This window comes from Pseudomonas kuykendallii (assembly GCF_900106975.1).
Lineage (GTDB): Bacteria > Pseudomonadota > Gammaproteobacteria > Pseudomonadales > Pseudomonadaceae > Pseudomonas_O > Pseudomonas_O kuykendallii.
Window position 1 is genome coordinate 1 of sequence record NZ_FNNU01000008.1, and the last position, 111,529, is coordinate 111,529.

101 protein-coding genes and 2 tRNA genes (1 of these 103 cut by a window edge) are annotated in these 111,529 nt (G+C 67.0%); 56 read left to right on the top strand and 47 right to left on the bottom strand.

Going from position 1 to position 111,529, the window contains the following annotated elements:
• Positions 1 to 256 precede the first annotated feature (256 nt).
• Positions 257 to 3,148 (bottom strand): ribonucleoside-diphosphate reductase subunit alpha, encoded by a 2,892-nt coding sequence (locus BLV15_RS20150; protein WP_090231515.1) that lies wholly within the window; start codon positions 3,146 to 3,148, stop codon positions 257 to 259.
• Between the two features lie 682 nt (positions 3,149 to 3,830).
• Between BLV15_RS20150 and BLV15_RS20155 the strand changes: the two genes are divergently transcribed.
• From BLV15_RS20155 to BLV15_RS20165, 3 genes are read left to right on the top strand one after another with little or no spacing between them, the layout of a single operon-like run.
• Positions 3,831 to 4,544, top strand: coding sequence for a response regulator (locus BLV15_RS20155; RefSeq protein WP_090231516.1), 714 nt, complete (start codon positions 3,831 to 3,833; stop codon positions 4,542 to 4,544).
• A gap of 40 nt (positions 4,545 to 4,584) precedes the next feature.
• Complete coding sequence (locus BLV15_RS20160) at positions 4,585 to 5,124, top strand: GNAT family N-acetyltransferase (protein WP_090231517.1); 540 nt, start codon at positions 4,585 to 4,587, stop codon at positions 5,122 to 5,124.
• A gap of 23 nt (positions 5,125 to 5,147) precedes the next feature.
• A complete protein-coding gene (locus BLV15_RS20165; protein WP_090231646.1) occupies positions 5,148 to 6,758 on the top strand; it encodes an ATP-binding protein in 1,611 nt (536 codons plus the stop codon).
• 9 nt (positions 6,759 to 6,767) lie between these two features.
• On the opposite strand, the gene BLV15_RS20170 is transcribed toward BLV15_RS20165, so the two are convergent.
• The 3 genes from BLV15_RS20170 to BLV15_RS20180 form a co-directional block, all read right to left on the bottom strand.
• Positions 6,768 to 7,487, bottom strand: a complete 720-nt coding sequence (locus BLV15_RS20170) for a 4'-phosphopantetheinyl transferase family protein (protein WP_090231518.1) — start codon at positions 7,485 to 7,487, stop codon at positions 6,768 to 6,770.
• A 90-nt stretch (positions 7,488 to 7,577) separates the two neighbouring features.
• Positions 7,578 to 8,369: a dienelactone hydrolase family protein gene (locus BLV15_RS20175; RefSeq protein ID WP_090231519.1), complete on the bottom strand. Its 792-nt coding sequence runs from the start codon at positions 8,367 to 8,369 to the stop codon at positions 7,578 to 7,580.
• A 77-nt stretch (positions 8,370 to 8,446) separates the two neighbouring features.
• Entirely contained in the window at positions 8,447 to 9,442 is a 996-nt protein-coding gene (locus BLV15_RS20180; protein WP_090231520.1) for an AraC family transcriptional regulator, read from the bottom strand.
• Positions 9,443 to 9,766: 324 nt separating this feature from the next.
• Here BLV15_RS20180 and BLV15_RS20185 point away from each other — a divergent pair, with 324 nt between their 5' ends.
• Both BLV15_RS20185 and BLV15_RS20190 read left to right on the top strand, forming a co-directional pair.
• The gene (locus BLV15_RS20185; protein WP_090231521.1) at positions 9,767 to 11,080 is read left to right on the top strand and encodes a dicarboxylate/amino acid:cation symporter; all 1,314 of its coding nucleotides are present in this window, start codon (positions 9,767 to 9,769) and stop codon (positions 11,078 to 11,080) included.
• A gap of 160 nt (positions 11,081 to 11,240) precedes the next feature.
• On the top strand, positions 11,241 to 12,422 hold the full coding sequence (locus BLV15_RS20190; protein ID WP_090231522.1) for a CaiB/BaiF CoA transferase family protein: 1,182 nt from the start codon (positions 11,241 to 11,243) through the stop codon (positions 12,420 to 12,422).
• Positions 12,423 to 12,669: 247 nt separating this feature from the next.
• On the opposite strand, the gene BLV15_RS20195 is transcribed toward BLV15_RS20190, so the two are convergent.
• Both BLV15_RS20195 and rdgC read right to left on the bottom strand, forming a co-directional pair.
• Positions 12,670 to 13,611 (bottom strand): bile acid:sodium symporter family protein, encoded by a 942-nt coding sequence (locus BLV15_RS20195; RefSeq protein WP_090231523.1) that lies wholly within the window; start codon positions 13,609 to 13,611, stop codon positions 12,670 to 12,672.
• A gap of 67 nt (positions 13,612 to 13,678) precedes the next feature.
• Positions 13,679 to 14,599: a recombination-associated protein RdgC gene (gene rdgC / locus BLV15_RS20200; RefSeq protein ID WP_090231524.1), complete on the bottom strand. Its 921-nt coding sequence runs from the start codon at positions 14,597 to 14,599 to the stop codon at positions 13,679 to 13,681.
• A gap of 267 nt (positions 14,600 to 14,866) precedes the next feature.
• Between rdgC and BLV15_RS20205 the strand changes: the two genes are divergently transcribed.
• Both BLV15_RS20205 and BLV15_RS20210 read left to right on the top strand, forming a co-directional pair.
• Positions 14,867 to 14,942, top strand: a tRNA-Val gene (locus tag BLV15_RS20205).
• 13 nt (positions 14,943 to 14,955) lie between these two features.
• Positions 14,956 to 15,032, top strand: a tRNA-Asp gene (locus BLV15_RS20210).
• Positions 15,033 to 15,155: 123 nt separating this feature from the next.
• Here BLV15_RS20210 and BLV15_RS20215 read toward each other — a convergent pair.
• Complete coding sequence (locus BLV15_RS20215) at positions 15,156 to 15,347, bottom strand: hypothetical protein (RefSeq protein WP_090231525.1); 192 nt, start codon at positions 15,345 to 15,347, stop codon at positions 15,156 to 15,158.
• A 9-nt stretch (positions 15,348 to 15,356) separates the two neighbouring features.
• Complete coding sequence (ccoN, locus tag BLV15_RS20220) at positions 15,357 to 16,787, bottom strand: cytochrome-c oxidase, cbb3-type subunit I (RefSeq protein WP_090231526.1); 1,431 nt, start codon at positions 16,785 to 16,787, stop codon at positions 15,357 to 15,359.
• 320 nt (positions 16,788 to 17,107) lie between these two features.
• On the opposite strand from ccoN, the gene BLV15_RS20225 reads away from it, so the two are divergent.
• The 14 genes from BLV15_RS20225 to BLV15_RS20290 all read left to right on the top strand — a co-directional run bounded on the left by BLV15_RS20225 (position 17,108) and on the right by BLV15_RS20290 (position 32,743).
• On the top strand, positions 17,108 to 18,769 hold the full coding sequence (locus tag BLV15_RS20225) for a nitrite/sulfite reductase (protein WP_090231527.1): 1,662 nt from the start codon (positions 17,108 to 17,110) through the stop codon (positions 18,767 to 18,769).
• Complete coding sequence (locus tag BLV15_RS20230) at positions 18,766 to 19,278, top strand: DUF934 domain-containing protein (RefSeq protein WP_090231528.1); 513 nt, start codon at positions 18,766 to 18,768, stop codon at positions 19,276 to 19,278. Before BLV15_RS20225 ends, BLV15_RS20230 begins: the two co-directional genes overlap by 4 nt.
• 10 nt (positions 19,279 to 19,288) lie before the next feature.
• Entirely contained in the window at positions 19,289 to 19,651 is a 363-nt protein-coding gene (locus tag BLV15_RS20235) for a CidA/LrgA family protein (RefSeq protein ID WP_090231529.1), read from the top strand.
• On the top strand, positions 19,648 to 20,361 hold the full coding sequence (locus BLV15_RS20240) for an LrgB family protein (protein ID WP_090231530.1): 714 nt from the start codon (positions 19,648 to 19,650) through the stop codon (positions 20,359 to 20,361). The genes BLV15_RS20235 and BLV15_RS20240 overlap by 4 nt, the downstream gene beginning before the upstream one ends.
• Positions 20,362 to 20,622: 261 nt before the next feature.
• A complete protein-coding gene (locus tag BLV15_RS20245) occupies positions 20,623 to 21,762 on the top strand; it encodes a transporter substrate-binding protein (RefSeq protein WP_090231531.1) in 1,140 nt (379 codons plus the stop codon).
• Positions 21,759 to 22,355, top strand: a complete 597-nt coding sequence (locus BLV15_RS20250) for an ANTAR domain-containing response regulator (RefSeq protein WP_090231532.1) — start codon at positions 21,759 to 21,761, stop codon at positions 22,353 to 22,355. The genes BLV15_RS20245 and BLV15_RS20250 overlap by 4 nt, the downstream gene beginning before the upstream one ends.
• The gene (locus BLV15_RS20255; protein ID WP_090231533.1) at positions 22,352 to 23,200 is read left to right on the top strand and encodes an ABC transporter permease; all 849 of its coding nucleotides are present in this window, start codon (positions 22,352 to 22,354) and stop codon (positions 23,198 to 23,200) included. Before BLV15_RS20250 ends, BLV15_RS20255 begins: the two co-directional genes overlap by 4 nt.
• Positions 23,200 to 24,126: an ABC transporter permease gene (locus BLV15_RS20260; RefSeq protein WP_090231534.1), complete on the top strand. Its 927-nt coding sequence runs from the start codon at positions 23,200 to 23,202 to the stop codon at positions 24,124 to 24,126. The genes BLV15_RS20255 and BLV15_RS20260 overlap by 1 nt, the downstream gene beginning before the upstream one ends.
• Positions 24,127 to 24,187: 61 nt before the next feature.
• Complete coding sequence (locus BLV15_RS20265; protein ID WP_090231535.1) at positions 24,188 to 25,795, top strand: ABC transporter substrate-binding protein; 1,608 nt, start codon at positions 24,188 to 24,190, stop codon at positions 25,793 to 25,795.
• A 1-nt stretch (position 25,796) separates the two neighbouring features.
• Positions 25,797 to 26,744 carry an acetamidase/formamidase family protein gene (locus BLV15_RS20270; protein WP_090231536.1) on the top strand — a complete coding sequence of 316 codons (948 nt, stop codon included), beginning with the start codon at positions 25,797 to 25,799 and terminating at the stop codon, positions 26,742 to 26,744.
• A 10-nt stretch (positions 26,745 to 26,754) separates the two neighbouring features.
• Positions 26,755 to 28,488: an ABC transporter ATP-binding protein gene (locus tag BLV15_RS20275; RefSeq protein ID WP_090231537.1), complete on the top strand. Its 1,734-nt coding sequence runs from the start codon at positions 26,755 to 26,757 to the stop codon at positions 28,486 to 28,488.
• Between the two features lie 157 nt (positions 28,489 to 28,645).
• The gene (locus BLV15_RS20280) at positions 28,646 to 29,170 is read left to right on the top strand and encodes a sigma-70 family RNA polymerase sigma factor (protein WP_090231647.1); all 525 of its coding nucleotides are present in this window, start codon (positions 28,646 to 28,648) and stop codon (positions 29,168 to 29,170) included.
• 5 nt (positions 29,171 to 29,175) lie between these two features.
• Positions 29,176 to 30,159: a FecR domain-containing protein gene (locus BLV15_RS20285; RefSeq protein WP_090231538.1), complete on the top strand. Its 984-nt coding sequence runs from the start codon at positions 29,176 to 29,178 to the stop codon at positions 30,157 to 30,159.
• A 121-nt stretch (positions 30,160 to 30,280) separates the two neighbouring features.
• Positions 30,281 to 32,743 carry a TonB-dependent siderophore receptor gene (locus BLV15_RS20290; RefSeq protein ID WP_090231539.1) on the top strand — a complete coding sequence of 821 codons (2,463 nt, stop codon included), beginning with the start codon at positions 30,281 to 30,283 and terminating at the stop codon, positions 32,741 to 32,743.
• A gap of 30 nt (positions 32,744 to 32,773) precedes the next feature.
• Here the strand turns inward: BLV15_RS20290 and BLV15_RS20295 are convergent, their stop codons facing one another.
• A complete protein-coding gene (locus BLV15_RS20295; RefSeq protein ID WP_090231540.1) occupies positions 32,774 to 33,706 on the bottom strand; it encodes a LysR substrate-binding domain-containing protein in 933 nt (310 codons plus the stop codon).
• A 159-nt stretch (positions 33,707 to 33,865) separates the two neighbouring features.
• On the opposite strand from BLV15_RS20295, the gene BLV15_RS20300 reads away from it, so the two are divergent.
• Positions 33,866 to 35,224: a cation:dicarboxylate symporter family transporter gene (locus tag BLV15_RS20300; protein WP_090231541.1), complete on the top strand. Its 1,359-nt coding sequence runs from the start codon at positions 33,866 to 33,868 to the stop codon at positions 35,222 to 35,224.
• 149 nt (positions 35,225 to 35,373) lie between these two features.
• Here BLV15_RS20300 and BLV15_RS20305 read toward each other — a convergent pair whose 3' ends face one another.
• Positions 35,374 to 36,969 carry an argininosuccinate lyase gene (locus BLV15_RS20305; RefSeq protein WP_090231542.1) on the bottom strand — a complete coding sequence of 532 codons (1,596 nt, stop codon included), beginning with the start codon at positions 36,967 to 36,969 and terminating at the stop codon, positions 35,374 to 35,376.
• A 50-nt stretch (positions 36,970 to 37,019) separates the two neighbouring features.
• Positions 37,020 to 38,261, bottom strand: a complete 1,242-nt coding sequence (locus BLV15_RS20310) for an OprD family porin (protein ID WP_090231543.1) — start codon at positions 38,259 to 38,261, stop codon at positions 37,020 to 37,022.
• Positions 38,262 to 38,527: 266 nt separating this feature from the next.
• Between BLV15_RS20310 and BLV15_RS20315 the strand changes: the two genes are divergently transcribed.
• From BLV15_RS20315 to chrA, 5 genes are all read left to right on the top strand, one after another.
• The gene (locus BLV15_RS20315) at positions 38,528 to 39,067 is read left to right on the top strand and encodes a DUF3087 domain-containing protein (RefSeq protein ID WP_090231544.1); all 540 of its coding nucleotides are present in this window, start codon (positions 38,528 to 38,530) and stop codon (positions 39,065 to 39,067) included.
• A 74-nt stretch (positions 39,068 to 39,141) separates the two neighbouring features.
• Positions 39,142 to 39,357 carry a hypothetical protein gene (locus tag BLV15_RS20320; RefSeq protein WP_090231545.1) on the top strand — a complete coding sequence of 72 codons (216 nt, stop codon included), beginning with the start codon at positions 39,142 to 39,144 and terminating at the stop codon, positions 39,355 to 39,357.
• A 274-nt stretch (positions 39,358 to 39,631) separates the two neighbouring features.
• Positions 39,632 to 40,729, top strand: coding sequence for a carboxynorspermidine decarboxylase (locus BLV15_RS20325; RefSeq protein WP_090231546.1), 1,098 nt, complete (start codon positions 39,632 to 39,634; stop codon positions 40,727 to 40,729).
• Positions 40,730 to 40,858: 129 nt separating this feature from the next.
• Positions 40,859 to 42,094 carry a saccharopine dehydrogenase family protein gene (locus BLV15_RS20330; RefSeq protein WP_090231547.1) on the top strand — a complete coding sequence of 412 codons (1,236 nt, stop codon included), beginning with the start codon at positions 40,859 to 40,861 and terminating at the stop codon, positions 42,092 to 42,094.
• Between the two features lie 223 nt (positions 42,095 to 42,317).
• Positions 42,318 to 43,685: a chromate efflux transporter gene (chrA, locus tag BLV15_RS20335; RefSeq protein WP_090231548.1), complete on the top strand. Its 1,368-nt coding sequence runs from the start codon at positions 42,318 to 42,320 to the stop codon at positions 43,683 to 43,685.
• 83 nt (positions 43,686 to 43,768) lie between these two features.
• Here chrA and BLV15_RS20340 read toward each other — a convergent pair whose 3' ends face one another.
• Both BLV15_RS20340 and BLV15_RS20345 read right to left on the bottom strand, forming a co-directional pair.
• Positions 43,769 to 44,527 (bottom strand): SDR family oxidoreductase, encoded by a 759-nt coding sequence (locus BLV15_RS20340; protein ID WP_090231549.1) that lies wholly within the window; start codon positions 44,525 to 44,527, stop codon positions 43,769 to 43,771.
• A 29-nt stretch (positions 44,528 to 44,556) separates the two neighbouring features.
• A complete protein-coding gene (locus tag BLV15_RS20345) occupies positions 44,557 to 46,011 on the bottom strand; it encodes an MFS transporter (RefSeq protein ID WP_090231550.1) in 1,455 nt (484 codons plus the stop codon).
• Positions 46,012 to 46,219: 208 nt separating this feature from the next.
• Between BLV15_RS20345 and BLV15_RS20350 the strand changes: the two genes are divergently transcribed.
• Positions 46,220 to 47,074 (top strand): LysR family transcriptional regulator, encoded by an 855-nt coding sequence (locus BLV15_RS20350; RefSeq protein ID WP_090231551.1) that lies wholly within the window; start codon positions 46,220 to 46,222, stop codon positions 47,072 to 47,074.
• Positions 47,075 to 47,122: 48 nt separating this feature from the next.
• Here the strand turns inward: BLV15_RS20350 and BLV15_RS20355 are convergent, their stop codons facing one another.
• Positions 47,123 to 47,740 (bottom strand): TetR/AcrR family transcriptional regulator, encoded by a 618-nt coding sequence (locus BLV15_RS20355; protein WP_090231552.1) that lies wholly within the window; start codon positions 47,738 to 47,740, stop codon positions 47,123 to 47,125.
• 198 nt (positions 47,741 to 47,938) lie between these two features.
• Here BLV15_RS20355 and BLV15_RS20360 point away from each other — a divergent pair, with 198 nt between their 5' ends.
• Entirely contained in the window at positions 47,939 to 48,379 is a 441-nt protein-coding gene (locus BLV15_RS20360; protein ID WP_090231553.1) for a nuclear transport factor 2 family protein, read from the top strand.
• Positions 48,380 to 48,441: 62 nt separating this feature from the next.
• Here BLV15_RS20360 and BLV15_RS20365 read toward each other — a convergent pair whose 3' ends face one another.
• On the bottom strand, positions 48,442 to 49,272 hold the full coding sequence (locus BLV15_RS20365; RefSeq protein ID WP_090231554.1) for an AraC family transcriptional regulator: 831 nt from the start codon (positions 49,270 to 49,272) through the stop codon (positions 48,442 to 48,444).
• A gap of 129 nt (positions 49,273 to 49,401) precedes the next feature.
• On the opposite strand from BLV15_RS20365, the gene BLV15_RS20370 reads away from it, so the two are divergent.
• Complete coding sequence (locus tag BLV15_RS20370) at positions 49,402 to 49,920, top strand: carboxymuconolactone decarboxylase family protein (RefSeq protein ID WP_090231555.1); 519 nt, start codon at positions 49,402 to 49,404, stop codon at positions 49,918 to 49,920.
• Between the two features lie 26 nt (positions 49,921 to 49,946).
• Entirely contained in the window at positions 49,947 to 50,201 is a 255-nt protein-coding gene (grxC, locus tag BLV15_RS20375; protein ID WP_090231556.1) for a glutaredoxin 3, read from the top strand.
• A gap of 30 nt (positions 50,202 to 50,231) precedes the next feature.
• Here the strand turns inward: grxC and BLV15_RS20380 are convergent, their stop codons facing one another.
• From BLV15_RS20380 to betI, 4 genes are all read right to left on the bottom strand, one after another.
• On the bottom strand, positions 50,232 to 50,630 hold the full coding sequence (locus tag BLV15_RS20380; protein WP_090231557.1) for a hypothetical protein: 399 nt from the start codon (positions 50,628 to 50,630) through the stop codon (positions 50,232 to 50,234).
• Positions 50,631 to 50,792: 162 nt separating this feature from the next.
• Positions 50,793 to 52,478 (bottom strand): choline dehydrogenase, encoded by a 1,686-nt coding sequence (gene betA, locus BLV15_RS20385; protein WP_090231558.1) that lies wholly within the window; start codon positions 52,476 to 52,478, stop codon positions 50,793 to 50,795.
• Between the two features lie 54 nt (positions 52,479 to 52,532).
• A complete protein-coding gene (gene betB / locus BLV15_RS20390) occupies positions 52,533 to 54,005 on the bottom strand; it encodes a betaine-aldehyde dehydrogenase (protein ID WP_090231559.1) in 1,473 nt (490 codons plus the stop codon).
• A gap of 169 nt (positions 54,006 to 54,174) precedes the next feature.
• A complete protein-coding gene (gene betI, locus BLV15_RS20395) occupies positions 54,175 to 54,753 on the bottom strand; it encodes a transcriptional regulator BetI (protein WP_090231560.1) in 579 nt (192 codons plus the stop codon).
• A gap of 335 nt (positions 54,754 to 55,088) precedes the next feature.
• Here betI and BLV15_RS20400 point away from each other — a divergent pair, with 335 nt between their 5' ends.
• Entirely contained in the window at positions 55,089 to 57,113 is a 2,025-nt protein-coding gene (locus BLV15_RS20400) for a choline transporter (protein WP_090231561.1), read from the top strand.
• A 64-nt stretch (positions 57,114 to 57,177) separates the two neighbouring features.
• Here BLV15_RS20400 and BLV15_RS20405 read toward each other — a convergent pair whose 3' ends face one another.
• Positions 57,178 to 57,771 carry a LysE family translocator gene (locus tag BLV15_RS20405; protein ID WP_090231562.1) on the bottom strand — a complete coding sequence of 198 codons (594 nt, stop codon included), beginning with the start codon at positions 57,769 to 57,771 and terminating at the stop codon, positions 57,178 to 57,180.
• Between the two features lie 103 nt (positions 57,772 to 57,874).
• Between BLV15_RS20405 and BLV15_RS20410 the strand changes: the two genes are divergently transcribed.
• Positions 57,875 to 58,729, top strand: a complete 855-nt coding sequence (locus tag BLV15_RS20410) for a LysR family transcriptional regulator (RefSeq protein WP_217632909.1) — start codon at positions 57,875 to 57,877, stop codon at positions 58,727 to 58,729.
• Positions 58,730 to 58,745: 16 nt separating this feature from the next.
• Here BLV15_RS20410 and BLV15_RS20415 read toward each other — a convergent pair whose 3' ends face one another.
• The 10 genes from BLV15_RS20415 to pdxR form a co-directional block, all read right to left on the bottom strand.
• The gene (locus BLV15_RS20415) at positions 58,746 to 61,214 is read right to left on the bottom strand and encodes a sulfatase-like hydrolase/transferase (protein ID WP_090231564.1); all 2,469 of its coding nucleotides are present in this window, start codon (positions 61,212 to 61,214) and stop codon (positions 58,746 to 58,748) included.
• Positions 61,215 to 61,495: 281 nt separating this feature from the next.
• Positions 61,496 to 62,071, bottom strand: coding sequence for a cytochrome b (locus tag BLV15_RS20420; protein ID WP_090231565.1), 576 nt, complete (start codon positions 62,069 to 62,071; stop codon positions 61,496 to 61,498).
• 106 nt (positions 62,072 to 62,177) lie between these two features.
• Positions 62,178 to 63,548 carry a sensor histidine kinase gene (locus tag BLV15_RS20425; protein WP_090231566.1) on the bottom strand — a complete coding sequence of 457 codons (1,371 nt, stop codon included), beginning with the start codon at positions 63,546 to 63,548 and terminating at the stop codon, positions 62,178 to 62,180.
• Position 63,549: 1 nt separating this feature from the next.
• Positions 63,550 to 64,206 carry a response regulator gene (locus BLV15_RS20430; RefSeq protein ID WP_090231567.1) on the bottom strand — a complete coding sequence of 219 codons (657 nt, stop codon included), beginning with the start codon at positions 64,204 to 64,206 and terminating at the stop codon, positions 63,550 to 63,552.
• A 23-nt stretch (positions 64,207 to 64,229) separates the two neighbouring features.
• Positions 64,230 to 64,886: a tetratricopeptide repeat protein gene (locus BLV15_RS20435; protein WP_090231568.1), complete on the bottom strand. Its 657-nt coding sequence runs from the start codon at positions 64,884 to 64,886 to the stop codon at positions 64,230 to 64,232.
• Positions 64,883 to 65,686: an SDR family oxidoreductase gene (locus BLV15_RS20440; protein WP_090231569.1), complete on the bottom strand. Its 804-nt coding sequence runs from the start codon at positions 65,684 to 65,686 to the stop codon at positions 64,883 to 64,885. Before BLV15_RS20440 ends, BLV15_RS20435 begins: the two co-directional genes overlap by 4 nt.
• On the bottom strand, positions 65,673 to 66,365 hold the full coding sequence (locus BLV15_RS20445) for an iron-containing redox enzyme family protein (protein WP_090231570.1): 693 nt from the start codon (positions 66,363 to 66,365) through the stop codon (positions 65,673 to 65,675). Before BLV15_RS20445 ends, BLV15_RS20440 begins: the two co-directional genes overlap by 14 nt.
• Positions 66,366 to 66,374: 9 nt before the next feature.
• Positions 66,375 to 67,841 (bottom strand): AMP-binding protein, encoded by a 1,467-nt coding sequence (locus BLV15_RS20450; RefSeq protein ID WP_090231648.1) that lies wholly within the window; start codon positions 67,839 to 67,841, stop codon positions 66,375 to 66,377.
• On the bottom strand, positions 67,831 to 68,508 hold the full coding sequence (locus BLV15_RS20455) for a thermostable hemolysin (protein ID WP_090231571.1): 678 nt from the start codon (positions 68,506 to 68,508) through the stop codon (positions 67,831 to 67,833). The genes BLV15_RS20450 and BLV15_RS20455 overlap by 11 nt, the downstream gene beginning before the upstream one ends.
• A 310-nt stretch (positions 68,509 to 68,818) precedes the next feature.
• Complete coding sequence (gene pdxR, locus BLV15_RS20460) at positions 68,819 to 70,303, bottom strand: MocR-like pyridoxine biosynthesis transcription factor PdxR (RefSeq protein ID WP_090231572.1); 1,485 nt, start codon at positions 70,301 to 70,303, stop codon at positions 68,819 to 68,821.
• Between the two features lie 90 nt (positions 70,304 to 70,393).
• Between pdxR and BLV15_RS20465 the strand changes: the two genes are divergently transcribed.
• From BLV15_RS20465 to BLV15_RS20475, 3 genes are read left to right on the top strand one after another with little or no spacing between them, the layout of a single operon-like run.
• Positions 70,394 to 71,026: an FMN-binding negative transcriptional regulator gene (locus BLV15_RS20465; protein ID WP_090231573.1), complete on the top strand. Its 633-nt coding sequence runs from the start codon at positions 70,394 to 70,396 to the stop codon at positions 71,024 to 71,026.
• Positions 71,027 to 71,047: 21 nt separating this feature from the next.
• A complete protein-coding gene (locus BLV15_RS20470; protein ID WP_090231574.1) occupies positions 71,048 to 71,494 on the top strand; it encodes a GNAT family N-acetyltransferase in 447 nt (148 codons plus the stop codon).
• Positions 71,495 to 71,508: 14 nt separating this feature from the next.
• Complete coding sequence (locus BLV15_RS20475) at positions 71,509 to 72,189, top strand: GNAT family N-acetyltransferase (RefSeq protein WP_090231575.1); 681 nt, start codon at positions 71,509 to 71,511, stop codon at positions 72,187 to 72,189.
• Positions 72,190 to 72,204: 15 nt separating this feature from the next.
• On the opposite strand, the gene BLV15_RS20480 is transcribed toward BLV15_RS20475, so the two are convergent.
• A complete protein-coding gene (locus tag BLV15_RS20480; protein ID WP_090231576.1) occupies positions 72,205 to 72,981 on the bottom strand; it encodes a DeoR/GlpR family DNA-binding transcription regulator in 777 nt (258 codons plus the stop codon).
• A gap of 258 nt (positions 72,982 to 73,239) precedes the next feature.
• On the opposite strand from BLV15_RS20480, the gene BLV15_RS20485 reads away from it, so the two are divergent.
• The gene (locus BLV15_RS20485; RefSeq protein WP_090231577.1) at positions 73,240 to 74,244 is read left to right on the top strand and encodes a phosphotransferase enzyme family protein; all 1,005 of its coding nucleotides are present in this window, start codon (positions 73,240 to 73,242) and stop codon (positions 74,242 to 74,244) included.
• Positions 74,241 to 75,575, top strand: coding sequence for an aspartate aminotransferase family protein (locus BLV15_RS20490; RefSeq protein WP_090231578.1), 1,335 nt, complete (start codon positions 74,241 to 74,243; stop codon positions 75,573 to 75,575). The genes BLV15_RS20485 and BLV15_RS20490 overlap by 4 nt, the downstream gene beginning before the upstream one ends.
• Positions 75,576 to 76,233: 658 nt before the next feature.
• On the opposite strand, the gene fabG is transcribed toward BLV15_RS20490, so the two are convergent.
• A complete protein-coding gene (fabG, locus tag BLV15_RS20495; RefSeq protein WP_090231579.1) occupies positions 76,234 to 76,998 on the bottom strand; it encodes a 3-oxoacyl-ACP reductase FabG in 765 nt (254 codons plus the stop codon).
• A 230-nt stretch (positions 76,999 to 77,228) separates the two neighbouring features.
• Here fabG and BLV15_RS20500 point away from each other — a divergent pair, with 230 nt between their 5' ends.
• From BLV15_RS20500 to BLV15_RS20535, 8 genes are all read left to right on the top strand, one after another.
• The gene (locus tag BLV15_RS20500) at positions 77,229 to 78,383 is read left to right on the top strand and encodes an ABC transporter substrate-binding protein (RefSeq protein ID WP_090231580.1); all 1,155 of its coding nucleotides are present in this window, start codon (positions 77,229 to 77,231) and stop codon (positions 78,381 to 78,383) included.
• A gap of 139 nt (positions 78,384 to 78,522) precedes the next feature.
• Positions 78,523 to 79,620 (top strand): ABC transporter ATP-binding protein, encoded by a 1,098-nt coding sequence (locus BLV15_RS20505; RefSeq protein WP_090231581.1) that lies wholly within the window; start codon positions 78,523 to 78,525, stop codon positions 79,618 to 79,620.
• Between the two features lies 1 nt (position 79,621).
• Complete coding sequence (locus BLV15_RS20510) at positions 79,622 to 80,491, top strand: ABC transporter permease (RefSeq protein ID WP_217632910.1); 870 nt, start codon at positions 79,622 to 79,624, stop codon at positions 80,489 to 80,491.
• 2 nt (positions 80,492 to 80,493) lie between these two features.
• Positions 80,494 to 81,297: an ABC transporter permease gene (locus tag BLV15_RS20515; RefSeq protein ID WP_090231583.1), complete on the top strand. Its 804-nt coding sequence runs from the start codon at positions 80,494 to 80,496 to the stop codon at positions 81,295 to 81,297.
• A gap of 126 nt (positions 81,298 to 81,423) precedes the next feature.
• A complete protein-coding gene (locus tag BLV15_RS20520) occupies positions 81,424 to 82,554 on the top strand; it encodes an ABC transporter permease (RefSeq protein WP_090231584.1) in 1,131 nt (376 codons plus the stop codon).
• The gene (locus BLV15_RS20525) at positions 82,548 to 83,336 is read left to right on the top strand and encodes an ABC transporter ATP-binding protein (RefSeq protein WP_090231649.1); all 789 of its coding nucleotides are present in this window, start codon (positions 82,548 to 82,550) and stop codon (positions 83,334 to 83,336) included. The genes BLV15_RS20520 and BLV15_RS20525 overlap by 7 nt, the downstream gene beginning before the upstream one ends.
• Positions 83,336 to 84,271: an MlaD family protein gene (locus tag BLV15_RS20530; RefSeq protein WP_090231585.1), complete on the top strand. Its 936-nt coding sequence runs from the start codon at positions 83,336 to 83,338 to the stop codon at positions 84,269 to 84,271. The genes BLV15_RS20525 and BLV15_RS20530 overlap by 1 nt, the downstream gene beginning before the upstream one ends.
• On the top strand, positions 84,268 to 84,876 hold the full coding sequence (locus BLV15_RS20535; RefSeq protein ID WP_090231586.1) for an ABC-type transport auxiliary lipoprotein family protein: 609 nt from the start codon (positions 84,268 to 84,270) through the stop codon (positions 84,874 to 84,876). Before BLV15_RS20530 ends, BLV15_RS20535 begins: the two co-directional genes overlap by 4 nt.
• Positions 84,877 to 84,984: 108 nt before the next feature.
• Here BLV15_RS20535 and BLV15_RS20540 read toward each other — a convergent pair whose 3' ends face one another.
• Together BLV15_RS20540 and BLV15_RS20545 are read right to left on the bottom strand one after the other, a co-directional pair.
• Positions 84,985 to 86,244, bottom strand: a complete 1,260-nt coding sequence (locus tag BLV15_RS20540; RefSeq protein ID WP_090231587.1) for a 3-phosphoshikimate 1-carboxyvinyltransferase — start codon at positions 86,242 to 86,244, stop codon at positions 84,985 to 84,987.
• Positions 86,245 to 86,370: 126 nt separating this feature from the next.
• Positions 86,371 to 87,300 (bottom strand): AEC family transporter, encoded by a 930-nt coding sequence (locus BLV15_RS20545; protein ID WP_090231588.1) that lies wholly within the window; start codon positions 87,298 to 87,300, stop codon positions 86,371 to 86,373.
• Between the two features lie 207 nt (positions 87,301 to 87,507).
• Here BLV15_RS20545 and BLV15_RS20550 point away from each other — a divergent pair, with 207 nt between their 5' ends.
• The gene (locus BLV15_RS20550) at positions 87,508 to 88,323 is read left to right on the top strand and encodes a nuclear transport factor 2 family protein (RefSeq protein ID WP_255964708.1); all 816 of its coding nucleotides are present in this window, start codon (positions 87,508 to 87,510) and stop codon (positions 88,321 to 88,323) included.
• 33 nt (positions 88,324 to 88,356) lie between these two features.
• On the top strand, positions 88,357 to 89,766 hold the full coding sequence (locus tag BLV15_RS20555) for an NAD(P)/FAD-dependent oxidoreductase (protein ID WP_090231590.1): 1,410 nt from the start codon (positions 88,357 to 88,359) through the stop codon (positions 89,764 to 89,766).
• 151 nt (positions 89,767 to 89,917) lie between these two features.
• Here BLV15_RS20555 and BLV15_RS20560 read toward each other — a convergent pair whose 3' ends face one another.
• From BLV15_RS20560 to BLV15_RS20595, 8 genes are all read right to left on the bottom strand, one after another.
• Complete coding sequence (locus tag BLV15_RS20560) at positions 89,918 to 90,991, bottom strand: ABC transporter ATP-binding protein (RefSeq protein WP_090231591.1); 1,074 nt, start codon at positions 90,989 to 90,991, stop codon at positions 89,918 to 89,920.
• Complete coding sequence (locus BLV15_RS20565) at positions 90,988 to 91,776, bottom strand: ABC transporter permease (protein ID WP_090231592.1); 789 nt, start codon at positions 91,774 to 91,776, stop codon at positions 90,988 to 90,990. Before BLV15_RS20565 ends, BLV15_RS20560 begins: the two co-directional genes overlap by 4 nt.
• Complete coding sequence (locus BLV15_RS20570; RefSeq protein ID WP_090231593.1) at positions 91,773 to 92,666, bottom strand: ABC transporter permease; 894 nt, start codon at positions 92,664 to 92,666, stop codon at positions 91,773 to 91,775. Before BLV15_RS20570 ends, BLV15_RS20565 begins: the two co-directional genes overlap by 4 nt.
• Before the next feature lie 64 nt (positions 92,667 to 92,730).
• On the bottom strand, positions 92,731 to 93,849 hold the full coding sequence (locus BLV15_RS20575; RefSeq protein WP_090231594.1) for an ABC transporter substrate-binding protein: 1,119 nt from the start codon (positions 93,847 to 93,849) through the stop codon (positions 92,731 to 92,733).
• A gap of 81 nt (positions 93,850 to 93,930) precedes the next feature.
• Entirely contained in the window at positions 93,931 to 95,727 is a 1,797-nt protein-coding gene (locus BLV15_RS20580; RefSeq protein ID WP_090231595.1) for a hydantoinase B/oxoprolinase family protein, read from the bottom strand.
• 11 nt (positions 95,728 to 95,738) lie between these two features.
• Positions 95,739 to 97,814 carry a hydantoinase/oxoprolinase family protein gene (locus BLV15_RS20585; protein WP_090231596.1) on the bottom strand — a complete coding sequence of 692 codons (2,076 nt, stop codon included), beginning with the start codon at positions 97,812 to 97,814 and terminating at the stop codon, positions 95,739 to 95,741.
• Between the two features lie 138 nt (positions 97,815 to 97,952).
• Positions 97,953 to 98,324, bottom strand: a complete 372-nt coding sequence (locus BLV15_RS20590) for a nuclear transport factor 2 family protein (protein ID WP_175534407.1) — start codon at positions 98,322 to 98,324, stop codon at positions 97,953 to 97,955.
• Positions 98,321 to 99,643, bottom strand: a complete 1,323-nt coding sequence (locus tag BLV15_RS20595) for an aminotransferase class III-fold pyridoxal phosphate-dependent enzyme (protein WP_090231598.1) — start codon at positions 99,641 to 99,643, stop codon at positions 98,321 to 98,323. The genes BLV15_RS20590 and BLV15_RS20595 overlap by 4 nt, the downstream gene beginning before the upstream one ends.
• Positions 99,644 to 99,943: 300 nt before the next feature.
• Here BLV15_RS20595 and BLV15_RS20600 point away from each other — a divergent pair, with 300 nt between their 5' ends.
• From BLV15_RS20600 to BLV15_RS20630, 7 genes are all read left to right on the top strand, one after another.
• Entirely contained in the window at positions 99,944 to 100,600 is a 657-nt protein-coding gene (locus BLV15_RS20600; RefSeq protein WP_175534408.1) for a GntR family transcriptional regulator, read from the top strand.
• A gap of 68 nt (positions 100,601 to 100,668) precedes the next feature.
• Positions 100,669 to 101,349 (top strand): spermidine synthase, encoded by a 681-nt coding sequence (locus BLV15_RS20605; RefSeq protein WP_090231600.1) that lies wholly within the window; start codon positions 100,669 to 100,671, stop codon positions 101,347 to 101,349.
• Between the two features lie 195 nt (positions 101,350 to 101,544).
• Positions 101,545 to 102,279 carry a BamJ family beta-barrel-assembly machinery protein gene (gene bamJ, locus BLV15_RS20610; protein ID WP_090231601.1) on the top strand — a complete coding sequence of 245 codons (735 nt, stop codon included), beginning with the start codon at positions 101,545 to 101,547 and terminating at the stop codon, positions 102,277 to 102,279.
• A gap of 358 nt (positions 102,280 to 102,637) precedes the next feature.
• Positions 102,638 to 103,078, top strand: a complete 441-nt coding sequence (locus BLV15_RS20615; protein ID WP_090231602.1) for a YkvA family protein — start codon at positions 102,638 to 102,640, stop codon at positions 103,076 to 103,078.
• Between the two features lie 98 nt (positions 103,079 to 103,176).
• Positions 103,177 to 103,500 carry a helix-turn-helix domain-containing protein gene (locus BLV15_RS20620; RefSeq protein ID WP_090231603.1) on the top strand — a complete coding sequence of 108 codons (324 nt, stop codon included), beginning with the start codon at positions 103,177 to 103,179 and terminating at the stop codon, positions 103,498 to 103,500.
• Entirely contained in the window at positions 103,497 to 103,862 is a 366-nt protein-coding gene (locus BLV15_RS20625) for a hypothetical protein (protein ID WP_090231604.1), read from the top strand. Before BLV15_RS20620 ends, BLV15_RS20625 begins: the two co-directional genes overlap by 4 nt.
• On the top strand, positions 103,862 to 104,329 hold the full coding sequence (locus BLV15_RS20630) for an SEL1-like repeat protein (RefSeq protein WP_090231605.1): 468 nt from the start codon (positions 103,862 to 103,864) through the stop codon (positions 104,327 to 104,329). The genes BLV15_RS20625 and BLV15_RS20630 overlap by 1 nt, the downstream gene beginning before the upstream one ends.
• Positions 104,330 to 104,441: 112 nt before the next feature.
• On the opposite strand, the gene BLV15_RS20635 is transcribed toward BLV15_RS20630, so the two are convergent.
• Positions 104,442 to 106,196 carry a bifunctional diguanylate cyclase/phosphodiesterase gene (locus tag BLV15_RS20635; protein WP_090231606.1) on the bottom strand — a complete coding sequence of 585 codons (1,755 nt, stop codon included), beginning with the start codon at positions 106,194 to 106,196 and terminating at the stop codon, positions 104,442 to 104,444.
• Positions 106,197 to 106,286: 90 nt separating this feature from the next.
• On the bottom strand, positions 106,287 to 108,371 hold the full coding sequence (locus BLV15_RS20640; RefSeq protein ID WP_175534409.1) for a carboxy terminal-processing peptidase: 2,085 nt from the start codon (positions 108,369 to 108,371) through the stop codon (positions 106,287 to 106,289).
• Positions 108,372 to 108,495: 124 nt separating this feature from the next.
• Here BLV15_RS20640 and BLV15_RS20645 point away from each other — a divergent pair, with 124 nt between their 5' ends.
• Entirely contained in the window at positions 108,496 to 109,458 is a 963-nt protein-coding gene (locus BLV15_RS20645) for an NAD(P)H-quinone oxidoreductase (RefSeq protein WP_090231608.1), read from the top strand.
• A 48-nt stretch (positions 109,459 to 109,506) separates the two neighbouring features.
• Here BLV15_RS20645 and lpcA read toward each other — a convergent pair whose 3' ends face one another.
• The 3 genes from lpcA to BLV15_RS20660 all read right to left on the bottom strand — a co-directional run.
• Positions 109,507 to 110,091: a D-sedoheptulose 7-phosphate isomerase gene (gene lpcA / locus BLV15_RS20650; RefSeq protein WP_090231609.1), complete on the bottom strand. Its 585-nt coding sequence runs from the start codon at positions 110,089 to 110,091 to the stop codon at positions 109,507 to 109,509.
• 8 nt (positions 110,092 to 110,099) lie between these two features.
• Complete coding sequence (locus tag BLV15_RS20655) at positions 110,100 to 111,389, bottom strand: M18 family aminopeptidase (protein ID WP_090231610.1); 1,290 nt, start codon at positions 111,387 to 111,389, stop codon at positions 110,100 to 110,102.
• An 81-nt stretch (positions 111,390 to 111,470) separates the two neighbouring features.
• On the bottom strand, positions 111,471 to 111,529 hold the final stretch of the coding sequence (locus BLV15_RS20660) for an RluA family pseudouridine synthase (protein ID WP_090231611.1). 577 nt of this gene lie beyond the right edge of the window; only the last 59 of its 636 coding nucleotides appear in the window; the start codon falls outside the window, past its right edge — the gene reads right to left on this strand; the stop codon is at positions 111,471 to 111,473.

A 111,529-nucleotide genomic window follows, 5' to 3' on the forward strand; every position in this document is an offset into this window, starting at 1 on the left:
AAAGCGGCTCGGCGCCATGTCCGTTGGCGCGAGCGGGTGGAGCGTGTCGCGGTATTCGGTCGCCGCCGGGTTCCCTCTCCCCGGCCCTCTCCCATAAATGGGAGAGGGGGTCTCCCTGCGGAGCGAGCGGTTTCCAGAGCGAGGCGGCGCTAAGCGCGTGGCGGTTCGGAGCCCCTGAGCGTACGCCTGTACGTGATGGGGGCCGGACCGCCGCGCAACGACGCGGGGTGCGCTCTGGGAGCCGCGGATTACCTACTTACTGGCAGGCTTCGCAGTCCGGATTATCGATGCTGCACGCCTGCGGCACCGGCGCCGGCTTCGGCTCGGCTGCCGGGGCAGCCTGCAGGCCTTCCACCTGGCCACTGGATACGGCGTTCAGCTTGCCGGTGGTCACGGTGGATTTCTCGGTGCTGGTCGCGGCCAGGGCACGGAGGTAGTAGGTGGTTTTCAGGCCACGGTACCAGGCCATGCGGTAGGTCACGTCGAGCTTCTTGCCCGAGGCGCCGGCGATGTAGAGGTTCAGCGACTGCGCCTGGTCGATCCATTTCTGGCGGCGGCTGGCGGCGTCGACGATCCACTTGGTTTCCACTTCGAAGGCGGTGGCGTACAGGTCCTTGAGTTCCTGCGGAACGCGTTCGATCTGCTGCAGCGAGCCGTCGTAGTACTTCAGGTCGTTGATCATGACCGCGTCCCACAGGCCGCGGGCCTTGAGGTCGCGGACCAGGTACGGGTTGATCACGGTGAATTCGCCCGAGAGGTTCGATTTCACGTAGAGGTTCTGGTAGGTCGGCTCGATCGACTGCGATACGCCGGTGATGTTGGCGATGGTGGCGGTCGGTGCGATGGCCATGATGTTCGAGTTGCGGATGCCTTTCTGCACGCGGGCACGTACCGGCGCCCAGTCCAGCGACTCGGTCAGGTCGACGTCGATGTACTTCTGGCCACGCGCTTCGATGAGGATCTGCTGCGAATCCAGCGGCAGGATGCCCTTGCTCCACAGCGAGCCCTGGAAGGTTTCGTAGGCGCCGCGCTCGTCGGCCAGGTCGCAGGAGGCCTGGATGGCGAAGTAGCTGATGGCTTCCATCGACTTGTCGGCGAACTCGACGGCGGCTTCGGAGGCGTAGGGGATGTGCTGCAGGTACAGCGCGTCCTGGAAGCCCATGATGCCGAGGCCGACCGGGCGGTGCTTGAAGTTGGAGTTCTTCGCCTGCGGCACCGAGTAGTAGTTGATGTCGATGACGTTATCGAGCATGCGCACGGCGGTCTTCACGGTCTTCTCGACCTTGGCCAGGTCCAGCTTGCCGTCGACGATGTGGTTCACCAGGTTCACCGAACCCAGGTTGCACACGGCGATCTCGTCCTTGTTGGTGTTCAGGGTGATCTCGGTGCAGAGGTTCGAGCTGTGCACCACGCCCACGTGCTGCTGCGGGCTGCGCAGGTTGCACGGGTCCTTGAAGGTCAGCCACGGGTGGCCGGTCTCGAAGAGCATGGAGAGCATCTTGCGCCACAGGTCCTTGGCGGCGATGGTCTTGTGCAGCTTGATCTTGCCGTAGCCGGCCATGGCTTCGTAGTACTCGTAGCGCTCCTCGAAGGCCTTGCCGGTGAGGTCGTGCAGGTCGGGTACTTCGCTGGGCGAGAACAGGGTCCACTGGCCGTCATCGAAGACGCGCTTCATGAACAGGTCGGGAATCCAGTTCGCGGTGTTCATGTCGTGGGTGCGGCGACGGTCGTCACCGGTGTTCTTGCGCAGCTCGATGAACTCTTCGATGTCCATGTGCCAGGTTTCCAGGTAGGCACAGACAGCGCCTTTGCGCTTGCCGCCCTGGTTCACCGCGACGGCGGTGTCGTTGACCACTTTCAGGAAGGGCACGACGCCCTGGGATTTGCCGTTGGTGCCCTTGATGTAGGAGCCCAGCGCGCGCACCGGAGTCCAGTCGTTGCCCAGGCCGCCGGCGAATTTGGACAGCATGGCGTTGTCGTGGATGGCGCTGTAGATGCCCGACAGGTCGTCCGGCACGGTGGTCAGGTAGCAGCTGGAGAGCTGCGGACGCAGGGTGCCGGCGTTGAACAGGGTCGGCGTCGAGGACATGTAGTCGAACGACGAGAGCAGGTTGTAGAACTCGATGGCGCGCTCTTCGCGGTTCTTCGGTTCTTCGATGGCCAGGCCCATGGCGACGCGCATGAAGAAGATCTGCGGCAGCTCGAAGCGCACGCCATCCTTGTGGATGAAGTAGCGGTCGTAGAGGGTCTGCAGGCCCAGATAGGTGAACTGCTGGTCGCGTTCGTGCTGGATCGCGGCGCCCAGCTTGGCCAGGTCGTAGGTCTTCAGTTTCGGGTCGAGCAGCTCGAACTCGACGCCCTTGTCGACGTAGGCCGGCAGCGCCTTGGCGTACAGGTCGACCATCTCGTGGTGGGTGGCGCTCTCGGCCACGCCGAGGAAGCCCAGGCCTTCGGCACGCAGGGTGTCCATCAGCAGGCGGGCGGTGACGTAGGAGTAGTTCGGCTCGCGCTCGACGAGGGTGCGCGCGGTCATCACCAGGGCGGTGTTGACGTCCTTCTCGGCGACGCCGTCGTAGAGGTTCTTCAGGGTGTCTTTTTCGATCAGCGCGCCATCGACTTCGGCGAGGCCTTCGCAGGCTTCGCGGACGATGGTCTGCAGGCGGCCCAGGTCCAGCGGCGAGAGGCTGCCGTCGGCCTTGGTCACGCGGATGCTCGGGTGGGCCACGGCCGGGGCGTCGGCGACGCCGCGCTTGCGCTCCTGGCTGCGGGCTTCGCGGTAGATCACGTAATCGCGGGCGACTTTCTGCTCGCCGGCGCGCATCAGGGCCAGTTCGACCTGGTCCTGGATCTCTTCGATGTGGATGGTGCCGCCGGACGGCATGCGGCGCTTGAAGGTGGCGCTGACCTGCTCGGTCAGGCGGCGCACGGTGTCGTGGATGCGCGACGAGGCGGCGGCGGTGCCGCCTTCCACAGCGAGAAACGCCTTGGTGATGGCCACGGTGATCTTGTCGTCGGTGTAGGCGACGACGGTGCCGTTACGCTTGATCACGCGCAGTTGGCCGGGGGCGGTGGAACTCAGGTCCTGCGAGCCTTCGACGGCTTGGGGAGCAGTGGCCTGCGGTTTCTCGTGTGGGGTGTCGATCTGCATGAGGGTCTCCACGTTTCTAATTGGTTTGGACACTTGTCGTCGCGTCTGTTCGCTTTTTAACCAAATGCGTTCTCCGCCCGGTACAGCCAGCTAACCGGTGGAAAACACGATCGGAGCAGGAAAAAGGCGTGACTCAAGTGCCTTCCTGGCTCGTAAGTCCTTGGTCGCGGGTACGCTCGCGACCACAACCCCTAGTGGTTGCCCGATTGGGCCGACACTACGACCGCTGACGGCATGAGAATGCCGTTGACTCAGGGTCCGGCCTTCTGATAACGGCCGAAAGGGCTGCTGAAAAGCGTTTCGGCCTGCGGATTCCGAGGCTGTACGACGCTTCGTTCCGGGACCGCTTGAATAGTGCAAGGCTTCGTTGTAAACCCAAGATGTAGTGGGTTTGTTTTGTCGGGATACAAGATAGAGCGTCAGGGGCGTTTGATCAACCGGCAAAACCTGTGGATAACGTGTGCGTGGATTGTGGGTGGAACGTGGGTAACCGGGCGCAGGCAGCGTGGTTGGTGGGCTGCGCCGCCTGTCGAGCCTCAGCGGTGATTTTACGCAGGCAGAAGTTTTTTTCTTCGACAAGGCGACCACTACATCTTGTGTTTTCCAGCGTTGCCTGTATCCGCCCCGCGGCGTTGCTACAATGCCGGCCGATCCGGTCAGCCGGAGCCCTGAGGAGAGCGTGGTGCAGCAGGACATCTTGATCGTCGAAGACGACCAGCGGCTGGCGGAACTGACCCGTGAATACCTGGAGAGCCACGGGCTGAGCGTCGGCATCGAGGCCGACGGGGCCAGGGCGGCGGCGCGCATCCTGCGCGAGCGCCCGGCGCTGGTGGTGCTCGACCTGATGCTGCCGGGCGAGGATGGCCTGAGCATCTGCCGCAAGGTGCGCGGCGAGTTCGACGGGCCGATCCTCATGCTCACCGCGCGCACCGACGACATGGACGAAGTGCAGGGCCTGGAAACCGGCGCCGACGACTACGTGTGCAAGCCGGTGCGCCCGCGCGTGCTGCTGGCGCGCATCCGCGCCCTGCTGCGCCGCCGCGAGGGCAGCGCCGAGCCCGTCGCGGAAAACCAGCGGCGCCTGGAGTTCGGCCCGCTGGTGATCGACAACGCGATGCGCGAGGCCTGGCTGGCCGGGCGCGGCATCGAGCTGACCAGCGCCGAGTTCGACCTGCTCTGGCTGCTGGCCTTCAATGCCGGGCGCATCCTCTCGCGCGAGGAAATCTTCAATGCCTTGCGCGGCATCGAGTACGACGGCCAGGACCGCTCCATCGACGTGCGCATCTCGCGAATCCGGCCGAAGATCGGCGACGATCCGATGCATCCGCGGCTGATCAAGACCGTGCGCAGCAAGGGCTACCTGTTCGTCCGCGAGGCGGCCGAGGACATGCGCTAGGCTGCTCGATACGCCGGACAGGCCCAGAAGAGGTTGTGCCATGTTTCCCACCTTCACTACCGCGCGCTTTCTGCTTCGCGAGATCGACCAGCGCGACATCGACGCGGTGTTCCGCGGGCTGTCCAACCCGGACGTGATCCGCTATTACGGCGTGTCCTACCGTTCGCTGGACGAAACCCAGACGCAGATGGACTGGTACCGCGACCTGCAGGAACAGCAGAGCGGGCTCTGGTGGGGCATCGCCTTTCGCGAGGCGCCGGAGCAACTGATCGGCGCCTGCGGCTTCAACGACTGGTCGCCGAGCCACAGGCGCATCGAGCTGGGCTACTGGCTGATGCCCGAGCACTGGCGCTGCGGGGTGATGAGCGAATGCCTGCCGCCGATCCTGCGGCATGCCTTCGACGACATGCGCATCCATCGCATCGAGGCGGTGGTGGATACCGACAACCTCGCCAGCCGCTGCCTGCTCGAACGTATCGGTTTCCGCCATGAGGGCACGCGCCGCGACGGCGAGCTGAAGGACGAGCGCTTCATCGACACCGAACACTACGGCCTGCTGAGCAGCGATCCGTGGTCGTGAACCGCGCGCGGCGGGGCGCCGCGCTGAACTCGATCTTCCTGCGCATCTACGGCGGCATGCTCGCGGCCATCGTCCTGGTGGCGCTGCTCGGCTTCGCGACGGTGCATTTGGTCAACAAGGTGCGCAGCGACCAGTACCGCGAGAACCTCGCGCGCGGCACCTTCCGCCTGATGGCCGACAACCTGGCGCCGATGAGCGACGTCGAGCGCCGCCGTTCCACCGCGTTGTGGGGGCGCCTGCTGGGCATTCCGCTGGAAATCCAGCCGCTGCTCGACACCTCGCTGGACAGCCGCGAGCGCGCCCGCCTGCTGCACGGCCAGGTGCTGGTGGAGCAGACCGGGCCGCACGCGGCGAAGATCTTCAGCCTGATCAGCGACGCCGAAGGGGTGATGCTCACCAGCGAGGTCGGGCAGATCAGCGAGCAACTGGCGCGCGCCACCGTCTACCTGCTGATGGACGAACTGGTGCATTACCCGCCGGCCGAGCAGCCGAGCCGGCTGGCCGAGTTGAAGCAGGCCAAGCAGTTCGGTTTCGACCTCAGCCTGCGCCCGCTGGACACGGCCGATCTGGACGCCGACCAGCGCCGCCGGATCGACGAGGGCGACACGGTGATGGCGCTGGGCAAGGGTGGCGATTCGATCCGCGTGTTCGCCGGCATGGTCAACACGCCCTGGTTGCTGGAAATCGGCCCGCTGTACCAGATGAACCCCTATCCACCGCAGCTGCTGGTGCTGATCGGGCTGCTCGGTCTGAGCCTGATCGGGCTCGCCGTGTACCTGCTGGTGCGCCAGCTGGAGCAGCGCCTGCGCGGCCTGGAAGCGGCCGCCACGCGCATCGCCGGTGGCAACCTGGAGGCGCGCGTGCCGGCCGGCGGCGCCGATTCGGTGGGGCGCCTGGCCGCGGCGTTTAACGGCATGGCGGAGCATCTGCAGCGGCTGCTGTCGGTGCAGCGCGAGATGGTCCGGGCGGTGTCCCACGAGCTGCGCACGCCGGTGGCGCGGCTGCGCTTCGGCCTGGAGATGATCGGCGACGCGGAAACCGAGCAGGCGCGGCGCAAGTATATGGACGGCATGGACGGCGATATCCAGGACCTCGATCGTCTGGTGGACGAGATGCTCACCTACGCGCGCCTGGAGCAGGGTTCGCCGGCGCTGAATTTCCAGTTGCTGGACATCGATGCGTTGCTCGACCAGGTGATTGGCGAGCTGGCTCCGCTGCGCCCCGCGGTGCGGCTGGAGCGCGGCGCGCCCAGCGCGGTGGGCGTGCGGGTGGAGGGCGAGGCGCGTTATCTGCACCGCGCCTTGCAGAACCTGGTGACCAATGCCCTGCGCCACGCCGAGTCGCGGGTGCGGGTGAGCTTCAGGGCGGGGCCGCGGCGTTGCCGTATAGATGTGGAGGACGACGGCCCCGGCGTTCCCGAGGACGCCTGGGAGCGCATCTTCACGCCCTTCCTGCGCCTCGACGACAGCCGTACCCGAGCGTCGGGCGGGCATGGCCTGGGGCTTTCGATCGTTCGGCGGATCATCTACTGGCACGCCGGCCGCGCCCAGATCGGTCGCAGCGAAAGCCTCGGCGGCGCCTGTTTCAGCCTGGTCTGGCCGTTGCGCCAGGAGCAGGAGGAGCGCACGCCGTAGCGCGCGAGGTCAGGCTTCGACGGCTACCAGGCTGAGCAGGCGCCCGTCGACCAGGGTGAACTGGCCGTCCAGTTCGACGCCAACGTGCCATTCCGGCGAGAGCGTCTTGAGCAAGCGCAGGCGCGCATGGCCCCGCTCGTCCCAGCGCAGCACTTCGGCATCCTGGAAATAGAAGTTCTTGTGCACCAGCGGATAGAGCGCCTTGTACAAGCATTCCTTGAGCGAGAAGGTCAGCGTCACCGCGAGGGAGCAGTCGCCGGGGGCCAGGCGCTGCTGCTCGGCTTCGGTGAGGATTTCGCTGCACAGGCGCTGCGCGCGCACGTCGGTGAGCGGCACTTCGGCGTCCAGGCCAAGGCCTCGCCAGCGCTGGCTTTCACCGACGATGGCGGCGGCCCAGCCCTTGCTGTGGGTGATCGAGCCGCAGGTGCCGGCCGGCCACTGCGGCGCGCCGTCCTCCGCCACCATCGGCGTTTCCGCGCGGCCGCGCATATGCGCCAGCGCTTCGCGCGCGCACAGGCGCCCGGCGAGGAACTCGGCCTTGCGCTTGGCGATGGCACCGAGGATGTTCGAGGGCGGGACGATGCCGCAGCGGGCGAAGTCGGCGAGTTCGAGCCGCTCGGCATCGAACGCAGCCTTCACCAGCGAAAGGCCGGGCAGCACGGTGGGAAACGGCCAGTCGGCGGTCAGTGTCGGGCAGCAGGCGGGAAGCCGGGGGGAGTAGGAAGTCATGCGGCTATTCTGCCGCAGCCTGGTTGCCGGCGGCGACCTGTTTGCGAAAACCGCGCCCGCGGCGGGCGCAGGCCGGTGGTGGCGCGGCGGCTAATCGAACACCCCCTTGAGGAAGGATTTCATGTCGGCCCAGGAATTCTCGTCGGCTTCCTTCTGATAGCCGATGTCCGGCCCGCCGTGCTCGCCATGGCTCAGGCGGTCCGCATCGGGGTTGGTGAAACCGTGCTTGGCGCCGGGCAGGCTGACGAAATCGTAATCGGCGTCGGCGTTGTCCATCTCTTCCTTGAACGCGGCGACCTGCTCGGGCGTGACCATGCTGTCGGCCTCGCCGTGCTCGACCAGGATGCGCGCCTTGATGCTGCCCTTGGTCGCCGGGACGGCCGGCACCAGGGCACCGTGGAAGCTCACCACGCCGAGCAGCGGGACGCTCTGGCGGGCCATGTCCAGCACCACCTTGCCGCCGAAGCAGTAGCCGATCGCGGCGATCTGTTTGGCGTCGGTCTGCGGCTGCGCCTTGATCAGGTCGAGGCCGGCGAGGAAACGCGCCTTGCTCGCCGCGGCATCCGCGGTGGCCGCCTGCATGAAGGCGAGGGCGTCCTTGGGATGCTCGGTGTTCTTGCCGCCGCCATACATGTCGATGGCCAGGGCGGCGTAGCCGAGGCCGGCGAGATCGCGTGCGCGGCGCTTGGCGTAGTCGTTCAGCCCCCACCATTCGTGAACCACCATCACGCCGGGCCGCGGGCCTTCGATGGCATCGTCATAGGCGAAGTAGCCGATGAGCTTGGTGCCGTCGGCGCTTTCGTAGGGAATTTCCTGGGTCTTGATGGCGGCGAACGAGAGGCCGCTGAAGAGCATCAGCAGGCCGAGCAGGCAAGTGCGCATGGCAGGTTCCTTGGTTGTCGAGCGCCAAAGCCTAGGTCGAAATGCCGCGCCTGTGAAGCGAGGCGGCTGGCGACGGCTCAGCTTTCCTGCGCGCGGTAGGCGCCCGGGGTGAGGCCGGTCCACTTCTTGAACGCCCGATGGAACGCCGACGGCTCGGAAAAGCCCAGGCGCTCGGCGATGCGCTGGATCGGCAGATCGCTGCCCAACTGGTAGATCGCCAGGTCGCGGCGCAAGTGGTCCTTGAGTTCCTGGAAGCTGGTGCCTTCCTCGTGCAGGTGGCGGCGCAGCGTCTGCGGGCTCATGTGCAACTGGCGGGCGATGCTGTCGAGGTCCGGCCAGTGTTCGCACTCGCGGCCAAGCAGGCGGCGGATGCGGCTGGTCAGGCTGTCGCCGCCATCCGGCCTGGCCAGCAGATCGGCCGGCGAATGCAGGAGGAAGCGCTTGAGCGTGCGCTCGTCCTGCAGCAGCGGCATGGGCAGGTAGCGGGCGTTGAACAGCAAACTGTTGGCGGCCGCCTCGAAACGATGCGGGCAGGGGAACAGCAGGTCGTACTCGGCGTGGTGCGCGGGCGCCGGATAGCTGAAGGTCACTTCATCGAGGCGGATGCGCTGGCCGATCAGCCAGCTGCCCAGGCGATGCCAGATCACCAGCAGGCTCTCCAGCAGGAAATGCTCGTCGTCCCAGGCGCCGACCTCGTCGACCGACAGGCGAACCTGCTCGCCCTCGCGGCGCAGGCGGATGCCCGGCGAGCCGGGGAACAGGCCATAGAAGAGGGCGCCGCGCTGCAGGGCCTTTTCCAGGTTGCGGCAATGGATGATGGTGTGGCCCATCATGGCGAAGGTGCCGCGCTTGCTCGGCTGGTTGCCGAGGCCGAGGTATTCGTCGTCGAGCACCTCCCAGAGCAACTGCACCAGGCGGGCGAACTGCTCCGGCGCGATGCGCGCGCGCGGCTGTTTGAGCAGCGCCGGCGGGATGCCGGCGCCGAGCAGCAGGGCGTCGGGCGCCAGACCGCGGCGTTCCACCCCACGCAGCGCCGCGCGGACGAAATGATTGGAAATCGTGCGTTCGCGCAAGGCGCTTCCCTCGTTCCGGTGCGCGCCGATGGTAGAGCGCGACCGGATGCCTCACAAGCGTGGCGGCCTGGCGAGGGCGAGTGGCGAAAAGCCGCCATCCGGGCGGGTTGTCGCCAGGCAAAGGGCGGGTTTCCGCCATCTCCAAACGCGCAGGCCGCAGTGATTTTTTCTTAAATCGTTGAATTTGAAAGATAAAAAACTTGATGAGGAATTGGCACAGCGCTTGCGATAAGGCTGATACCCGGCGCGCCCGGGGCCAACAATCATAAAACCTCAGTCAGAGGTGTGCGCTGCTCCAGGCAGTGCGACGCCCGGGAACCTTCCATGACTCGTCAGCCCTTCTATAAAAGTCTTTATGTCCAGGTTCTGGTGGCAATCGCCATCGGCATTCTGCTCGGCCACTTCTATCCGCAGACCGGAGCGGCGATGAAGCCGCTGGGCGACGGATTCGTGAAACTGATCAAGATGGTCATCGCCCCCATCATCTTCTGCACCGTGGTCACCGGCATCGCCGGCATGCAGAGCATGAAAGCGGTCGGCAAGACCGGCGGCATGGCGCTGCTGTATTTCGAGATCGTTTCCACCATCGCCCTGATCATCGGCCTGGTCGTGGTCAACGTCGCCCAGCCCGGTGTCGGCATGCACGTCGATCCGGCGTCGCTGGACACCTCGGGTATCGCTGCCTACGCCGCTGCCGGCGAGAAGCAGAGCACCATCGACTTCCTGATGAACGTGATTCCGGGGACCGTGGTCGGCGCCTTCGCCAACGGCGACATCCTCCAGGTGCTGTTCTTCTCCGTACTCTTCGGCTACGCCCTGCATCGCCTGGGCGAGCGCGGCCGTCCGGTGTTCGACTTCATCGAGCGCATCTCGCACATCTTCTTCAACATCATCAACGTGATCATGAAGGTCGCGCCCATCGGTGCCTTCGGCGCCATGGCCTTCACCATCGGCAAGTACGGCGTCGGTTCGCTGGTGCAGCTGGGTCAGCTGATGGCCTGCTTCTACATCACCTGCCTGCTGTTCGTGCTGCTAGTGCTGGGCGGCATCGCCCGCGCGCACGGCTTCAGCATCATCAAGTTCATCAAGTACATCCGTGAAGAACTGATGATCGTGCTGGGCACGTCCTCCTCGGAATCGGCGCTGCCGCGCATGATCGCCAAGATGGAAAAACTCGGCGCCAACAAGTCCGTGGTCGGCCTGGTGATCCCCACCGGTTACTCGTTCAACCTCGACGGCACCTCCATCTACCTGACCATGGCCGCGGTGTTCATCGCCCAGGCCACCGACACGCCGATGGACATCAGCCACCAGATCACCCTGCTGATCGTGCTGCTGATCGCCTCCAAGGGCGCCGCCGGCGTCACCGGTAGCGGCTTCATCGTGCTCGCCGCCACCCTGTCCGCCGTCGGCCACCTGCCGGTTGCCGGCCTGGCGCTGATCCTCGGTATCGACCGCTTCATGTCCGAAGCCCGCGCGCTGACCAACCTGGTCGGCAACGGCGTGGCGACCATCGTCGTCGCCAAGTGGTGCAAGCAGCTGGACGAGAAAGCCCTGGATGACGAGCTGCACGGTCGCGGCACGCCGGACGAGCTGCTCGGCGAAACGCCCATCGAGAGCAAGCCGCTGCACGTCTGAGTCGCACCACCCTTCGAGCCCTGCTCGATGAAAAGCCCGCCGCCTGGCGGGCTTTTTTTGGCCTGACGGATTGCGTCAATCGGCTCGAGCGCTGGCGTCATTGAGCGCATCGCCCGCCACCCTTACGCTGCAGGCAGACCAACAAGAAAATGGAGCCTGGATGAAAGGGCCGCTGTCGTCGCTGAAGATCCTCGATTTCTCCACCCTGCTGCCGGGGCCGTTCGCCTCGCTGCTGCTGGCCGACATGGGCGCCGAGGTGCTGCGCGTGGAATCGCCCGGGCGGCTGGACCTGGTTCGCGCGTTGCCGCCGCACGATGGCGACACTTCGGCCAGCCACGCCTACCTCAACCGCAACAAGCGCAGCATCGGCCTCGACCTCAAGCGGCCGGAGGCGGTGGAACTGGTCAAGCGCCTGGTGCTGGACTACGACATCGTCCTCGAGCAGTTCCGCCCTGGGGTGATGGATCGTCTGGGCGTCGGCTACGCCGCGCTGAAGGCGGTGAATCCGGCGCTGATCTACGTCTCGATCACCGGCTACGGGCAGACCGGGCCGTACCGCGAGCGCGCCGGGCACGACATCAACTACCTGGCGCTGTCCGGCCTCGCCAGCTACACCGGACGCGCCGACAGCGGCCCGCTGCCGCTGGGCATGCAGGTCGCCGACCTCGCCGGCGGTTCGCTGCATGGCGCACTGGGGCTGCTCGCCGCGGTGATCCAGCGCCAGCACAGCGGGGAAGGGCAGCAGGTCGACATCAGCATGACCGACTGCGCATTCGCCCTGAATGGCATGGCCGGCGCCGGCTATCTCGCCTGCGGCGTCGAGCCGGGGCTGGAAAGCCAGGCATTGAACGGCGGCAGTTTCTATGACCACTACCGCACCCGCGATGGCCGCTGGTTTTCCGTCGGCAGCCTCGAGCCGGCATTCATGCAGGCCTTCTGCGCAGCGCTTGGCCGGCCGGAGCTGGCGCAGCGCGGCCTGTCGCCGGACCCCGCCGTGCAGCGGACGCTGAAACGCGAGATCGCCATCGAGATCGAGCGCCGCGACTTCGCCGAGTGCAGCGCGCTGTTCGCCGCCATCGATGCCTGCGTCGAGCCGGTGCTGCCGCTCTCCGAGGCCGTCGAGCATCCGCAGCTCAAGGCGCGCGAGCTGGTGGTCGAGGTGCCGCGCGAAGGCGCGCCGGCGCAGCGGCAGATCGGCTGCCCGATCAGGTTTTCCGCTGGTCTGCCCGAGCCACGCCATATCGGTGCGGCGCTCGGAGCGCATACCGACGAGGTGTTGCGCGAGCTGGGCTACGCGGCGCAGGAAATCGAGGCGCTGCGCGCCAGCGGAGCGCTGGGCTGAAGGATTCTTTGCGGATGGGTGCGGATGCGTAGGGCGGGCTTCAGCCCACGCGATGCGCCGATGCCTGAGGGCGGCGGTGGGCTGAAGCCCACCCTACTACGGCTCTGTAGCGGTTCCAGACATTCTTGCGGATGAACGCGAAAACGTAGGGTGGGTTAGCGGCACCGCGGAGCCGAGGGCTTACCTCGAATCATCGCCCGCGTAACCCACCAGACGGAGTCGAGTGCCCCGGCCTTGCGCCTGGCGATCAGCGCTTTTCGGCGTCTTCCGGCATGCGCCGGAACCAGGTCGAGAGCAGTGCGCCGGAGATGTTGTGCCAGACGCTGAACAGCGCGCTGGGCACCGCCGCCAGGGGCGAGAAATGCGCGCTGGCCAGGGCCGCGCCGAGGCCGGAGTTCTGCATGCCGACTTCCAGCGCCAGCGACTTGCGCTGCGCCAGCGGCAGGCCGAACAGGCGCGCGGTGAAGTAGCCGAGGAGGAAGCCGAAGCCGTTGTGGAGGATCACCACGGCCATGATCAGCAGGCCGGATTCGGCGATCTTCGCCTGGCTGGCGGCGACCACGGCGGCGACGATGATCACGATGCTGACCACCGAAACCAGCGGCAGCACCTCCTCGACGTGGCGCACGCGCGGACCGAGCAGGCGCTGGGCGATCACCCCAAGGGCGATCGGCAACAGAACCACCTGCAGGATCGACCAGAACAGCGCGGCGAAGGACACCGGCAGCCAGGCCGAGGCCAGCAGCCAGATCAGCGCCGGCGTCAGCAGCGGGGCGAGCAGGGTGGTGACGGCGGCGATCGCCACCGACAGCGCCAGGTCGCCGCGCGACAGCCAGGTCATCACGTTGGACGCGGTGCCGCTCGGGCAGCAGCCGACCAGGATCACCCCGACGGCGATTTCCGCCGGCAGCCGCAGCAGCGCGCAGAGCAGCCAGGCCATGCCCGGCATGATCACGAAATGCGCCACTACGCCGAGCAGCACGCGCCACGGGTGGCGCGCGACCTCGGCGAAGTCCGCGGCCTTGAGCGTCAGGCCCATGCCGAACATCACCAGCCCGAGCAGCGGCACGATGGCCACCGCGAGCGGCTTGAAGGCGTCAGGGAAGAAGAACGCCAGCAGGGCGAACGCCAGCACCCAGAGGGCGAAGCTGTTGCCGACGAAGCGGCTGAGGGCGGCAAGGGCACGCATCTGGAAGCCTCGGAACCTTCTTGTTATGGGCAGTCACCGGGCGCGAGGCACCCGGTGAACGGGCAGGTCAGACCGCCTGGGGCAGTTCTTCGCCGCCGAGGGCTTCGAACAGCTGCGGCAGGAAATCCACCAGGGTCAGCATCATCAGGGTGAAGCTGGCGTCGAGCTGGCCGAGGGCTTCGTCGCCACCGTCCTGTTCGGCCTGATCCTGCAGCAAGGCTTCGAAACGCAGGCGCTTGATCACCATCTTGTCGTCGAGGACGAACGACAGCTTGTCCTGCCAGGCCAGGGACAGCTGGGTCACCAGCTTGCCGGAGGACAGGTGCAGCTGGATCTCGTCGCTGGTCAGGTCCTGGCGCTTGCAGCGCACCACGCCGCCGTCTTCCTCGGTGTCGCGCAGCTCGCACTCGTCGAGCACGTAGAAGTCGGTGGCGGCTTCCTGGGTCTTGACCCATTCGGTCATGGTGGCGGTCGGTGCGACCTTCACGCTCAGCGGGCGCAGCGGCAGCGAACCGAGCACTTCGCGCAGGGTGGAGAGCAGGTCTTCGGCGCGTTTCGGGCTGGCGGCGTCCACCAGGATCAGGCCCTGCTTGGGCGCGATGGCGGCGAAGGTGGCGGATTTGCGGATGAAGGCGCGCGGCAGGAAGGCCTGGACGATCTCGTCCTTGATCTGGTCGCGTTCCTTTTTGTAGACCTTGCGCATCTGCTCGGCTTCGATCTCGTCGACCTTGTCCTTCAGCGCGTCCTTGACCACCGAACCCGGCAGGATGCGTTCTTCCTTGCGCGCGGCGACCAGCAGGAAGTCCTGGCTGACGTGGACCAGCGGCGCATCATCGCCCTTGCCGAACGGCGGGATGAAACCGTAGGTGGCGATTTCCTGGCTGGCGCAGGGGCGTGCGAGTTTTTCCGCGAGGGCGGTTTCCAGGGTTTCGGCGTCGAGGGAAATATCCTGGGTGAGGCGATAGACGAGCAGGTTGCGGAACCACATGGCAGGGAGTCTCTCCAGACGCAAAACGCCCATTATTCCGTTCCGCGCGGTTCAGGCCAAGCACAAAGGTAATTGTCCGCCTGCCGGTTCCGGGGAAATCCCCGGTGGCAGCCGGCTCCCCGAACGCCGGGTGAAGAGCTCCAGGGAGGAAACTCGCCCGTCGCCGGCCGTTTTGCTAAGCCATTGGAAAAGAAGCAAAAAAAAATTACTGAAAGGACTTGCCAAGGTAGGGATGCCTCTCTAGAATGCGCCCCACTTCGAGAGCAAGGGTGATTAGCTCAGCTGGGAGAGCATCTGCCTTACAAGCAGAGGGTCGGCGGTTCGATCCCGTCATCACCCACCACTCGAGGTAATGCGCAGCGGTAGTTCAGTCGGTTAGAATACCGGCCTGTCACGCCGGGGGTCGCGGGTTCGAGTCCCGTCCGCTGCGCCATATTCGCTTCAAGGCCCACTGAACACCTTGAAGCTACGAGAAAGCGGCCATTGGCCGCTTTTCTCGTTTCTGCCTTGCGCAAACTCCTTTCTTATCGCGCCGGCCTCGTCGGCCGGCGCTTCGTTACCTGCGTTCTTTCCGGCGTTCGCGTTCGTGGCTGGCCTGCCAGCGCATGCGCTGTTGCAGGTATGGATCATCGGCGAACGGCAGCTGCGTCGCCTCGTCGATGTCTTCGGCGCTGCGGCCGCGCAGGCTGAGCTGCACGGCCAGGTAGAACAGCGTCAGTACCGCCAGGCTCCACAGCCATTCCGTCATGGTTGCTCCTCAGGCCGAATGGGCGAAGGCGTCGACCCGCTCGGGCGATGCGCCGCGCACGGTACGCCAGACGTTGTAGGCCATCAGCAGCATGCCGCTAAGGAAGAACAGCCCGCCGGCCATGCGCACGATAAAGCCCGGATGGCTGGCCTGCAGCGCCTCGACGAAGGAGTAGGTGAGGGTGCCGTCCTCGTTCACCGCGCGCCACATCAGGCCCTGGGTGATGCCGTTGACCCACATCGAGGCGATGTAGAGCACCGTGCCGATGGTGGCCAGCCAGAAGTGCAGGTTGATCAGCGCCGTGCTGTGCATGCCGTCGCGGCCGTAGACCCGCGGGATCAGGTGATACAGCGAGCCGAAGGTGATCATCGCCACCCAGCCGAGTGCGCCGGCATGCACGTGGCCGATGGTCCAGTCGGTGTAGTGGGAGAGGGCGTTGACGGTCTTGATCGCCATCATCGGGCCTTCGAAGGTGGACATCCCGTAGAACGCCAGCGACACCACGAGGAAGCGCAGGATCGGGTCGGTGCGCAACTTATGCCAGGAGCCGGAGAGCGTCATCATCCCGTTGATCATGCCGCCCCAGCTCGGCGCCAGGAGGATGATCGACATCGCCATCCCCAGGCTCTGCGCCCAGTCCGGCAACGCGGTGTAGTGAAGGTGGTGCGGGCCGGCCCAGATGTACAGGCTGATCAGCGCCCAGAAATGCACGATGGACAGCCGGTACGAGTACACCGGGCGGCCGGTCTGCTTGGGGACGAAGTAATACATCATCCCGAGGAAACCGGTGGTGAGGAAGAAACCCACCGCGTTGTGCCCGTACCACCACTGCACCATCGCGTCGGTGGCGCCGGCGTAGAGCGAGTAGGACTTGAACGCGCTCACCGGAATCGCCGCGTGGTTGACGATGTGCAGCATCGCGATGACCAGGATGAAGGCGCCGAAGAACCAGTTGCCGACGTACAGGTGCGGCGTGGTGCGGCGCACCAGGGTGGTGAAGAAGACCACCGCGTAGGCGACCCAGACGATGGCCATCCACACCGCGCCGGTGAACTCGATTTCGGCGTATTCCTTGGTGGTGGTCAGGCCCTGCGGCAGCGTGACCAGCAGGATCACGATCACCGCCTGCCAGCCCCAGAAGGTGAAGCTCGCCAGGCCGTCGGAAAACAGCCGCACCTGGCAGGTGCGCTGTACTGCGTAGTAGCTCGCGGCGAACTGCGCGCTGCCGGCGAAGCCGAAGATCACCAGGCTGGTGTGCAGCGGACGCAGGCGGCCGAAGCTCAGCCACGGCGTATCGAAATTCAGCTCTGGCCAGACCAGCTGCGAGGCGATGAAAACGCCCAGCGCCATGCCGAGCACGCCCCAGACGACTGTCGCCACGGCGAACTGGCGGACGACCTTGTAGTTGTAGGCCTGTGGGGCGGATGTGGCGGCATGCATGGCGGGACCTTTCTGCGAGCTGGCCTCTCGGGGCCGATGGGGCGCCAATGTAGAAAGATCGCGGCCGGCTAAACAGACTCAGATAAATCATCGAAATACGGATCAGATAGTTGGGCGAAAGTGGCTGTTGGGATGGATCGACCAAATTGATTCGGCTCGGCAGAGCGGCACTATCAATTTTCATCTGATCCGCTTTTTTCAAGTTTATCTGCCGCTGTTTTATCGTTCACCGGCGCAGGCATAGTCACGCTCCCACCGCCCGGGGTCGTGCAGCCGTTCTGCCGGCGTCGCGTGCGGTGCGCGCAGCGAGGATGCTCAGGATGTACCTGTACGACGACTATGACCGGGCGCTGGTCCACGAACGCGTGGCGCAGTTTCGCGACCAGGTGGCGCGCCGCCTCGAGGGCGAGCTGAGCGAGGAGGAGTTTCTCCCGCTGCGCCTGCAGAACGGCCTGTACCTGCAGAAGCACGCCTACATGCTGCGGGTGGCGATTCCCTACGGCACGCTGTCGGCCACGCAGCTGCGCACGCTGGCGCTGATTGCCCGGCGTTACGACCGTGGCTACGGGCACTTCACCACGCGGCAAAACATCCAGTTCAACTGGATCGAGCTGGCGCAGACGCCGGACATCCTGCAGCACCTCGCCGAAGTCGACATGCACGCCATCCAGACCTCCGGTAACTGCGTGCGCAACATCACCACCGAGGCTTTCGCCGGCGTCGCCGCCGACGAGATCATCGACCCGCGCCCGCTGGCGGAAATCCTTCGCCAGTGGTCGACGGTCAACCCCGAATTCCTCTTCCTGCCGCGCAAGTTCAAGATCGCGCTGTGCTCGTCGCTGGAGGATCGCGCGGCGATCCGCATGCACGACATCGGCTTCTACGTCTATCGCGGCGCCGACGGCGAAATGCTCCTGCGGGTGATGGTCGGTGGCGGTCTCGGACGCACCCCGATCCTCAGCCAGCCGATCCGCGAGGCGCTGCCCTGGCGTCACCTGCTGTCCTACGTCGAAGCGGTGCTGCGGGTCTACAACCGCCACGGCCGGCGCGACAACAAGTACAAGGCGCGGATCAAGATCCTGGTCAAGGCGCTGGGCATCGAGGCGTTCGCCGAGGAAGTCGAGCGCGAGTGGCAGCAGATCAAGGACGGCCCGGCCGAGCTGACCGACGCCGAGTACCAGCGCGTCGCACGCTCGTTCCGCGCGCCGGAGTACGAGTCGCTGGGCAGCGTCGACCTCGCCTTCGGCACGCAACTGGCCAGCGACCCGGCCTTCGCCCGCTGGGTCGAGCACAACGTCCGCCCGCACAAGGTGCCGGGTTACGCGTCCGTGGTGCTGTCGACCAAGCCCGGCGCGGCGGCGCCGCCGGGGGATGTCTACGCCGCGCAGATGGACGCCGTGGCGGACTGGTCGGAGCGCTTCGGCTTCGCTGAAATCCGCATCGCCCACGAGCAGAACCTGGTGTTGCCCGACGTGCGCAAGCGCGACCTGCACGCGCTCTGGCAGCTGGCGCGCGAAGCGGGCCTGGCGACGCCCAACGTCGGCTTGCTCAGCGACGTGATCGCTTGTCCGGGTGGCGACTACTGCTCGCTGGCCAACGCCAAGTCGATCCCCGTGGCGCAGGCGATCCAGAAGCGTTTCGAGGACCTCGACTACCTGCACGACATCGGCGAGATCAGCCTGAACATCTCCGGCTGCATGAACGCCTGCGGCCACCATCACATCGGCATCCTCGGCGTCGACAAGAACGGCAGCGAGTGGTACCAAGTCACCCTCGGCGGCGCCCAGGGTCGTGACGCCGCGCTGGGCAAGGTGATCGGCCCGTCGTTCGACGCGGCGGACATTCCCGAGGTGATCGAGAAGGTCGTCGGCACCTACCTCGCCTACCGCGAGAGCGAAGAGCGTTTCGTCGATACTCTGGAGCGCATCGGTCTGGAGCCGTTCAAGGAATGCGTCTACCGGCAACGGGCGGTGCCGGCATGAACAACCTGATCCGGCTGATCGACGGCCAACCCCGCGTGAGCGACGACGATCCCTGGCACCTGCTGCGCGAAAGCCCGGCGACGCGGCCTGCCGGCCGGCTGATCCTGCCGCTGGCCGACTGGCGCGCGGCGCAGGACGAGGCGGTGCTGCGGGGCGAGCGCTTCAGCCTGCAGGGCCTGTGGCTGGCGCCGGACGACGAGGTCGAGGTGCTGCAGCCCTGGCTGGCGGTGCTACCGCTGATCGCCATAGACTTCCCCAGCTTCCGCGACGGACGCGGCTACAGTCAGGCGTACCTGTTGCGCACGCGCCTGGGCTGGAGCGGCGAACTGCGCGCGATCGGCGATGTGCTGCGCGACCAGCTCGCGCACATGCGCCAGTGCGGTTTCGACGCCTTCGCCGTGCGCGAGGACAAGTCGGCGCAGGATGCACTCAAGGGACTGGCCGGGATGAGCGTGCTCTACGGCCGTTCCGCCATCGAACCCCGGCCGTTGTTCCGCCGCCGCGATTGAGGATTGCCCCATGCTGCTAAGAGGCCTGACCTGGCTGGTGCTGCTGCAACTGCTCGGCAGTGCGCTGAATGCGCTGCTGTTGCCGGCGCTGCCGGGGCCGATCATCGGCATGTTGCTGCTGTTCGCCCTGCTGTTGCTGCGCGGCGAGGTGGGCGAGCCGCTGAACCAGGCGGCCAGCGGCCTGCTGCTGTACCTGCCGTTGCTGCTGGTGCCGGCCGCGGCGGGAATCGTCGACAGCGGCAGCGTGCTGCTCGGCAACCTGCTGGCGATCTCGGCGGCGCTGGTGATCTCGCTGCTGATCACGGTGCCGTTCTGCGGCTGGCTGATGCAGCGCCTGACGCGGCGCCTGGAGCAGCGCGAGGAATCGCGATGAGCGCCGTCGACTGGTACGCCGCCAGCCGCGCGGTGATCGGCCATCCGCTGTTCTCCCTGGCGCTGACCCTGATCGCCTTCCAGCTGGCCCACGCGTTGTACCGGCGCAGCGGCTGGCTGGTGCTGCAGCCGGTGATGGTCTCGGTGATCCTGGTGGTCGGCGCGTTGCTGGTCTGCGGTATCGACTACGCCGACTACCGCGCCGGCGCCGCGCCGCTGGCGATCCTGGTCGGTCCGGCGACGGTGGCCCTGGCGGTGCCGCTGTACCGCAACCTGCGGCGCATCCGCCTGTTGTTCTGGCCGATCCTGATCACCGTGCTGGTCGGCGGCAGCCTGACGGTGGCGCTGACGCTGGCGATCGCCTGGCTGCTGGGCGCCGACCTGTCGGTGATGATGAGCCTGGCGCCGCGTTCGGCGACCATGCCGATCGCCATGCTGGTGGCCGAGCAACTGGGCGGCAACGCCTCGCTGGCGGCGGTGCTGGTGATGCTCACCGGCGTCGTCGGCACCGCGCTGGGGCCGACGCTGCTGCGCTGGGCGGGCGTCGACCACCCGGCGGCGCGCGGCCTGAGCTACGGCATCAACGCCCACGCCATCGGCACCGCCCGGGCGCTGGAGGAGGGCGAGGAGTGCGGCGCCTTCTCCGCGTTGGCGATGAGCCTGGTGGGCATCCTCATCGCGCTGCTGTTGCCGCTGCTGCGTTTCTATTGATCGGCGCCTCCTGACGGCGCATCGCCCGGGTCGCTGCGCCATACTGGTGCAGACTGGCGGCGCTGGCGCACCGTTGCCGACGGCCAACGCCAGAAATCACGCCGGGTGTGACAACCTGGCACGTATCTTTCTATAGTGATCGCAAAGCAGGGCCTCCGGCCTGTCAGCCTTTGACCCACAAGCGCCTCGATGCGCACAGGTAACGAAGCCTGAACGACTGTCCTCCGACGGTCGTTCAGGTTTTTTTTTGCGGAGCGAAACATGCGCGGCACAGTGACCTTCGGCGCCCTGTTGTCCACCAGCGGCACCTACCGGCACATGGGGCGGAACGCCCTGGCGGGAATCGAACACGCGGTCGACGAGATCAATCGGAGCCAGGCGTTCGATTTCGACCTGCGCCTGCGTCACCTAAACCCCGAGGGACGCCTGGAGCGCTACGCCGAGGCGCTCGGCGAGCTGCATCGCGAAGGCATCCGCCATGTGTTCGGGCCGATCACCTCGGCCAGCCGCAAGGAGCTGATTCCCGACCTCGAACAGCGCGGCACTCTGCTCTGGTACCCGTGCCCCTACGAAGGTTTCGAGAGCAGCGAGAACGTCCTCTACCTCGGCGGTTGCCCGAACCAGACGCTGATCCCGCTGCTGCGCCACGCGTTGCAGGCGTTCGGCAGGCAGGCCTACCTGATCGGCTCGAACTACGTGTGGGGCTGGGAGAGCAACCGCATCGCCCGTGAAGTGCTCGGCGTGGCGCAGGGCGAGGTGCTCGGCGAGAAGTACTTCCACCTGGGCGCCATCCACTTCGCCGAAGTGGTCGAGGCGCTGTTGCAGGCGCCGCCGGCCTTCATCCTCAACAACCTGGTCGGCGACTCGTCGCACGCCTTCCTCCGCCAGCTGGATATCGCCTGCCTGGCCCGCGGCCTGAGCCTGCCGGTGCTGAGCTGCAACCTCACCGAGGGCGAGCTGGTCGGCGTCGGCGAGATGCGCGCGCTGCGCCTGCTCTCCTGCGGGCCGTTCTTCGAGGAGGTCGACCCGGCCTTCAGCCAGCGCCAGCGCCGTTTGCACGGGCTGCACCCGTATTCGCACTACTACGCCTGCGCCTACGCCGCCGTGCACCTGTTCGCGGTGGCCTGCCAGCGTAGCGGCGACGACACCCCGGAGGCGGTCTGCCAGGCGCTCTACGCGGCGCCGGTGGCGACCATCCTCGGCGAGCTGCGGATCTCCGCGCAGAACAACCATGCCTGCCTGCCCAGCTACATCGCCGAACTCAAGGGCAAACGTTTCTCCGTCCTGGAGGCCGAAACCCTGATGCAGGAGGCTGATCCGTACCTCACCGCGACCGATCTCGAACCGTTTCGCGCAGCGCCCGGCACGGCGCAGCGCCCGCACCTGAGGATCATCCGATGAGCCTGAGCAAACGTCCGTCGTTCGGCAGCGCGAGCCTGCTTCTGGTGGATTGCGACGAACGCAGCCTGGCCGCGCTGCAGAAGAGCCTGCAGCGCCTGGGCATCGCCTCGCAGGCGCTGCAGGCCGACGCGCCGCAGGCGCTGGAGCAGGTTCTCGCGCTGGTGGTCGAGCTGGATCATTTCGCCAGCCCGCGCATCGTCGAGCAGGCCAATGCCGCCGGCGTGCCGATCATCGCCCTGACCCAGCACGAGACGCTGTCGCAGATCCAGCGCGCGCTGGAGCTGGGCGCCACTGCAATGCTCAACAAGCCGATCACCCAGGGCTCGGTGTACACCACGCTGATGATGGCCATCGGGCTGCGCCAGCGCCTCGCCGCCGAACAGCAGCGCAGCCGTTCGCTGGCCGAGAAGGTCGCCAGCCGGCGCCTGGTGGCGCAGGCCCTGGCGCGGCTGATGGTCGAGCGGGAGCTGGACGAGAACCGCGCCTACGAACACATCCGCAAGCTGTCCATGGAGCTCAACCGCAGCCTCGAGGACATCTGCGCCGAGCTGGTCGGCGCCGCCGTCGCCAACCGCCACGAGGGGCGTTCATGAGTACGCTGAAAACCCTGCTGCGGCGGCCGTCGGTGGCGATCTCGCTACTGTTCATCGTCGCCGTGGTGCTGCTGGCGATCTTCGCGCCCTGGGCCGCGCCCTTCGATCCGTCCGAACAGTTCATCGAGGGCCTTTCGCTGGAAGGCGCGCCGCTGCCGCCGGACGCCACCTACCGCATGGGCACCGACCTGCTCGGTCGTGACCTGCTTTCGCGGCTGCTCTACGGCGCGCGCACCTCGCTGTTCATCGGTTTGCTGGCGAACGGCATCGCCGTGCTGATCGGCACCCTGGTCGGGCTGACCGCCGGGTTCGTCCGCGGCTGGCTGGGCAGCGTGCTGATGCGCTTCACCGACCTGATGATGGCCTTCCCGGCGCTGCTGCTGGCGATCGCCCTGGCGGCGATCTTCCAGCCCAGCGTGTGGATCGTCGCGCTGGTGATCGCCATGGTGAACTGGGTGCAGATCGCCCGGGTGATCTATTCCGAGACCGTGGCGCTGGCCGCGCGGGACTTCGTCGAGGTCGAGCGCACCCTGGGCGCCAGCCGCCTGCGCATCCTCTTCTCGCACCTGCTGCCGCATCTGCTGCCGACCATCCTGGTCTGGGCCACGCTGGGGATTTCCACCACCGTGCTGCTGGAAGCCACGCTGTCGTTCCTCGGCGTCGGCGTGCAACCGCCCACGCCGAGCTGGGGCAACATCATCTTCGAGAGCCAGACCTACTTCACCTCGGCGCCCTGGCTGGTGCTGTTTCCCGGCGCCGCCATCGTCGCGCTGTCGCTGGCGTTCAACCTGGTCGGCGATGCGCTGCGCGATGCCCTCGACCCGACCCTGAAGGGGAGAAGCTGATGTTCGCCTTCATCGCCCGCCGCGTCGTCTATTCGATCCTGATCCTGCTCGGCGTCACGCTGATCACCTACCTGCTGCTGTTCATGCTGCCGGCCGACCCGGCGCGGCAGATCGCCGGGCGCAGCGCGACGCCGGAGATCGTCGCCAACATCCGCCACCAGCTCGGCCTCGACCTGCCGTTCTACCAGCAGTACTTCCAGTACCTCAAAGGCCTGCTGCACGGTGACCTCGGGCGCTCGTTCATCCAGCGCTCGCAGGTTTCCGAACTGATTGGGGCGAGATTGGTGCCGTCGCTACAGCTGATGGGCCTGGGCATCGCCTTCGAGCTGCTGATCGGCATCGGCCTGGGCATCGTCGCCGCGCTCAAGCGCGACAGCTTCATCGACCGCCTGCTGATGGCCTTCTCCTTCGTCGGCGTGTCCTCGCCGCAGTTCATCGCCGCGATGCTGTTCCTCTACTTCTTCGCCGTGCGCCTGGATTGGTTCCCCATGGGCGGCTATGGCGAGTTCCGCCACATCCTGCTGCCGGCGCTGACCCTGGGCATCCTCGGCAGCGGCTGGTACTCGCGGATGGTGCGCTCCTCGATGATCGAGGTGCTCCACCAGGACTTCATCCGCACCGCGCGGGCCAAGGGTCTGAGCCGGATGCGCGTGGTGTTCCGCCATGTGCTGCCGAACGCCATCGTGCCGGTGATCCCGATGGTCGGCATCGACATCGGCATCTTCATGGGCGGGCTGGTGGTGGTCGAGTCGGTGTTCGGCTGGCCGGGCATCGGCCAGCTCGCCTGGCAGGCGATCCAGCAGGTGGACATCCCGGTGATCGTCGGCGTGACCACGGTGTCCGCGGTGGCCATCGTCCTCGGCAACCTGCTGGCCGACCTGGTGATCCCGCTGGTCGACCCACGAATCGATGTGAAGAAGCACTGAGTTGATTCCGTCTGCCTCGTCTGGCGGGCGTCCTTTTGAACGAGAAGAGAGGCTGCAGCACATGAAACGCAAGGCACTTTCCCTGGCCATCGCCGCCACCCTGTTCGCCGGCAACCTGCTCGCCGCCGAGCCCCAGCATGGCGGCGAAGCGGTCGTCACCTACCAGAACGACGTCGCCACCCTCGACCCGGCCATCGGCTACGACTGGCAGAACTGGTCGATGATCAAGAGCCTCTTCGACCGCCTGATGGACTACAAGCCGGGCACCACCGAACTGGTCCCGGCGCTGGCCGAGAGCTACACGGTTTCCGACGACGGCACCGAGTACACCTTCGTCATGAAGAAGGGCGTGAAATTCCACAACGGCCGCGAGATGAAGGCCGCCGACGTGAAGTACTCGCTGGAGCGCACCGTCAATCCGAAGACCCAGAGCCCGGGCGCCGGCTTCTTCTCCTCCATCGTCGGCTACGAGGACGTCACCGGCGGCAAGAGCGAGACGCTGGCCGGCGTGACCACGCCCGACGACTACACGGTGAAGATCAAGCTGAGCCAGCCCAACGCCACCTTCCTGCACATCATGGCGATCAACTTCGCCTCGGTGGTGCCGAAGGAAGCCGTCGAGAAGTGGGGCGCCGACTTCGGCAAGCACCCGGTCGGCTCCGGCGCCTTCGAGCTACAGGAGTGGAAGCTCGGCCAGCAACTGGTCTTCAAGAAGAACCCCAACTACTACCGCAGCGGCGTGCCCTATCTCGACGGCATCCGCTTCGAGATCGGCCAGGACCCGACCGTCGCGCTGCTGCGCCTGCAGAAGGGCGAAGTGGACATCGCCGGCGACGGCGTACCGCCCGCGCAGTTCCTGCAGTTCAAGAACGACCCGAAACAGAAGGGCCTGGTGGTCACCGGCGACCAGCTGCAGACCGGCTACCTGACGCTGAAGACCACGCTGCCGCCGTTCGACAACCTCAAGGTTCGCCAGGCGGTGAACATGGCGATCAGCAAGGACCGCGTGGTGCGCCTGATCAACGGTCGCGCGAAGCCGGCCAACCAGCCCCTGCCGCCGGCGATGCCTGGCTACGACACCGGCTTCAAGGGTTATCCCTACGACGTCGAGGGCGCGAAGAAGCTGCTCGCCGAGGCCGGTTTCGAGAAGGGCTTCGACACCGAGCTGTACGTGATGAACACCGACCCGCAGCCGCGCATCGCCCAGTCGATCCAGCAGGACCTGGCGAAGATCGGCATCCGCGCGCAGATCAAGTCGCTGGCCCAGGCCAACGTGATCGCCGCCGGCAGCGAGAAGGACCAGGCACCGATGGTCTGGTCCGGCGGCATGGCCTGGATCGCCGACTTCCCGGACCCCTCGAACTTCTACGGGCCGATCCTCGGCTGCGAAGGCGCGGTCTCCGGCGGCTGGAACTGGGCGCTGTACTGCAACAAGGCGCTCGATGCCGAAGCCAAGCGCGCCGACTCGATGGCCAAGCCCGAGCAGCAGGCCGAGCGCATCGCCCTGTGGAGCAAGGTGTTCACCGACGTGATGGCCGACGCGCCCTGGGTGCCGATCTTCAACGAGCAACGCTTCACCGTGCGTTCGGCGCGGATGGGCGGCGACGACGCGCTGTACGTCGACCCGGTGCACGTGCCGGTCAACTACGACTACATCGGGGTGAAGTGAGATGTGCAACAACTGCCTGATCAAGACCATCCACAGCGTGCACAGCCACTTCGGCTGGGACAACGCCTTCGAGCCCGTCGCGCGCGTCGCGCCGGGCAGCGAGCTGCAGTTCGAGTGCCGCGACTCCTCGGCCGGCTACTTCACCCCGCAATCGAAGGTCGACAACGTGGCGAGCATGCCGTTCGACCGGATCAACCCGGTGACCGGGCCGATCTTCGTCGAGGGCGCGCAACCGGGTGACGTGCTCAAGGTGACCATCGACAGCTTCAAGCCCTGCGGCTTCGGCTGGACGGCGAACATCCCCGGTTTCGGGCTGCTCGCCGACCAGTTCACCGAGCCGGCCCTGGCCTTGTGGAACTACGACGCCGAGGGCCTTGCGCCCGCGGCGTTCGGCCAGTTCGCCAAGGTGCCGCTGAAGCCGTTCGCCGGCACCATCGGTGTCGCCCCGGCGGCGCCGGGCCTGCATTCGGTGGTGCCGCCGCGGCGCGTCGGCGGCAACCTGGACATTCGCGACCTGGCCGCCGGCACCACGCTGTACCTGCCGGTGGAAGTGGAGGGCGCGCTGTTCTCCATGGGCGACACCCACGCCGCGCAAGGCGATGGCGAGGTCTGTGGCACGGCCATCGAGTCGGCCATGGACGTGGTGGTCAAGCTCGACCTGATCAAGTCCACGCCGCTGGCGATGCCGCGCTTCAGCACGCCGGGGCCGGTCACCCGGCACCTGGACAGCGCCGGCTACGAAGCCTTCACCGGCATCGGCCCGGACCTCATGGAGGCGGCGCGCCAGGCCGTCGCCGGCACCGTCGACTGGCTCTGCCGCGAACACGGCATGCCGGCCGAACAGGCCTACATGCTCTGCTCGGTGTGCGGCGATCTGCGCATCAGCGAAGTGGTCGACCTGCCGAACTGGGTGGTGTCCTTCTACTTCCCGAAAGTGGTGTTCAACTGAAGGGGCCGTCATGACCGCCGAAACCTCGCGACCGCTGCTGTCGGTCGAGCGACTGTCCATCGACTTCGGGCCCCGGCGCGTGGTCAGCGAGCTGAGCTTCGCCCTGCACGCCGGCAAGACGCTGTGCATCGCCGGCGAATCCGGCAGCGGCAAGTCGCTGACCTCGCTGGCGATCATGGGCCTGCTGCCGAAGGCCGCCAGCGTGCCGGGCGGCGCGATCCTCTTCGAGGGTCGCGACCTGCTCGGCTGCTCCGACCGGCAGATGCAGGAACTGCGCGGCAAGGACATCGGCATGATCTTCCAGGAGCCGATGACCTCGCTGAACCCGCTGATGACGGTCGGCCGGCAGTTGCAGGAGACGGTGCGCCGGCACGAGGCGCTGAGCGGCCAGGAAACCCGCGCGCGGGCCCGGCAGATGCTCGACGCGGTGCGCGTGCCGCAGGTCGACAAGCGCCTCGCGCAGTACCCGCACGAGCTGTCCGGCGGCATGCGCCAGCGGGTGATGATCGCCATGGCGATGCTCTGCAAGCCGCGCGTGCTGATCGCCGACGAGCCGACCACCGCGCTCGACGTGACCATCCAGGCGCAGATCCTCGAGCTGATGCGCGAGTTGCAGGCGCAGTTCGGCACCACGCTGCTGATGATCACCCACGACATGGGCGTGGTCGCCGAGATGGCCGATGAAGTGGTGGTGATGAACCAGGGATTGATGGAGGAGCGCGCTGAGGTACGCAGCCTGTTCGCCGCACCGCAGGCCGCCTACACGCGCAAGCTGCTGGCGGCGGTGCCGGTGCTCGGCAGCGCCGGCCCGCCGGAGTCGCGCGAAGAACGTCCGGTGGTGCTCGAAGTGGACAACCTGCAGGTGCGCTTCCCGCTGCGAGGCGGCTGGTTCGAGCCGGCGCGCAACGTGCACGCGGTGGAGAACGTCAGCTTTCGCCTGCGTCAGGGCGAAACCCTGGGCATCGTCGGCGAGAGCGGCTGTGGCAAGTCCACCACCGGCAAGGCGTTGCTCAGCATGCTGCCCTTCGACGGCAGCGTGAAGCTGCTCGGCTGCGAGCTGAACGGCATCGGCGGCGAGGCGCTGCGCGAGGTGCGCCAGGACATCCAGATGATCTTCCAGGACCCCTACGCCTCGCTGAACCCGCGCAAGACGATCCTCGACCTGGTCGGCGAGCCGCTGTTGATCCACGGCAAGGGCGACCGTCAGCAACGCCAGGCGCGGGTCGCCGAACTGCTGGAACAGGTCGGCCTGCCGGCGGAGGCGATGCAGCGCTACCCGCACATGTTCTCCGGCGGCCAGCGCCAGCGCATCTGCATCGCCCGCGCCCTGGCGTTGAACCCGAAGGTGATCGTCGCCGACGAATCGGTCTCGGCCCTCGACGTGTCGGTGCAGGCCCAGGTGCTGGAACTGCTCGAACGCCTGCAGCGCGAGCACGACCTCAGCTACCTGTTCATCTCCCACGACATGGCGGTGGTGGAGCGCATCTGCCACCGGGTGGCGGTGATGTTCTGCGGGCAGATCGTCGAGATCGGCCGCCGCGATCAGGTGCTCGGCAACCCGCAGCACCCTTACACCCAGCGCCTGCTGTCGGCGGTGCCGATCCCGGACGTCGACCAGCGTCGCGACTTCAAGGCGCTGCTGCGGGAAATCCAGGTGCCCGATCCGATCAAGCCCAAGGGCTACGTCGCGCCGCCGCAGCAGTACCGGCAGCAGGACGTGGATCACCTGGTGGCGGTGGGCTGAAACCCTTCCAAGTCAGGATGAACGAGGCGGCGGTGAGCTGAAAGGCACCGCCGCCTTTTTCGTCATGGATTGCCGCGATTACATCGTATCGGGTACATTTGAAACTAATTCTCATCCGCACCTTAGGCGCATTGCGCCGGACATTACCGTGCTCTCGATGCCCCCGATGCCTGGCTCCTCGCCGCAGTCGCTCTATCTCAGCCATTCGCGCTGGCTTCACGGTTTTCTCCAGCGCCGTCTAGGCAATGCCTTCGATGCGGCCGACCTGGTGCAGGACACCTTCGTCCGCGTGATGCTGCGGCCGGGCACCTTCGAGAGCAGCAGCGGCGAGCGTTCCTACCTCGCCACCATCGCCCGCGGCCTGTGCATCGATCACTGGCGCCGCCGCCAGCTCGAAACGGCCTGGCTGGAAAGCCAGGCGGGCCGGCCTGAGCACCTGCAAGGCTCGCCCGAGCAACGCGCGCTGATCGTCGAAACCCTGCACGAGGTGGACGCCATGCTGCTGCGCCTGCCGGCCAGGGTGCGCCAGGCGTTCCTGCTGGCGCAGCTCGACGGCATGCCATACCGCCTGATCGCCGTGGAGCTGGGCGTGTCCGAGCGCATGGTGAAGAAGTACCTGGCTCAGGCCTTCCTGCACTGCGCGTTGCTGGAAGCCGAGCTGGACGGGCTGTTGATCGAATGACGGCCATGCACAGCCCCGACGGCAAACTCAGCCACGCCAGCCTGCAGCAGGCGGCGCAGTGGTACGTCGCGCTGCACGACGAGAACGGCGGCGCGCAGCTGCGCGAGCAGTGGCAGCGCTGGTTCGACCAGCACGCCGAGCATCGCGACGCCTGGCGTTACGTCGAGCGGGTCGGCCAGCGTTTCGCGCCGTTGCAGGGGGAGGGCGCGCGGGAGTCCAGCGGGGTGTTGCGGCGCGTCGGCGATCCTGCCCGCCTGAGCCGTCGCCAGGGGCTGAAGACGCTGATGATCCTCGCCGGCGGCTCGCTGCTCGGCTGGAGCGCCTGGCGCGGCACGCCGCTGCCGAGGCTGGTCACCGCCTGGGGCGCGGACTTCGCCACCGGTGTCGGCGAAACCCGCGAAACCCTGCTGGCCGACGGATCGCACCTCTGGCTCGGTGCGCTGAGCGCCATCGACGCCGACTTCAGCGCCGAGCGGCGCCTGCTGCGCATGCACTTCGGCGAAGTCCTGGTGGATACCGCGAAGGACCCGCGGCGTCCGTTCCTCGTCGACACCGAGCATGGCCGGCTGCGTGCGCTGGGTACGCGCTTCGCGGTGCGCCAGCTGGGCGAAACGACGCGGCTCAACGTCTACCAGGGCGCGGTGGAAGTGCACACCGCCGCCAGCGGCGCGACGAGCATCGTCGGTGCCGGGCAGCGGGTCGAATTCAGCGCGGCGGCGATCGGCGCCTCGGCCCCCGCGTTGAGTGCCGGCGAATCCTGGATTCGCCACGTGCTGACCGCAGAGGACATGCCGCTGGGGCAACTGGTGCAGGAGCTGTCGCGCTATCGCCACGGCCACTTGGGCTGCAACCCGGCCGTCGCCGGGTTACCGGTGATGGGTGCCTTCCCGCTCAACGATACCGACCAGGCGCTGCGTCTGATCGCGGCGGCGCTGCCGGTTCGGCTGGAGTGGATGACGCCCTGGTGGGGCAGCCTCGAGCCGGCGTGATCGGGTGTTTGCAGCGCAGGGCGCCGGCCCGCCGAAAATAAAACCGGCGCGTCGGTTCCCCTTTTCGAGGTTCGTTCGGTTTACAGGAAAACCTCGACAATCGAACGCTTCAGGGGACCCCATGCACTTGCCTGCTCATCTCGCCCGCCGCTTTGCCCTGCGGCCCATGGCGCTCGCCGTCGCGCTACCGGTTCTGGCCGGCGCACCGCTGCTTCTGGCCACCACCCAGGTTCACGCGCAAACCACCCAGGACGCCGCCGGCGAACGCCAGTACGCCATCGCCGCGGGCTCGCTGAGCGCCGCGCTCAACCAGTTCAGCAGTCAGGCCGGCATCTACCTGGTCGGGCACAACGACCTCACCGCCGGCAAGACCAGCCCCGGGCTGAATGGCCGCTACAGCGTGCCGGAGGCCCTGGCCCGTCTGCTGCAGAACAGTGGCCTCCAGGCGCTGCCGCAGGCCAGCGGCGGCTATGTGCTGCAGCCGATTGCGCCCAGCGGCGTGATTCAGCTGGCGCCGGCGACCGTGACCGGAGCCGGTATCGGTTCGGGTGACATGTCCGGGGACAGCGGCTACCGGGCGATCCTCAGCAACGCCGGCAGCAAGACCGGCACGCCGCTCGCGGAAACCCCGCGCTCGATCTCGGTGGTCACCCGCCAGCGCATGGAGGACCAGAAATCCCAGACCCTGACCGAGGTGCTCGGCTACGTGCCGGGCATCTTCGCGCCGCCGTTCGCCGCCGGTGACGGACTCGCCGGCGACCTGTTCTACATCCGCGGCTTCCTCGCCACCGACTTCGGCTACGGCCTGCTGCGCGACGGCCTGCGCGTGCAGGGCAACCGCTACGACACCACCAGCGAGCCCTACGGCCTGGAGCGCACCGAGGTCTTCCGCGGCCCGACCTCCATCCTCTACGGCGAAAACACGCCGGGCGGCGTGGTCAACCTGGTCAGCAAGAAACCGACCGCAACCCCGCAGGGCGAGGTTCAGCTCAGCTACGGCAGCAACAACCGCCGGCAGCTCGGCGTGGATGTCTCCGGCCCGCTGACCGACGAGGGCAACATCCTCGGCCGCATCGTGATGCTCGGTCGCAACGCCGACACCCAGGTCGACCAGGTGCAGGACGATCGCCTCTACATCGCGCCCTCGCTGACCCTGAACTTCGACGACAGCACCGCGCTGACCCTGCTGTCGAGCTACCAGCGCGACCGTACCAAGCTGGAGCTGGGCTATCCCGCGGCCGGCACGCTGCTGGACAACCCCAACGGCAAGATCGACAAGGACGCGTTCCTCGGCAACCCGAACTGGGACAATTTCGAGCGCGAGGCCTGGTCGCTGGGATACGAGTTCAGCCACCAGTTCAACGACACCTGGGCATTCCGGCAGAACTCTCGCTACATGCAGTCGCGCATCGACCGCCAGGAAACCTGGCCGGGCAACCTGAACAACGGCGGTTTCGGCACCACGCTCGTCAACACGGCCTACGACCGCTACAACAAGTCCATGGTCTACTCGCTGGACAACCAGTTCGAGGGGCATTTCAACGCCGGCGAGTTCGAGCACACCGTGCTGATGGGCGCGAGCTTCGATCGTACTTCGTTCAACCAGAACTGGGAGGCGGGCGCGGGCGGCAGCATCGACATCTTCAACCCGGTCTACAGCGGCAAGCCGGCGATGCAGGCGACGTTACAGGACGCATTGCTGGAACAGCAGATGTACGGCGTCTACGGCCAGCTGCAGAGCAAGTACGACAACTGGATATTCCTCCTCGGCGGCCGCCAGGACTACGTCAACAGCCAGTACCGCAACCGCCGGGGTCCCTTCAACGACCCGGCCGACTTCGACTACTGGGACCACGACTTCACCTGGCAGACCGGCCTGATGTACCAGTTCGACAATGGCCTCACGCCCTATGTCAGCTACTCCACCGCGTTCGTCCCCACCCAGCAGGTGTTCAGCAACGGCTCGCCGCTGGAACCGACCACCAGCCGCCAGTACGAAACGGGCGTGAAGTTCGAGCCCAGAGGCTGGAATACCTCGTTCACCGCCTCCGTCTACGACCTGGTGAAAGAGGACGACGTGATCGCCGACGCCACCACCGGCGGCTACCGCCAGGTCGGCGAAAGCCGCTCCAAGGGCGTGGAGCTGGAGATGAACAGCGACCTCAACGAGAACCTCAACCTGGTGGCGTCCTACTCCTACACCGATGCGCGCATCACCAAGGACAGCCCCGGCTCGCTGCTGGAGGACCACCAGATGACCGGCGTGCCGCGCAACCAGGCGTCGGTCTGGGCCACCTACCGCTTCCTCGATGGCGCGCTCAAGGGCTTCCACATCGGCGGCGGCGTGCGCCATTTCGACAGCACCTTCGCCTACACCGCGGCGTCGCTGTACGGCACGCTGGATACCGGCGACGTGACCCTGGTGGACGCGCTCGTGGGCTACCGCATCGACGAGCACTGGTCCGCCGAGGTCAACGCGAAGAACCTCTTCGACCAGGAATACGTGACCGGCTGCAACAACGCCGGGCGCTGCTACTGGGGCGAGGAGCGCACGCTGCTCGGCACGGTGTCGTTCAACTGGTGAGGGTGGCGTGGCTGGCGAACGATGCGGGGCTTAGCGGGCGAGGTACAGCCTTCCGCTCAGGCGACGTGCCAGGGTTGTGAAGTTGATCACCGGCGGTGTCTGGTTCTGCGCATGGCAGAGCAGGGTGATAGGCGCTGCCAGGCGCGGCTTGGCGCCGACGATCCGGCAATAGACGACACTGGCGCGCTGCAGGTCCTTCATCGAGGCGGGCACCACCGATACGCCTGCGCCAGCCGCCACCAGGCTGACATTGGTCAGCATGCGTTCGACCTCGAAGGCCACCTCCGGCTCGAAGCCGGCATTGCGGCAGGCCTTCAACAGGTTCGCGTACATTCCCGGCGCGCCGGGCCGGCGCACCAGAATGAAGGGTTCGTCCCTGAGTTCGGCAAGGCGCAGTTCGGGCATTCCGTCGGGCGCCTCGCGTCCCGCCAGCAGCGGATGGTCCACCGGCAGCACCAGCAGCAGTTCCTCGTTGAGCAGGCGGTGGAACTGCACCTCGTCGGGGCGGGCGACCGGCGCACGAAGGATGCCGACATCCAGGCTGCGCGCGCCCACTTCATCGGTGAGGCCGCGTGCATTGCCCTCGTGCAACACGATGCTGACGCGTGGGAACGCCTGCCGGTAGGCACGGATGATCCGCGGGATCAGCGGGTGCGCGGCGGCGGAACTGGTGAAGCCGATCGACAGGACGCCCTCCACGCCTTCGGCAACGCGGGCGGCGCGGCGGCTGGCATTGTCCACCTGAGCGAGGATCGCCCTGGCTTCCTCGAGGAATACCTGGCCGGCGGCGGTGAGGTCTACGCCCTTGGCGTGGCGCTTGAACAGATCGAAACCCAGCTCCAGTTCCAGCGCGCGTATTTGCTGGCTAAGCGGAGGCTGCTGCATGTGCAGGCGCGCCGCGGCGCGGGTGAAGTGGCGCTCTTCGGCGACCATCGTGAAGTAGCGCAAGTGCCGTAGTTCCATGCGGGGCTCGCCAATGAGGGGTGGTTTTCGGCCAGCGGACCGCGGCCTGGAAAAATGGCGCAGCGGGCGATGGTCGGCGGCGTAATTGGGTAGGATACGGCAGCCCGGGGCAAGTCTTCGGTCCGATAACAAGAACTCACGCTGCAGCGGACCCCACGCATGATCCTCAAGCTGGCACGCAATCCGACCCTGCAGATCGTCGTCGCGGTGAGCGCGGGTATTCTGCTGGGGCTCTGGCGCCCGGACCTGGCGATGGCCATGAAGCCGCTGGGCAGCGGCTTCCTCCAACTGGTGGGCTGGGTGATACCGCCGCTGATGTTCGTTCTGGTGACGTCCGGCGTGGCACGCCTGCGCTGTCGCCGACAGGCCCGGGGACTCGGCGCACGCACCCTGGTCTATTTCGAGGCACTCAAGGTGCTGGCATTGCTCTGCGGCCTGCTCGGGGCTCTGCTGCTGCGCCCCGGCGACGGCTTCTCCCCGCCCCCTGAATTTCCGGCGCACGCGTTGGCTGCCCAGGTTCACAGCGCGGTGCAGGGCACCGAACGCATGGTCGAGGCGGGAGCCGGCGTCTCGCCGTTGCACCTTTGGCAACTCCTCAGTCGCAGCCCGGTGTTGCAGGTGGCATTGCTGGCGTTGGTCTGCGGCTATCTGCTGAGCCGCCTGGGAGCCGTTGGTGAAGCTGTTCTCGCGGCCCTCGACCGGTTGCTGGCGCTGCTGTTCGCCTTGCTCAGGGTACTGCTGCGCTTCGCCCCACTGGCGGCCTTCAGCGCCATGGCCTTCACCATCGGCCGCTACGGGCCGGGCTCGACGGTTCACCTGCTGAAATTCATCGCGGTGATCTACCTCACCTGCCTGGCATTCGTTGGCATCGTGCTCGCCGCCGCCTCGCGGTTCGCAGGCGTCGGCCTGCTCCGGTTGATCGCGTACATCAAGGAAGAGCTGTTGCTGGTGGCGTCCACCGGGTCCTCGGTGATCGCTCTCCCGGGGCTGCTGCGCAAGCTGGAACGGCTGGGATGCGCACGGCAGTCGGCGCGGGTGGTGTTGACCACCGGCTACACCTTCAATCTGGCGGGGTCGAATATCTACCTGTCCTGTGCTGCGCTATTCCTCGCCCAGACCGGCAATGTCGAACTCGATGGCCTGCAACTGCTTGGCCTTCTGCTGGTGTGTCTGTTCACCTCGATGGGTTCCACCAGCATCGCCGGTTCCTCGTTCCTGACCCTGGCCGCGACACTGAGCGTTCTGCCGATGATTCCTGTGGAAAGCGCCGGCCTGTTGCTGGGCGTCGAGCGGCTGATGAAATGCCGTTCGCTGACCAACGTGCTGGGCAACTGCGTAGGCTGCCTGGCGATCGCACGCTGGCACGGCTCGTTGGACCAGACGATCTTGCAGCGAGCGTTGAATCCGGCTCGCGCGGTACCCGGGCGGGGCCCGCTGCGAAACACTTCGCGCGGCGCGGGCAGTGGGCATGCCGAAGAGCCGTCGAATGGCAGCGCGGCGGGCGAAGAGAGGCGCTGAGGGCCGTGCCGGTACAAGGTGGACGGCGCTGCGGCGAGAATGTCACCCGCTAGGTCAACAGGCGCAGCGGGCACCGCGCGTTTTCCGGGGCGGGGCAGGCCGGTCTGTCGCTGCGCCTGGGGCAGCGGCAAACCGTTCGTTGCCGGGCGTCAGTCGCCGGCCAGCTTGCTGAACGCCTCGTTCAGCGTCGCTTCGGCGTCGCTCAGGCGCTGGCGCCGCTCACGCATCCAGCCCTGATCCGTGCCTAGCGTCTTCTGCGCCTGCGCCAGCATGCGTTTGACTTCCGCCGGCTGCGGGCCGCCGATGCCCTGGCGGCTATCCACCATGGCACGCGGCGATAGCGTGGCGCGGAACGCGGCTTCGCTGAGGGGCAACTCGGTGGTCTTCCACTGGTATTTCTTCGCGGCCTGGGTGTAGAGCTTCTGCGCCTCTGCATAGGGGAAGGCTTTCGGGGTGATGCCATGGTCACGGGCATAGGTGACGATCAGCGAGGCGAAGCTGTGGCCGATGCGGAACGGCACGTCGTGCGTGCGCTCCAGGGTGTCGGCCAGCTCCATCGAGGTGGTCCATTCCGACTCGAGTTCTTCCAGGCTGCGCGCCGGGTCGACTTTCAGGGCATCGAGCACGGTGTTCATCCGGTCGATCATCTCGACGCTCTCGTCGAACAGGCCGGAGGAGTCATAGGCGAACTTGTAGTCGGTCATCCCGGTGGTGACGTTGTGCGCGCGCAGCGTCACCAGTTGCGACAGCCCGACCACGTCCGAGGCGGCCTCGCGGGTGCGCATCAGCAGCCCCGGATTGCGCTTCTGCGGCATCGCGCTGCTGGTGTAGGTGGAAGCCTCGTCGAGCAGCAGCCACGGGCGGATCTGGTGATACTGGGTGTGGATGTCGCCGATCATCGCGCCGATGCGAATCGCCGTGGAGGCGACGAGGGCGGACGCTTCGAGGGGAATGTCGTACGGGGAAACCTGGCTGGCATCCAGCGAGTTCTCGCGCACGCCATCGAAGCCTAGCAACGTGGCCAGGCGCGTGCGGTTGAGCGGGTAGGCGGAGTTGGCGAGCACGGCGGTGCCCATCGGGCTGAGATTGAGCCGTGCGTAGAGTTCGTGGAGGCGCTGCGCGTCGCGCTCGAACGAAGCGTCGTAGGCGAGCAGATAGTGCGCGTAGCTGATCGGCATCGCCTGTACGCCGTTGGTGTAGGCCGGCACCAGCGTGTCGATGTTCTCGGCGGCCAGCTTGAGCAGGCGCTGGCGCAATGCATCGAGCGCATCGCCGTAATCGAGCACCTGACGCCGCAGGCTGGCCAGGCGATAGGTCGCGTACATGTCCTGGCGGCTGCGCCCGGAGTGGATCAGCGAGGCTTCCGGGCCGATCCTGTCGGTCATGATGCGCTCGATCTGCAATACGTCGGTGGGCCGCTTGCCATCCGGCCGCTCACCCTGGTCGATGGTGTAGCGCACGCTGCCGGCGATCTTGCGGCCTTCGTCGGCCGAGACGATGCCTTCCTCGGTGAGCATGACGATGGAGGCTTTGTTGATCCGGTTGATCCAGTCGAACTGACCGTCGTCGCTTTTTTTCTTGCCCGCCGCGGGCTTCTCGACCGTGGCGCCGATCTTCTTCGCCTGCGCGGCGCACTCGGCGGTGGTCTTGCAGTTCATCTCGCCGGTGTTGGCGGCATAGGCGCCCGGGCCACCGGCCAGGGCCAAGAGAATGGCGAGGTGCAGCAGGGATTTTCTGGTGTGCATGAGCGTTTCCTGGGCCGGTGCGGGCCGGCGGTTGTGGGCGGGGCGAGGTGTCAAAGCAGCGGAATCGTGTAGCTGACGATCAGGCGGTTCTGGTCAATGTCCTGATCGCCGCCGCTGCGATAGGTACCGTTGCGCCAACGCACGGCGAGGTTCTTCAGCGCGCCGCTCTGGAAGCTGTACTGGATGTCGGTATCACGCTCCCATTCACGGGTCGCACCGTTGGCCAGCTCGAAGTTGTCGCCGCGCAGATAACGGGTCATGAAGCTCAGGCCGGGAATACCGAGGCCGGCGAAGTCGTAGTCGTAGCGCACCTGCCAGGAGCGTTCGTCCGGGTTGGCGAAATCCGGCGAGAGCATCACGTAGTTGACCAGGAATGGGTCGGTACCCTGCAGGTAGGGAAAGCCGGTCCCGCCGGACATTTTCTGGTAGGCCGCGCCCAGGGCGTGGAAGCCGAAGCTGTAGGTGAACTTGGCGCCGAAGGCGTTGTTGTCGACATTGGTCGCGCCATCGTCGGTGGAGCGCGCGTAGCGGATATCGCTCTTCAGTGCCTGTTTTTTGCCGAAGGGCAGGTCGTGGCTGAGATTGAATATGTGCTGTTTGTAGTTGGCATCCAGATGGGCATAGCTGTAGCCGGTGGTCAGCGCCTTGCTCCACTTGTAGCTGGCGCTGAAGAAATCGAACGTGTCGGTGTCTTGGCGACCGGTCAACCCTGAGCCCGAAGCGGCGAGCTTGTCGCCGCCGCTGCTGTTGCGCAGGTTGTTTTCCGTGAGGCGCCCGAGATTGAGGGTGAGGTCGTCGATGTCCTTCGAGGTCAGCTGGGTGCCCTGGAAGGTTTGCGGCAGCAGGCGCGAATTGTTCGGTTGCACCGTCGGCAGGCGCGGAATCAGCGTACCGAAGCGCAGCGTGCTGTTGGCGACACGGGCCTTGGCGGTGGCGCCAACCCGGCTGTAGTCATCGGGTGCCCCGTCGTCGCCTACCGGCAACAACCCGGAGTTCTGCCGATCCTGCCCCGAGTCCAGCTTGACGCCGAGAAGACCGAGGGCATCGACGCCGAAGCCGACCGTGCCCTGGGTGAAGCCGGATTGGTAACGCAGCAGGAACCCTTGAGCCCACTCTTCACGTTTCGACTGGTTGGCATCTTCCTGGCGGTAATCACCATTGAAGTAGAAGTTGCGCAGTTCCAGCTCGGCTTTGCTGTCTTCCAGAAATTCCGCGCTGGCGATGGAGGGGAGGGTGAATCCAATACCGATACCGACCGAAGCCAGACCCAGGTGCAGAGTTTTAATCGACATGTTCATGTCCTGTGCTTGTTGTTCTTGTTGTGGCGACGGCACCTGCGAAAAGCCGCCGGGTGACATCCAGGACGATGCTAGGACCTTTATTTTGATACTTAAAATATATATAAAGTCTGCATTCGATACGTTTTGAGTTTTGAAGGCTGCTGGTTGGTGGCCATCCGGGGTTGAGCGAAAGCGTGTTGGCTCGGCAGGAAGTCCACAGGGCCCGCCGGATGCGGTGATAATGCGGCGACTGTTATCCGCTCACCCAAGGAGCCCCGGTGGCCGCGCCGTTCGAAATCAAACCGCTCAACCCCGAAACCTATCGCCGGCAAACGCGCCGCGCGACGCTGATCATCGCCGTGCTCTTCCTCGCGCTGGCGATGCTGTTCTCGCAGATCCTGGTGCTGGCGTTCGGTGAAAGCGGCGGCGACAACTTCCGCTGGAACGTCGCCGGCGTGGTCATCGGGCTGGGGGTGAGCGTGGCGCTGGTGCGCCTGCGCTTCTGGTCGCAGGCCTGGCTGGCGCCGAGCCTCTACGGCTGGCAGCTCAAGCGCAGCCTGATGAGCATCACCAATCTCATGCACCGGCTCGAGGCGGGCGTGGCCGCCGGCGACCCCGTGGCGATGAAGCTGCTGCGCTTCTATCACCTGGGGCTGATGCAGATGCACGAACTGGACGGCAATAGCAGCGACCAGGGCCAGGCTCGGGCCGAGATCGAACGGCACCGGCAGCGCATGGAGGAGGTCGGCGTGGATACCGAACAGACGCGCCTCGACCCCGCCTGGCTGGAGTCGGTGAAGCGGGGCTTCGCCGCCTGAGCGCCGCCCGGCTGAAATATCGCGGCAACAAAGCTGCTCTAGGGTATGGCCCCTGAACTTCCAGGTGCCCCTTCATGAACAGTGCTGCCCGCCGTACCCGCAAGACCCTCGACCTCGTCGCCTACCACAACGAGCGCGCCGCGCTGGCGGTGATGAAAATGGCCGAACGGATGGAATGCCAGGTCCTGCGCGGGGAGTTGCTCGAGGTCATCCACAGCCTGAACCAGGACGCCGCGGACCTGCGCCAGGTTCGCCAGGCGCTGGACGTGGACGAGCGCAGGCGCGCCTGATTACCGCCCGTCGCGCCGACACGGCCGCGCCGCAGCGAGGCCATCCGTGGAAAGATCGCGTTACACACGCCTCGTGGCCGCGCAGCGCCCCGCGGCAACGGCTGCGCCAGCGTCCGGGCGCGCGTGCAAGGGCCGGCCGGCGGCGTTTTGTTTCATCCAGGCGGGAGCGGGCAGGGCATCCACACAGCGAAATACGCGTCCCGCCCTTCCGATATCGACTGGGGGCCGGCACAATTCGCGTCCTTTTTTTGGCTGGGCGCGCCGGAGCCTCGAAATGATCAAGACGCCGTACTACCTCATCGACAAGCAGAAGCTGCTGGTCAACATGCAGAAGATCGCCTACGTGCGCGAGCAGTCCGGCGCCAAGGCCCTGCTGGCGCTCAAGTGCTTCGCCACCTGGCCGGTGTTCGACCTGATGCAGCAGTACATGGACGGCACCACGTCGTCCTCGCTGTACGAGCTCAAGCTCGGCCGGCAGAAGTTCGCCGGCGAGACCCACGCCTACAGCGTGGCCTGGGCCGACGACGAGATCGGCGAAATGCTGGAGAACTGCGACAAGATCATCTTCAACTCCATCGGCCAGTTGCAGCGCTTCGCAGACGCCACCGAAGGCAAGGTGCGCGGCCTGCGCGTCAACCCGCAGGTGAGCAGCTCGGACTACCTGCTGGCCGACCCGGCGCGTCCGTTCAGCCGTCTGGGCGAATGGGACCCGGCGAAGATCGAAGCGGTGATCGAGCGAATCTCCGGCTTCATGTTCCACAACAACTGCGAGAACGGCGATTTCGGCCTGTTCGACAAGATGCTCACGCACATCGAGGAGCGCTTCGGCCACCTGCTGCACAAGGTCAAGTGGGTCAGCCTCGGCGGCGGCATCCATTTCACCGGCGAGGGTTACGCGCTGGACGCCTTCTGCGCGCGCCTCAAGGCCTTCTCCGAGAACTACGGCGTGCAGGTCTACCTGGAGCCGGGCGAAGCCGCGATCACGCAGAGCGCCTCGCTGGAAGTGACCGTGCTCGACACCCTCTACAACGGCAAGAACCTGGCGGTGGTGGACAGCTCCATCGAAGCGCACATGCTCGATCTGCTGATCTACCGCCTCAACGCCAAGCTGGCGCCCAGCGCGGGCGAGCACAGCTGGATGGTGTGCGGCAAATCCTGCCTGGCCGGCGATATCTTCGGCGAGTACGCGTTCGACAAGCCGCTGCAGATCGGCGATCGCCTGTCGTTCGTCGACGCGGCCGGTTACACCATGGTCAAGAAGAACTGGTTCAACGGCCTGAAGATGCCCGCCATCGTGGTCAGGCAGCTCGACGGCAGCGTCGAGGTGGTCCGCGAGTTCGGCTTCGACGACTACCTGTCCAGCCTCGGCTGACGGCGTCGGCAAACGGGCGTCGCCGACGTCCCGCGGCGCTCCGGTCGGATGAAAAAAAGCCTGCCTCGCGAGACGACGAGCAGGCCTGCAATAACCGTCTCAAAACCGCAGTACCAGGAGGTGAAACAATTGAAGAAGAACGTTCTTATCATTGGCGCAGGAGGTGTCGCCAAGGTGGTGGCCCACAAGTGCGCGCAGCACAACGACGAACTCGGTCGTATTGCCATCGCGTCGCGGAACATCTCCAAATGCCAGGCCATCATCGACAGCGTCAAAGCCAAGGGCAACCTCAAGCAGCCCGCCGATATCAAGGCTTTCGCGCTTGACGCACTGGATATCGAAGCGACTAGGGCGCTGATCCGCGAGACCGAATCGCAGATCGTGATCAACGTCGGTTCCGCCTTCCTCAACATGTCGGTGCTGCGTGCCTGCATCGATACCGGCGCCGCCTACCTGGACACCGCCATTCACGAGGAACCGGGCAAGGTCTGCGAAACGCCGCCCTGGTACGGCAACTACGAGTGGAAGCACCTCGAGGAATGCCGGCAGAAGAACGTCACCGCCATCCTCGGCGTGGGCTTCGATCCGGGCGTGGTGAATGCCTACGCGGCCCTGGCGCAACAGCGGTATTTCGATCGCATCGATTCGATCGACATCCTCGACGTCAACGCCGGCTCCCATGGCAAGTACTTCGCCACCAATTTCGACCCGGAAATCAATTTCCGCGAATTCACCGGACAGGTGTGGAGCTGGCAGAACGCCCAGTGGACCAGCAACCGCATGTTCGAAGTCAAACGCACGGACGACCTGCCGGTCGTGGGTTCGCAGAACCTCTACCTGACCGGCCATGACGAGGTGCACTCGCTGTCGAAGAACCTCGACGTGCCCAACGTGCGTTTCTGGATGAGTTTCGGCGAGCACTACATCAACGTGTTCACCGTGCTGAACAGTCTCGGGCTGCTCTCCGAGCAACCGGTGCGGACCGCCGAAGGTCTGGAAGTGGTGCCGCTCAAGGTGGTCAAGGCCGTGCTGCCCGACCCCGCCTCGCTGGCGCCGGGCTACACCGGCAAGACCTGCATCGGCGACCTGGTCAAGGGCAGCAAGGACGGCCAGCCGCGCGAAGTCTTCATCTACAACGTGGCCGACCACGAGGAGGCCTTCGCCGAGACCGACAGCCAGGGCATTTCCTATACCGCCGGCGTGCCGCCGGTGGCGGCTGCCCTGCTGGTCGCCCGTGGCGAGTGGGACGTGCAGCGCATGGTCAACGTCGAGGAACTGCCGGCCGAGCCGTTCCTCCGTGCGCTGGACGTGATGGGCCTGCCCACCCGCGTGCGCGACGAGGCCGGCGACCGCCCCTGGGCCTGAGCCGTCAGCCGCCTGAAAAAGACGCCCGGAAGGGCGTTTTTTTGGTCCGCTTTCAGCGTGCCTTGCCGGATGAGCGGCCGGTAAACCTATCATGGGGCGGAGCGGCCGGGCGTTGGCGGATTCCGCCCATGCACAGCGCCCGAAAACGGCGGTGTGCTGGCCGGATCTGGCTGCGTGGCGCTGCGCTCAAGCAGCAGGCGGCTTTCGAGAGAAGAGAAAGGCGATGAGTGAAGTCACCCCCGGCAGAACGAAGGAGCCAGAGCGCGTCGAGCCGGTCAGCCTGCTTCAGGCTGTGCTGTTCTGGCTCAGGATCGGGTTCATCAGCTTCGGCGGGCCCGCCGGGCAGATTTCCATCCTGCACCAGGAGCTGGTCGAGCGGCGGCGCTGGATATCCGAGCGTCGTTTCCTCCACGCCCTGAACTACTGCATGCTCCTTCCAGGTCCCGAGGCGCAGCAGTTGGCGACGTACATCGGCTGGTTGCTCCATCGGACGTGGGGAGGCGTGATCGCCGGGGTACTGTTCGTACTGCCCTCGCTGTTCATCCTGATCGCCCTGTCCTGGGTGTACATCGCCCTGGGCGACGTCCCGCTGGTGGCGGGGATCTTCTATGGCATCAAGCCGGCGGTGACGGCCATCGTCGTACAGGCGGCCCATCGCATCGGTTCCAGGGCGCTGCAGAAAAAGGCGTTGTGGGCGATCGCCGCGGCTTCCTTCGTCGCCATCTTCGCGCTCAACCTGCCGTTCCCGTTGATCGTGCTGGGCGCGGCGATGCTCGGCTTCATAGGCGGCACAATGGCCCCCGACACGTTCCAGGTTCGCGGCGGACATGCCGGAGCCAGGAACACCTTCGGCCCGGCGTTGATCGACGATGACACCCCGACCCCCGAGCACGCGCGTTTCAGGTGGTCGCGCCTCGCGGTGTTGCTGGTGACGGGTGCGGCGCTCTGGGTGCTGCCGATGGGATTGCTGGTCCTCGCCTTCGGCTGGAACGGCACGCTGACCCAGATGGGCTGGTTCTTCACCAAGGCTGCGCTGCTCACCTTCGGCGGCGCCTACGCCGTGTTGCCCTACGTATACCAGGGCGCAATCGGCCACTACGGCTGGCTGACGCCCACGCAGATGATCGACGGCCTGGCGCTTGGCGAAAGTACGCCTGGCCCCCTGATCATGGTGGTGGCGTTCGTCGCTTTCGTGGGGGCTTACGTGCAGCAGATCTTCGGTCCGGATCAGGCCTTTCTCGCCGGTGCCCTGGCCGCGACCCTGGTCACCTGGTTCACCTTCCTGCCGTCGTTCCTGTTCATCCTTGTGGGCGGGCCTCTCGTGGAGTCGACCCACAATGAGCTGAAGTTCACCGCACCACTGACCGCCATCACCGCCGCCGTCGTGGGCGTGATCCTCAACCTTGCCTTGTTCTTCGGCTACCACGTCCTCTGGCCCCGGGGTTTCGGCGGCGAATTCGACTGGCCGTCGGCATTGATCGCGCTGGGCGCCGCGGTTGCCCTGTTCCGCTACAAGCGCAGCGTCATTCAGGTCTTGATCGGATGTGCCCTGGCCGGGCTGGCGGTATGGCTCTCCGTCCCGAGCCATTGAGCTGGTTGTACGAGAAGGACTCGCCTCGCGGGGGCAAGGTCGAGCGCATTCGCGAGGGCGGCCATGCGCTCGGCCCTGGCGTATCAGATCTGCGAGAGGCCGCCGTCGACCATCAGCTCGACCCCGTTGACGTAGCGGGCATCGTTCGAGGCCAGGAACAAGGCCGAGGTGGCGATCTCGTCGGGGCTGGCCATGTAGCCCAGCGGCACGATGGCGGAGACATGTTCGGTGAGTGCCTGGATCTGGGTTTCGTCCATCTTCAGGCCGTTGTCCATCAGCGGGGTGCGGGTGAAACCGGGGCTCAGCACGTTGCTGCGGATCTTCCGGCCCTTGAGTTCGTTGGCCCAGGTTCGGGCAAAGGAACGCACGGCCGCCTTGGAGGCGTTGTACAGGCTCAGGCCTTCCATGCCGTTGCTGGAGCAGATGGACGCCGTCAGCACGATGGCCGCGCCGTCCTTGAGCAGCGGCAGCAGGGTCTGCACGGTGAAGAAAACGCCTTTCACGTTGATATCGAACATCGTGTAGTAACTGGCTTCGCTGGTCTCGCCGACGGGGTTCTTTTCGCAGATTCCGGCATTGGCGAACACCATGTCGAGCTGGCCATCGCGCTGCTGCACCAGGGTCTTGAGCGCATCGAGGTCGGCTTGCCGGCTGACGTCGGACACCACCGCAACCGCCCGTTCGCCGAGCGTGGCCACGGCATTGTCGAGCGAGGCGGCCGAGCGCCCGGTGAGGTAAACGCGTTTGGCGCCTTCGGCGAGCAGCGCCTGGGCGATGGCAAAGCCGATGCCGGTCGAGCCGCCGGTGACCACGGCGACCTGGTTGAAGAATCTGCCAGACATGGGGTGAGCTCCTTACAAGTGTGGGGTAATTACAGGGATTCGGCGCTGCCCGAGCGGGGCGCCGAGGCGTAGAGCGCGAGCAGTGCGGACAGGCCCAGGCACAGGGCGATGCCCAGCAGTGCGGCGATGAAACCGTGGGCCAGCGTGGCCGGGCTATGTGCCGGTGCGGCGACGGCGTAGAACAGCCCGCCGAGCACCGCTACACCGAGGGCAGCGCTGATTTGCAACGCCGAGTTGACCAGCCCGGAAACCATTCCCGAGCCGCCGGCCGGGGCGCGATCGATCACGCTGCGGATCAGCGTCGGCAAGGCCCAGCCCTGACCGAAACCCAGCAGCCCGACGCCCAGGATCAGCGGCACCAGGGCCGGTCGTTCACCTGCCGCGGCGGCATCCACCGCCAGGCTCAGCACAAGGCAGCCCAGCGCCTCCAGCAGCATGCCCAGGGCCGGCACCCAGCGGCCGAACCAGCGGATGGCGGCAGGGGTGGTCAGCGGGCCGATCACATAGCCAACACCGAACGGCACGAACATCAGACCGGTGACCACCGGTGAAGCGCCGAGGGCGTCCTGCAGGTACACCGAAAAGGTCAGGAAGAACCCGGAGACCACGTAGAAGAACAGCACGCCGACCAGCCCCGCCAGCAGGCGCGGCGACCGCGCCAGCTGGGGACTGAGCAGCGGTGTGCCGCCGCGCCGCTGAAGGGCCACTTCATGGCGCCAGAAGCCCACGGCTACCAGCGGCGCGCCCAGCAGCATCAGGCACAGCCACCACGGCCAGCCCAGCTCGCGGCCCTGTACCAGCGGCACCACCAGCAGCCCCAGCGTCAGCGCGCAGAGCAGTACGCCGAGGCGATCCAGCGACGCCGGCGTGGGGCTGCGGGTGTCGGGCAAAAAGGGGATGCCGGCGAGGAAAACCAGGGCCACGATGGGCAGGTTGATCAGGAAGATCACCCGCCACTGCAGCCCGAATACATCGGCCGCGATCAGCACGCCGCCCAAGGCCTGGGCAACCACGGCGGCAATGCCCAGCGCCGCGCCATAGACCGCCAACGCCCGCGAGCGCTCGTGCTCGGGAAACAGCGCATGGATGGACGCCAACCCCTGCGGCGCCATGGCCGCGGCGCTCAGCCCCTGCAACACCCGTCCAGCGATCAGCACCGACGGCGAGGCCGCCAATCCACAGATCAGCGAAGCCAAGCCGAAGCCGGCCATGCCTGCCAGAAACACCCGGCGCCGGCCAAACAGATCGCCCAGGCGCCCTCCGGTGATCAGGAACACCGCGTAAGTGGCCGCGTAGGCCGAGATCACCCACTCGATCTGCGCCGGGGTCGCTCCAAGGTCCTGGCGAATGGACGGCAGCGCCACATTGACGATGAAGAAATCCAGCGGCGGCAGGAATGCGCCGGCCAGCAGCACGGCGAAGGCCAGCCAGCGGCGAGGCGCCGTGGCAACGGCAGCGGCTGGAGCTGAGGTAGAAAGCGTCATGGCAAGGTCTCCAGAAAACGGCACTTGCCCGGCAGGTTCGAAGAGGTCCCTGGCCTGGCCAGCGCGCCGCTACGTACACTGTCGAGCGGCGTGAGAGTGGCCTGGCGACGCGGCCAGGCCGAACGTGGCCGAAGTTTGAAAGCCGGGAGGCGCTGGCGGGACTGCCATCGCTGCACATTGCGCGTTCATTTTTGTAAGGGGTGGCGGGGTGGATTGGGACGACTTGCGGTTTTTCCTGGCGATAGCCCGCGCCGGCTCCCTGGGCGCTGCGGCCAGGCAACTGGGCGTCAGCCACCCCACCGTGGGCAGGCGTTTGCAGGCACTGGAGCAGGCCAGCGGCCAGGCCTTCTTCCGGCGCACCGGCGAAGGCCTCGTCCCTACGGCGATCGGCGAGGGCATCCTGAGCCTTGCCGAGGAAATGGAAAGCAGCGCCCTGGCCATCGCCCGGCGCATCGATGGCAGCGACGAGCAGCCCGAAGGCATCCTGCGCATCTCTTCGGCCGACTGGTTCGCCGGCTACGTGCTGGCCCCGGTGTTGGGCGAGCTGGTGCGCCGCTATCCCGCCGTGGTGCCGGAGGTGATTGCCGGGATGCGCCTGTCGGACCTCACCCGCCGCGAAGCGGACATCGCCTTTCGCATCGTGCCGTTCGATCAGCCGGACATCGTGCAACGCCGGCTGATGAGCATGCCCTACGGCCTGTACGGCAGTGCCGCCGTGCCCTTCGAGCCCGGTGCGGAAGGTGCGGGCTGCAAGCTGATCCTGATGAACACCGCGCAGGCGTACTACCCCGATGTGCTGTGGCTACAGCGCATGCTGCCCGCCGCGCGCACGGTGTTCACCAGCAGCAGCCGTACCGTGCAGGCGCGGATGTGCGCGCAGGGGCTGGGAATCGCGGTGCTGCCGCGCCTGCTGGGCGACCAGCTGCCGGGCCTGACGCGCATCGACCTCGGCGAAGCGCCGCCTCCGCGGGATATCTGGATGGGCTACCACCAGGACATGCGGCGCCTGGACCGTCTGCGCGCGCTCGTGGAACTGGCCAACGACATGCTCGGCAGTCACTGAGCAGCCGCCCGCCAGGGCGCGCAGGTGCATCGCCTGCGCCGCCTGGGCTCAGGTTCCCCGGAACACCCGCTGCAGTCCCCCCAGCGTCAACTCCACCAGGCGCTCGTCGCCGACCGCATCCGGCACCTGGATCACGCCGTGGATCATCAGCGAGGCCAGGCCGTGGATGTAGGACCAGCTGGCCAGCGCGGCGGCGCGCACTTCCGAGGCGTCCCGAGGCAAAGCGAGTTCGTCGGCGATGATCCGTTCCAGTCGGCCGAAGGCTTCGTCCCGTGCTTCGGCGAGTGCAGGCAGGGTTTCGCCGCTGACGAATTCCGCGCCGAACATCAACTGGTAGATCGCCGGGTTGCCGCGGGCGAAGCGGAAATAGGCCAGGCACACCTGCAGCAGTGGCCCACCGTCCTCCCTGTCGTCCGCGAGCACCTGGCTGAGTTCGCGAAAGCCCTGGGCGGCGAGGTGGGCGAGCAGTTCGCCGCGGCTGGCGAAGTGGTGATAGGCGGCGGTGGGGCTGACGCCGACGCGTTCGGATACGGCGCGCAGCGACAGTTTTCCCGGGCCTTCTTCATCCAGCAGCCGGCGGGCCGCGTCGAGCAGTTGCGGGGCGAGGTTGCCGACGTGGTAGGTGTCGCGCTTGCGCGGCGAGGCTTTCTTCGGGGCGGTCTGCATGGGCGGTCGCTGAGCACGGGAGGAGGCGGAATCCTAACATGCGGAAGAATCTTGACAGTGATAAGTTATGCTCCGTAATCTCGCTCCATTCGCGGCCTGTAGCGGTATCCGAGAGATCCATGCAGAGAACGCGTAGCGCGCCCACGGCGCAATCCGCCGCCGCACCGGCGGCTCCAACAACAAGAAGAAGGCACAGACATGAGCGACCTGCAACTCCAGCCGGCTGCGGCAACTTCCCTGCAACGCTGGCACGCGATGGTGGCCGAAGCCGACCTGAGCGCGCTGCCTGAGCTGCTGGCACCGAGCGTGGTGTTCCGCTCGCCGATGGCGCACAGCGCCTATCCGGGTGCGCCGGTCGTGGCGACGATCCTCAACACGGTGATCAAGGTCTTCGAGAACTTCACCTATCACCGCCAGCTGGCGAGCGCCGACGGGCTGAACGTGGTGCTGGAGTTCAGCGCCCAGGTGGGTGGCAAGGAGCTCAAGGGCATCGACATGATCCGCTTCGACGAGAGCGGCAAGATCGTCGATTTCGAGGTGATGGTCCGGCCAATGAGCGCGTTGCAGGCGCTGGGCGCGGAGATGGGCGCACGGCTCGCGCCCTACCTGGCGGCGCACAAGGCGAAGAGCGCCGGCTGATCAGGTGCGGTGAAAGGGCGCGCTCGACCTGGGGGCGGCGGTTCGCGCGGCGCTTCGGGTTTCTAGCCGGCAATGCCGATCCGCTGCGCCCATTCGCTCGGGCTTGCCCCGACCTTGCGACGGAACGCCCGGGCCAGCGCGGACGGGCTTTCGTAACCCACTTCGTCGGCGATCAGGGCGATCGGGCGCCCTTCGCGCAGACGTTTCTGCGCCAGGCTGACGCGCCAGCCGGCGAGGTAGTTCGCCGGCGTGCTGCCCACCACCTTGTGGAAACGTGCCGCGAAGCTGGCGCGCGACATGCTCGCGGCGCTGGCCAGCTCGGCGACCGACCAGGGCCGGGCAGGCTGGTCGTGCATCAGCGTCATCGCCCGCGCCAGGCGCAGGTCGGCGAGCCCGGCCATCATCCCGGTGGAGATCGCGCCATCGTTCATCAGTTGCCGGAACAGCTGGATCAGCATCAGCTCGATGAGTCGGTTGAGGATCGCGTCGCGTCCGCAATCCTCGCCGAACGCCTCGCGGAACAGCCAGTCCAGGCTGCCGCTCAGCGTCGGCAGCTCGTCCAGCGGCAGCACGATATGGCTGGGCAGCGCCTGCGACAGCGGGTTGTCGACGCCACCGTCGAAGTTCAGCGTCGCGCAGACCAGCTCCGCATGGTCGGCCTCGCCCGCCACCAGCTGGTGCGCCTGCGGCCGCGCCAGCAACACCAGGCTGGGCCTGTCGATGACGGTGGGCGGGCCGTTGCCCTCGCGAAAGCTGATTCTCCCCGAACGCAGCAGGTGGACGTAGCCGCGTTGCTCCTTGCCGGTGAAACCGCTGATACCGCAGAAGCCACCCAGGTGGAACGCCGAGGCGTGCAGGCTGAAGTGCTCCATGAGGGCGGAGAGTCGATCCATGTCTGATTTTCTCGTTTAGACGATCAGTCGCATAACTTCGACGATTTGAATCCAAAAGGAAAGGTCTGCTGCCTACCATCGGTTCCAAGGGTTGTCGATCGGCGACCCGCCACCGACTGGAGAATCATCATGACCCGCATCGCCGCACTGCCCCTCGAACAAGCTCCCGCCGCTTCCCGCGCACAACTGGAAGCCCTGCAGAAGAGCCTCGGTTTCCTCCCCAACGCGTTCAAGACCCTGGCCCATTCGCCTGCGGCCCTGGGCGGCTATCTGGCATTGGCCGGCGCCATGGCGAAGAGCTCCCTCAGCGCCGCGGAGCGCGAAACCGTCGCCCTGGCCACATCGCAGGTCAACGGCTGCGAGTACTGCCTGGCCGCGCACACGCTGTTCGCCGGCAAGGCCGGGCTCGACGCCGAGGCCATCGGCGAAGCGCGGCAGGGCCGCCTGAGCGCGCTGGCGCTGTTCGCCCGGCAGGTGACCGAGAGTCGTGGCCAGGTCAGCGATGCGCAACTCGCCGCGGCACGCGCCGGTGGACTGAGCGATGCGAAGCTCGTGGAGCTGATCGCCCAGGTCACCTTGCTCACGCTGACCAACTACCTCAACAACGTCGCCGCCACCGACGTCGACTTTCCGCCCGTGAGCCTGTGAGCACGGCAGACAGAGGAGCAAGCGCAATGAAGCCGGTAACCCTCTACACCACGAGTCACTGCCCCTACTGCGTCAACGCCAAGTCGTTGCTGGCGCGCAAGGGCATCACCCCGAACGAGATCGACGTGGCGTCCTCGCCGCAGGCCCTGGCACAGATGATGGAGCGCACCCGGCGCCGGACGGTGCCGCAGATCTACATCGGCGAGCTGCACGTCGGCGGTTTCGACGACCTGGCCGCGCTGGAGCGCCGCGGCGAGCTGGACGGGCTGCTGCAAGGCTAGTGTGAACGACCGGCGCGGCGCCGGGGCGCTTCAGGCGTCGCGCAGCAGGTCGTTGGCGTCGAGCAGGCGATAGGCGATCTCGGGGCGTTTTTCCAGCGCCCGGCGGATCGCCGAAGGGATCGACTGGCGGGTTTTGCGGCAGAGGCCGGGCAGGGGATCGATCTGGATCTGCAGGCCGCGCATGCTGCGGACTTCGTTGAAGCCGGGGCCGATCTCCAGGCGGATGCCGAGTTGCTCGTACATGCGCCGCTGCATGTGTTCGAGGTCGGGAAGGTCGGCGAGATTCTCCAGGCGTTCGAGCAGGCGCTTTTCCTCGCTGCGGGTTAGACCGAGGATGCGCAGGTCGGCGCCCGGGGTTTCATGCAGCCGTTCGCGCTCGCAGTTGCAGGCGCCGGGCGGGCAGGGTTGGCGGGTCAGCGGAGGCGTCATGGGCTCCGATCATAGCCATCCGCAGTGGCGCTTGCCCACTGCTGAGCGACGGGTGCGCGGGGCCGAACGGTGGCGATTCGTTCGCACGGCGGCGTCAGCGGCACTTACGAAAAAAGGCGATCCGTCAGGATCGCCTTTTTCGTTGCCTCTTCGGCGTTTCGATCAGCCCAGCGCGCGGCGCGGGGGCTGGCGCAACGGCGCACCGTCGGCCTTGTAGTAGCGCGTTTCGCTGCGCGGCAGGGGTGTGACGCCGCGAATCCGGTCGGCGATCTTCTCGGCGATCATGATGGTGGTGGCGTTGAGGTTGCCGGTGATGATCTGCGGCATGATCGAGGCGTCCACCACGCGCAGGCCCTGCACCCCGTGCACCCGGCCTTGGCCGTCCACCACCGCCATCGCGTCGCTGCCCATCTTGCAGGTGCAGGAGGGGTGGTAGGCGGTTTCCGCGTGTTCACGGACGAAGGCGTCCAGCTGTTCGTCGCTCTGCACCTCGACGCCGGGGCTGATCTCGCGGCCGCGGTACGGGTCGAGCGCCGGCTGCGCCATGATCTCGCGGGTGATGCGGATGGCGTCGCGGAACTCCTGCCAGTCCTGCTCGCTGGACATGTAGTTGAAGAGGATGCTCGGGTGCTCGTGCGGGTCCCTGGACTTCACTTGCACGCGGCCGCGGCTGGGCGAGCGCATCGAGCCGACGTGGGCCTGGAAGCCGTGCTCTTCCACCGCGTTGCTGCCGTTGTAATTGATCGCCACCGGCAGGAAGTGGTACTGGATGTTCGGCCACTCGAACTCCTCGCGGCTGCGGATGAAGCCGCCGGCCTCGAACTGGTTGCTGGCGCCGATGCCGCTGCCGGCGAACAGCCACTGCGCGCCGATCGCCGGCTGGTTGTACCACTTGAGGGCCGGATACAGCGAAACCGGCAGGGTGCAGCTGTATTGCAGGTACATCTCCAGATGGTCCTGGAGGTTCTCGCCGACGCCCGGCAATGCGTGCACCAGCTCGATGCCAAGGCGTTGCAGCAGGTCGGCCGGGCCGACGCCGGAGCGCTGGAGGATCTGCGGCGAGGCGATGGCGCCGCCGCACAGCAGCACTTCGCGATTCGCTCGCACGCTGACCGCTTCCTTCAGGTGGCCCCTCTGGTAGCTAACGCCCACGGCGCGCGTGCCCTCGAAGAGGATGCGGTCGGTCATCGCGTGGGTGACGATGGTCAGGTTGGGGCGCGATTTGGCCTGGTCGAGGTAGCCGCGTGCGGTGCTGGCGCGGCGGCCGTTCGGCGTGACGGTGCGGTCCATCGGGCCGAAGCCTTCCTGCTGATAGCCGTTGAGGTCGTCGGTGCGCGGGTAACCGGCTTCCACGCCGGCCTGGATCATCGCCTCGAACAGCGGGTTGTTGCCCGCTTTCGGCGTGGTCACGCTGACCGGGCCGTCGCCGCCGTGGAAGTCGTTGGCGCCGGTGTCGCGGCTCTCCGCCTTGCGGAAATACGGCAGGCAGTCCTGGTAGGTCCAGTCTTCCAGGCCCGGTTCCTTCGCCCAGTTGTCGAAGTCCATCGCGTTGCCGCGGATGTAGCACATGCCGTTGATCAGCGACGACCCGCCCAGCCCCTTGCCACGGCCGCACTCCATGCGGCGGTTGTTCATGTGCGGCTCGGGATCGGTCAGGTAGGCCCAGTTGTAGCGGCGGCCCTGCAAGGGGAAGGCGAGGGCGGCGGGCATCTGCGTGCGGAAGTCCATCCGGTAGTCGGGACCGCCGGCTTCCAGCAGCAGCACGCTGACGTCGCGGTCTTCGCTCAGGCGCGCGGCGAGGACGTTACCGGCCGAGCCGGCGCCGATAATGATGTAGTCGTACTGCATGAAACCTCCTTTCGCATTGTTCGGGTCGGTTGGCCCCGCAGGGCCGGCAGGCGTTCAGAACACCGAGGCGAAATCGCCCAGCTCGACCTGCACCGATTTGATCTGCGTGTAGTGTTCCAGGGTGGCGACGCCGTTCTCGCGGCCGACGCCGGAGTGCTTGTAGCCGCCCACCGGCATTTCCGGCGCGGATTCGCCCCAGGTGTTGATCCAGCAGATGCCGGCCTGCAGGCGGTGGATCACCCGGTGCGCGCGGGCGAGGTCGCGGGTTACCAGGCCGGCGGCGAGGCCGTAGTCGGTGTCGTTGGCGCGGCGGATGACCTCCTCTTCGCTGTCGTAGGTGAGGATGCTCATCACCGGGCCGAAGATTTCCTCGCGGACGATCTGCATGTCGTCCGTGCAGTCGCTGAACACCGTGGGTGCGACGAACGCGCCTTTGCCCAGCTCGCCTTCCGTCACGCGCCCGCCGCCGATCAGCAGGCGCGCGCCTTCGCGCTTGCCGCTCTCGATGTAGCGCAGCACCGACTCCATGTGCGCGAAGCTCACCAGCGGGCCGAAGTTGACGCGCGCATCCAGCGGGTCGCCGAGGCGGATGCGCTTCACCCGTTCCACTACCTTGGCCTCGAACGCCGCCTGCAGCGCGCGCGGTACGAAGACCCGCGTGCCGTTGGTGCAGACCTGCCCGGAGCTGTAAAAGTTGGCCATCAGCGCGATGTCGGCGGCGCGGTCGAGGTCGGCATCCTCGAAGACGATCAGCGGGGACTTGCCGCCCAGCTCCATGGTCACTTCCTTGAGCGTCGAGGCCGAGGCGCTGGCCATCACCTTCTTGCCGGTGGCGACGCCGCCGGTGAAGGAGACCTTGGCGATGCCTGGATGCTCGGCGAGCGCCTGGCCGACCTCGGCGCCGCTGCCGGTGAGCACGTTGAACACGCCATCCGGCAGGCCCGCCTCGGTGTAGATCTCGGCCAGCTTGAGCGCCGTCAGCGAGGTGACTTCGCTGGGCTTGAAGATCATCGCGTTGCCGGCCGCCAGGGCCGGCGCGGATTTCCACAGGGCGATCTGGATCGGGTAGTTCCAGGCGCCGATCCCGGCGACCACGCCCAGCGGCTCGCGGCGGGTGTAGACGAAGGAGCCCTCGCGCAGCGGAACCTGCAGGCCCTCGAGGGCCGGGATCAGCCCTGCGTAGTACTCCAGCACGTCGGCGCCGGTGACGATGTCCACCGCGGTGGTTTCCGACAGCGCCTTGCCGGTGTCGAGGGTTTCCAGTTCGGCCAGCGCGTCGTTGCGCTCGCGCAGCAGGTCGACGGCGCGACGCAGGATGCGCGAGCGCTGCATCGCGGTCATGGCCGCCCAGACCTTCTGCCCGCTCTGCGCGGCCTCGACCGCGCGGTCGACGTCGGCGCGCGTCGCCGCCTGCAGTTCGGCCATCACCTCGCCGTTGGCCGGGTTGATGGCCTCGAAGGTTTCGCTACCGCTGCTGCTCTGATAGCGGCCGTCGATGTGGAGTTGTTGCACGCCAAAGCGGGACATGAAGGCTCCTCTCGTGGGTGGATTGCCGGTCGCAGGGTGCGCTGCGCGCCGCAGCGAATGCGGCGTTGCCCGGCGGTGCGCGTGGCGCACCCTACGGTTTCGGTGTCGCGGTAGGGTGCGCCGTGCGCACCTGGGAATGCGCAGTTGTTGGCGGTGCGCATGGCGCACCCTACGATTGCGAGGCGATGTAGCGATCGACTATCAGCAGAGCCTGCGACAGGTCGAAGGGTTCACCGCTGAGTACGCTGCGCAGCCACAACCCGTCGATCAGGCCGGCCAGGCCCTGCGCCGCCAGGCGCGCCTCGTCGCGCGGCAGGAAGCGGCGGAACTCGTAGCAGAGGTTCGAGTACAGCCGGCGGCTGTTCACCTGCTGCAGCCGGTACAGCTGCGGGTGATGCATGCTGCTGGCCCAGAACGCCAGCCAGGTCTTCATCGCCGCGGCGTTGGTCTGGCTGTCGTCGAAGTTGGCCAGCGCGATCGCCCGCAGGCGGGCCTGGGGCGAGCGCTCGGCGAGGGCGTCGAGACGGGTGCGCACGGCGCTGCCCAGATGCGTCAGCAGGTAGCGCATGGTCGCTTCGAGCAGGCCATTCTTGTCGCTGAAGTAGTGGCTGATGATGCCGTTGGACACGCCGGCGCGGCGCGCGATCTGCGAGATCGACGCCTCGTGCATGCCCACTTCGTTGACGGCAGCGAGCGTCGCTTCGATCAGCTGCTGCCGGCGTATCGGCTGCATTCCCACTTTCGGCATGTGCGTCTCCTGGCGCGGCGTTTCGGGTGGCCGGGCGTGTTCTGCGGACGCGGCGGCCGATGGCATCACCCCTTCAATCTAATCGTTTTTAATTGAACGTTCAATCAATAAAAAGTATATTTCACCTCCGCCGCAGCGCCGATCCGCGCGACGTCCTGCTCGCCGCCGCCTGCTTCGCGCCTGAACGAAGCGGCCGACGAGGCGTCTATCTTCCGGGCTCAACAGCCCGGTAATCGCGGCTCCGGTCCCTCTCCACAGGTGCCGGAGGCCACCGGCGGGCCACGCCGGACACGGATCGCGCTGCGACTCATCCAAGGGACCTTCCAGGGGAAAACATGCCTTCGACCGACCTCCAGAAACCCAGAGATTCGCTGAACAAGGTGGTCTTCTTCACCGCCGCGGGGCTGATCCTCGCCTTCACGCTGATGACCGTGTTCTTCACCGAAGTGTCGGGGCGAACCATCAGCGCGGTGCTGAGCTGGGTATCCTCGACCTTCGGCTGGTACTACCTGCTGGCGGCCACGCTCTACATCGTCTTCGTGCTCTTCGTGGCGAGCTCGCGCTTCGGCGCCATCAAGCTCGGCCCGGAGCAGTCCAAGCCCGAATTCAGCCTGCTCAGCTGGTCGGCGATGCTGTTCGCCGCCGGTATCGGCATCGACCTGATGTTCTTCTCGGTGGCCGAGCCGGTGACCCAGTACATGCTGCCGCCCGAGGGCGAGGGGCAGACGGTGGAGGCGGCGCGCCAGGCGATGGTCTGGACGCTGTTCCACTACGGCCTGACGGGCTGGTCGATGTACGCGCTGATGGGCATCGCGCTGGGCTACTTCAGCTACCGCTACAACCTGCCGCTGACCATCCGCTCCTCGCTGTACCCGATCTTCGGCAAGCGCATCGACGGGCCGATCGGCCACAGCGTCGACATCGCCGCGGTGGTCGGCACCATCTTCGGCATCGCCACCACCCTGGGCATCGGCGTGGTGCAGTTGAACTACGGGCTGAAGGTGCTCTTCGACCTGCCGGAAAACCTCACGGTGCAGGGTGCGCTGATCCTGCTGTCGGTGGTGATGGCGACGATCTCGGTCACCTCCGGGGTGAACAAGGGCATTCGTTTCCTTTCCGAACTCAACGTGCTGCTGGCACTGGGGCTGCTGCTGTTCCTGCTGTTCTTCGGCCACACCGAGTTCCTGCTCAACGCGCTGGTGCTGAACATCGGCGACTACGTCAACCGCTTCCTCGGCATGACGCTGAACAGCTTCGCCTTCGACCGGCCGACCGAGTGGATGAACAGCTGGACGCTGTTCTTCTGGGCCTGGTGGGTGGCCTGGGCGCCCTTCGTCGGGTTGTTCCTGGCGCGCATCTCGCGCGGCCGGACGATTCGCCAGTTCGTCCTCGGCACGCTGGTCATCCCGTTCGTGTTCACCCTGCTGTGGCTGTCGATCTTCGGCAACAGCGCGCTGTACCAGATCCTCCACGGCAACCTCGACTTCGCCAACGAGGTCATCGCCCACCCGGAGCGCGGCGTCTACAGCCTGCTGGCGCAGTATCCGGGCTTCACCCTCAGCGCCTCGGTGGCGACCATCACCGGGCTGCTGTTCTACGTGACCTCGGCGGATTCCGGCTCGCTGGTGCTGGGCAACTTCACCTCGCGGCTCGCCGACATCAACAGCGACGCGCCTAACTGGCTGCGCATCTTCTGGTCGGTGACCATCGGCCTGCTGACTCTGGGCATGCTGATGACCGACGGCATCACCGCGCTGCAGAACACCACGGTGATCATGGGCCTGCCGTTCAGCTTCGTGATGTTCTTCGTGATGGCCGGGCTGTACAAATCGCTGCGCCTGGAGGACTACCGCAAGGCCAGCAACCTGCAGCCGCTCGCCAGCATGTCGGTGGACGCCTCGCTGAACTGGAAGCAGCGCCTGTCACGGGTGATGCATTTCCCCGGCACCTCGCACACGCAGAAGATGCTCGACAGCGTCTGCCGCCCGGCGATGCAGGAAGTGGCGCAGGAGCTGGAACTGCGCGGCGCCAAGGTGCAGTTCTCCGAACATCCGCCGACCGGCGACGAGAAACTCAGCCACCTGGAGCTGCTGGTGCTGCTGGGCGACGAGCAGAACTTCGTCTACCAGATCTGGCCGCAGGAATACGTGGTACCGGGCTTCACCTACCGTGCCCGCGCCGGCAAGTCGCATTACTACCGCCTGGAGACCTTCCTGCGCGAAGGCACGCAGGGCAACGACCTGATGGACTACAGCAAGAACCAGGTGATCAACGACATCCTCGACCACTACGAGCGCCACCTGAACTTCCTGCACATCTACCGGGAGGCGCCAGGCAATGCGCTGACCTTCCCGGAGTGAAGGCGGGCCGTGGCCTGCGAGTCCGTTCAGGGCCCCGCAGGCCTCGGCACTGGAAGCCGGCGGCTCACAACCAGATGGGCACGATCGAGGCGACCAGCAGCGCGCCCAGGGACATGTTGAGGATACGCCACTGCGCCTCGGTCTTCAGGGCGCGCGCCAGGACCACGCCGGCCACGCACCAGATCGCCAGCGAGATCAGCGAAAACACCGCGAACACCAGGCCGAGCAGCAACGCCAGCGTCTCCGGGCCGCGGGTCAGCGCGGCGAACGAGGCGGCGGCGCTGAGGGTCATCGCCCAGGCCTTGAGGTTCTGCCAGAGCAGCCATACGCCGGTGAGGAATCGCGACGGTTTCTCCGTGGCGGCGGCCGTGCCGGGCGCCCCGCGACGGGCGATCTGCAGCGCCAGCCAGAGCAGATAGGCCGTGCCCACCAGCTTCATCGCCAGTTGCAGCGACGGCAGCGCCAGGATCAGCCCGCCCAGGCCCGCCGCGGCGGCAGCGGCCATGCTCGCCAGGCCGAACGAGATGCCCGACAACAGCGGAAACGAGCGCCACCAGCCGAAGTTGGCGCCCGAAGCCGTGGCCAGGGTGGTCGCCCCGCCCGGGCTGATGGTGGAGACCAGGGCGAACAGGAGCAGCGGAAGCAGCGCGTCGAGCATGATCGAATATCCATGAGAGGGCTCGACTTGATAGCGAATCGCCCTCTAGCATGGAAACTAATATTCGTAATCCGCTGGATTAGAGACCCTAATGGCAAAGGCAGTGCGTACGCTCGATCTGGTGCTGTTGCGAACCTTCGTCGTGGTGGCTGACCAGCGCAGCATGACGGCCGCCGCCAACGCGCTGCACCTCACCCAGGGTGCGGTCAGCCAGCAGGTGAGGAAGCTCGAGGACATGCTCGGCGGCCCGCTGCTGGTTCGCCAGCGCGGCGGTATCCAGCTCGCGCCCCTGGGCGAGCGGCTGATCGCCAGGGCCCGGCAGATCCTCGCGCTGAACGATCAGCTCTGGGCGGACCTGCAAGGCGATGCGGTGCAGGGCAGCGTGCGTCTCGGCGCGCCTTACGACCTCGCCGGAGCCTGGATAGCGCCGGCGATCAAGTCGTTCATGGAGGCCTATCCGCAGGTCGAGTTGTCGCTCACCTGTGGCTCCTCCACGGAGCTGAAGAGCGCCATCGCCAGCGGCTCGCTGGACCTGGCCGTCGTCGAGGAGAGCGTCGAGGCAGCCAGCGGCGAATGCCTGTCCCTCGAACGCCTGGTCTGGGCCGGCGCGAAGGGTGGTTCTGCGTACCTGAGAACCCCGCTGCCGGTGTCCATGGTGGCCGAGACCTGTGCCTTCCGCGCGCCGGTGATCGCGGCGTTGCAGGAGCAGGACCGGCCATGGAGGACGCTGTTCGAGAACGGCAACCTCGAGGCGACGGTGGCGATGGTCAGCAGCGACCTGGCGGTGTCGGTGTGGCTGCAATCCACCGTGCCGGCCGCCCTGGACATCCTTCCCGCCGAGGCGCTGTTGCCCGAGCTTCCGCCGGTCGCCATCTCGCTGCAGCGCTCCAAGGGCAGTGCCAGCGCGGCGTCGAACGAACTGGTTCGTCACCTGCGCCTGCACCTCGCGTGCCCCTGACCGGGCCGCGCCGGCTTCAGCCATCGATGCCCGCGACGGGTTTGCGCATGCGCACCGAATAGCGCAGCCGGGCGTGGGCGTCGTAGCCGTCCGCCTTGCTGTACAGGGCGTCCTGGTCCACGGTTTCCACCGCCAGCCCATGCCGTTCGCCCAGGTCGTGCCAGAAGCTGCGGCGCAGGAAGGCGTTGCCCGAAGGGCGGTGCTCGCTGTGGTAGCTGCCCAGGCGTTCCGGGTCGTTGAGCAGGCCGATGTAGATCAGCCCGCCGGGGCGGGCCAGGCGGACCATCTCCAGCGCGGCCCGCTCGCACGCCGCCCGCGACGGCAGGTAGAGGAACACCGCGTTGGAGACCACCTTGTCGTAGTGGTTGGGGGTCGCGTGGGAGAGGTCCTGCACGTCGCCCACCCAGAACTCGCCCTGCAATCGGGACTGGGCGACCCTGATCAGCTCCGCGGACAGGTCCATGCCGTCGATCTCGATCTGCCAGTGCGCCTGCAGGGCGTGGAGAAAGGCGCCAGAGCCGCAGCCCGCCTCGAACACCCGGTCGCCGTCCTGCACGCCGATGAAGCGCGCGCAGCTCTGGCAGAAGGCCTGCCAGTCGCTGCGCGAGAACAGGCCCCAGTTGTTCAGTTCGTGCAGGTCGCTTCGCTCGCTGTCCCTGGCCAGCTCGTCGTACTGGGCGGCGACCGCCGAGACCGGCGGAGGCGGGGCGAGCAACTGGCGCCGCGCGAGAATCTCGGCAGCCAGCGGATGGCCCGCCAGCTCGGCCAGCCACGCCAGCCGCTCCTCGGGTTCCAGCCGCTCCCAGTGGTCGCCGTGCGCCGGATTCCTGAGGTCGAGCAGTTCGAAGTGTCGCGTCAGGTCGTGGTAGATCAGCAGCCAGCGCTGGCGACTCAGGGCGAAGGGTTCGCAGGCCCATTGGCGGAACGCGCTGGTGTTGTGCATCAGCAGGGTCCTGCCGGCGGCGATGGGCGCCAGCAGGCTTTGTCCCGAGCCCAGGCGCTGGCGCGTTTCGAGGTCGACGCCGAACAGTTGCAGCAACGTCGGGTACAGGTCGATATGGCTTACGGTGACCTCGACGTTGGCCCGCAACTGCCGGCATTGCGCGTCGTCGAGGGCGTTGGCCGGCCAGCGCAGCCAGAACGGCACCGAGAGGTTGTCGAGGTCCAGCTGGTCGAGGCGCAGCGGCATGCGTCGCGCTTGCTGGCGGTCGTAGCGCTCCGGCGTCTCGCCGTGGTCGGCGGTGAAGGCGATCAGCGTGTTGTCCAGCTGGCCGCTGGCCGAGAGGCAGTCCAGCAGCTCGCCCAGGCAGGTGTCGAAGAGGCGCAGCGCGTCGAGGTAGTCGGCGAGCGCCGAGGGCGTGCTCGTCGGCTTGTCGCCGCCCTGGGGGCTGAACGGCGCGTGCAGCATGTTGTAGTTGACCACCGAGAAGAACGGCGCGGCGCAGCGCGGCAGTTCGGCCGTCAGGTAGCGGTTCAGTACGCGATCGTCCATCGCCATGTCGTTCACGGCCGGCTCGCCGAGCACCTCGCGGTAAACGGCGCGGTCCAGCGAAGGGCCGATCAGGAAGGCCTCCAGGCCGCACCAGTCGAGGCTTTGCGAGCTGTAGAACGAGGTGTGGTAGCCCCGCGCCTTGGCGGCATCCCAGAGCAACGGCGTGCGGTGGAAACGCTCCCAGGATTGCTCGGGCGACAGGCCGGTGAAGAGGCTGGCATAGGCGATGTCGCTGCTCGATGAATTGGCCAGCGCCTGGGGGAAGTCGACCAGCCGCCCCGAGGCGATCTCCTGGCGGACGAAGGCCTGGTATCGCGGCGTCGCCGCCCGTCCGGCCGGGCTTTCCAGCACGCGCCTGGACAGGCTCTCGCAGACGATCAGCAGCACGTTCTGCCGGGTTGAGCTGAAGGGCCCGGCGGCAGGGAGGCGGGGAAGTTCCTCGCGCTGCGCTGCCGCCAGTCCGGCGACCCGCTCAGGTTCGCGGCGGCTTTTCCACCAGGCCAGGACCAGGTTGGGCACCGGCAGCCTGGGCGACCCACGACGCAGCGACAGGCCGTTCACGCCCAGGTAGCCGGCCCAGAGGACGACGAGGAGACCAGCGGGCGCGGCGAACGCCGGGCCGGTGGCCGCCAGCAGGCAGGCGCCCAGCACGGCCAGCAGGAGCAGCCCGTCGCGCGCGCCGAGTTCCTGGCGCAACAGCAACTTCGCATTGGCCGGTTCGCGCCGGGCGAAGCGCAGTGCATCGGCGTCCACAGGCCAGCCCAGTCGGGCGTAGAAGGCGCGATCCAGCGTGACCGCCACGCCGTAGGCCAGCGCCAGGGGCAGCCAGAGCAGGCTGGGCGTGACCAGGCCCAGCGCTTCGAGGGCGACGAACTCCAGCAGCGCACGCTTTCGCGGCAGGCGACGCGGCCAGAGCGCCAGGGCCAGCATCAGGCAGGGAAAAACGGAGCGCGCCACGAGGGCAATCGCAACGGTGTTATCAGGACTCTGCATGGATCACCGACGGCTCTGGGTGGGCGGCGAAGGACCGGTAGGCCGACGGGATCGGCTGCGGGCACCCGGCAGACGTTCTGCCGCCGGTTTCTCGAAGAGACTAGCCAGCGTCAGAACGTCTGCGGGGAGGGCACCTGGCGAGGACGGAATCGCACTCCGGCGCGGGGCGTTCCCCCGCGCGAAAAGGTCGGTGAGTGTGGCGGTTTTCCCGGCCCTGTCAAAGGCAAATCGGCGCTGGCGGACGAACTGCCGGGAAGGCGCCGATGCGCGGGCGGAGAACGCTAGAGCATGCGTTTGAGCACGCTGTCCCGCAGGTAGAAGTGATGCCAGAGCGCGGCGGCGATGTGCAGGCCGATGACGTAGTAGAACGCTTCGCCGAGGAAGACATGGGCGGCTTCGATGTTCTCCGCCATCGCCTTGTCCAGTGCGAAGGGCGAAGCGAGGGTGAGGCCGCCCAGCGGAATGCCGCCTCGCTCCAGCAGCACGACCATCAGGCCCATCAGCGGCTGTACCAGCAGGAAGCCGTAGAGCGCCAGGTGAGTCACCTTGGAGAGCAGTTGCATAAGCGGCGCAAGCGGTGGCTGCAGCGGCGGCGCCGGGGAGCGCAGGCGCGCGAGCAGCCTGGGCAGGAGGAGCGCCAGAACCAGCAGGCCGATCCAGAAATGCCCCTGGACGAACAGCGTTCTCGGCGTGCTGCCCTTGGGAAACCAGCCGCGGCAATTGATCAGGATGTACGCCAGGATCACCAGCCCGGCCATCAGCCAGTGCAACCAGCGGGAGGTGCGGGCATAGCGGGCGGGAACCGGGGTGTCGGCGGCCCGCGGATGATTGACGGTGGAACGGATGAGATCGGCCATATGCCCCTCGTGAGTGAGTGGCCACCCGAGTGGCCGTTGGTTGCGGGAAGTATCCCGGGCCTGGCTTAACGGAGTCTGAAGCTCGGCCGCGTTTGTCCTGGCCGCTTCAGCTGCTGCGCGGGATCGACAGGGTGGCGAGCAGCCCGCCTTGCGGGTGGTTTTCCAGTGCGATGCTGCCGCCCAGGCGTTTGGCGATCATCTCCACGATCGACAGCCCGAGGCCCGCGCCATTGGGGTTGTCGCGACTGTAGAAACGCTCGAAGAGGCGTTCGATCTTTGCCTCGTCGATACCCGGCCCCCGGTCACGCACGCTCAGTACGAAGCGGTCGCCACCGGCCTCCGTGAGCTGCACGGTGACCTCGCCACCGGCGGGCGAGAAGTTGGCCGCATTGGTCACCAGGTTCTGCAGGGCGATGCCTATGGCTTGCGCGTCGCTGCGGGTTTCGTAGCGGCCGGCGGCCACCTCCAGGGACAGCTCGAGCCCCTTGTCCAGCAGCAGCGGGGTGAGTTCGGCCAGGGTCTCGCGCACCACGCTTTCGACGTTCACCAGTTGCCAGTCCTTACGCGCAGTCTCGGGCTCCACCCTCGCCATCGTCAGCAGCTGGTTGACCACCCGGGTCAGGCGGTCCACGCCGCCCAGCAGGAAGCGCAAGGCCTGCTCGCGGGTTTCATCGTCTTGCGCCTCCAGGGCGTTCTGCACATGGATGCGCAGGATCGCCAGCGGCGTGCGCATTTCATGGGCCGCATCGCCGATGAAGCGCCGTTCGCGTTGCAGGAGGTGGCCGACCTGCGACAGCAGCCGGTTCAGCGCCGCCTGCATCGGTTCCAGTTCCCGGGGCAGCGGGGTCAGCAGCAGCGGCTCCAGCGACTCGGCGTGCCGGCCGCGAATGACCTGTGCCATGTTCTGCAACGGCCGGAGCCCCCAGCCGACGGCCTGCCAGACCAGCACCGCGAGCAGGACCAGGCCGATCAGGTTGGGGATCAGCGTGTGCCGCACGATCCGGTCGACCAGGTCCTGACGGACATCGTCGCGCTCGCCGACCCAGATGCGCAGGCCGCGTTTTTCGTCCGGCAGCAGGAAACCGTGCCAGCCGACCCCCTGGATGCTCACTTCGGCGAACCCCGGGGCGCCCGGCGCCTCATCGAACACCGGCGCACTGGCCGAGCGCACCAGGCTCTTGCCCTGCAGGTCCCAGACCTGGAAGGCCATCTTGCCTTCATAGGGATGGCCGACCTTGTGCCGTCCCGCCTGGCTCAGCGCGGTGTTGAAGGCCTCGTAGAGCTGCTGGCGCTGCTCGTCGGGCAACGGCATCTGCACGATGCCCTGCAGCAGTCGGGCGCTCTGCGCCAGCTGGGCGTCGTAGATCTCGGTGATTTCGTGGCTGCTGTCGTGGAAGTTGTAGAGGGTGATGGTCAGGGTGCCGAGGATCAGCAGCGCCAGGACCAGCCACAGGGTGCGATGGCGCAACGAAGTCATCTCAGCCCTCCACCCGATAGCCGATGCCGCGCACGGTGCGGATCAGCTCGGGAAACAGCTTTTTGCGCAGATGGTGAATGTGCACCTCGAGGGTGTTGCTTTCGGCTTCCTCGTCCCAGCCGTACAGCAGCTGGGTGAGCCGCTCGCGGGTAAACACCTTGCCCGGTTGCGACAACAGCTCGTGCAGCAGCGTGTATTCCCTGGGCGTGAGAACCACCGGCGCGTCGCGGTAGCGCACCTGCTGGGTGGTGGGGTCGAGGCTGATCCCCGCGTGCTCGATCACCACCTGGGCACGTCCGCTACTGCGGCGCAGCAGCGCGCGCAGGCGGGCCTTGAGTTCATTGAGGTCGAAGGGCTTTACCAGGTAGTCGTCCGCGCCGGCATCCAGGCCGGCGATGCGGTCCTCGGTGTCGTCCCGCGCCGTGAGGATGAGCACCGGCAGGGTGCTGGCCTGCTGGCGGATCTGCTGCAACACCTGGATGCCGCCGAGGCGGGGCAAGCCCAAGTCCAGGACCAGCAGGTCGAAGGATTCGCTGAGCAGCGCATGCACCGCGCTGACGCCGTCCTGCAGCCAGTCCACGGTGTAGCCCTCGGCGCGCAAACCGGCGCGTACGCCTTCACCGAGGGCGGTGTCATCTTCCACGAGCAACAAACGCATGGGCATCCTTACGGGCTGGGCGATCAATCGAGCTTGGGCTCGATTTCCTTGAGTAAAGCATCGATATCGCGGCGCCTGCCTTCGTCGGCCAGTTCGCGGCCTGGCCTGGGCGCCGCCTGTCTGGCCTGGAGCAGCGCGGCCTTGGCCTCGGCGTATTGTCCTTCGCGGTACAGATGATCGCCCCAGAAGTACAGGCTATCGATCCCGTTCGGATTGATGCGCAGGGCGTCATGCAGCAACGCGTCCGCCTTGTCGACATCGCCGAAACCGATGGGCCAGCGCGGTACGCGGTCATACAAGGCGGCGAGGCTGGTGTAGGCCGAACCTTGCAACGCCTTCGGCTCCAGTTCCAGCGCTTTCTCCAGCATCGCCTTCGACTGCTTGGCTTTGCCCAGCGCGCCCAGACCCCCTTCGGCGCCGGCCCAACTGCTCACCACGATGCCGTTCCATATCCAGGCCTCGGCGGCGGCGGGCCGTTCCTGGGTGAATGCCTGGGCCTGCGCGGCGAGCTTCTCGAACTCGGCCGCCTTCTGTTTTTCCGGCGTGTTGTACTGCACTTCCGCCCAGCGCTGCTGGATGCTCAGCAGGCGCTGGCTGTCGGCCTGATCGAGGGCCCAGGCCGAGGTCTGGCCAAGCAGGCACAGCAGGGCGGCGAGGGCGGTGAGCGAGCCCGTTTTCATCGTGGGGGATTCTCCTGCAATTGAATGAAACTGCGAATGACCGGCAGCTGTTTGCGCAAGGCGCGGTCGACGACGCCGGGCAAAAGCCCATTCAGGCGGACGAAGAGTTTCTCCGGCCAGCCGAGGTACAACTCGTTGAGGTTCCTGCGAATGGCGCCCACGACTTCGCGGGCCACGCCCTGCGGCTCGTCGACGCTGGTCTTGAGGGCTTCGTTGAGGGCCATGGCGGCGCTGCTGTTCATGCGGGTGCGGGTGGCGCGGGGCGCCACGTACAACACGTTCACGTCGGTGTCGGCCAGCTCCCGACGCAGCGCTTCGGAAAAACCGCGCAAGGCGAACTTGCTCGCGCAGTACACGGCATAGCCGGGGTAGCCGATGGAGCCGTAGGTGGACCCCAGGTTGACCACCAGCGCATGCGACTGGCTGCGCAGAATCGGCAGCAGCGCGCGCGTCAGCTGCAGGCTGGCGACCAGGTTGACCGCCAGCATGTCGGCGATCTCCGCATCGTCGAGTTGTTCGAGCAGGGCGAAACGGTTCACCCCGGCGCCGTTCAGCAGGACGTTCACGCCTCCCAGGTGACGCGCCGCCTCGACGATGGCCTGCCGGCCGGCGCTGGTGCGCAGGTCGGCACTGACCTGATGCAGTTGCAGCGGATAGCGTGCCACCAACGCCGCCAGGGCGTCGGGCTGACGGCTCACCGCCAGCACCTGCGCGCCGCCCTCGCAGAGCTGCTCCACCAGCGCCAGGCCGATGCCGCCCGTGGCACCGGTGAGAACCACCCGGCAGTCAGACAGCTGCATGCCGCACCTCGGTGGCCGTCGGCCGCGACTGGCTACGTGGAAGGCCGCGGAACATCTCGCTGTAGAGGTGGTAGACGACCTTGCTGGCGTGGATCACCGCCTTCTTGTCCTCGGGGTCCTCCAGTCGGTTCATCAGGTCGCGGTAGGTGTCCATGTGGCCGATATCCAGCGCGCCGTGGGAGGACAGGTAGCTGAAGGCGCTCTCCGGCAACTCCAGCCGTTGCTGCAGGGTGCTGGCGGCCTGGGTGGCCAGGGCGATGCTGGTGCCCTCCAGCACGTTGACCATGCCGAACAGACCGACCGGGTTGCCCCGCGCGATCAGGTCATAGAGATAGCCGACCATCAGCTCGATCGCCATCGAGGGTTGTCCGTCGCGCACCGCCTCGGCGTCGCCGCCACAGGCTTTGATGTCATCGAGGATCCACTTCTCGTGGCCATATTCCTCCTCGATGTATTCGCACACCGCGCCGCGCAGCCACTCCAGGCGGGCGGGCAAACGCGCGCCGCAGGTCATCAACAGCGGCACCGTATGGCGCACGTGGTAATAGGCCTGGGTAAGGAATGCCCGGTAGCTTTCCAGGCTGACGTCGCCGGCCAGGGCTTCGCGAATCACCGGCAGGCTGAACAGGGTCTGGCGTTCCTGGGCGGTGGCGGCTTGCAGTTCGTCAAAGAAATCCATGGTGTGACCTCACGGGGTGATGGGTTCTAAAAGAGCGTCGCGGTAGCGCGACAGGATCGCTTCCCGGCGCAGCCGGCCGTTGCTGGTGAGCAGGCCGTTGTCCGGGGTGAAGGGTTCGGGGAGGCGTTGCCAGGCATGCACCTGGGCATAGTCCGGCAGGTGCGCGTTGGCCTGGGCGACGGTCGCGGCCAGCGTCTCGTCGCTGCAGTCGGGGTCCAGCGGCCAGAGCAGGGCCATGTTCTGGCGCATGCCCTCGCCGTGCACGAAGGCCTGGGCGATGGTGCCGCGCTGGGTCAACTCGGCCTCGACCCAGTCCGGGTTGACGTTGCGGCCGAAGCTGGTGATGAACTGGTGCTTCTTGCGTCCCTGCAGGTACAGGTAACCCTCCGCATCGAACCTGCCGATATCCCCGGTCGGCAGCCAGTCGCCGCTGAAGGGCCGCTCGCCGAGATAGCCCAGCAGGGCGGAACCGCTGACCAGCACTTCGCCGTCATCCGCCAGCCGCACCGTGACGTGCCGCAACGGCCGCCCGACGCTGCCGGGGCGATCGTGCCCGGGGCGGTTGAGGCAGACCACCGAGGCGCATTCGGACAGCCCGTAGCCCTGATACACCGGCAGATCGACCTGAGCGGCGCGTTGCAGCAGATCGGCCGATACCCGCGCGCCGCCCACCGCGACGAAGCGGAATTGCTCGGCGGACAGCTGCTTGCGCTCGATCGCCGTGACCAGGCCGAGCAGCAATTGCGGCACCAGAATCACGCTCTGTGCGCCGCTGGTTACCAGCGCGCAAAGCAGACGCCGCCATTCCACGCTCGTGGCGCCGTGGATGCCCAGCTGCTTCTGGGAGAATACGGTGATGCTCGCCCCGGCCAACAGCGCCGCGTAGATACCCAGGTTCTCCAGCAGCACCGCCATCGGCAGCACCGCCAGGTAGCGTTCCGGCGCGGCCGGGCGGCTTGCGTGTTCCAGCTCCCGTGCTACCCGCAGCAGGGCCTCCGCGCTCAGGCATACGCCCTTGGGCGTGCCGGTGGTGCCCGAGGTGTAGGTGATCTTCGCGGTGCCCGCGGGAATGCCCGGATCCGCGCTCTGCGTCCGTCGCCAGAAAGCACCGTCGCGGTAAAAGCCCGCGCGCTGCATGTCGGCGGCCATCGCCTCGTCGGCAATCGCGATGTCCACCTGGCTCTGGTCGAAGCAGTGGACGCGCTGGGCCTGGGTGAAGAACGGCGGAAGGGTCACGCAGGGCAAACCGCTGAACAACGCCGCCAGGTCCCAGAGTACGGCTTCGGGGCTGTTGTCCATCACCAGCGCGAACACCTGGCCTCGCTGTGCCTCGAGCAGGGCGCGGCGCAGCTCGACTCCTTCCCAAAGCTGCTGGTAATCGAAGCGGCTGCTGTCCCCGATCAGGGCATACGTCGAGGGGCGGAGGTTCCGGTGGTTCTGCAACTCGGCGTGCAGCGCCGTCAGTTCACGCCGCATGGCAGTGCCGCGCATCAAAAAAAGGAAAACCCAGGCGTGCCAGCACTCCGCTGCTTTCCAGCTGCTCCAGGCCGAAGCGGATGTCGCCGGCATAGACGTGCGGATGCTGGCTGTAATAGTTCCCCCATGTGTCCTGGTCCGCGCCCAGCCTTTCCGGGTCGGCGTCGCACAGCAGAAGGGGCTCCAGGCCCAGGCGCTGAAAGCTGTTGATCAGCGTCGCGGCGCCGGTGAAAACCACCCATTCCAGCCCATGACGGGCCAGCAGCCAGGTCATCGCGACGATGATCAGCCGGGCACTGCCGGCGTTGCGCGCCGCGAGGTTGCCGACTTCGACGATGCAGCGGCGCTCCACCGGTTCGCCGGCGATGAGCGAAACGACCTGTTCCATCGGATTCTGCAGGTACTGCTCGATGAACATCGGGCCCGTTCTGCCCAGGCGGGCACCGACGGCGGCGCAAAGTTGGCCCTGGCGGTCGTGCAGGGCCATCAGCTCGGGCATGAAATGATGGATTTCGGCGTTATGCACCGCCGCGAAGCGCTCGCGAATGAACGTCTCGACCGCCTCGCGGCCGGGGTCCTGTTCGCGCGTCAGCGACAACGCCAGCGGACGCTGCAAATCCGCGCCAAAGCTCAACGGAAACACGGTGTTCCACTCGGTATCGATCATCGACATTCCCTCCAGCGTTGATTAGCTGGGGGCACTATCGACAACGAACCTTAATGAACTCTGAAGATCGGCCGTGAGGGCGCCTCTGGTCGAGATCGCTGCAGCTGGCAGGGCTACTGAGCCCGCCTTCACGGCCGCCGGCGTCGCTGTCACGAAACTGCCTTGCATCCGGCTTAGGATGCAGTCGGTCGTCTGGATTCGCGACCGTTTGGATTGGCTCCTTTCCATGTGAACGCTTTCTCACTTGGCAGCTCGTGCATCGAGCTGCTTTTTTTTGCCTGCGATTCGTCCGCGCGGCCTTTCGCTTCGCTCATTCCTCTGGTGACGCGGGCGGAGTTTTCCACGCATGGCGCAGGGCATCCAGCGCGCGGCGGATCTCCGCTTCCGGCACGGCGGCGAAGCCGAGAACCAGACCGGCGCGCGCCTCCTGCGGGGCGTCGCTATCGGGTAGCCAGTAGCGGCTCAGGGCGTTGATTTCCACGCCGACGCCTGCGGCGGCGGCGATCAGCTGGCGTTCGCGGGCCAGGCTGTCGACGCGCACGCAGAGGTGCAGGCCGGCGTCCACCGCCGGCAGCGGCGCGCAGCCCGGTATGGCGTCCGGCCAGGCGGCCAGCAGGGCGTCGCGGCGGCCGCGGGCGGCGCTGCGCATGCGGCGGATATGGCGCTGGAAATGCCCGGCGGCGATGAACTCCGCCATCACCGCCTGGGTGCCGATTTCCGAGTGGCGCATGTCCAGCGCGCGGCGCCGGGCGAAGGGCTGGGCGAGGTTCGCCGGCAGCACCAGGTAGCCCAGGCGTAGCGCCGGAAAAGTGATCTTGCAGAAGGTGCCGACGTAGAGCACACGGCCCTGGCGGTCCAGCGCGGCGAGCGGCGCCAGCGGCGTACCGTTGTAGCGGTACTCGCCGTCGTAGTCGTCCTCGACGATCCAGCCGTCGTGACGCTCGGCCCAGTTCAGCAGTTCCAGGCGCCGCGCCAGCGAGAGGGTGACGCCGGTGGGATACTGGTGCGACGGCGTGACGTAGGCCAGGCGGCAGTCGCCGGCGCGCTCCAGGGCGGCGCAGTCCAGCCCCTCGGCGTCCACCGGGATGCCGTGCAGGCGCGCGCCGGCCACGGCGAAGGCATGCCCGGCGGCGCGATAGCCGGGGTTCTCGATCGCCACGCGGTCGCCAGGGCGCAACAGCAGCTGCGCGCAGAGGCTGATCGCCTGCTGCGCGCCGCAGGTGACGACGATCTGCGCCGGGTCGCAGTGCAGGCCGCGGCTGGTGCGCAGGTAGGCGGCGATCAGTTCGCGCAGTTGCGCATCGCCAGCCGGGTCGCCGTAGCCCAGCCGCGCCGGCGACGGCTTGCGCCAGAAGCGCGCGGACAATCGCGCCCAGGTCTCGAAGGGGAACAGGTCGAACGCCGGCACGCCGACGCGGAACGCCCGCGGCGCGCCTTGCGGGGGCGGCGACAGGTGATGCTCCGTCAATAGCCGAAGCGCCGCGCTGGGCGGCGATCCGGCGTTGACCGGCGCCGCCGTGCGCACCGCGCCCACCGGGGCGGCGACGTAGGTGCCATCGCCGACGCGGCCCTCGACGTAGTCCTCGGCGTACAGCTGGTCGAAGGCGCGAGTCACGGTGTTGCGCGAGATGCCGAGCAGGGCGGCCAGGTCACGGCTCGCCGGCAGCCGCGTGCCGCCGGGCAGGCGCCCGTCCAGCATGCGTTCGCGCAAGGCCTGGTAGAGCTGGCGGGCGAGACCCTTGCCGGGTTCCAGGCGGATGCCGGAAAGGTCGAAGGGAAGCGGGACGGTTGGCATGGATTGGCCCTGTCGAAGTCGGCATAAATGGATCTTGGAGAAGGCCAATAGTCTGCATAGGATGCCCCTGTCAAGCCAGGAGAATCACCCATGTACCTGCCCGCCGCCTTCCGCCAGGACGATCTCGCCGAGCTGCACCGGCAGATCGTCGACAGTCGCCTGGCGACCCTGGTCAGCCACGCCGCGGACGGGTTGCAGGCCAGCCACCTGCCGTTGCTGCTGGTGCCGGAAGAGGGCCCGTTCGGCACGCTCTACGGGCACTTCGCCAGGGCCAATCCGCACGGGCGGGTGCTCGCCGAAGGCGGTTCGGCGCTGGCGGTGTTCAGCGGGCCGGATGCCTACGTGAGCCCGTCCTGGTATCCGGCGAAGGCCGAGCACGGCAAGGTGGTGCCGACCTGGAACTACATCGCCGTCCACGCGCAGGGTCGCGCCGAGGTCTTCGACGAGCCGGCGCGCCTGCTCGACTTGCTCGCCCGCCTCAGCGACCGTCACGAGGCCGGGCGCGCGCAGCCCTGGGCGCTGGGCGATGCGCCGCGCGAGTATATCGATGCCATGCTGCGCGCCATCGTCGGTTTCGCCTTGCCCATCGAGCGCCTGGAGGGCAAGTGGAAGCTCGGCCAGAATCGCAGCGCCGCGGACCGCCAGGGCGTGCGCGACGGCCTTGGCGCCAGCACCGATGCGCGCGACCGCGAACTGGCACAGCGCATGAATCACCCATCCTGAACCCACGCAGAAGGAACCCGCATGTCCACCCTCGAAATCCGCGCCGTCACGGCGGCCGACCATGACGCCTGGCTGCCGCTCTGGCAGGGCTATCTGACGTTCTATAAGAGCGAGCTGGCCGAAGGCACCACGCCGGTCACCTGGCAGCGCTTCCTCGATCCCGCCGAGCCGATGCACGCGGCGCTGGCCTGGCAGGACGGCCGCGCCGTCGCGGTGGTGCACTGGATCTTCCACCGATCCTGCTGGACGGTGGGCGACTACTGCTACCTGCAGGACCTGTTCGTCGCCGGCGACCTGCGTGGCAGCGGCATCGGCCGGCGGATGATCGAGCACGTCTACGCCGAGGCCCGCGCCGCCGGTGCCTCGCGGGTGCACTGGCTGACCCACGAGACCAACACCGACGCCATGCAGCTCTACGACCGCATCGGCGACCGCTCCGGCTTCGTCCAGTACCGCAAGCTGTTCTGATCAGGAAGTGCCCCATGACCACCGAACGATACCTCGACTGGCAACCCGTCGCCGCGCCGTCGCACACCCCCATCGACGGTCGCTTCGTGCGACTGGAGCCGCTCGATGGCGCACGCCACGGCGACGATTTGTGGCGGGCGCTGCAGGGGCCGGAGGCCGACCCGTTGCTGTGGGAATATCTGCCGTACGGGCCATTCGCCGAGCGCGCGCCCTTCGATGCCTGGCTGGCGGGCAACCAGGCCAGCGCCGATCCGCTGTTCTTCGCCGTCATCGATCGCGCCAGCGGGCGCGCGGTCGGCCTGCTCGCCTACCTGCGCCTGGCGCCGAAGGACGGTTGCATCGAGATCGGCCACATCGCCTTCGGCCGCGTCATGCAGCGCACGCCGGGTTCGACCGAGGCGGTCTACCTGCTGGCGCAGCGGGTGATGGGCGAGCTGGGCTACCGCCGCCTGGAATGGAAGTGCAACGCGCTCAACGCCCGCTCGATGCGCGCGGCGCAGCGCCTGGGCTTCGTCCACGAAGGTACTTTCCGCCAGCACATGGTGGTCAAGGGGCGCAACCGCGACAGCGCCTGGTTCTCCTTGCTCGACAGCGAATGGTCGCGCTGCCAGGCGGCGTTCGCGCGCTGGCTGGGCGAGGACAACTTCGATGCGGAAGGGCGCCAGAAGCAGAGCCTGGAAGCGCTGCGCGGCTGAGTGGCGGCCGGCGGTTCAGGCCACCGGTTCGTTGCTCAGCCTGAGCGTCACCTTGTTCTGGTTCAGGCACTGCAGGAGCTTGCCGGTGGGCTGCTGGTCGGTGATCAGGCAGTCGACCTGGTGCCAGGAGGCGTAGCGACCGGGGAAGGTGCTGTTGAACTTGGAATGGTCGGCGACGATCAGCGTCTTGCTCGAACGCTGCATCATCGTGCTGTACACCGCGCTGCAGTCGATCAGCGCATCGCTGGCGCCGTCGTCCGACAGGCCGCTGGCGCCGAGAATCGCGTAGTCCGCTGAGAACCCGTTGAGGAAGGCGATGGTGTGCGCGCCGACCATCGCGCCCTCGGTGGCGTGGTACTCGCCGGGCAGCACGATGACGCGGATGGTCGGGTTGATCGACAGCACCGTGGCCACGCCGAAGGAATGCGTGAGCACGGTGATGTCCTTCATCTCGGTGGCGATGCGCCGGGCCACGTGCACGGTGGTGGAGCCGGAGCCGAGCATGAGGATCTGCGCGTCCTCGATCAGCTGCACGGTGGCCCGCGCGATGCGTTCGCGCTCGTTGATGTAGAGGCGGTGGCGTTCGGTCAGCGAAGGCTCGGTGGCGATGGCGCGCACGGCGCCGCCGTAGGTGCGGTTCAGGTGACCGCCCTGGGTCAGCTCGTCGAGGTCGCGGCGGATGGTTTCGGTGGACACGTTGTGCAGGCGGGCCAGGTCGACGATACGCAGGCTCGGCGCATTGTTGAGTTCCGCCATGATCTTGGCCTGGCGTGCGGTTTTCGCTCTGGACATGTGCCCTCGAATCGCTGCGTTGAAGGTGGGCGCCAACTGTGGGATTCACCACAAAAAGGCCGACGGATTGCCCATGGTAGATCATTCGCCGCCGTGCGGGAACGCCCGGTGCCGTCACCCGTCTGCGCGGCGTTGGAGGCTTTCCCGTTGCACGAAATGTGGTCGTCTCGGCCTAAAAATGTTGCAAGCGCAATATTTATCCTTGTTGCTGTGGTTCAAATGTTGTACTTCTAGCGCACCAAGGTTGTGGGGATTGTCATGTTGTACGAGAGTGAATTTCTTCAGCGGCTCGAAGCCGGGCTGCGCGGGGCGCTGCCGAACTGGGGTCTGCCGGAAGATGCGGCGGTCAGATTGCTGGCGATCTCGGAGAACGCCACCTATCTGGTCGAGGACACCGCCACAAAACGTCGACAGGTGATTCGCGTGCAGCGCCCCGACTATCACAGCGTCGCCGAGATCGAGTCCGAGCTGAGCTGGATTCTCGCGTTGCGCGAGTCCGGTCTGGTCAGCGCGCCGGCGCCGATTCCCACCGTCGACGGGCGCCTGCTGTGCTCCTTCGCCGATGGCGACAGGGTGCGCCACGTCGCCGCCTTCGAGTGGATGCCGGGCAGCGAACCGGACGCCGCCGGCGACCTCGCCGAGTGGTATCGCGTGCTCGGCCAGATCAACGCGCGCCTGCACCAGCACAGCCGCAGCTGGGTCAAGCCAGAGGGCTTCGTGCGCAAGGTGTGGGACTTCGACACCATCATCGGCCCGCTCGCGCACTGGGGCGACTGGCGCCAGGCGCTGGGCCTCGACGCGCACGGGCGCGACGTGCTGGAACGTACCCAGGCGCTGCTGCGCGCGCAGACCGCGGCCTACGGCACCGATGCGCAGCGTTTCGGCCTGGTGCACTGCGACATGCGCCCGGCCAACCTGCTGGTGCATGGCGACCGCCTGAGCGTGATCGACTTCGACGACTGCGGGTTGAGCTGGTACGCCTATGACTTCGCCGCCTGCGTCAGCTTCCTCGAGGAAGACCCACGGATACCGGACTTCCTCGCCGCCTGGCTGGACGGCTATCGCAGCGTCGCCGAGTTGCCCCGGGAGGACGAGGACGCCATCCCCATGCTGCTGATGCTGCGTCGCATGCAGCTCACCGCCTGGATCGCCAGCCACGCCGAAACGCCCACCGCGCAGTCGATGGGCGAGGACTACACCCGCGGCACCGTTGCCCTGGCCGAGCGCTACCTGAGCGCCTATGCAGAGAAGGACCCGAGATGACCGAGTCGAAGCAAATCCTCCAGTTGAACCGCTTCGACATGGCCAGCGCCGAGCGCCTCGACGCGCGCCTGGCGAAGCTGGTCGAGCGGCGTCGCGCCTCGTTCGGCGCCTCCTCGGTGCTGTTCTACCAGAAGCCGCTGGAGATCGTTCGCGCCGAGGGCGTGACCATGTTCGACGCGGCCGGCAAGGCCTACCTGGACGTCTACAACAACGTGCCCACCGTCGGCCACTGCCACCCGCAAGTGGTCGAGGCGATCAGCCGCCAGGCCGCGCTGCTCGCCACCAACAGCCGCTACCTGTACGAGAACCTGCATACCTACGCGGAAACCCTGCTGGCGACCTTCCCGGCGTCGCTGTCGAACCTGGTGCTGACCTGTACCGGCAGCGAAAGCAACGACATCGCCCTGCGCATGGCGCAGACCCACACCGGCGGCAACGGCTTCGTGGTGACCGAGACGGCCTACCACGGCAACACCACGGCGGTGATGGAAATCTCGCCGTCCTCGTACCGCAAGGGCAGCCCGTTGCCGCCGCACATCCGCACCATCCCGGCGCCGGACAGCTACCACCTGGAACCGGGGCAGGAGGTCGGCGCGGTGTTCGCCGCGCACCTGCGCGCGGCCATCGCCGACCTGCAGAACAACGGCATCACCTTCGCCGGGCTGGTGGTGGACACGGTGTTCTCCAGCGACGGCGTGTTCGCCGATCCCGCCGGCTTTCTCGCCGAGGCGCTGGCCGTGGTGCACGAGGCGGGCGGGCTGTTCATCGCCGACGAGGTGCAACCGGGCTTCGGCCGCACCGGCAAGGGCCACTGGTGCTTCGCCCGACACGGCATCGAGCCGGACATCGTCACCCTGGGTAAACCCATGGGCAACGGCTATCCCATGGCCGGTGTGGTCACGCGCCCGGAACTGCTCGAGGCGTTCTGCGCCGAAACCGGCTACTTCAACACCTTCGGCGCCAACCCGGTGGCCGCCGCGGCCGGTCTCGCGGTGTTGCAGGTGATCGAGCAGGAAGGGCTGATCGCCAACGCCAACCGGATCGGCACGCTGCTGCGCGACGGCCTGCGCGACCTCGGTCGTCGCGACGAGCGAATCGGCGACGTGCGTGGCGCCGGCCTGTTCATCGGCCTGGAATTCAGCCGTGGCGAGCGCGAGCCGGATGCCAACCTGGCGGCCTACGTGATCAACGCGATGAAGGAGGAGGGCATCCTGATCGGTGCGGCCGGCGCCTACGGCAACGTCCTGAAGATCCGTCCGGCGCTGTGCTTCGGCGAGGACAATGCGGGCTTCTTCGTCGAGACGCTGGCCCGGGTGTTGCGCGGAGTGTGAGCTGCGCCCCCTGAGCGGCGGACTTGAGGCGTAAGGCTGCTCACTTGGGCGGTGGTCGAGTTCGATGTGGGGAGGGGCTGGCTGTTTCGCGGTCTTTCCCGCCCTCTCCCCCAGCCCCTCTCCCATGAATGGGAGAGGGGAGTTAATCCATGCAGGCTCGATGAACAGCGACAGGCTTGACTCCCGCTTGGGCGGCGGGCAGGCGCGGGCGAGCATTGAGCGTAGGGTGGGTTAGCGGCACACCGAAGCCGAGGTTCACCCCGAATCACCCCCCGCGTAACCCACCAGGCGGAGTCGCGTGGACCTCCGCTCCGCGTGGGTTGCGGCGCTACGCATTTCCTTGATCGCATCCCCGGTGGGCGCCTTGACCCACCCTGCGGTTCACGCCGAACGCGTAGAGTGGGTTAGCGGCACAACGAAGCCGAGGTTCACCCCGAATCACCCCCCGCGTAACCCACCAGGCGGAGTCGCGTGGACCTCCGCTCCGCGTGGGTTGCGGCGCTACGCATTTCCTTGATCGCATCCCCGGTGGGCGCCTTAACCCACCCTGCGGTTCACGCCGAACTCGTAGAGTGGGTTAGCGGCACAACGAAGCCGAGGTTCACCCCGAATCACCCACCGCGTAACCCACCAGGCGGAGCCGAGTAGTTCCCAATCCTCAAGCCAGCGCGGCGCTGGATTCGGGGAGGACCTGGCCGCCGTCGATGACCAGCGTCTGGCCGGTGATGAAGCCGGCTTCGCGGGTGGCGAAGAACAGCACCGCGTTGGCGATGTCGTCCACCGAGCCGAGGCGGCGCAGCGGGATCGAGGCGGCCATTTCCGCCTGGTAGTCGGCGCCCATGCCGTCCAGGCCTTCGGTGAGGATGTTGCCGGGCATCACCGCGTTGATGGTGATCCCGGCGCTGGCCAGTTCGATGGCGGCGGTGCGCATGAAGCCCAGTTGCCCGGCCTTGCTCGCGGCGTAGTGCGACCAGCCCGGATAGCCGGTGATCGGGCCGGTGATGGAGGAGGTGAGGACGATGCGGCCGAAGCCGTTCTTCTTCATCACCGGCAGGACCGCCTTGGTGCTGAGGAAGCTGCTGCGCAGGTTGGTGGCGATCACGTGGTCGAAGTCCGCCGTGGTCATGTCCTCGATGCGCGCCGAGGGAAAGATCCCGGCGTTGGCGGCGAGCACGTCCACCGAGCCGTAGCGTTCCACGGCGGCGTTCACCATCGCCTGGCAGGCCGATTCCTCGCTCACGTCGGCGGCGAACGCCGAGGCGTTGGCGCCGATGCCCTCGGCCACCGCCTGCGCGTCGGCGAGCGAGCGCGACACCACCAGCACGTTCAGCCCGGCCTGGCCGAAGCGTTTGGCGATGCCCAGGCCGATCCCGCGGCTGGCGCCCGTCACGATGACGGTTTTGTTTTGTAGTGATTCAAACATTTGGTGGTCCTCTCCGAATAGTGACAGATCCCTGGCAAAATACAGACCACCAACCAAGTATATAAAAATCAATATGTTATGAATTAAATGCTGAAATCGAACGGATTTCGTGCTGCTTTTTAGTGCGTGAAGGTCCACATCTGGTGCGAAAAAAAATGTTGAACCTGCCTCATTCGTGAGTTCTACTCGACGCATCGCTGAACCACGCCCCCGTCCGGGTAGGAGAGAAGATGAACGATCTGTCGAGAAGGAAATTGCTGAAGATGATGGGGGCTGGCGCCGGTGCGATGGCGCTGGGCGGTGGCACGCTGCTGGGCGGCTCGTCGGCCTTCGCCGCGGCGCGCAGCAAGGAGCTGAACATCCTCTGCTGGGAAGGCTACAACTCGGCGCAGGTGCTCGACCCGTTCCGTTCGATGACCGGGGCGACGGTGAAGGCCGAGAGCCTCACCAACGACCCCACCATGATCAACCGCCTGCGCGGTGGCGAGACCAACGTCTGGGACCTGATCAACGTGAACAACCCGTGGGCGCGCAAGGTCATGGCCCCCGCGGGACTGATCAAGTCGCTGCCGCGTGCCGAGTTCGAGCCCTATTTCGACGCCATGCTGCCGGAGTTCAAGGCCCCCTATAAGTGGGCGATGAGCGAGGACGGCAAGGACCTGCTGGGCATGGCGCAGCGCTTCGGGCCGTTCAACTACGTGGTCAATACCAAGAAGATCAGCCGTGCCAGCGCCGAGGACACCGGCTGGGACCTGTTCAACGACAAGGCCCTGGCCGGCAAGTACGGCATCCAGGAGTCGGACGACTGGAACGTCTTCGATATCTTCCTGATCGCCGGCATCAACCCCTTCGTCAAGCACACGCCGGCGGAGATGGAGGCGTTCCAGCAGACCGCGGTGAAGGTCTTCAAGGGCGCGAAAATGGTCGGCGACGTCGCCAGCCTGAACCAGGCGATGATCTCCGGCGAGATCGACCTGTACCTCACCGGCGGCACCTACACCGCCTCGCCGGCGCGCGCCGACGGCTATCCGGAAATCCGCGGCATCACGCCGCTGCGCGGGCCGATCGACGGCAAGGGCGGGGTTTCCTGGATCGAGATCACCTCGGTGGTGAACAACCCCAACGTCTCGCCGCTGGCCACCGAGTTCCTCAAGTACGTGCAGAAGCCCGACGTCGCCCACCAGGTGGCGTTCGCCGAGGGCACCTTCAACCCGGTCAGCCAGATGGGTAACCCGGAGTGCTTCAAGCTGTTCACCCAGGAAGAGCTGGACATCATCCAGTGGGACAGCCTGGCCGAGGAAATGAGCCGCTGCGTCGAGTACGACATCGTTCCCGAGTACGCCGAGGCACTGGACATGATCACCGCCGCCAAGCGCATGCGCTGATCGCGACACCCACAGGCCGGGCGCTATCGGATGACGCGCGCCCGCGCCGCCGAATGGCCCCATCGCCCGCTCACGCGCCTGCTGCTTGCCGGCGCGTGGGCGGGACCCTGCACGTCCCGTAATCGAACAAGGCACGACTATGAGCAGCGCATTGAATGATGTCGCCAAGGCACCGCTACCGATTCTGCAACTGGTGGATGTCTACAAGCGTTTCAACGAGTTCACCGCGGTCAGCGGCATTTCACTGAACATCCTCGACGGCGAGTTCCTCACCGTGGTCGGCCCGTCCGGCTCCGGCAAGACCACGCTGCTGCGCATGCTGGCCGGCATGGAGGCGCCGAGCGACGGCAACATCACCCTGCGCGGCGAGCTGATCAACAACGTCCCGGCGAAACAGCGGCCGACCTGCCTGGTGTTCCAGTCGCTGGCGCTGTTCCCGCACAAGACCGTCGGCGAGAACATCGAATTCCCGCTCAAGGTGAAGAGCGTGCCGCCAGCGCAACGCAAGGAGCGCGCGCTGGAGCTGCTGCGCATGCTGCGCCTGCCGGAGAGCTACTACGGCAAGAACGTGATGAAGTGTTCCGGCGGCGAGAAGCAGCGCGTCGCGCTGGCCCGCGCCTTCGCCTACGACCCCGACGTGCTGCTGTTCGACGAGCCGCTGTCGGCGCTCGACTACAAGCTGAAGAAGGTGCTGGAGAAGGAGCTCAAGGACCTGCACCGCGAGAGCGGCAAGACCTTCGTGTACATCACCCACTCGCTGGAGGAGGCGATGGTGATGTCCGACCGCATCGCGGTGATGAGTGCCGGCAAGATCGTCCAGATCGGTACGCCGGAGAGCATCTACGCGCGGCCGGAAACCGAATTCGTCGCCGAGTTCTTCGGCGAGGTGAACAAGTTTCCGCTGGTGCGCGACCCTGAGCGCGGATGGTTCAGCGCCGACACCGACAGCGCCGTGACCCTGACCCTGCCCGATTCGCTGCAGGGCGCCCAGGCGGCCACGCTGATCGTGCGCCCGGAGTACATGCGCTTCGCCAGCGCGCCGGACGAGTTCGACAACGTCATCCGCGGCAGCGTGTTCAACGAGTATTCGCTGGGTTCGCGCATCCAGTACCAGGTGCGTTGCGGCGAGAAGAGCGTGCTCATCGAGATCCCGCGCACCCTGGCGCGCGATGCGGCCCTCGACCAGCAGGTGATGATCGGCTGGAACGCCGCCGATGCCTTCGTGGCGGAGGCCTGAGATGCACGATTCCGACGCGCCACCCGTGGTTTCCACCGGCCTACGCTACGCCAGCCCGGTGCTGCTTTTCCTGCTGCTGGGCTTTCTCGCGCCGCTGGTCACCGTGGTCGCCTACGCCTTCGCCTCGCCGAAGAGCTTCGAGGTGTTCACCTCGTTCACCCTGGCCAACTTCTCCGCGGTGCTGGATTCCTCCAACACCGTGTGGACCTCGTTTGTCTGGTCGCTGGGGCTGGCCGCGGCCTGCACGATCATCCTGGCGCTGATCGCCTATCCGATCGCCTACGGCCTCAACCACGCGTTCGGGCGTTTCTCCTCGCTGGTCAGCGTGCTCTTCGTGTTCCCGCTGTTCATCTCGGAAAACGTCCGTCTCTACGGCTGGGTGCAGTTCTTCATCAAGAACGGCGTGGTCGACGGCCTGCTCAACGCCCTCGGCCTGGGGCCGGGGCCCGAGGTGCTCTACACGCCGGGGATCACGCTGTTCGGCATGGTCTACGTGTACCTGCCGTTCATGCTGTTCCCGATGACCCTGGGCCTGTCGATGGTGCCGCGCGACCTGATCGACGCGGCCGCCGACCTCGGCGCCGGGCGCTTCATGGTCTGGCGCGAGGTCGAGCTGCCGCTGGCGATGCCGGGCATCCTCATCGGCATGCTGCTGACCTTCGTCCTCGCCGTCGGCGCGGTGGCCGAGGCGAAGATTCTCGGCGGGCAATCGGTGATCACCGTGGTGCACGACATCGAGATCGCCTTCACCTACGCCCAGGACTGGCCACTCGGTGCCGCGCTGGCCGTGCTGCTGGTGCTGATCATCGGCGGGCTGACCCTGGCGGTGCTTTCCAGGCTGGACCTCGACCGCGTGCTGGGGAGACGCTGAACATGAGAACCCAAGCGAAGATCCGTTCCGAATTCTTCATCCGCAGCTGGGCCGCCTTTGTGCTCATCGCGATCTACCTGCCGATCGTCTGCAGCGCGCTGGCCGGGCTGTCGAAGAGCCGCTACTTCCTGTTCCCGGTGCGCCAGTTCTCACTGGACTGGTGGCAGCGCACGCTGGCCTCGCTGGAGGTGCAGACGCTGGTGCAGAACTCGATCACCGTCGCCCTGCTGGTGACGCTGATCTCGGTGCTGCTGGCGTTCTTCGGCGCGCTGGCGTTCGCCCGCTACGAGTGGAAGGGCCGCAAGCTGTACCAGAAGCTGCTGCTGTTGCCGATCTTCTTCCCGCAGGCCGTGCTCGGCCTGGCGCTTCTGCTGTGGATGAACGCCCTGGGCATCACGCCGAGCTGGCGCACCGCGGTGGTCGCGCACCTGGTGTGGATCGTGCCGGTGGTGACGCTGGTGATCGCGATCCAGGTCTACAGCTACGACGCGACCCTGGAAGAGGCCGCCATCGACCTAGGCGCCGGCCGCCTGTTCATCTTCAAGGAGATCACCCTGCCGCTGCTGTGGCCGGGCATCTGGTCCGGCGCGCTGTTCGCCTTCCTGCTGTCCTGGGGCAACTTCCCGCTGTCGCTGTACACCGCCGGCGCCGACTCCACGGTGCCCAAGTGGCTGTACTCGAAGATGGTCGCCGGCTACACGCCGATGGTTCCGGCGCTGGGCACCATGAGCACGCTCAGCGCGGCGAGCCTGCTGTTGCTCGGCGGCGCGGTGATCGCGGTGATCCGCCGGCGCCGGCAGAAGTAGCCCGTGCTGGCGCGCGCCGGGTACATCGACGGAAACGATCGCGGCTGCAAAAAGCTAGAGCGAAGGCTCTGTTCTCGGCATCATGGCAGGCTCAGGGAGTTTCCCGCCGCCTGACCCGGACAGTCGATGAGCCTTACCCCAACGCCTGGTAGCCTGACGCGCCTCGATGCCGGCGATGCCTCGACCCTGCGCATCGCCGGCGACTGGGTGCTGGCCGACAACATGCGGCTGGAGCGCGAAGTCGTCTCGGCCCAAGGCGCCGAACCCCCACGGCATTTCGATCTCAGCGACCTCGGCCAGCTCGACACCGCCGGCGCCGCGCTGCTGGTGCGGCTGCTGGGCGTCGAACGCGCGGCCACCCAGGAATGCCTACCGGCCAAGCAGCAGGCCTTGCTGACGCTGGTGGCGCGTTCGCAGGCGGATCAGGTGCCGCTGTCGCCGCCCGCGCCGCGCGCCGCCTACCTGGAACTGCTCGAGCGCATCGGCGCCTCGATGGTCGAGCACTGGTGCAACCTGGTGGAGATGCTCGGCTTCATCGGGCTGATCCTGCAATCGCTGCTCGGCTACCTGCTGCGCCCGCGGCGCTGGCGGCTGACCTCGATGGTCGCGCACCTGGAGCAGACCGGGCTGAACGCGGTGCCCATCGTCGCGCTGCTGACCTTCATGGTCGGCGCGGTGGTGTCGTTCCTCGGCGCCACCGTGCTGCAGAGCTTCGGCGCGACCCTGTTCACCGTGAACCTGGTGGCCTATTCGTTCCTCCGCGAATTCGGCGTGCTGCTCGCCGCGATCCTCATCGCCGGGCGCACCGCCAGCGCCTTTACCGCGCAGATCGGCTCGATGCGCGCCAACGAGGAGATCGACGCGATCCGCACCCTCGGCCTCGATCCGGTCGAGCTGCTGGTGCTGCCGCGCCTGCTGGCGCTGCTGGTCGCGCTGCCGATTCTCACCTTCGTCGGCATGCTCAGCGGCATCCTCGGCGGGCTGGCGGTGTGCGCCATCGCGCTGGACATCTCGCCCGGCATGTTCCTCAACATCGTGCACAGCGACATCGGCGTCAGCCACCTGGTGGTCGGCCTGGCGAAGGCGCCGCTGTTCGCCTTCCTGATCGCCGTGATCGGCTGCCTGGAAGGCTTCAAGGTCAGCGGCAGTGCGCAGTCGGTGGGCGAGCACACCACCATCAGCGTGGTGAAATCCATTTTCGTGGTGATCCTGCTGGATGCGCTGGTGGCCCTGTTCTGCATGGAGATGGACTGGTGAGCGAGGCGATCGTCGAAGTCCGCGACCTGAGCAACTGTTTCGGCCCGCAGGTGGTGCACGAGCACCTTGACCTGGATATCCGCCGTGGCGAAATCCTCGCCGTGGTCGGCGGTTCGGGCAGCGGCAAGTCGGTCCTGCTGCGCACCCTGATCGGCCTCAACCGGCCCAGCGCCGGCAGCGTGCGGGTGTTCGGCGAGGACCTGCTGACCCTGCCCGAGCAGCGTCGCTCGCGTGTCGAACGGCGCTTCGGCGTGCTCTTCCAGCAGGGCGCGCTGTTTTCCTCGCTGACGGTGATCGAGAACATCGCCTTGCCGCTGATCGAGCACGCCGGCCTCTCGCGCGCCTCGGCCGAGCGCCTGGCCGCCGTCAAGCTGGCGCTGGCCGGGTTGCCGGCGAACGCCGGCGACAAGTACCCGGCCTCGCTGTCCGGCGGCATGATCAAGCGCGCCGCGCTGGCCCGCGCGCTGGCGCTGGACCCGGACATCCTGTTCCTCGACGAGCCCACCGCCGGGCTAGACCCGATCGGCGCGGCGGCGTTCGACCAGCTCATCCTCACCCTGCGCGAGGCGCTAGGGTTGTCGGTGTTCCTGGTTACCCACGACCTCGACACCCTCTACGCGATCAGCGACCGCATCGCCGTGCTGTCGCAGAAACGCGTGCTGGTGGCCGATCGCCTCGAGGTGGTGGCGGCGTATGACGACGCCTGGATTCGCGACTACTTCCACGGCCCGCGCGCGCGTGCCGCCGAACACACCCATGCATCCCTGCGGGAGACGGATTGATGGAAACCCGAGCCCATCACGTATTGATCGGACTGTTCACGGTGATCGCCATCGCCGCTGCCATGCTCTTCGCCTTCTGGCTGGGGCGCTCCGGGGAGGGCGAGTTCAACCGCTACCGGGTGGTCTTCAAGGAGGCGGTCAGCGGCCTTTCGCAGGGCAGCACCGTGCAGTACAGCGGCATCCGCGTCGGCGAGGTGGAAGAGCTTCACCTGGACCCGAACGACCCGCGTCGTGTGGTGGCGCAGATCCGCATCGTCGCGACCACGCCGATCAAGCTGGACACCCGCGCCAAGCTGTCGATGAATGGCATCACCGGCACCTCGCAGATCCAGCTCAGCGGCGGCACGCCGGAAAGCCAGCCGCTGGTGGCGCAGAACGGCGAGCCGCCGATCATCGTCGCCGATCCGTCACCGATCGCCCGCCTGCTGGCCAACGGCGAGGACCTGATGACCGGCGTCACCCAGGCGCTGACGGGGATCAACCGGATGCTCTCCGAGGACAACGCCGAACGCATCAGCCGCACGCTGGACAACCTGCAGCAGGCCACCGCGATGATCGCCGAACAGCGCGACGACGTGCGCGAAATGGTCCACCAGCTGGCGCTGGCCAGCCAGCAGGCCAGCGCGACGCTGGAACAGACCACGCTGCTGATGCGCAACGCCAACGTTCTGGTCAACGACAAGGGCCGCGTGGTGCTGGACCAGGCCGAGCAGACGCTGGCCTCGCTGGAGGGCAGCAGCACGCGGCTGGACGGCATCCTCGCCGCCAACAGCGACTCGCTGGCCAACGGCCTGCAGGGCCTTGGCGAGCTCGGCCCGGCGATCCGCGAGTTGCGCGAAACCCTGGCCTCGCTGCGCCAGGTCAGCCACGGCCTCAACGAAAACCCGGTGGGTTACCTGCTCGGGCGAGAACATGCACAGGAGTTCGAGCCATGATCCGCATTTTTCCGGGGCGCCTCTTCGCCCTGCTGGCCGGCGCGCTGCTGGGTGGTTGCTCGGCGCTGTCGCAACCGGAGACGGTGGATACCTACCTGCTGCCCGGTGGCCATTTCGCCAGCGCGGCGGCTCCGGCCGGCGCCGACGGCTCGCTGCGCGTCACCCGGCCGAAAGCCGCCGGCGGGCTGGAAGGCACGCGCATCGCCGTGCTGCCGCAGCCGGACCGGCTGAGCTTCTACAAGGGCGCGCGCTGGAGCGACGCCGTTCCGGTGCTGCTGCGCGACCGCCTGATCGAGGCGCTGCGCGCCGGCGGCGGCATCGCCCGGCTGAGCAGCGACGACGACAACCTGCGCGCCGACCGCGAACTGGGCGGCAACCTGCGCGCGTTCCAGAGCGAATATCAGGCTGGCCAGCCGCAGGTGCTGATCCGCTTCGACGCGCAACTGATCGATACCCGCAGCCGCGCGATCCTCGCCAGCCGGCGTTTCGAGGTGAGCCAGGCGGTGCAGGGCCGCGCGGTGCCCGAAGTCGTAGAGGCCTTCGGCCGTGCCAGCGACGACCTCGCCCTGCAAGTGAGCGGCTGGGTGTTGCGGGCCGGCGAATGACGGGCGCGACCAGCACCCGGTCAGCCGGGCGACGCGCGATATCTGTCCGGCTCGACCGCTGATCGAACGAAAAACGGCCCCTCAGGGCCGTTTTTTGTCCACGTTCGGCTAGCTGCGCTCGAAGGTGACGCCCAGCGATCCCAGGGCCTTCCAGTAGCCGGGATAGGTCTTGCCGACGCATTCCGGGTCGAGAATGCGCACGCCGTGGATCTTCAGTCCGGCGAGGGCGAAGCACATGGCGATGCGGTGGTCGGCGTGGGTCTCGATCAGCGCGTCGCAGGTGCTGCCGGCCAGCGCCGGGTCGGCGGCCACCAGCAGGTCGTCGCCTTCCACCGTGGCGAGGCCGTGGCGAATCGCGTTGAGGCCGTCGTGCAGCGCGGCCACGCGGTCGCATTCCTTGACCCGCAGGTTGGCCAGGCCGACGAAGCGCACCGGGGTCTCGTTGAAGGCGGCGAGCACCGCCAGGGTCGGGATGGCGTCCTGCATCTGCGAGCCGTCGATCAGCGCCGGCATCCGCGGGAACTGGCGGATGAAGTCGTTGGCGCGGGCGTCCGGCTGGGTGAAGTCGGCATCCGCGACGCCGAGGTCGATGTCGCCCTCGCTGAGCACCTGCGCGGCCCACAGGTAGGTGGCGGCGGAGGCGTCGGGTTCGATGAAGTAGTCGCGCGCGACATAGCCGCCGGGCATCACGCGCCAGGTCATCTCGTCCTGCTGCTCGACCTGCGCGCCGAAGGCCCGCATCGCCGCCAGGGTCAGGTCTACGTAGCCGCGCGCGCCGATGTCCTTGCCGCGCAGGGCGATTTCCACCGGGCCTTCGGCGCAGGCGGCGGCCATCAGCAGGGCCGAGACGTACTGGCTGGAGAGGCCGGCATCGACCTCGATGCGCCCGGCGGGAAAGCCTCCCTTGGCGTGCACCGTCAGCGGCGGGCAGCCGGTGGCGCAGTCGACGCCGACGCCGACGCTGCGCAGCGCGTCGAGCAGCGGGCCGATCGGGCGTTTGCGCATGTAGTCGTCGCCGTCCAGGGTGACGGCGCCGTCGACACTGGTGACCGCGGCGGCGAGGAAGCGCACGGCGGTGCCGGCGTTACCGAGGAACAGCGGCCCGGTCGGCGTGCGCAACTGGCCGTCGCTGCTGACGACGAAGGTGGTGTCGTCCGGTTCGAGCACCTCGACGCCCATCTGCCGCAGCGCCTCGGACATGTGCCGGGTGTCGTCGCTCTTCAGCGCGCCGCTGAGCCGGCTGGTGCCCCTGGCGAGCGCCGCCAGCAGCAGCGCGCGGTTGGTGATCGACTTCGAGCCGGGCGGCGCGACCTGGCCACGCAGCGGCGAGGTGGGTGGAATCACGGTGAGGATGGGCCGGGCGGCCATGGGCGAACTCTCCTGAGAACCTGTGCAAAGTCTGCTGCGCGTCCTGGGGCGAGCAGGCGCGGCGGGCTGCAATGATGCCAGCGACGCCGCGCGGTGTCTGCGCCGCAGGTGCCTTTGTCACGCGGATTACAGCCCGAGCAGGTAGAGCAGCAGCGAGGTGGTCAGCAGCGAGCCGAGGGTCGAGACCAGGATCACCCGCGATACCAGCGCGGCCTCGCGGTTGTAGAACTCGGCGAGCATGTAAGGCCCGGTGCCGGTGGGCAGGGCGGCGAGCAGCAGCGCCGAGTTGGCCCACAGCGGCGGCAGGTGCAGCAGCGGGAAGGCGATCACCCAGGTGATCAGCGGCTGCACGATGAGCTTGATCAGCACGATCGGCATCGCGCCCTCGCTGGAGCCTTTCTGCGCCTGGGCGAGGAACAGCCCGAGCGATACCAGCGCGCAGGGCGTTGTGGCGTTCGCCAGCAGGCTGAGCAACTGGTGCAGCGGGCCGGGCAGGGGCTGCCCGCCCATCGCCCAGAACGCGCCGAGGATCGGCGAGACGATCAGCGGATTCTTCGCCAGCGCCTTGAGCACCTTGAGCACGGCGTGGTGCAGGCTCTTCTCGGCCTGCAGGCCGATCTCGATGCACACCACCGCCAGGGAAAACAGCACGCAGACCACCAGGATCGAGGCGATCATCGCCGGCTCCAGGCCATCCTGGCCGAACACCAGCGCGCACAGCGGAATGCCGATGAACCCGGTGTTGGCGTAGGAGGCGCTCAGGCTGTCGATGCTGGCGTCTACCAGGCGCCGCTCGCCGCGCAGGCGGTAGGCCAGGGTCAGCAGGTACACCGCCAGGCAGCCGACCGTGACGGCGACGACGAAGCCCGGCTGCCATACCTTCTCCCAGCTCGAGCCGGCGGTGACCTGGAACAGCAGCGAGGGCAGGCCCAGCCAGACCACGAACTTGTTGATCTCGACGGCGGCCGTCGGTCCCAGGCGGCCGGTGCGGCGGCAGACGTAGCCCACCAGGATCAAGGCGAAGATCGGGATGACGACGTTGATGACGGAGTACATGGGCGCCCGCGAGTACGAAGGGAAACGCAGCTTAGAGTTGCCGGTCGATGCGGTCCAATGCTATCGCGGCGCCGGGCTTGCGCCGTCGAATCCAGGTCGCCACCGAGGGCCGTCGCTGTTCCATGTAGCCGAGGAATTCGCTGGCGGGCGTTGCAAAGCCGTGGGCAATCCTTACTCTGCGGCTGGCAGAGGATTCGGAGAAGCAGCGTGGACGAGGAAACCCGGCGAACCCGCGAGGTGGTCGAGCGCTATCACCAGTGCTGGATGGCACTCGACGTGGAAGGCGTGATGGCGCTCTATCACCCCGATATCGAGTACTACGACTTCTTCAACAACCTGCGCATCCCCTTCGACGAACTGCGCGACTACGTGCGCACCGCCATGCCGCACAGCCCGCAGCAACACATCGAACACACCGACCGCATCCGCGTCGACGGCGACACCGCGTTCATCCAGTACTGTTCGCGGCTGACCCTGCGGCGCAGCGGCCGGCTGGCCTCGTTCCGCGCCAGCGAGGCGATCACCGTGCGCGACGGGCTGATCTGGCGGGTCCATGAATACGCCACCGCGGTGCGCGAGGAAAACGTCGGCGCCGGGGCCGAGGCGCCGACGGCGAAGATCCAGCGGCTCGGCCTGTCGTCGGTGCAGGTGCGCCTGATGCTGCTCGACCTGGAACAGTACTTCGCCAGCGAAAAGCCCTACCTGGCCAGCGATCTCGATCTGAGCAGGGTCGCCGCCGACACCGGCTACAGCCGCAACCAGGTGTCCTACCTGCTCAACCAGGTGCTCGGGGTCAGCTTCTACCAGTACGTCAACCGCGCACGTGTCGACCACCTGCTGGAACGCCTCGGCGAGGAGGATGCCGGACGCATCGACGAGCTGGCCTTCGCCGTCGGCTTCAACTCGCTGTCGGTCTTCTACCGCTGCTTCCGCGAACGCACCGGCCTGCCGCCGCGCGGCTACCTCAGGCAGCTGAATTCCGCACGGACCCGCGCGAACGACCCGCACGCCGACGCGCCCTAGACTGCCGGCACACTTCGCCCTGGAGCCCTCGCAATGCAGAACTGGGAAAACATCAGCCTGTGGATGGATCAGCTCGACACGCCGCTGCGGGCGCGCCCGAGCCTGGAACAGGACCTGGACGTCGACGTCGCGATCGTCGGCGCCGGCTACAGCGGGCTGTGGGCCGCCTACTACCTGAAGCGCCAGGCGCCGCAGCTACGCATCGTCATCCTCGAAGCGCAGACCGCCGGCTACGGGGCCTCCGGGCGCAACGGCGGCTGGCTGATGGGGCGCATGCTCGGCGAGGACCGCTACCTGGCGCCGCTGCCGCAGGAGGAGCGGATGCGCGCCTACGTGGTGCTCAAGTCGATTCCCGACGAGGTCGCCGCGGTCATCCAGGCGGAAGGCATCGACTGCGGTTATCTCAAGGGCGGCGTGCTGACCTGCGCGGCGCGCTACCCGGAGCAGCGCAGCCGCCTGCGCCACGAACTCGACGCGCTGTACCGCGAAGGGCACGACGAGAGCGACTACGTCTGGCTGGACCGCCACGCGCTGGACGCCCAGTTGCGCATCGCCGATGCCTACGGCGCCATCTATTCGCCGCATTGCGCCACCATCCAGCCGGCGCGCCTGGTGCGTGGCCTGGCGCAAGCGGTGGAGCGCCTCGGCGTGACGATCTACGAACGCAGCCCGGTGAGCGACTGGCAGCCGCGGGAACTGCGCACCGCGCGTGCTCGCGTGCGCGCCGACTGGATCGTCCCGGCGGTCGAGGGCTACGCCGGTGGCTTCGGCCTGCTGCAGCCCTATCAGGTCGCGGTGCAGAGCCTGATCGTCGCCACCGAACCGCTGCCCGCATCGACCTGGGACGAGATCGGCCTGCGCGACGGCCAGGCGTTCGCCGAGAACAGCCGGCAGATCACCTACGGCCACCGCACCCGCGACGACCGCCTGGTGTTCGGCGCGCGCGGCGGTTACCGCTTCGGCGGGCGCGTGCGCGAAGACTTCCAGCTCACCGAGGCGGAGATCGGCTTGCGCCGCTACCTGTTCGAGTCGCTCTTCCCCCGCCTGCGCGGAGTGAAGTTGACCCACGCCTGGGGCGGCAACATGGGCATGGCGCGACGCTTCCGCCCGCACATGCTGCGCGACAAGAAGAACGGCCTGGCGCTGGCCGGCGGTTTCGGCGGCGAGGGCGTCGGCGCGAGCAACCTCGGCGGGCGCACCGTCGCCGACCTGATCCTGCACAACGACAGCGCGTTGACCCGGCTGCCCTGGGTGACCCGCGACCAGCCGCTGGGCAAGAGCCTGCGCCGCTGGGAACCGGAGCCGTGCCGCTGGCTCGGCTATAAGCTGATCATGCGTTCTTTCGCCCACGAAGACCGTGTGCTCGCCAACCCGGCGACACCGCCCTGGCGCCGGCGCCTGGCGAGAAGCGTCGCCGCCTACCTCGACACCTTCATGCATTGACCGCGTTGTGCCTGGCGAGGCTCCGGGCGGTGGGTTACGCCGCGACGGGCTTTCGTGGCGGTACGGGCGATCCGCGCGGCGCGGCTAATCCACCCTACGGTTCCGATCCGGGTAGGGTGGGCTTCAGCCCACCAACCAAACCCCGCTCACGTCAGCCGATCACCACCGGCCCGTCGTGCTCCAGCGTGCAGTCCACCTGCTCGCCGGGGACGAAGCGCGGCAGGCCGAGGGCGACGGATTCCAGCGGAGTGCCGGCGACGTCCAGCCGGTAACGCGTGACCTCGCCGCTGTTCAGCACCTCGGCGATGCGTGCGCCGCGCCATACCGGCGCCGTCAGCTCACCGGGACGGGCAATCTGCAGTTGTTCCGGGCGGATCAGCACGCGTACCTGGCTGGACGCGGCGGGCACGCGGCAGCGCGCGCGGAACTGCCCACCGAAGGCTTCGCACTCGATCCCGGCGGCATCGCTGGCCAGGCAGCGGGCGTCGAGCAGGCTGCCGGCGCCGAGGAAGGTGGCGACGAATTCGGTGCGCGGCCAGCGGTACAGCTCGCCCGGCGCATCGATCTGCTGCAACCGTCCGGCCTGCATGATCGCCACCCGGTCGGCCATGGCGAAGGCTTCCTCCTGGTCGTGGGTGACCAGCAGCGCGGTCATCTTCAGCTCGCGCAGCAGGCCGGCGAGTTCGCGCTGCAGGCGTTGGCGGATCTGCCGGTCGAGCGCGCCGAGGGGTTCGTCGAGCAGCAGCACGGCGGGTTGCACGGCCAGCGCGCGGGCGGTGGCGACGCGCTGCTTCTGCCCGCCGGAGAGCTGCTTCACCGCGCGTTCGGCGAATTCGGCGAGGCCCACCAGTTCGAGCATCCGCAGCGCCGCGGCGCGGGTCTCGGCCTTGCCCAGGCCCTTCATGCGCAGGCCGAAGCCGATGTTTTCCAGCACGTTCAGGTGCGGGAACAGCGCGTAGTCCTGGAACACCGTGGCGGCGTCGATGCGGTCCGGCGGCAGCCCGGCGATGGAGCGCCCGGCGATGCGGATATCGCCGCCGTCGAGGCCGAGGCGGCCGCTGACCATGCCCAGCAGGGTGGTCTTGCCGGAACCGGACGGGCCGAGGATGGCGACGATCTCGCCGTGGCCGACGTCCAGACTGACGCGGTCCACCGCCAGGGTGGCGCCGTAGGTCTTGCTCACCGCATCGATGACCAGGTCGCGGGGGGAGTCGGGCGGGGTCATGCGCGTCCTCGGATGAGTTTGAGAGCGAAGGGCAGGATCATCCCGGCGACCAGCAGCACGCAGGCGACGGCCAGCGCGGAGTAGGCCAGCACGCTGGGCGGCAGGCCGTTGCGCGCCATCGAGTAGATCAGCATCGGCAGGGTGTTGAAGCCGCGCCCGGTGAAGAAGGCGATCGCCCATTCGTTGAACGACAGCAGGAAGGCCAGCAGCAGCCCGGAGCGGATGCTCGGCCAGAGGATCGGCAGGGTCACATGGCGCAGCATCTGCCGCTGGCTGGCGCCGAGGTCGCGGGCGGCGTCGTCGAGACGCTCGTCGTAGCGCAGCAGCTGCGCCATCACCATCAGCGCGACGAAGGGCGAGGTGTAGAGCGTGTGGCCGATGATCACCGTGGGATAGCCGAGCGGCAGGCCGAGTTCGACGAAGGCCACCTGCAGGCCGGCGGCGAGCACCAGCACCGGGACCACCAGCGGCAGGAAACCGAAGGCCACCCAGAGGCGCTTGAAGCGGGCCTGGGCGCGCACCACGAAGAACGCGAACAGCGTGCCGAGCAGCGTCGCCAGCAGCGCCACCAGCGTGGCGATGCCCAGCGAGGCGAGCAGCGAGGCGCCGATGCGCGGGTCGGCGACCAGCGCGGCGTACCACTTGCCGGTGAAGCCGGTGATCGGGAAGGCGTAGAACGGCAGCGGATTGAAGCTGAAGGCGATCACCGTGAGGATCGGCACCAGCGCGTAGATCAGCATCGCCAGGGTGCACAGCAGCAGGAACGGGTGGCGCGGGCGCTTCATCGTCCGCCTCCCGAGCCGAGGCTCAGGCCAACGCGTCCGCAGGCGCGGGCGAAGAGTGCCAGCAGCGCCGCCAGCAGGCCGACGGCAAGCCCGCCGGCGACGATCAGCAGCACCGTGAGCGCGCTGCCCAGCGGCCAGTTCAACGCGTGGAAGAACTGGTCGCGGATTTCCGTGGTGGTCAGCCGGCCGGAGGTGCCGCCGAGCATTTCCGGTTCCAGCACGGTGCTCAGGGTCGGTACGAACACCAGCACCGCGCCGACGCACAGGCCGGGCGCCGCCAGTGGCATGACGATGCGCCAGAAGGTGGCGTTGGCCGAGGCGCCGAGGTCGCGCGCCGCCACCAGGTAGCGGTCGTCGATGGTCCTCATCGCCAGGAACAGGGTGAACAGCATGAACGGGAAGCTGTTGTAGGTCATCGCCGCGATCACTGCCGGGCGCCCGTAGAGCAGCGCCATGATCGGCGCGTCGAGCAGGCCGCTGCTGGTCAGCGCCGTGTTGATCAGGCCCTTCACGCCGAGGATGCCGCGCCAGGACACGGTGCGGATCAACGGCCCGACCAGGAAGGTCACGGTCACCAGCATCAGCACCAGCGCCTGCAACCGCGTCGAACGCACGCCCTTGGCGAGGTAGTAGGCCACCGGCAAAGCGATCAGCGTGGCCAGCAGCACCACGCCGAGTGCCACGCCGAGGGTGCGCGCCAGCACCTGCGGGCGGCCGGACGCCAGGTCGAGAATCCCCCGGTAGTTGTCCAGGGTCGGGAACGCCGCCGCCGAGCCGTTGCCCGGGGACAGCGAAAGCAGCAGCAGGCCGGCGATGGGCAGCACGAAGAATGTCAGCAGCAGGAGCAGCCAGGGGCCGCCGGTGATCAGCGGGTAACGGGAAAAGCGCACGCGGCCTCCGAAGGTACGTCCACCCACGCCCCGCCGTCCCTGGGAATGGCGGGGCGTATCGGTATCAGGCGTTGAGTACCTTGTCCCACACCGCCTGATAGCCGGCGGGGTTGGTCGGCGAGGTCCACCAGACGGCGTTCTTCAGGAAGGCGTCCGGCTTGGCCAGGTCGAGGGAATCGACCAGTTTGCCATCCATCGTGGCGATCGCCGCGGTGGAGGTGGTGCGGTAGCCGATGTCCTTGCCGATCATCGCGCCGTACTGCTCGCCGAGCAGGTAGTCGATGAAGGCCAGGCAGGCGGCCTCGCTCTCGGCGTTGGCGTCCCTGGTCAGGAAGGCCGCATCGTACCAGGCCAGCTCGCCCTGTTTCGGGTGCGTCCAGCGCACGTCGACGTCGTACTTGCGGATTTCCAGCAGCGGCTGCCAGCCCCAGCACACCGCGACTTCTCCGGTGGCCATGAGGTTCTTCAGGTCGCCGATGTCGTTCCAGTAGGAGCGCACCAGCGGCTTCTGCTTGATCAGCACCTCGGCGACGGCGTCGAGCTGGTCCTTGTCCATGGCGAACGGGGTCTTGATGCCGAGGTAGAGGGCGGCCACCACCACGCTCTCGAACAGGCCGTTGGGCATGGCGATGCGCCCGGCGAACTCCTTGTCGAAGAGGATCGCCAGGTCGTCGACGTCCTGGCCGACGATGCCGTGGTTGTAGACCATCGAGTCGGTGCCCCAGGCGTAGGGCACGCCGTAGGTCTTGCCGTCGTAGATCATCCCGGCGGCCTTGTCGAAGCCGGGAATCAGCTTCGACCAGTTCTTCAGTTTGCTGGTGTCGATGGGCTTGAGCACGCCGGCGTCATAGGTGATCTGCGCATGGTAGGAACCGTCGGTGAGCAGTTCGACGCCGGCGCCGCCGGATTGCAGCTTGGTGATGATTTCCGAAGGGTCGGCGAACAGGCTGGTCTGCACCTCGATGCCGCTGGCCTTGAGGAAGGGCGCGAGGAACTCGGGCCGTGCGTAGTCGGCGTTGGTGCCCCAAGTGAAGTGTTTTGCGGCCGCCTGTGCGCGGCCGGAGAGCAACGGGCCGCCAAGCAGGCCGGCGGCGCCGGCGATGCCCAGCAGTTTGAGCATGTCGCGCCGCGAACGGGCGCCGTTGAAGAGGTCGTGGGTCAAGCGATCTGATGCATCCGTCATCTTCTTTCCTCTGCGTTGCTCGATTTACCCGCCTGTCCGCGCGGGATGCCTGCTGATGACACCACGGACACGGCCTCGCGCTCAACCGTTGCCGCGTTGCGCGCGCAGGGCTTGCCGCCGGACGGTGGTGGCCGTCGCGTCGACGGCGAGGTCGAGGCCCTCCAGCGAGCCGCTGAACACCACGCCGTAGAGCTCGAAGGCGCGCGACGGGGTTTCCCAGCGTTCCAGCACGTCGTGCAGCACGCGGCGCGGTTCGCGCTCCAGCGGGTCGCCATAGCCGCCGCCGGAGCAGTCGATGCCGCGGATCAGTTCGCCCTTGTGCAGCGTCAGCGCGACCACGTTGGGCAGCTTGCTCTGGCTGCCGTCGGCGCGGATGTGCCAGGCCGCGGCGGCGATGGCATCGCCGCCGCCGCGCACGCCTCGCGGCGGGCTGAGCTGGCCGTCGCAGGGGAACATCACCGTCAGCGGCGCCTCGGTGGGGCCGTAGGCCATGTCGCCGCCCGGCGCGCCGCGGAACTTGCCGGCGCCGCCGGAGCCGGGGATCAGGCGGATGTGGCTGAATTCGATGGGGTGCTTGAGCTCGTCGATCTCCACCGAGTCGCGGTACATCAGCCCGCAGTCCACCGGCAGGCCCCAGGTAAGCCAGCCGTCCGCGTGGGCGCTGGCGGGGCCGCCGTTGATGGCGATGATCAACTGGTTGACGTAGGCCTCGTTGCCCTGGCGCGGATCGTCGCCGGAGACCACCGCCAGCCCCACGCCCATGCCCAGGCCGCCCTCGGCGACGCCGTAGCCGTCGCCGAGCTGGGCGAAGGCCGCGCCAGCGCAGTTCACCAGCCGGTCGGCGACGTTGGTGGTGGCCACCGAACAGCTGTGGGGGAACGCCGGGCGGCCGATCACCTTGCCTTCGCCAAGCAGCATGCGCACGCGGCGGAAGGCCCCGGAGTTCTTCGGGATGTCCGCCGGCAGCGAGTTGAACAGGCCGGTGAGCGAGGCGGAAATGGTGCAGGCCTCGCTGACGTTGAAGCCGCAGGGCAGGTTGTCGATGTTGTCGCGCATGTCCAGGGTGACCATCGCCGCCTCGGGGTCGACCTCGATTTCCAGCCTGATCGGAATCCCCTCGGGGACGATGCCTTCCACCGGATCGTGGCCGCCGGTGTTCACCAGACGCGCCTTGGGCAGCCGGCGGATGGCCTGGGCCATGCGCTGCTCGGAGTAGTCCAGCCAGTCGCGGACGAAGGTCTTGATGCGGTCCTTGCCGTACTTCTCGCACAGCTCCTTGAGCCGCCGCTCGCCGATGCGCGCGGCGCCGAGGCTGGCGAGGAAGTCGCCGTACCACTGGCCGGGCACGCGGATGCGGCTCTGGCACATGCGTACGATGTCCTGGTTCATCTGGTAGTCGCGCTGCACGCGCACCGCCGGGAAGATCAGTGCGCCTTCCTCGTATACGTCCTTCGCCGAGGCGTGGTAGGTGGTCGGTTGCGAGTTGCCGATGTCCGCCTGGTGCGCCTTGGCGACCACGGTGAAGAGGTGTTCGCCCTCGACGAACACCGGCACCAGGATGGTGTGGTCGGCCGGGTGGGTGTTGCCGGTGTACGGGTCGTTGTGCAGGAAGGCGTCGCCCTCGGCGAGGTCCGGGTGGAACTCGCACATGGTGCGCGTCTGCAGGTGCGCGCCGAAGCTGTGGATCGGCAGCCCGTCGGCGCAGGCCAGCAGCTGGTTGTCGGCGGTGCACAGGCCGCAGCTGAAGTCGCGCGCGCTGTTGATCACCGCCGAGCGCGCGGCGCGCAGCAGGGTGTTGGTCATCTCGCGGACGATGCCGTCGATGCGATTGGCGATCACCGCGGTGAGTACCGGGTTGATGGCTTGCTTCTGGTCCATTCCGGGCGTCCTCACTGGTAGCTCAGGATGTAGTTGCCGGCGTCGCTGACGCGCGCCGACATGCCCGGATAGACCACCAGCGTGGTGGTCGGCTCCTCGATGATCGCCGGGCCCTGCACGTGGTGGCCGGGAAGCAGGTCGGCACCGGCATGGATCGGCGTTTCGATACTGACGCCAGCGTCGAAGTGGCAGGTCCGGTAGGCGGCCACCGGCGCGTCCTCGCCTTGCGCCGCGCGGGCGAGGCTCTGCACCAGCGGCGAGGAGAGGGCGACGGTCAGGCGCGCCTTCCAGTTGATGCATTCCACGGCGCTGGCGCGGTCGTCGATGGCGAACACCCGCTGGTGCACCTGGTGGAAGGCTTCGACCAGCCGTTCGACGTCCGCCGCATCCTCGATGCGGCTGAACGGCAGCGGCGTATCCAGCTCCCAGATCTGGCCGAAGTAACGCGCCTCGACGAAGAACTCGAGGCGCGCCTTGTCCTGCGCCTGTGCGCCTAGGCCCTCGAGAAAGCCCAGCAGGCGCCCTTCGAGTTCGCCCAGGGTGCGGTTCACCGCGGCGTGGTCGAAGCGGTTCGAGGTGGTCACCAGGCTCGCGGTTTCCTCCTTGAGGATGTCGGCGAACTGCATGCCGGCGGCGGACAGCGCCGAGGCGGCCTTGGGCAGCACCACGCGTTCGCATTCCAGCTCGCGGGCGATCGGCAGGATGTTGATGCCGGCCGCGCCACCGCCGGCGACCAGGGTGCTTTCGTTCGGATTGACACCCTCGGCGATGGTGATTTCGCGGATCGCCTTGATCATCAGCTCGCTGGCCAGGCTGATGATGTCGTAGGCGGTCTGCTCGATGCTGGCGCCGAAACGCTCGGCCAGCGGTGCGAGGGCGCGGCGCGCGGCCGCCACGTCGAGGCGCATGCGCCCGCCGAGGAAGGCCCCGGCATTGAAGTAGCCGAGCACGCAGGCGGCGTCCGACACCGTCGGTAACTCGCCGCCTCGGCCGTAGCAGGCCGGGCCGGGATCGGAGCCGGCGCTCTGCGGGCCGACGCGCATCAGGCCGCCCTCGTCGCACCAGGCGATGGAGCCGCCGCCGGCGCCGACCGAGCGGATGTCCACCGAGGAAATGCCCAGCAGGTGGCCGCTCCACAGGCCGCCGAGCCAAGTGTCGCGGCTGTAGGTGAGGTTGCCGTCGCGGACCAGGCCGACGTCGAAGGTGGTGCCGCCGGTGTCGCAGACGATGGCGTTGCTGCCGAGGTCTTCCAGGCGCGTGTAGGCGGCCGCGGCGACTGGCGCCATGGCCGGGCCGGATTTCACCGTGTGGATCGGCGCCTCGATCAGCTCGGCGACGTTCATGCAGCCGCCCAGCGTGGTCGAGACGAGGATGTCGTTGGCGTAACCGGCCGCGCGCAGGTCGCGCTCCAGCCCGCTCAGGTGCTGCTGCATCAGCGGCTTGAGCGAGGCGTCGATGCTGGTGGCCGAAGCCCGGCGGTACTCGCGGATCACCGGCAGGATGCGGTGCGAAAGGGTGTAGGGCACGCCGGGCAGCAGTTCGTCGAGGAGCGCGGCGAGGCGCTGTTCATGCGCCGGATTGGCGATCGACCAGAGCAGGCACACGGCGATCGCCTCGAAGTCGTGCCGCGCCAATTGGCCGATCACCTCGCGCGCCTGCGCCTCGTCGAAGTCGCGTGACACGCTGCCATCGGCGCGGATGCGCTCGCGCACCTCGAAGGTGTAGCGGCGCGGGACGTAGGGCTCGGGGTAGTCGCGGCTGAAGTCGTGGGGGTTGAGCTTGCCGCCCTCGCGCAGCACGAGGATGTCGGGGAAACCTTCGGTGACCAGCAGCGCGGTCTTCGCCACGCGCTGGGTGACGATGGCGTTGGTCGCCCGCGTGGTCCCGTAGATGAACAGATCGGTCGCGCCGAGCAGCGCCTCGACGCCCAGCCCCAGTTGTTCGGCGGCGACGCCGAGGGCCTCGCGCATGCCGTCGAAGATGCGCGCATGGGTGGTGAGGGCCTTGCCAATGGTGTAGCCACCGCTGCTGTCGGTCACCACCACATCGGTGAAGGTGCCGCCGGTATCCACGGAAATCCTGTACATGCTGATGATCCCTCTCATTAGTCGCGGCCACGACGAGGAATGCAGTATCGCGCAAAACAGGGCCGTCTCCGCGCCAGGGTGAAGCAGGCGCTGAACGGTATCGCCGTTTCCGGCGGGGAGGGATGAGCAGGGGAGCGGTCAGGCCGCTTCGTAGTGCCAGACCTTGGAGACGATCTTCCAGGTGTCGCCGAGGAAGATCAGCGTCATGTCGTCGACGAAGCTCTGCGGCAGGTAGAGGTCGCGCACGCGCACGTGGGCGGTGGTCGGCGTCGGCATTTCCAGGCTGATAATCTCGTCGACGCGCGGGTCGTTGCGCTGCGCGGGCGCTTCCCGGCGGGTGATGCGCTCCAGGTACAGCGGCAGGTCGAGCATGATGAATTCATCGTCCGTGGACGAGAACAGCCGCGCCTCGGCGTGGAAGATCTCGTTGAACCAGTCCGAACGGCCGAAATACAGCGCGTCGAAATAGCGCTGAATGACCTTTAGCAGTTCGCTCTTGGGTGTGCTCATGCGATCGCTCCGTTGATGCATTGCTCGACGGCCGCTTCATGCGGCAGTTCCAGGCCGTAATCCAGTGCGGCCAGCAGGGTTTCCAGTTCGCTGTCGGAAATGATCAGCGCGGGCGCGAGGAACAGGGAGGTCTGTTCCCCGCTGGTGCCGATCAGGGCACCGGCTTCCAGCGCGCGTTCGGCTACGCGCGAGGCGAGGGTGGGTTCCAGGGTGTCGGCCCGCCAGTCGCGCCAGTCCGGGCCGTGCAGCTCGATGGTCCAGTGCAGGCCACGGCCGTCGACACGGGCGATGATCGGATGGCGGGCGGCGATTTCGCCGAGGCGGCGCTTCATCACCTGTTCCAGATGCGCGGTTCTCTCGAGCAGCTTTTCGCGCACCACCACGCGCAAATAGGCGCGTACCGCGGCGACCATGCTCGGGTGGCCGCGGAAGGTGCTGTAGCTCTGCCAGGACTTGTCTTTCAGCCGCTCCATCACGTCCTTCGAGAGCACCACCGCGCCGGCCGGCGCCGCGCCACCGGCCAATGGCTTGCCTAGGGTGACGATGTCCGGACGGCTGTCGCCGCCCTGGAAGGCGAACCAGCGCCCGCTGCGGCCCAGGCCGGTCACCACTTCGTCGGCGATCCACAGGCAGCCGGCCGCGCGGGCCATCGCCGCCATGCGGTCCTGATAGTCGGCGTCGTGATAGATGCCGCCCTGGGTGTAGTCGATGATCATCGCCGCGCTGTCGGCCAGCTGCGCCGGAACGCCGGCGAGGCGCGTCTCCAGCGACGGCACGCAGACATCGCCGCCGTAGCTGGCGCCGACCGGCGCGGGTAACTGGTGAACCGCTACGCGCCAGGGCGTCGGCCGGGTGCCGCCATGATGCGAGGCGAGGCCGCCATGCCAGTGCGGCTGCAGAGTGGCGTCGCGGGACAGACCGGTGAGGCCGTGATAGGCGCGCTCGCGGGCGGCGAAAGGCGCCCGCCCGCTGAGCACCTGGGCCAGCGACAGCGCCTGGTCGTTGGCCTCGCTGCCGCTGAGGAAGAAGCGCACGCCACCGACCCAGTCGTGTTCGCCGGCGAAGGCGATATCGATCAGCTCATCCGCCGCGGCTTCACGCTCGCCCCAGGCCCAGCCTTCGCTGACCACCGGGGCACTGGCGGCCCTTCGCAGGGCGTCTTGCATGTCCGGGTAGGCATGGCCGAGCGGGCCGCCGGTGCTGCTGCCATCGATGACCCGACGGCCGTCCGCGAGGAAGAAGTACACTCCTTCGCCGCCAACGATGCGGAAGCTCGGCTGTTCGCCGGCGTTCAGCCCTGTCTGGATCAACCTGCCCATGCCCGTGCCTTCCTCGGGATCGGTATATGGACATAGCATTTCATGTCGACTGTATATTGTCGACAATTTTTTTGTGTCCTTCTATCATTGCCCTCTATTAGGCTCGCCTTTTCCTTTCGTAAGCCGCGTCCTAGAGCCCTCAATGCGGCGTTCGGGCATTTCCGACGGAGGTCGGAGTGAGCTATCTCCTCCCTTGTGTTAGGGTCTTTTTAATCGTTACCTCGCCGGCCGGAGAATCCGATGGCTTCCTTTGAATCACCCGAAAGATCCGACAGCGCCATGCCGCTGCATCGAACACGCATGGCCGACCTGGCTTACGAGCGTATCCGGGAGCTGATAATCGTCGGGGACCTGCCCATCGGCTCGCGCTTGATCGAGACCCAGCTGGCGCAGGAGTTCGGCACCAGCCGGGCGCCGGTTCGCGAGGCCATCCGCCGCCTGGTGGAAGACGGCCTGATCGAGGAGCGGCCGCACCACGGCGCCACCGTCAAGGTGCTCGACGCTGCGGCGATCATCGACCTCTATAACGTGCGCCTCGCCCTGGAGACCATGACCATTCGCCTGGCGACGCTGCGCGGCATGTCCACCGACCGCCTGCGCGAATTGGTCGCGCTAATGGACGAGGCGGCGCAGAAGGGCGACACCATGCTGGTGGCGCGGCACGAGCTGGATTTCCATGCGGAGATTTGCCAGCACAGCGGCAATCAGCTGGCCATCGAGCTGTTCCGCAGCCTCGGCGGCCGCCTGCTGATGGCCGTCGCCCTGGACAACACCTCGCATCAGGACCTGCTGGGCGTAGCCGCCGAGCACGAACCCCTGCTGGCCGCCATCGAGTCCGGCGACGACCGTCGCGCCGCCGAGGAGATGCGCCTGCACATTCTTTCCACGGTCGGCGACCTGCTGGCACGGCTCAACGGCAATCCGCTGGATCTGCTCGACTACCCGCAAAACGCCTGATCGATCTCGACTTTGCCCGCGGCGGCGCGCCGGATCATGCCGGCCCCCCGCACCGCTTCGAGTCCGCCATGAAACGCTTCGTCCTCCTCGATACCACGCCCATCCCCGACAACGGCGGCGCCCTCTGCTTGTTCGAGTACGGCGAAGACTTCGTGATCAAGTTCGAGGGTGGCCGCGGCAATCAGTTGATGAACACGCGGATGCACGGTTCGGAGGACGCGCTGGCGGAAATCCCATGCAAACGCGTGGCCGGCCGGCCCCAGGTGCGCGTGCTGATCGGCGGCCTGGGCATGGGCTTCACCCTGGCCGCGGCGCTCAGGCACCTGGGCAAGGACGCGGAAGTGCAGGTGGCCGAGCTGGTGCCGGGCGTTATCGAATGGAACCACGGTCCGCTGGGCGAAAAGTCCGGCTATCCGTTGCGCGATCCACGCTCAAAGGTGCTCAACGACGACGTCGCGGCGATCCTCAAGGCCGGTCCCGGCGCCTTCGACGCCATCATGCTGGACGTCGACAACGGTCCCGAGGGGCTCACGCAGAAATCCAACAGTTGGCTGTACTCGATGGAAGGCCTGCGCACCTGCGCGAAGGCGCTGCGCAAAGGCGGCGTGCTCGCCGTATGGTCGGCCAGCGCCGACCGGCAATTCTCCGAGCGGCTCTCCAGGGCGGGATTCAAGGCCGAAGAGGTGCAGGTTTTCGCCCACGGCAACCGTGGCCCGCGCCACACCATCTGGATCGCCAGCAAGCTCTGATCACTCGTCCCGTTCGCCCTGCGGCAACCCGCCATGTGGCGGTTTTACTGGGCTGGCGGCGCTGAAAATTCCTTTTTGCGAACGCGAACTTATCGCCTTTTTCGGCCTCCTATCGCGGTAGCCAGTGATCGCGACGGCCTGCTAAGCTCGCGCCTTCACTCGATTGCCCACTACGGCGCAGGTTAAGGAAATAGCATGAGACAACATCGGTTGGCGGCAGCGATGGCCCTGGTTGGTCTGGTTCTGGCCGGCTGCGACTCGCAGACCAGCGTGAAACTGGAAACGCCGGCTCAGAAGGCCTCCTACGGCATCGGCCTGAACATGGGCAAAAGCCTGGCTCAGGAAGGCATGGACGATCTGGACTCCAAAGCCGTCGCCCAGGGCATCGAAGATGCCATCGGCAAGAAAGAGCCGCGCCTGAAGGACGAAGAGCTGATCGAAGCCTTCGCTTCCCTGCAGAAACGCGCCGAGGAGCGCATGAAGACGGTTGGCGAAGAAAACGCCAAGGCCGGCAAGAAATTCCTCGAAGACAACGGCAAGCGCGAAGGTGTGACCACCACCGCGTCGGGCCTGCAGTACGAAGTGCTGAAGAAGGCGGACGGCGCCCAGCCCAAGCCGACCGACGTCGTCACCGTTCATTACGAAGGCAAGCTGATCGACGGCAAGGTCTTCGACAGCTCCATCGAACGCGGCACCCCGATCGATCTGCCGGTCAACGGCGTGATTCCGGGTTGGGTCGAAGGTCTGCAGCTGATGCATGTGGGCGAGAAGTTCAAGCTCTACATCCCCAGCGAACTGGCTTACGGCGCACAGAGCCCGAGCCCGATGATTCCGGCCAACTCGGTGCTGGTGTTCGAGCTGGAACTGCTGGCGATCAAGGACCCTAACCAGGCTCCGAGCGACGCCGAGCAGCCCGCCGAAACCAAGTAACCTCCGCGTTACCGACCAACGCCCCGCTCTGCGGGGCGTTGTCGTTTCCAGGGTAACGAACCGCCACCCGACTGGGCAGTCTGAACAGGTACGGAACGAGGCGGCTGTTACGGTTATGCACACTGCCTGGACGATTACAAGCGGAGCGTCGAGAACCCCTTCGCACTTTTCCAGTGCGATCACAACCTGCTGATTTTATTGATATTTTATTGCTGTTTAAAAATTGTTCGATCTGAGCGGAAGCCGCATGAGGCGGGCTTTTGGCCCAGCCATCCATAATCTGTTCACATAGTTATCCACAGCTTTTGTGGGTAACCCCAGCCAGCCCAGCGGGCACGCGGTCTGCCGAGGAGTCAGGATGAAAATGCCGTTGAATCTTGCACGCTACCTGCCCATCGCTGAGCGCATTCTGGTGCGTGGTCGCCTACCCGCGTTGCTGCTGGCGGTGGCTCGCAAAGGCGCGCGGAAGGACAGGCGAACGGGTGGCCTGACGGACGACCTGCGCGTGCTTCAGTCGCTTGCGCTGGCCTACTGGCGTGGCGAGTACCGCGCGGTCAGCCGGCAGGCACTGCTCGCCTCGGTGGCGGCGCTGGCTTACTTTCTATCGCCGCTGGATCTGATTCCGGATTTTCTCATCGGGGTCGGCCTGCTCGACGACTTCGCCGTGCTCGCCTGGGTCACCCGCACCTGGAGCAAGGAGCTCGACGCGTTCCGCCTGTGGCGCGATACCCAGTCTCCCGCCCAGCGGGCAGAACTGGAACGGCTGCCATCGTCCGAGGAAATCCGTCGGGAACGATGAGCCGTCGCCGATCGCCCCGGCCGCCCTCAGTCAGTGTCGAAACCGCTTCCGCCCGTCGCCTGTTAAGATCGTCGCTGATCTTCAGAGGGGGAGCGCCCATGAGCGTGCAAGTGATCAGCCGTGACGGCGAGGCGGAATACGCCGTCGTGCCGTGGGCCGAATACCAGGCGTTGCTCGCCGCCGCCGGGCGGCCCAGCGAGCAGACAGCGGTGTCGGAATCCGGGGATGGCCTCGCGCAGCTTTCCAGCCGGCGTGAGGCGCTCGGGCTGAGCCGTGAGCAACTGGCGCGTCAGGTCGGCATCAGCCCGTCCTACCTCGAGTTGATCGAGCGCGGCGAGCGCGAGCCGGACGCCGCGATCCGCCGTTCCCTGGCGTTCGTGCTGGGCAAGGCCGCGCAGGAGCAAGAGGCCCCCGCGCCGTGAGCGTGCGCATCTCCCAGCAGCACTGGCAGGCGTTGCTCGCCGAACTGGCGGATGCGCGTCGACAGAGCCACCTGGTGACCTACCGCGCGCTGGTCGAGCGTCTGCAACTGCCGACTCCGGCGATGCAGACCCTGACCGCCGCGCTCGAACACCTGGCGGCCCTCGACGCCAAGGCGGAGCGCCCGCTGCGCAGCGCGCTGGTGATCAGCCAGGGCGCCAGCCGTCTTCCGCGCCCGGGGTTCTTCGACTGCGCGGTGCGCCTGGGGCGTTTCAGCGGACCGTGTGACGGTGTCGCCGCGGCCTCCTGGCATGCGGCGGAAGTCGCCCGTGTTTTCGAGTTCGACTACCCGGAGGGCAACTGATGTTGTGGAAACTGCGCGCCAGGGCGGGCTACTGGCTCGCCCGGCAACTGCTGGGCTGGCGCTGGTGGGTGGCGCAGCCGCGCGCCTGGCACTGGATGGAAGGGCAGTACGCGCGGATGGCCAATCTGGGCGATCGCCAGGCGCAGAGCTTCTACGGGCACCTGTTGCTGTTCCGCGGCCAGGGCCTGGGGGCGCGCGAGGAGGGCCTGAGGCTGCTCGGTCTGGCCGCCCGCGCCGGTGACGCGAAGGCCGCCTATCAGCTCGGCGTGAGCAGCCTGGCCGGTTCCACACGACAGCCTCCCGATGGCCGCGAGGCCGCGCGCTGGTGGACCCTGGCCGCCGAGAACGGTCACCCGCTGGCGGCGCATCGGCTCGCCGAACTCTATCGACAGGGTGGAGAAGGGCTGCCCGCCGACCCCGACCTGGCCGGGCGCTACGCGGGCCGCGCGGGCGAACTCGGGCTCTGAATCTTTCTCGGCCTTGCGTGGATGCGTAAGGCCGCGTTCGCCATTCAGGCCTCTCGTTCCTCTTCTTCCACCCGCTTCCTCGCTCCGCCCCGTTCGATACGGGTCCCTCGTGTTACCCCGCCAGCGGCAGGGTATCGATTATTTCCAGGCTGTAGCCCGGCACCGCCTTGGCCATGCGCTTGGCTTCGGAGGCGAGGTCGGCGAGCTGGGTGGCGTCCAGGCGTGAGCAGGCTTCCGGGCGCAGGTGAACGATGCCGATGGAAAGCGACAGCAGTGGAAACTCCTGGCGCTTGCCCTGGCGGTCGTGGGCGACGAAACAGCCGGCCTGCAGGTGTTCCTCCCGGTAGAAACGCCGGCACTGGCTCTGGAAGTCCTCGAGCAACTGCTGCAGGCGCAGACGCCAGTCCGCCGAACCCAGCACCAGCAGGAAATCGTCGCCGCCGATATGGCCGACGAAGTCGCGCATCGGATCGACCCGTTCGCACAGGCACTGCGCCAGGCAAAGCAGCACCTCGTCGCCACGGGCGTAGCCGTAGAGATCGTTGAAGGGCTTGAAGCTGTCGATGTCGACATAGCAGATCACGGCCTCGCGTTCCTGCTGCAGCAGGCGCGAGAGGCATTGCTGGATCGGCACGTTGCCGGGCAGCAGGGTCAGCGGGTTAGCGTGACGGGCCTGCTGGATCTTCTGCTCGGTGATCAGTTTGAGCACGTCGATCACCCGGCCAAGGCCGCGGTACTCGCCGTCCTCGGTGATGATGAAATCCTCCTCGATGCGTTGCCGCGCGCGACTGGTGAGCAGCCGGCTCACCTGCTGCAACGATTGGCGCAGGTCGACGCTGAGGAAGTCGTCGCCCATCAGCCGGCTGATCGGCTTGCGCGCGAACAGGTCGGTGGCGAAGGGCTTGAGCAGGGCGTCCGAGAGGGAATGGCGGTGCACGATGCCGACCGGATGGCGCGCGCCGTTGAGCACCGCCAGCGAGTTCAGGTTGGCCTGCAGGCGAAACGCCTCGAGCACCTCACCGATGGTGGTTTCCTGGTCCACCGCCTGTTGTTCGATCAGCAGGGTGGCGAGCGCCTCTTCCTCTTCGGCGCTCAGCGCCGCGCCGAGTCGCGGCAACAGCGCGCGGGCGTCGCGCGACGGGTTTTCCTGCGGCCGGGCGAGCAGGTAGCCCTGCACCAGATCGACCCCCATCTCGGCCAGCACGCTCAGTTCCTCGATCAGCTCGATGCCTTCGGCGATCACCTGGGCGCGGGAGACTTTCGCCATCTTCAGGATGGATTCGACGAACTCGCGCTTCACCGCATCCTGGTGAATCCCGTCGATGAAGTGACGGTCGATCTTCACGTAGTCCGGGCGCAGTTCCGACCACAGGCGCAGGCTCGAGTAACCGGCGCCCAGGTCGTCCAGGGCGATCGAGAAACCCATGGCGCGGTAGTGGTGCAGGGCGGTCTGGAGCAGCGCGTAGTCGTCGATGGGCGCCTGCTCGGTGAGTTCGATCACCACCTGGCTCGGCGGTATTCCCAGGCTTTGCAGCAGCTTCAGCGTGCGTCCGGGCTGATGCGCCGGCTCGAGCAGTGATTCGGGGGAAACGTTGAGGAACAGCTTGCCTTCGAGCTGCAGGTCGCGGAAGGCCTGGCAGGCGGTCCTGCGCGCCAGCTGTTCCAGTTCGCTCAGGCGGCCGGCATGGCGGGCCGCGGCGAACAGCGTGAGGGGCGAATGCAGCGGGCTGTTGGACGGGCCCCGGCTCAGCGCTTCGTAGCCGAGGATGCGCCGTTCGGACAGGCAGACAATCGGCTGAAAGAGGCTGTGCAGATCGCCCTGAGCGAGGATCAGGCCCAGTGCGCTGGCTTGCTCGGTGACGGGCATCGTAGGTCTCGAATACGGAAATGAAAAAGGGCCGGCTTTCACGCCGGCCCCTCCATTTCACGACACTCGTGTTACCGCCGTATTACAGGCTCAGTCCTTCTTCGCCACGGCGGTGTTCAGGCCGAGGTAGTCGAGAAGAATCTGCCCGGTTTCCTGCAGGTAGGCGTCGTCTTCCGGCTTGGTCTTGTCCTCCGAGCTGGGGACGGCGTCCTCGTCTTCCTGCTTGAGCTCTTTCAGCGGCTCCTCACCCTTGGCCTTGCGGCGGGTGTTCTCCAGCGCCAGCTGCTCGCCCTCGACCTTGGTCTGCTCGGCGCGACGCTTGGCCTCGTTGAGGCTGACGGTCTTCTCGTCCATCAGCTGCTGGGCCAGCTTGAAGCGTTCCTGGGTGAAGACGAAGTCGGGGTTCTTCGCGGCTCGGGCTTCGTGGCGCGCGCGCAGTTCGGCGAGGAACGGCGCGAACGGATCGCGCTCGGCGCTGATCGCCGGGCGGATGCTGTCCCACGGCATGGCTTCGGGCAGCGAGCTTTCGCCGATCTCGTGGGTGTTCACCACCGGCGGGAAGTCGACATCCGGCAACACGCCCTGATGCTGCGTGCTCTGGCCGGAAACCCGATAGAACTTCGCCAGCGTCAGCTTCAGCTCGCCATGGTTGAGCGGCTGGATGGTCTGCACGGTGCCTTTGCCAAAGGTCTGCCCGCCGATGATCAGCGCACGGTGGTAGTCCTGCATGGCGCCGGCGAAGATTTCCGAGGCCGAGGCGGACAGCCGGTTGACCAGCACGGCCATCGGTCCGGTGTAATAAGCGCCCGGGTTCTCGTCGGCGAGCACGTCGACGCGTCCGTCGGCGTTGCGCACCAGCACGGTCGGACCCTTCTCGATGAACAGGCCGGTGAGGTCGGTGGCTTCCTGCAGCGAGCCGCCGCCGTTGTTGCGCAGGTCGATGACCACGCCGTCGACTTTCTCCTGCTGCAGTTCGCCGAGCAGCTTCTTCACGTCGCGTGTGGTGCTCTTGTAGTCCGGATCGCCGGCGCGATAGGCCTTGAAGTCGAGGTAGAAGGCCGGCAGCTCGATGACGCCGAGCTTGTACTCGCGCCCGGCGTGCTCGAGTTTCAGGACGCTTTTCTTCGCCGCCTGTTCTTCCAGCTTGACCGCCTCGCGGGTGATCGACACCACCTTGCTGGTCTGGTCGTTCGGCCCGTTGCTCGCCGGAATCACTTCCAGGCGAACCTTGGAGCCCTTCGGTCCGCGGATCAGCTTGACCACTTCGTCGAGGCGCCAGCCGATGACGTCCACCATCTCGTCGTCACCCTGGGCGACGCCGATGATCTTGTCCGCCGGGGAAATCTGCTTGCTCTTCTCCGCCGGGCCGGCCGGCACCAGGCGCACGACCTTGACGTTGTCGTTGTCGTTCTGCAACACGGCGCCTATCCCTTCGAGGGAAAGGCTCATGTTGATGTCGAAGTTTTCCGCATTATCCGGCGAGAGGTAGTTGGTGTGCGGGTCGTAGGTCTGCGCGAAGGCGTTGATGTAGGCCGAGAACACGTCTTCGCCACGGGTCTGGTCCAGGCGCGCGAGCTGGTTGCGATAGCGCTTGGTGAGCAGCTCCTGGATCGCCTTGGGCTCCTTGTGGGCCAGCTTCAGGCGCAGGACTTCGTCCTTGACGCGCTTGCGCCAGAGGTCGTCCAGTTCCGCGGTGTTCTTCGCCCACGGGGCCTTCTCGCGATCGATGAGCAGGTCTTCGTCGACGCTAAAGTCGATGTTCTCGACGCCCTTGTCGAGCATCGCCAGGGCGAAATTGAGGCGTTCCTCGAGGCGATCGAGGTAGCGGCGGTAGATGGCGAAGCCCGGATCCAGATTGCCACTCTTGAGGAAATCGTCGAACTGCGTGCGCCACTTGTCGAACTCGGCGATATCGCCGGCGGTGAAGTAGCTGCGCGCCGGATCGAGGGCTTTCAGGTAGCCCTCGTAGATCTTCACCGAGCGCTCGTCGTTGAGCGGAGGCTTGTTGTAGTGATGACGCTTGAGCAGTTCCACCACGTTCAGGCTGGCGATCACCTGCTCGCGATCCGGCTGCAGCGTATCCCAGCTGTGGGGGGCGGTGGTCTTGGCCCACAGCGGCAGCGCGCTGAAACCTATCAATAACGCAAGGGTGGTGCGGGTAAGGGTTCGCTTCATGCTGATTCGACGTGTGGGCAAGTGATGACGCATATTAGGTCGTCAATACGGGCGCCGGTTCAATCGAACCGGGCATAACGCCGGAGCCGGTTGCCGGCTCGGTTGAAGCCACTATGGAGGCAGCGTGAAGGCATTGCAAGGCATCGACGGGAACCTGGAGTGGGCCGAACGCGCCGCTCTGGAATGTGACGTGGGGCAGATCCGCATCCGTGTGGCGGCTGCCGGACTCAACCGCGCGGACCTGCTTCAGCAGGCCGGGCACTATCCACCGCCAACGGGCGCCAGCGACGTCATCGGCCTGGAATGCGCCGGGGTAATCAGCGAAGTGGGCGCCGGCAGTCCATGGAAAGTCGGCGATCGCGTCTGCGCGTTGCTGGCGGGCGGCGGCATGGCCGAAGAGGTGGTGATCGACGGGCGCCACGCGCTGCCGGTTCCGGAAGGCATGAGCCTGCTCGAGGCGGCGGTGCTGCCGGAGGTGTACGCCACTGCCTGGCTCAACCTGTTCAAGCTGGCCGCGGTGCAGCCCGGCGAGAAGGTGTTGATCCACGCGGGCGCCAGCGGCGTCGGTTCGGCGGCGATCCAGCTGTGCAAGGCGTTCGGCAATCCGTGCTGGGTGAGCGTCGGCTCGCCCGAGCGTCTGGAGCACTGCGAGGCGCTGGGTGCGCAGGGTGGCGCGCTGCGCCATGACGGGTTGGACAACCTGCGCGATTTCGGGCCCTACGACGCCATCCTCGATCCGGTGGGCGGGGGGTACGCCACCCTGAACCTCGACCTCATCGCACTCGATGGGCGCTGGGTGACGATCGGCATGATGGGCGGGCGCAAGGCCGAGATGGATTTCGGCAAGCTGCTGGCCAAGCGCGTCCAGCTGATCGGTTCGACCCTGCGCAACCGCGACGACGACTACAAGGCCGAGCTGTTGCTCGACCTCCAGCAGCACGTCTGGCCGCTGTTCGCCGAAGGTCGCCTGAGCCCCGAGCTGGCGCGCAGCTACCCGATCACCGATGCCACCGCCGCTTACGCGGAACTGGCGGGCAATACGGTCAACGGCAAGCTGGCGCTGGTGATCGACGCCAGCCTGAGCTGACCGGCGCCGCCCGGGCTCTCCCGCCGTCCGCTATCCGGCCCGCCGAACTCAATAGTTCTGCGGGCTCAACTTGCGCTCTACCAGCTCGATGAGGATGTGCAGGACCTTGATGTGCAGCTCCTGCACCCGGTCGGCGTAGTCGCCGCCCGGGGCGCAGATGCACACGTCGGCGATGTCTTCGAGCGCCGAGCCCGGCTTGCCGGTCAGTGCCACCACTTTCACCCCGAGCGCCCGCGCGGCTTCGGCGGCCTTGAGCACGTTCGGGCTCTTGCCGCTGGTGCTGATGGCGATCAGCACGTCGCCGGCGCGGCCGTGGGACTCGATGTAGCGCGAGAAGATGTAGTCGTAGCCGAAGTCGTTGGCCACGCAACTGATATGGCTGGCGTCGCTGATCGATACCGCGGCGATGCCCGGACGGTTGTTGCGATAGCGCCCGGTGAGTTCTTCCGCGAAATGCATGGCGTCGCACATCGAGCCGCCGTTGCCGCAGGAAAACGCCTTGCCCTTGTTCTCGAAGCTTTCCACCAGCAACTGCGCGGCGCGCTCGATGCTGCGCAGCGCCTGGTCGTTGGCGATGAAGCGATCCAGCGCGGTGCGGGCTTCTTCGAGGCTGTAGCGGATGTGTTCGATCATCAGGGTTCTCAGGGGAGATCGTGGCTGGAATAGAAGGCGCTGAGCACCTTCACCAGATGGGCGAGGTCGTGGCTGCCGGCCAGCTCGCGGATCGAGTGCATGGCGAAGGTCGGTAGACCGATGTCCACCGTGCGCACCCCGAGGTGGCCGGCGACGATCGGGCCGATGGTCGAGCCGCAGCCCATGTCGCTGCGTACCACGAAGCTTTGCACCGGCACTTCGTTCTCCAGGCACAGGTGGCGGAAATAGCCGGCGGTTTCGCTGTTGGTGGCGTAGCGCTGGTTGCTGTTGATCTTGATCACCGGACCGGCGTTGAGCTTGGGGCCGTGGTTGGCGTCGTGGCGGTCGGCGTAGTTCGGGTGCACGCCGTGTGCGTTGTCGGCGGAAACCAGCAGGGATTTCTGGATGCTGCGGACGAAGCGCTCGCCGTCCGGCAACAGCCGGCGCAGGGTCTGTTCCAGCATCGGACCATCGGCGCCGCAGGCCGAGCAGGAACCGACTTCCTCGTGATCGGTGCACACCAGTACGCAGCTTTCCTCGCCCTCGGCCGCCAGCAATGCCTGCAGGCCGGCGTAGCAGGAGAGCAGGTTGTCCAGCCGCGCCCCGGCGATGAAATCGCCGTTGAGGCCGACGACGGCGGCGCCCTGGGTGTCGTAGAAGCTCAGTTCGTAGTCGAGCACGGCGTCGGCGCTGATGCCGTGTTCCTCGCTCAGCTGGTCGGCGAGCAGGGCGCGGAAATCCACCGATTCGTCGCCGGCGACCTGGGCGAGGATCGGCGGCAGTTCGTTCTGCGCGTTGATCGCCCAGCCTTCGTTGGCGGTGCGGTTGAGGTGGATCGCCAGGTTCGGGATCACCGCCAGCGGCACCTTGAAGTCGATCAGCTGGCTTTCCACCTTGCCGGCCAGGCGGAAGGTGACGCGCCCGGCCAGCGACAGGTCGCGGTCGAACCAGGGCGCCAGCAGCGCGCCGCCGTAGACTTCGACGCCGAGCTGGAGAAAGCCCTGGCGTTGCAGCTCCGGATTCGGCTTGACCCGCAGGCAGGGGCTGTCGGTGTGCGCGCCGACCAGACGCAGGCCGCCGTCTTCCGAGGCCTGCTTGCCGAGGCGGATGGCGATGATCGAGGAGTCGTTACGGGTCACGTAGTAGCGACCGCCGGCTTCGGTGTGCCAGGTCTCGCGCTCGTCGAGGCGGCGGAAACCGGCGGCTTCCAGGTGCTTGATCAGGCTGGCGGTAGCGTGGAAAGGCGTGGGCGAGGCCTTGAGAAAATCGATCAGACCCTGGTTCAGCTGTTCGCGCATAACGGACTCCGGACGGCAATGTCGCCGAGTCTATCGTATTTGCGCGGCCCGCTCGGCATCGGCGCCGCGGGCCCCTGGCCTCTAGAACGGAGCCGGGCAGTCGAAGCGCAGGCGCTCGCCGGTGTGCGGGTGGCTGAGGC

Excerpts from the sequence above, each read along its gene's own strand:
- BLV15_RS20150 (WP_090231515.1), bottom strand. The coding sequence starts at position 3,148 with ATGCAGATCGACACCCCACACGAGAAACCGCAGGCCACTGCTCCCCAA.
- BLV15_RS20160 (WP_090231517.1), top strand. The coding sequence starts at position 4,585 with ATGTTTCCCACCTTCACTACCGCGCGCTTTCTGCTTCGCGAGATCGAC.
- BLV15_RS20170 (WP_090231518.1), bottom strand. The coding sequence starts at position 7,487 with ATGACTTCCTACTCCCCCCGGCTTCCCGCCTGCTGCCCGACACTGACC.
- BLV15_RS20175 (WP_090231519.1), bottom strand. The coding sequence starts at position 8,369 with ATGCGCACTTGCCTGCTCGGCCTGCTGATGCTCTTCAGCGGCCTCTCG.
- BLV15_RS20185 (WP_090231521.1), top strand. The coding sequence starts at position 9,767 with ATGACTCGTCAGCCCTTCTATAAAAGTCTTTATGTCCAGGTTCTGGTG.
- BLV15_RS20190 (WP_090231522.1), top strand. The coding sequence starts at position 11,241 with ATGAAAGGGCCGCTGTCGTCGCTGAAGATCCTCGATTTCTCCACCCTG.
- BLV15_RS20195 (WP_090231523.1), bottom strand. The coding sequence starts at position 13,611 with ATGCGTGCCCTTGCCGCCCTCAGCCGCTTCGTCGGCAACAGCTTCGCC.
- rdgC (WP_090231524.1), bottom strand. The coding sequence starts at position 14,599 with ATGTGGTTCCGCAACCTGCTCGTCTATCGCCTCACCCAGGATATTTCC.
- BLV15_RS20215 (WP_090231525.1), bottom strand. The coding sequence starts at position 15,347 with ATGACGGAATGGCTGTGGAGCCTGGCGGTACTGACGCTGTTCTACCTG.
- ccoN (WP_090231526.1), bottom strand. The coding sequence starts at position 16,787 with ATGCATGCCGCCACATCCGCCCCACAGGCCTACAACTACAAGGTCGTC.
- BLV15_RS20225 (WP_090231527.1), top strand. The coding sequence starts at position 17,108 with ATGTACCTGTACGACGACTATGACCGGGCGCTGGTCCACGAACGCGTG.
- BLV15_RS20230 (WP_090231528.1), top strand. The coding sequence starts at position 18,766 with ATGAACAACCTGATCCGGCTGATCGACGGCCAACCCCGCGTGAGCGAC.
- BLV15_RS20235 (WP_090231529.1), top strand. The coding sequence starts at position 19,289 with ATGCTGCTAAGAGGCCTGACCTGGCTGGTGCTGCTGCAACTGCTCGGC.
- BLV15_RS20240 (WP_090231530.1), top strand. The coding sequence starts at position 19,648 with ATGAGCGCCGTCGACTGGTACGCCGCCAGCCGCGCGGTGATCGGCCAT.
- BLV15_RS20245 (WP_090231531.1), top strand. The coding sequence starts at position 20,623 with ATGCGCGGCACAGTGACCTTCGGCGCCCTGTTGTCCACCAGCGGCACC.
- BLV15_RS20250 (WP_090231532.1), top strand. The coding sequence starts at position 21,759 with ATGAGCCTGAGCAAACGTCCGTCGTTCGGCAGCGCGAGCCTGCTTCTG.
- BLV15_RS20255 (WP_090231533.1), top strand. The coding sequence starts at position 22,352 with ATGAGTACGCTGAAAACCCTGCTGCGGCGGCCGTCGGTGGCGATCTCG.
- BLV15_RS20260 (WP_090231534.1), top strand. The coding sequence starts at position 23,200 with ATGTTCGCCTTCATCGCCCGCCGCGTCGTCTATTCGATCCTGATCCTG.
- BLV15_RS20265 (WP_090231535.1), top strand. The coding sequence starts at position 24,188 with ATGAAACGCAAGGCACTTTCCCTGGCCATCGCCGCCACCCTGTTCGCC.
- BLV15_RS20270 (WP_090231536.1), top strand. The coding sequence starts at position 25,797 with ATGTGCAACAACTGCCTGATCAAGACCATCCACAGCGTGCACAGCCAC.
- BLV15_RS20275 (WP_090231537.1), top strand. The coding sequence starts at position 26,755 with ATGACCGCCGAAACCTCGCGACCGCTGCTGTCGGTCGAGCGACTGTCC.
- BLV15_RS20280 (WP_090231647.1), top strand. The coding sequence starts at position 28,646 with ATGCCCCCGATGCCTGGCTCCTCGCCGCAGTCGCTCTATCTCAGCCAT.
- BLV15_RS20285 (WP_090231538.1), top strand. The coding sequence starts at position 29,176 with ATGCACAGCCCCGACGGCAAACTCAGCCACGCCAGCCTGCAGCAGGCG.
- BLV15_RS20290 (WP_090231539.1), top strand. The coding sequence starts at position 30,281 with ATGCACTTGCCTGCTCATCTCGCCCGCCGCTTTGCCCTGCGGCCCATG.
- BLV15_RS20295 (WP_090231540.1), bottom strand. The coding sequence starts at position 33,706 with ATGGAACTACGGCACTTGCGCTACTTCACGATGGTCGCCGAAGAGCGC.
- BLV15_RS20300 (WP_090231541.1), top strand. The coding sequence starts at position 33,866 with ATGATCCTCAAGCTGGCACGCAATCCGACCCTGCAGATCGTCGTCGCG.
- BLV15_RS20305 (WP_090231542.1), bottom strand. The coding sequence starts at position 36,969 with ATGCACACCAGAAAATCCCTGCTGCACCTCGCCATTCTCTTGGCCCTG.
- BLV15_RS20310 (WP_090231543.1), bottom strand. The coding sequence starts at position 38,261 with ATGTCGATTAAAACTCTGCACCTGGGTCTGGCTTCGGTCGGTATCGGT.
- BLV15_RS20320 (WP_090231545.1), top strand. The coding sequence starts at position 39,142 with ATGAACAGTGCTGCCCGCCGTACCCGCAAGACCCTCGACCTCGTCGCC.
- BLV15_RS20325 (WP_090231546.1), top strand. The coding sequence starts at position 39,632 with ATGATCAAGACGCCGTACTACCTCATCGACAAGCAGAAGCTGCTGGTC.
- chrA (WP_090231548.1), top strand. The coding sequence starts at position 42,318 with ATGAGTGAAGTCACCCCCGGCAGAACGAAGGAGCCAGAGCGCGTCGAG.
- BLV15_RS20340 (WP_090231549.1), bottom strand. The coding sequence starts at position 44,527 with ATGTCTGGCAGATTCTTCAACCAGGTCGCCGTGGTCACCGGCGGCTCG.
- BLV15_RS20345 (WP_090231550.1), bottom strand. The coding sequence starts at position 46,011 with ATGACGCTTTCTACCTCAGCTCCAGCCGCTGCCGTTGCCACGGCGCCT.
- BLV15_RS20355 (WP_090231552.1), bottom strand. The coding sequence starts at position 47,740 with ATGCAGACCGCCCCGAAGAAAGCCTCGCCGCGCAAGCGCGACACCTAC.
- BLV15_RS20360 (WP_090231553.1), top strand. The coding sequence starts at position 47,939 with ATGAGCGACCTGCAACTCCAGCCGGCTGCGGCAACTTCCCTGCAACGC.
- BLV15_RS20365 (WP_090231554.1), bottom strand. The coding sequence starts at position 49,272 with ATGGATCGACTCTCCGCCCTCATGGAGCACTTCAGCCTGCACGCCTCG.
- BLV15_RS20370 (WP_090231555.1), top strand. The coding sequence starts at position 49,402 with ATGACCCGCATCGCCGCACTGCCCCTCGAACAAGCTCCCGCCGCTTCC.
- grxC (WP_090231556.1), top strand. The coding sequence starts at position 49,947 with ATGAAGCCGGTAACCCTCTACACCACGAGTCACTGCCCCTACTGCGTC.
- BLV15_RS20380 (WP_090231557.1), bottom strand. The coding sequence starts at position 50,630 with ATGACGCCTCCGCTGACCCGCCAACCCTGCCCGCCCGGCGCCTGCAAC.
- betA (WP_090231558.1), bottom strand. The coding sequence starts at position 52,478 with ATGCAGTACGACTACATCATTATCGGCGCCGGCTCGGCCGGTAACGTC.
- betB (WP_090231559.1), bottom strand. The coding sequence starts at position 54,005 with ATGTCCCGCTTTGGCGTGCAACAACTCCACATCGACGGCCGCTATCAG.
- betI (WP_090231560.1), bottom strand. The coding sequence starts at position 54,753 with ATGCCGAAAGTGGGAATGCAGCCGATACGCCGGCAGCAGCTGATCGAA.
- BLV15_RS20400 (WP_090231561.1), top strand. The coding sequence starts at position 55,089 with ATGCCTTCGACCGACCTCCAGAAACCCAGAGATTCGCTGAACAAGGTG.
- BLV15_RS20405 (WP_090231562.1), bottom strand. The coding sequence starts at position 57,771 with ATGCTCGACGCGCTGCTTCCGCTGCTCCTGTTCGCCCTGGTCTCCACC.
- BLV15_RS20415 (WP_090231564.1), bottom strand. The coding sequence starts at position 61,214 with ATGCAGAGTCCTGATAACACCGTTGCGATTGCCCTCGTGGCGCGCTCC.
- BLV15_RS20420 (WP_090231565.1), bottom strand. The coding sequence starts at position 62,071 with ATGGCCGATCTCATCCGTTCCACCGTCAATCATCCGCGGGCCGCCGAC.
- BLV15_RS20425 (WP_090231566.1), bottom strand. The coding sequence starts at position 63,548 with ATGACTTCGTTGCGCCATCGCACCCTGTGGCTGGTCCTGGCGCTGCTG.
- BLV15_RS20430 (WP_090231567.1), bottom strand. The coding sequence starts at position 64,206 with ATGCGTTTGTTGCTCGTGGAAGATGACACCGCCCTCGGTGAAGGCGTA.
- BLV15_RS20435 (WP_090231568.1), bottom strand. The coding sequence starts at position 64,886 with ATGAAAACGGGCTCGCTCACCGCCCTCGCCGCCCTGCTGTGCCTGCTT.
- BLV15_RS20440 (WP_090231569.1), bottom strand. The coding sequence starts at position 65,686 with ATGCAGCTGTCTGACTGCCGGGTGGTTCTCACCGGTGCCACGGGCGGC.
- BLV15_RS20445 (WP_090231570.1), bottom strand. The coding sequence starts at position 66,365 with ATGGATTTCTTTGACGAACTGCAAGCCGCCACCGCCCAGGAACGCCAG.
- BLV15_RS20450 (WP_090231648.1), bottom strand. The coding sequence starts at position 67,841 with ATGCGGCGTGAACTGACGGCGCTGCACGCCGAGTTGCAGAACCACCGG.
- BLV15_RS20455 (WP_090231571.1), bottom strand. The coding sequence starts at position 68,508 with ATGATCGATACCGAGTGGAACACCGTGTTTCCGTTGAGCTTTGGCGCG.
- pdxR (WP_090231572.1), bottom strand. The coding sequence starts at position 70,303 with ATGCCAACCGTCCCGCTTCCCTTCGACCTTTCCGGCATCCGCCTGGAA.
- BLV15_RS20465 (WP_090231573.1), top strand. The coding sequence starts at position 70,394 with ATGTACCTGCCCGCCGCCTTCCGCCAGGACGATCTCGCCGAGCTGCAC.
- BLV15_RS20470 (WP_090231574.1), top strand. The coding sequence starts at position 71,048 with ATGTCCACCCTCGAAATCCGCGCCGTCACGGCGGCCGACCATGACGCC.
- BLV15_RS20475 (WP_090231575.1), top strand. The coding sequence starts at position 71,509 with ATGACCACCGAACGATACCTCGACTGGCAACCCGTCGCCGCGCCGTCG.
- BLV15_RS20480 (WP_090231576.1), bottom strand. The coding sequence starts at position 72,981 with ATGTCCAGAGCGAAAACCGCACGCCAGGCCAAGATCATGGCGGAACTC.
- BLV15_RS20485 (WP_090231577.1), top strand. The coding sequence starts at position 73,240 with ATGTTGTACGAGAGTGAATTTCTTCAGCGGCTCGAAGCCGGGCTGCGC.
- BLV15_RS20490 (WP_090231578.1), top strand. The coding sequence starts at position 74,241 with ATGACCGAGTCGAAGCAAATCCTCCAGTTGAACCGCTTCGACATGGCC.
- fabG (WP_090231579.1), bottom strand. The coding sequence starts at position 76,998 with ATGTTTGAATCACTACAAAACAAAACCGTCATCGTGACGGGCGCCAGC.
- BLV15_RS20500 (WP_090231580.1), top strand. The coding sequence starts at position 77,229 with ATGAACGATCTGTCGAGAAGGAAATTGCTGAAGATGATGGGGGCTGGC.
- BLV15_RS20505 (WP_090231581.1), top strand. The coding sequence starts at position 78,523 with ATGAGCAGCGCATTGAATGATGTCGCCAAGGCACCGCTACCGATTCTG.
- BLV15_RS20510 (WP_217632910.1), top strand. The coding sequence starts at position 79,622 with ATGCACGATTCCGACGCGCCACCCGTGGTTTCCACCGGCCTACGCTAC.
- BLV15_RS20515 (WP_090231583.1), top strand. The coding sequence starts at position 80,494 with ATGAGAACCCAAGCGAAGATCCGTTCCGAATTCTTCATCCGCAGCTGG.
- BLV15_RS20520 (WP_090231584.1), top strand. The coding sequence starts at position 81,424 with ATGAGCCTTACCCCAACGCCTGGTAGCCTGACGCGCCTCGATGCCGGC.
- BLV15_RS20530 (WP_090231585.1), top strand. The coding sequence starts at position 83,336 with ATGGAAACCCGAGCCCATCACGTATTGATCGGACTGTTCACGGTGATC.
- BLV15_RS20535 (WP_090231586.1), top strand. The coding sequence starts at position 84,268 with ATGATCCGCATTTTTCCGGGGCGCCTCTTCGCCCTGCTGGCCGGCGCG.
- BLV15_RS20540 (WP_090231587.1), bottom strand. The coding sequence starts at position 86,244 with ATGGCCGCCCGGCCCATCCTCACCGTGATTCCACCCACCTCGCCGCTG.
- BLV15_RS20545 (WP_090231588.1), bottom strand. The coding sequence starts at position 87,300 with ATGTACTCCGTCATCAACGTCGTCATCCCGATCTTCGCCTTGATCCTG.
- BLV15_RS20555 (WP_090231590.1), top strand. The coding sequence starts at position 88,357 with ATGCAGAACTGGGAAAACATCAGCCTGTGGATGGATCAGCTCGACACG.
- BLV15_RS20560 (WP_090231591.1), bottom strand. The coding sequence starts at position 90,991 with ATGACCCCGCCCGACTCCCCCCGCGACCTGGTCATCGATGCGGTGAGC.
- BLV15_RS20565 (WP_090231592.1), bottom strand. The coding sequence starts at position 91,776 with ATGAAGCGCCCGCGCCACCCGTTCCTGCTGCTGTGCACCCTGGCGATG.
- BLV15_RS20575 (WP_090231594.1), bottom strand. The coding sequence starts at position 93,849 with ATGACGGATGCATCAGATCGCTTGACCCACGACCTCTTCAACGGCGCC.
- BLV15_RS20580 (WP_090231595.1), bottom strand. The coding sequence starts at position 95,727 with ATGGACCAGAAGCAAGCCATCAACCCGGTACTCACCGCGGTGATCGCC.
- BLV15_RS20585 (WP_090231596.1), bottom strand. The coding sequence starts at position 97,814 with ATGTACAGGATTTCCGTGGATACCGGCGGCACCTTCACCGATGTGGTG.
- BLV15_RS20590 (WP_175534407.1), bottom strand. The coding sequence starts at position 98,324 with ATGAGCACACCCAAGAGCGAACTGCTAAAGGTCATTCAGCGCTATTTC.
- BLV15_RS20595 (WP_090231598.1), bottom strand. The coding sequence starts at position 99,643 with ATGGGCAGGTTGATCCAGACAGGGCTGAACGCCGGCGAACAGCCGAGC.
- BLV15_RS20600 (WP_175534408.1), top strand. The coding sequence starts at position 99,944 with ATGGCCGACCTGGCTTACGAGCGTATCCGGGAGCTGATAATCGTCGGG.
- BLV15_RS20605 (WP_090231600.1), top strand. The coding sequence starts at position 100,669 with ATGAAACGCTTCGTCCTCCTCGATACCACGCCCATCCCCGACAACGGC.
- bamJ (WP_090231601.1), top strand. The coding sequence starts at position 101,545 with ATGAGACAACATCGGTTGGCGGCAGCGATGGCCCTGGTTGGTCTGGTT.
- BLV15_RS20615 (WP_090231602.1), top strand. The coding sequence starts at position 102,638 with ATGAAAATGCCGTTGAATCTTGCACGCTACCTGCCCATCGCTGAGCGC.
- BLV15_RS20620 (WP_090231603.1), top strand. The coding sequence starts at position 103,177 with ATGAGCGTGCAAGTGATCAGCCGTGACGGCGAGGCGGAATACGCCGTC.
- BLV15_RS20630 (WP_090231605.1), top strand. The coding sequence starts at position 103,862 with ATGTTGTGGAAACTGCGCGCCAGGGCGGGCTACTGGCTCGCCCGGCAA.
- BLV15_RS20635 (WP_090231606.1), bottom strand. The coding sequence starts at position 106,196 with ATGCCCGTCACCGAGCAAGCCAGCGCACTGGGCCTGATCCTCGCTCAG.
- BLV15_RS20640 (WP_175534409.1), bottom strand. The coding sequence starts at position 108,371 with ATGAAGCGAACCCTTACCCGCACCACCCTTGCGTTATTGATAGGTTTC.
- lpcA (WP_090231609.1), bottom strand. The coding sequence starts at position 110,091 with ATGATCGAACACATCCGCTACAGCCTCGAAGAAGCCCGCACCGCGCTG.
- BLV15_RS20655 (WP_090231610.1), bottom strand. The coding sequence starts at position 111,389 with ATGCGCGAACAGCTGAACCAGGGTCTGATCGATTTTCTCAAGGCCTCG.